The sequence below is a fragment of the Nocardioides jiangsuensis genome (assembly GCF_019679455.1).
Taxonomy (GTDB): domain Bacteria; phylum Actinomycetota; class Actinomycetes; order Propionibacteriales; family Nocardioidaceae; genus Nocardioides_C; species Nocardioides_C jiangsuensis.
Genome location: NZ_JAIEZQ010000001.1, coordinates 1,363,719 through 1,475,704 on the forward strand (window position 1 = coordinate 1,363,719; position 111,986 = coordinate 1,475,704).

At 72.3% G+C, this 111,986-nt stretch carries 112 protein-coding genes and 1 riboswitch (1 of these 113 only partly in view); of the genes, 83 read left to right on the forward strand and 29 right to left on the reverse strand.

The genetic code is table 11. The features are described from left to right. Positions 1-109 precede the first annotated feature (109 nt). The gene (locus tag K1X13_RS19340) at positions 110-244 is read left to right on the forward strand and encodes a hypothetical protein (protein WP_264082254.1); all 135 of its coding nucleotides are present in this window, start codon (positions 110-112) and stop codon (positions 242-244) included. Positions 245-269: 25 nt separating this feature from the next. On the opposite strand, the gene K1X13_RS06445 is transcribed toward K1X13_RS19340, so the two are convergent. Continuing rightward, complete coding sequence (locus tag K1X13_RS06445; protein WP_221024126.1) at positions 270-1,874, reverse strand: hypothetical protein; 1,605 nt, start codon at positions 1,872-1,874, stop codon at positions 270-272. Positions 1,875-2,073: 199 nt separating this feature from the next. On the opposite strand from K1X13_RS06445, the gene K1X13_RS06450 reads away from it, so the two are divergent. Genes K1X13_RS06450 through K1X13_RS06460 form a run of 3 tightly spaced genes read left to right on the forward strand, consistent with a single transcriptional unit; the run spans position 2,074 to position 4,894 of the window. Continuing rightward, a complete protein-coding gene (locus K1X13_RS06450; protein ID WP_221024127.1) occupies positions 2,074-2,811 on the forward strand; it encodes a (Fe-S)-binding protein in 738 nt (245 codons plus the stop codon). After that, complete coding sequence (locus K1X13_RS06455) at positions 2,808-4,295, forward strand: lactate utilization protein B (RefSeq protein WP_221024128.1); 1,488 nt, start codon at positions 2,808-2,810, stop codon at positions 4,293-4,295. Before K1X13_RS06450 ends, K1X13_RS06455 begins: the two co-directional genes overlap by 4 nt. Then, the gene (locus tag K1X13_RS06460) at positions 4,292-4,894 is read left to right on the forward strand and encodes a LutC/YkgG family protein (RefSeq protein WP_221024129.1); all 603 of its coding nucleotides are present in this window, start codon (positions 4,292-4,294) and stop codon (positions 4,892-4,894) included. Before K1X13_RS06455 ends, K1X13_RS06460 begins: the two co-directional genes overlap by 4 nt. 49 nt (positions 4,895-4,943) lie before the next feature. On the opposite strand, the gene K1X13_RS06465 is transcribed toward K1X13_RS06460, so the two are convergent. The 3 genes from K1X13_RS06465 to sqr are packed head-to-tail and all read right to left on the reverse strand — an operon-like array spanning position 4,944 to position 7,059. Then, positions 4,944-5,453, reverse strand: a complete 510-nt coding sequence (locus tag K1X13_RS06465; RefSeq protein WP_221024130.1) for a DsrE/DsrF/DrsH-like family protein — start codon at positions 5,451-5,453, stop codon at positions 4,944-4,946. A 32-nt stretch (positions 5,454-5,485) separates the two neighbouring features. Beyond that, positions 5,486-5,800, reverse strand: coding sequence for a TusE/DsrC/DsvC family sulfur relay protein (locus K1X13_RS06470; RefSeq protein ID WP_221024131.1), 315 nt, complete (start codon positions 5,798-5,800; stop codon positions 5,486-5,488). Positions 5,801-5,802: 2 nt separating this feature from the next. Then, a complete protein-coding gene (gene sqr / locus K1X13_RS06475) occupies positions 5,803-7,059 on the reverse strand; it encodes a type III sulfide quinone reductase, selenoprotein subtype (RefSeq protein ID WP_221024132.1) in 1,257 nt (418 codons plus the stop codon). A 226-nt stretch (positions 7,060-7,285) separates the two neighbouring features. On the opposite strand from sqr, the gene K1X13_RS06480 reads away from it, so the two are divergent. The 3 genes from K1X13_RS06480 to K1X13_RS06490 all read left to right on the forward strand — a co-directional run bounded on the left by K1X13_RS06480 (position 7,286) and on the right by K1X13_RS06490 (position 10,407). Further along, positions 7,286-8,773, forward strand: a complete 1,488-nt coding sequence (locus tag K1X13_RS06480; protein WP_221024133.1) for a DUF4389 domain-containing protein — start codon at positions 7,286-7,288, stop codon at positions 8,771-8,773. Positions 8,774-8,789: 16 nt separating this feature from the next. After that, positions 8,790-9,314 carry a flavodoxin family protein gene (locus tag K1X13_RS06485; RefSeq protein ID WP_221024134.1) on the forward strand — a complete coding sequence of 175 codons (525 nt, stop codon included), beginning with the start codon at positions 8,790-8,792 and terminating at the stop codon, positions 9,312-9,314. 145 nt (positions 9,315-9,459) lie between these two features. Further along, on the forward strand, positions 9,460-10,407 hold the full coding sequence (locus tag K1X13_RS06490) for an anti-sigma factor RsbA family regulatory protein (RefSeq protein WP_221024135.1): 948 nt from the start codon (positions 9,460-9,462) through the stop codon (positions 10,405-10,407). Here K1X13_RS06490 and K1X13_RS06495 read toward each other — a convergent pair. Further along, on the reverse strand, positions 10,398-10,832 hold the full coding sequence (locus K1X13_RS06495) for a GNAT family N-acetyltransferase (protein WP_221024136.1): 435 nt from the start codon (positions 10,830-10,832) through the stop codon (positions 10,398-10,400). The two genes, K1X13_RS06490 and K1X13_RS06495, sit on opposite strands and share 10 nt — an antisense overlap. Before the next feature lie 55 nt (positions 10,833-10,887). Between K1X13_RS06495 and K1X13_RS06500 the strand changes: the two genes are divergently transcribed. Next, a complete protein-coding gene (locus tag K1X13_RS06500) occupies positions 10,888-11,589 on the forward strand; it encodes a DUF5701 family protein (protein WP_221024137.1) in 702 nt (233 codons plus the stop codon). Here K1X13_RS06500 and K1X13_RS06505 read toward each other — a convergent pair. Together K1X13_RS06505 and K1X13_RS06510 are read right to left on the reverse strand one after the other, a co-directional pair. Further along, entirely contained in the window at positions 11,574-12,305 is a 732-nt protein-coding gene (locus K1X13_RS06505; RefSeq protein WP_221024138.1) for a PIG-L deacetylase family protein, read from the reverse strand. The two genes, K1X13_RS06500 and K1X13_RS06505, sit on opposite strands and share 16 nt — an antisense overlap. 9 nt (positions 12,306-12,314) lie before the next feature. Beyond that, complete coding sequence (locus K1X13_RS06510) at positions 12,315-13,223, reverse strand: alpha/beta hydrolase fold domain-containing protein (protein ID WP_221024139.1); 909 nt, start codon at positions 13,221-13,223, stop codon at positions 12,315-12,317. 100 nt (positions 13,224-13,323) lie between these two features. Beyond that, positions 13,324-13,430: riboswitch (TPP riboswitch) on the forward strand. 38 nt (positions 13,431-13,468) lie between these two features. Here K1X13_RS06510 and K1X13_RS06515 point away from each other — a divergent pair. The 7 genes from K1X13_RS06515 to K1X13_RS06545 all read left to right on the forward strand — a co-directional run bounded on the left by K1X13_RS06515 (position 13,469) and on the right by K1X13_RS06545 (position 22,534). Next, positions 13,469-14,131 (forward strand): ECF transporter S component, encoded by a 663-nt coding sequence (locus K1X13_RS06515; protein ID WP_221024140.1) that lies wholly within the window; start codon positions 13,469-13,471, stop codon positions 14,129-14,131. 20 nt (positions 14,132-14,151) lie between these two features. Beyond that, positions 14,152-15,675 (forward strand): ABC transporter ATP-binding protein, encoded by a 1,524-nt coding sequence (locus K1X13_RS06520; RefSeq protein WP_221024141.1) that lies wholly within the window; start codon positions 14,152-14,154, stop codon positions 15,673-15,675. Further along, positions 15,672-16,367 carry an energy-coupling factor transporter transmembrane component T family protein gene (locus K1X13_RS06525; RefSeq protein WP_221024142.1) on the forward strand — a complete coding sequence of 232 codons (696 nt, stop codon included), beginning with the start codon at positions 15,672-15,674 and terminating at the stop codon, positions 16,365-16,367. Before K1X13_RS06520 ends, K1X13_RS06525 begins: the two co-directional genes overlap by 4 nt. A 42-nt stretch (positions 16,368-16,409) precedes the next feature. Then, positions 16,410-17,462, forward strand: a complete 1,053-nt coding sequence (locus tag K1X13_RS06530) for a phosphatase PAP2 family protein (RefSeq protein ID WP_221024143.1) — start codon at positions 16,410-16,412, stop codon at positions 17,460-17,462. A 205-nt stretch (positions 17,463-17,667) separates the two neighbouring features. Then, complete coding sequence (locus tag K1X13_RS06535; protein WP_221024144.1) at positions 17,668-18,594, forward strand: LPXTG cell wall anchor domain-containing protein; 927 nt, start codon at positions 17,668-17,670, stop codon at positions 18,592-18,594. A gap of 508 nt (positions 18,595-19,102) precedes the next feature. Then, positions 19,103-20,548, forward strand: coding sequence for a C40 family peptidase (locus K1X13_RS06540; protein WP_225914532.1), 1,446 nt, complete (start codon positions 19,103-19,105; stop codon positions 20,546-20,548). Between the two features lie 60 nt (positions 20,549-20,608). Further along, the gene (locus K1X13_RS06545; protein ID WP_308249430.1) at positions 20,609-22,534 is read left to right on the forward strand and encodes an acyl-CoA dehydrogenase family protein; all 1,926 of its coding nucleotides are present in this window, start codon (positions 20,609-20,611) and stop codon (positions 22,532-22,534) included. 104 nt (positions 22,535-22,638) lie between these two features. Here the strand turns inward: K1X13_RS06545 and K1X13_RS06550 are convergent, their stop codons facing one another. After that, the gene (locus tag K1X13_RS06550; protein WP_221024146.1) at positions 22,639-23,130 is read right to left on the reverse strand and encodes an inorganic diphosphatase; all 492 of its coding nucleotides are present in this window, start codon (positions 23,128-23,130) and stop codon (positions 22,639-22,641) included. Positions 23,131-23,219: 89 nt separating this feature from the next. Here K1X13_RS06550 and dacB point away from each other — a divergent pair, with 89 nt between their 5' ends. The 13 genes from dacB (at position 23,220) to K1X13_RS06615 (ending at position 34,780) form a co-directional block, all read left to right on the forward strand. Further along, on the forward strand, positions 23,220-24,701 hold the full coding sequence (gene dacB / locus K1X13_RS06555) for a D-alanyl-D-alanine carboxypeptidase/D-alanyl-D-alanine endopeptidase (RefSeq protein WP_221024147.1): 1,482 nt from the start codon (positions 23,220-23,222) through the stop codon (positions 24,699-24,701). A 39-nt stretch (positions 24,702-24,740) separates the two neighbouring features. Continuing rightward, positions 24,741-25,811 carry an Rv3626c family coenzyme F420 biosynthesis-associated protein gene (locus K1X13_RS06560; RefSeq protein WP_225914533.1) on the forward strand — a complete coding sequence of 357 codons (1,071 nt, stop codon included), beginning with the start codon at positions 24,741-24,743 and terminating at the stop codon, positions 25,809-25,811. Positions 25,812-25,824: 13 nt separating this feature from the next. Then, positions 25,825-26,805: a tRNA lysidine(34) synthetase TilS gene (tilS, locus tag K1X13_RS06565; RefSeq protein ID WP_221024148.1), complete on the forward strand. Its 981-nt coding sequence runs from the start codon at positions 25,825-25,827 to the stop codon at positions 26,803-26,805. A 5-nt stretch (positions 26,806-26,810) separates the two neighbouring features. Then, on the forward strand, positions 26,811-27,362 hold the full coding sequence (gene hpt, locus K1X13_RS06570) for a hypoxanthine phosphoribosyltransferase (RefSeq protein WP_221024149.1): 552 nt from the start codon (positions 26,811-26,813) through the stop codon (positions 27,360-27,362). A 166-nt stretch (positions 27,363-27,528) separates the two neighbouring features. Continuing rightward, positions 27,529-29,529, forward strand: coding sequence for an ATP-dependent zinc metalloprotease FtsH (gene ftsH, locus K1X13_RS06575; RefSeq protein WP_221024150.1), 2,001 nt, complete (start codon positions 27,529-27,531; stop codon positions 29,527-29,529). Next, complete coding sequence (folE, locus tag K1X13_RS06580) at positions 29,526-30,140, forward strand: GTP cyclohydrolase I FolE (protein WP_221024151.1); 615 nt, start codon at positions 29,526-29,528, stop codon at positions 30,138-30,140. The genes ftsH and folE overlap by 4 nt, the downstream gene beginning before the upstream one ends. A 97-nt stretch (positions 30,141-30,237) precedes the next feature. Continuing rightward, entirely contained in the window at positions 30,238-31,104 is an 867-nt protein-coding gene (gene folP / locus K1X13_RS06585; RefSeq protein WP_225914534.1) for a dihydropteroate synthase, read from the forward strand. After that, entirely contained in the window at positions 31,101-31,526 is a 426-nt protein-coding gene (locus tag K1X13_RS06590) for a nuclear transport factor 2 family protein (RefSeq protein WP_221024152.1), read from the forward strand. The genes folP and K1X13_RS06590 overlap by 4 nt, the downstream gene beginning before the upstream one ends. Further along, complete coding sequence (gene folB / locus K1X13_RS06595; RefSeq protein WP_221024153.1) at positions 31,516-31,929, forward strand: dihydroneopterin aldolase; 414 nt, start codon at positions 31,516-31,518, stop codon at positions 31,927-31,929. The genes K1X13_RS06590 and folB overlap by 11 nt, the downstream gene beginning before the upstream one ends. Next, positions 31,926-32,492: a 2-amino-4-hydroxy-6-hydroxymethyldihydropteridine diphosphokinase gene (folK, locus tag K1X13_RS06600; RefSeq protein WP_221024154.1), complete on the forward strand. Its 567-nt coding sequence runs from the start codon at positions 31,926-31,928 to the stop codon at positions 32,490-32,492. The genes folB and folK overlap by 4 nt, the downstream gene beginning before the upstream one ends. Beyond that, the gene (locus K1X13_RS06605; RefSeq protein ID WP_221024155.1) at positions 32,489-33,010 is read left to right on the forward strand and encodes a DUF3180 domain-containing protein; all 522 of its coding nucleotides are present in this window, start codon (positions 32,489-32,491) and stop codon (positions 33,008-33,010) included. The genes folK and K1X13_RS06605 overlap by 4 nt, the downstream gene beginning before the upstream one ends. Positions 33,011-33,019: 9 nt before the next feature. Further along, positions 33,020-33,631, forward strand: a complete 612-nt coding sequence (locus K1X13_RS06610) for a hypothetical protein (RefSeq protein ID WP_221024156.1) — start codon at positions 33,020-33,022, stop codon at positions 33,629-33,631. A gap of 90 nt (positions 33,632-33,721) precedes the next feature. Next, positions 33,722-34,780: a GNAT family N-acetyltransferase gene (locus K1X13_RS06615; protein WP_308249431.1), complete on the forward strand. Its 1,059-nt coding sequence runs from the start codon at positions 33,722-33,724 to the stop codon at positions 34,778-34,780. Between the two features lie 15 nt (positions 34,781-34,795). Here K1X13_RS06615 and K1X13_RS06620 read toward each other — a convergent pair whose 3' ends face one another. Beyond that, a complete protein-coding gene (locus K1X13_RS06620) occupies positions 34,796-35,752 on the reverse strand; it encodes an ABC transporter ATP-binding protein (protein ID WP_221024158.1) in 957 nt (318 codons plus the stop codon). An 80-nt stretch (positions 35,753-35,832) separates the two neighbouring features. Here K1X13_RS06620 and K1X13_RS06625 point away from each other — a divergent pair, with 80 nt between their 5' ends. The 8 genes from K1X13_RS06625 to pseI all read left to right on the forward strand — a co-directional run bounded on the left by K1X13_RS06625 (position 35,833) and on the right by pseI (position 41,769). Then, positions 35,833-36,489, forward strand: a complete 657-nt coding sequence (locus tag K1X13_RS06625; RefSeq protein WP_221024159.1) for an ABC transporter permease — start codon at positions 35,833-35,835, stop codon at positions 36,487-36,489. Between the two features lie 2 nt (positions 36,490-36,491). Continuing rightward, the gene (locus tag K1X13_RS06630; RefSeq protein WP_221024160.1) at positions 36,492-37,217 is read left to right on the forward strand and encodes an ABC transporter permease; all 726 of its coding nucleotides are present in this window, start codon (positions 36,492-36,494) and stop codon (positions 37,215-37,217) included. 71 nt (positions 37,218-37,288) lie between these two features. Next, the gene (locus K1X13_RS06635; protein WP_221024161.1) at positions 37,289-38,269 is read left to right on the forward strand and encodes an ABC transporter substrate-binding protein; all 981 of its coding nucleotides are present in this window, start codon (positions 37,289-37,291) and stop codon (positions 38,267-38,269) included. Positions 38,270-38,556: 287 nt separating this feature from the next. Further along, positions 38,557-39,234: a hypothetical protein gene (locus K1X13_RS06640; RefSeq protein WP_221024162.1), complete on the forward strand. Its 678-nt coding sequence runs from the start codon at positions 38,557-38,559 to the stop codon at positions 39,232-39,234. A 170-nt stretch (positions 39,235-39,404) separates the two neighbouring features. Continuing rightward, the gene (locus K1X13_RS06645; protein WP_221024163.1) at positions 39,405-39,659 is read left to right on the forward strand and encodes a hypothetical protein; all 255 of its coding nucleotides are present in this window, start codon (positions 39,405-39,407) and stop codon (positions 39,657-39,659) included. A gap of 105 nt (positions 39,660-39,764) precedes the next feature. Beyond that, positions 39,765-40,169: a MaoC family dehydratase gene (locus K1X13_RS06650; protein ID WP_221024164.1), complete on the forward strand. Its 405-nt coding sequence runs from the start codon at positions 39,765-39,767 to the stop codon at positions 40,167-40,169. Beyond that, positions 40,169-40,717 (forward strand): UDP-4-amino-4,6-dideoxy-N-acetyl-beta-L-altrosamine N-acetyltransferase, encoded by a 549-nt coding sequence (gene pseH / locus K1X13_RS06655; RefSeq protein ID WP_221024165.1) that lies wholly within the window; start codon positions 40,169-40,171, stop codon positions 40,715-40,717. The genes K1X13_RS06650 and pseH overlap by 1 nt, the downstream gene beginning before the upstream one ends. Continuing rightward, positions 40,717-41,769 (forward strand): pseudaminic acid synthase, encoded by a 1,053-nt coding sequence (pseI, locus tag K1X13_RS06660; protein ID WP_221024166.1) that lies wholly within the window; start codon positions 40,717-40,719, stop codon positions 41,767-41,769. The genes pseH and pseI overlap by 1 nt, the downstream gene beginning before the upstream one ends. Before the next feature lie 12 nt (positions 41,770-41,781). Here pseI and K1X13_RS06665 read toward each other — a convergent pair whose 3' ends face one another. After that, complete coding sequence (locus K1X13_RS06665) at positions 41,782-42,753, reverse strand: spore coat protein (RefSeq protein WP_225914535.1); 972 nt, start codon at positions 42,751-42,753, stop codon at positions 41,782-41,784. Between the two features lie 148 nt (positions 42,754-42,901). Here K1X13_RS06665 and pseB point away from each other — a divergent pair, with 148 nt between their 5' ends. Genes pseB through K1X13_RS06680 form a run of 3 tightly spaced genes read left to right on the forward strand, consistent with a single transcriptional unit; the run spans position 42,902 to position 45,740 of the window. Continuing rightward, complete coding sequence (gene pseB / locus K1X13_RS06670) at positions 42,902-43,885, forward strand: UDP-N-acetylglucosamine 4,6-dehydratase (inverting) (protein ID WP_221024168.1); 984 nt, start codon at positions 42,902-42,904, stop codon at positions 43,883-43,885. Between the two features lie 2 nt (positions 43,886-43,887). Further along, complete coding sequence (locus tag K1X13_RS06675) at positions 43,888-45,012, forward strand: DegT/DnrJ/EryC1/StrS family aminotransferase (RefSeq protein ID WP_221024169.1); 1,125 nt, start codon at positions 43,888-43,890, stop codon at positions 45,010-45,012. Continuing rightward, positions 45,012-45,740 carry a cytidylyltransferase domain-containing protein gene (locus tag K1X13_RS06680; RefSeq protein WP_221024170.1) on the forward strand — a complete coding sequence of 243 codons (729 nt, stop codon included), beginning with the start codon at positions 45,012-45,014 and terminating at the stop codon, positions 45,738-45,740. The genes K1X13_RS06675 and K1X13_RS06680 overlap by 1 nt, the downstream gene beginning before the upstream one ends. A 42-nt stretch (positions 45,741-45,782) precedes the next feature. On the opposite strand, the gene K1X13_RS06685 is transcribed toward K1X13_RS06680, so the two are convergent. Then, entirely contained in the window at positions 45,783-47,000 is a 1,218-nt protein-coding gene (locus K1X13_RS06685; RefSeq protein WP_308249432.1) for an NADH-quinone oxidoreductase subunit D, read from the reverse strand. Between the two features lie 35 nt (positions 47,001-47,035). Here K1X13_RS06685 and K1X13_RS06690 point away from each other — a divergent pair, with 35 nt between their 5' ends. After that, entirely contained in the window at positions 47,036-47,524 is a 489-nt protein-coding gene (locus K1X13_RS06690) for a PH domain-containing protein (RefSeq protein WP_221024171.1), read from the forward strand. Next, positions 47,521-48,924: a PH domain-containing protein gene (locus K1X13_RS06695; RefSeq protein WP_221024172.1), complete on the forward strand. Its 1,404-nt coding sequence runs from the start codon at positions 47,521-47,523 to the stop codon at positions 48,922-48,924. Before K1X13_RS06690 ends, K1X13_RS06695 begins: the two co-directional genes overlap by 4 nt. Here the strand turns inward: K1X13_RS06695 and K1X13_RS06700 are convergent. Next, positions 48,896-50,956 (reverse strand): acyltransferase family protein, encoded by a 2,061-nt coding sequence (locus K1X13_RS06700; protein WP_221024173.1) that lies wholly within the window; start codon positions 50,954-50,956, stop codon positions 48,896-48,898. The genes K1X13_RS06695 and K1X13_RS06700 overlap by 29 nt on opposite strands. Before the next feature lie 94 nt (positions 50,957-51,050). Continuing rightward, positions 51,051-52,055: an SAM-dependent methyltransferase gene (locus tag K1X13_RS06705; protein ID WP_225914536.1), complete on the reverse strand. Its 1,005-nt coding sequence runs from the start codon at positions 52,053-52,055 to the stop codon at positions 51,051-51,053. A gap of 163 nt (positions 52,056-52,218) precedes the next feature. On the opposite strand from K1X13_RS06705, the gene K1X13_RS06710 reads away from it, so the two are divergent. The 9 genes from K1X13_RS06710 to K1X13_RS06750 all read left to right on the forward strand — a co-directional run bounded on the left by K1X13_RS06710 (position 52,219) and on the right by K1X13_RS06750 (position 63,276). Beyond that, positions 52,219-53,106 (forward strand): Rossmann-like and DUF2520 domain-containing protein, encoded by an 888-nt coding sequence (locus tag K1X13_RS06710; RefSeq protein ID WP_221024174.1) that lies wholly within the window; start codon positions 52,219-52,221, stop codon positions 53,104-53,106. Then, the gene (panC, locus tag K1X13_RS06715; protein WP_221024175.1) at positions 53,103-54,017 is read left to right on the forward strand and encodes a pantoate--beta-alanine ligase; all 915 of its coding nucleotides are present in this window, start codon (positions 53,103-53,105) and stop codon (positions 54,015-54,017) included. The genes K1X13_RS06710 and panC overlap by 4 nt, the downstream gene beginning before the upstream one ends. Next, positions 54,017-54,442 (forward strand): aspartate 1-decarboxylase, encoded by a 426-nt coding sequence (gene panD / locus K1X13_RS06720; RefSeq protein ID WP_221024176.1) that lies wholly within the window; start codon positions 54,017-54,019, stop codon positions 54,440-54,442. The genes panC and panD overlap by 1 nt, the downstream gene beginning before the upstream one ends. 13 nt (positions 54,443-54,455) lie before the next feature. Next, a complete protein-coding gene (locus tag K1X13_RS06725; RefSeq protein WP_221024177.1) occupies positions 54,456-56,144 on the forward strand; it encodes an L-aspartate oxidase in 1,689 nt (562 codons plus the stop codon). Continuing rightward, positions 56,141-57,124 carry a carboxylating nicotinate-nucleotide diphosphorylase gene (nadC, locus tag K1X13_RS06730; protein WP_221024178.1) on the forward strand — a complete coding sequence of 328 codons (984 nt, stop codon included), beginning with the start codon at positions 56,141-56,143 and terminating at the stop codon, positions 57,122-57,124. Before K1X13_RS06725 ends, nadC begins: the two co-directional genes overlap by 4 nt. Continuing rightward, positions 57,124-57,900, forward strand: a complete 777-nt coding sequence (locus K1X13_RS06735) for a type III pantothenate kinase (RefSeq protein ID WP_221024179.1) — start codon at positions 57,124-57,126, stop codon at positions 57,898-57,900. Before nadC ends, K1X13_RS06735 begins: the two co-directional genes overlap by 1 nt. A gap of 27 nt (positions 57,901-57,927) precedes the next feature. Beyond that, entirely contained in the window at positions 57,928-59,457 is a 1,530-nt protein-coding gene (gene lysS / locus K1X13_RS06740; protein ID WP_221024180.1) for a lysine--tRNA ligase, read from the forward strand. A gap of 756 nt (positions 59,458-60,213) precedes the next feature. Beyond that, positions 60,214-60,549: a histone-like nucleoid-structuring protein Lsr2 gene (locus tag K1X13_RS06745; protein ID WP_221024181.1), complete on the forward strand. Its 336-nt coding sequence runs from the start codon at positions 60,214-60,216 to the stop codon at positions 60,547-60,549. A 219-nt stretch (positions 60,550-60,768) separates the two neighbouring features. Continuing rightward, complete coding sequence (locus K1X13_RS06750) at positions 60,769-63,276, forward strand: ATP-dependent Clp protease ATP-binding subunit (RefSeq protein ID WP_221024182.1); 2,508 nt, start codon at positions 60,769-60,771, stop codon at positions 63,274-63,276. A 118-nt stretch (positions 63,277-63,394) separates the two neighbouring features. On the opposite strand, the gene K1X13_RS06755 is transcribed toward K1X13_RS06750, so the two are convergent. Beyond that, entirely contained in the window at positions 63,395-64,282 is an 888-nt protein-coding gene (locus K1X13_RS06755; protein WP_221024183.1) for an HhH-GPD family protein, read from the reverse strand. Positions 64,283-64,371: 89 nt separating this feature from the next. On the opposite strand from K1X13_RS06755, the gene K1X13_RS06760 reads away from it, so the two are divergent. Next, positions 64,372-65,091, forward strand: coding sequence for a hypothetical protein (locus K1X13_RS06760; protein ID WP_221024184.1), 720 nt, complete (start codon positions 64,372-64,374; stop codon positions 65,089-65,091). A gap of 42 nt (positions 65,092-65,133) precedes the next feature. Here K1X13_RS06760 and disA read toward each other — a convergent pair whose 3' ends face one another. After that, on the reverse strand, positions 65,134-66,219 hold the full coding sequence (disA, locus tag K1X13_RS06765) for a DNA integrity scanning diadenylate cyclase DisA (RefSeq protein ID WP_221024185.1): 1,086 nt from the start codon (positions 66,217-66,219) through the stop codon (positions 65,134-65,136). Between the two features lie 88 nt (positions 66,220-66,307). Beyond that, on the reverse strand, positions 66,308-67,777 hold the full coding sequence (gene radA / locus K1X13_RS06770; RefSeq protein ID WP_221024186.1) for a DNA repair protein RadA: 1,470 nt from the start codon (positions 67,775-67,777) through the stop codon (positions 66,308-66,310). Positions 67,778-67,927: 150 nt separating this feature from the next. On the opposite strand from radA, the gene K1X13_RS06775 reads away from it, so the two are divergent. Continuing rightward, positions 67,928-68,974, forward strand: a complete 1,047-nt coding sequence (locus K1X13_RS06775) for a LacI family DNA-binding transcriptional regulator (protein WP_221024187.1) — start codon at positions 67,928-67,930, stop codon at positions 68,972-68,974. 13 nt (positions 68,975-68,987) lie between these two features. Here K1X13_RS06775 and K1X13_RS06780 read toward each other — a convergent pair whose 3' ends face one another. Together K1X13_RS06780 and K1X13_RS06785 are read right to left on the reverse strand one after the other, a co-directional pair. Next, positions 68,988-69,683 (reverse strand): class I SAM-dependent methyltransferase, encoded by a 696-nt coding sequence (locus K1X13_RS06780; protein WP_225914537.1) that lies wholly within the window; start codon positions 69,681-69,683, stop codon positions 68,988-68,990. Continuing rightward, the gene (locus K1X13_RS06785) at positions 69,670-70,305 is read right to left on the reverse strand and encodes a VOC family protein (protein ID WP_221024188.1); all 636 of its coding nucleotides are present in this window, start codon (positions 70,303-70,305) and stop codon (positions 69,670-69,672) included. Before K1X13_RS06785 ends, K1X13_RS06780 begins: the two co-directional genes overlap by 14 nt. A gap of 154 nt (positions 70,306-70,459) precedes the next feature. Between K1X13_RS06785 and K1X13_RS06790 the strand changes: the two genes are divergently transcribed. Continuing rightward, a complete protein-coding gene (locus K1X13_RS06790) occupies positions 70,460-72,544 on the forward strand; it encodes an elongation factor G-like protein EF-G2 (protein WP_221024189.1) in 2,085 nt (694 codons plus the stop codon). 49 nt (positions 72,545-72,593) lie between these two features. Here K1X13_RS06790 and K1X13_RS06795 read toward each other — a convergent pair whose 3' ends face one another. After that, positions 72,594-73,337 carry a DUF3109 family protein gene (locus K1X13_RS06795; RefSeq protein WP_221024190.1) on the reverse strand — a complete coding sequence of 248 codons (744 nt, stop codon included), beginning with the start codon at positions 73,335-73,337 and terminating at the stop codon, positions 72,594-72,596. 38 nt (positions 73,338-73,375) lie between these two features. Between K1X13_RS06795 and K1X13_RS06800 the strand changes: the two genes are divergently transcribed. Genes K1X13_RS06800 through proC form a run of 6 tightly spaced genes read left to right on the forward strand, consistent with a single transcriptional unit; the run spans position 73,376 to position 78,420 of the window. Beyond that, positions 73,376-74,311 carry a Ppx/GppA family phosphatase gene (locus K1X13_RS06800; RefSeq protein WP_221024191.1) on the forward strand — a complete coding sequence of 312 codons (936 nt, stop codon included), beginning with the start codon at positions 73,376-73,378 and terminating at the stop codon, positions 74,309-74,311. 13 nt (positions 74,312-74,324) lie between these two features. Next, complete coding sequence (locus K1X13_RS06805) at positions 74,325-75,158, forward strand: sugar phosphate isomerase/epimerase family protein (protein WP_308249433.1); 834 nt, start codon at positions 74,325-74,327, stop codon at positions 75,156-75,158. Beyond that, on the forward strand, positions 75,155-75,868 hold the full coding sequence (locus K1X13_RS06810; protein ID WP_221024192.1) for an ABC transporter ATP-binding protein: 714 nt from the start codon (positions 75,155-75,157) through the stop codon (positions 75,866-75,868). The genes K1X13_RS06805 and K1X13_RS06810 overlap by 4 nt, the downstream gene beginning before the upstream one ends. Continuing rightward, complete coding sequence (locus K1X13_RS06815) at positions 75,865-76,617, forward strand: ABC transporter permease (protein WP_221024193.1); 753 nt, start codon at positions 75,865-75,867, stop codon at positions 76,615-76,617. Before K1X13_RS06810 ends, K1X13_RS06815 begins: the two co-directional genes overlap by 4 nt. Positions 76,618-76,673: 56 nt before the next feature. Further along, a complete protein-coding gene (locus K1X13_RS06820) occupies positions 76,674-77,603 on the forward strand; it encodes a proline dehydrogenase family protein (protein ID WP_221024194.1) in 930 nt (309 codons plus the stop codon). A gap of 13 nt (positions 77,604-77,616) precedes the next feature. After that, positions 77,617-78,420: a pyrroline-5-carboxylate reductase gene (gene proC / locus K1X13_RS06825; RefSeq protein WP_221024195.1), complete on the forward strand. Its 804-nt coding sequence runs from the start codon at positions 77,617-77,619 to the stop codon at positions 78,418-78,420. Positions 78,421-78,445: 25 nt separating this feature from the next. Here the strand turns inward: proC and trpS are convergent, their stop codons facing one another. Together trpS and K1X13_RS06835 are read right to left on the reverse strand one after the other, a co-directional pair. Next, positions 78,446-79,489, reverse strand: a complete 1,044-nt coding sequence (gene trpS, locus K1X13_RS06830) for a tryptophan--tRNA ligase (protein WP_221024196.1) — start codon at positions 79,487-79,489, stop codon at positions 78,446-78,448. Between the two features lie 206 nt (positions 79,490-79,695). Continuing rightward, a complete protein-coding gene (locus K1X13_RS06835; protein WP_221024197.1) occupies positions 79,696-81,186 on the reverse strand; it encodes a CoA-acylating methylmalonate-semialdehyde dehydrogenase in 1,491 nt (496 codons plus the stop codon). A gap of 119 nt (positions 81,187-81,305) precedes the next feature. Here K1X13_RS06835 and K1X13_RS06840 point away from each other — a divergent pair, with 119 nt between their 5' ends. Both K1X13_RS06840 and K1X13_RS06845 read left to right on the forward strand, forming a co-directional pair. Beyond that, positions 81,306-82,493 (forward strand): acetoin utilization protein AcuC, encoded by a 1,188-nt coding sequence (locus K1X13_RS06840; protein ID WP_221024198.1) that lies wholly within the window; start codon positions 81,306-81,308, stop codon positions 82,491-82,493. A 172-nt stretch (positions 82,494-82,665) separates the two neighbouring features. Next, entirely contained in the window at positions 82,666-82,872 is a 207-nt protein-coding gene (locus K1X13_RS06845) for a helix-turn-helix domain-containing protein (protein WP_221024199.1), read from the forward strand. A 98-nt stretch (positions 82,873-82,970) separates the two neighbouring features. Here K1X13_RS06845 and K1X13_RS06850 read toward each other — a convergent pair whose 3' ends face one another. Then, complete coding sequence (locus K1X13_RS06850; protein ID WP_221024200.1) at positions 82,971-83,501, reverse strand: CAP domain-containing protein; 531 nt, start codon at positions 83,499-83,501, stop codon at positions 82,971-82,973. Positions 83,502-83,951: 450 nt separating this feature from the next. On the opposite strand from K1X13_RS06850, the gene K1X13_RS06855 reads away from it, so the two are divergent. The 3 genes from K1X13_RS06855 to K1X13_RS06865 are packed head-to-tail and all read left to right on the forward strand — an operon-like array spanning position 83,952 to position 86,340. Next, entirely contained in the window at positions 83,952-84,053 is a 102-nt protein-coding gene (locus K1X13_RS06855; protein ID WP_013161846.1) for a 30S ribosomal protein bS22, read from the forward strand. A gap of 24 nt (positions 84,054-84,077) precedes the next feature. Then, positions 84,078-85,100, forward strand: coding sequence for an NAD-dependent epimerase/dehydratase family protein (locus K1X13_RS06860; protein ID WP_221024201.1), 1,023 nt, complete (start codon positions 84,078-84,080; stop codon positions 85,098-85,100). Further along, positions 85,093-86,340 (forward strand): lysophospholipid acyltransferase family protein, encoded by a 1,248-nt coding sequence (locus tag K1X13_RS06865; protein WP_221024202.1) that lies wholly within the window; start codon positions 85,093-85,095, stop codon positions 86,338-86,340. The genes K1X13_RS06860 and K1X13_RS06865 overlap by 8 nt, the downstream gene beginning before the upstream one ends. Before the next feature lie 49 nt (positions 86,341-86,389). On the opposite strand, the gene K1X13_RS06870 is transcribed toward K1X13_RS06865, so the two are convergent. From K1X13_RS06870 to K1X13_RS06880, 3 genes are all read right to left on the reverse strand, one after another. Continuing rightward, complete coding sequence (locus K1X13_RS06870; protein WP_221024203.1) at positions 86,390-87,616, reverse strand: DUF5667 domain-containing protein; 1,227 nt, start codon at positions 87,614-87,616, stop codon at positions 86,390-86,392. A gap of 142 nt (positions 87,617-87,758) precedes the next feature. After that, a complete protein-coding gene (locus K1X13_RS06875; protein ID WP_221024204.1) occupies positions 87,759-88,508 on the reverse strand; it encodes a sigma-70 family RNA polymerase sigma factor in 750 nt (249 codons plus the stop codon). Positions 88,509-88,644: 136 nt separating this feature from the next. Beyond that, the gene (locus K1X13_RS06880; RefSeq protein WP_221024205.1) at positions 88,645-89,550 is read right to left on the reverse strand and encodes an HAD family hydrolase; all 906 of its coding nucleotides are present in this window, start codon (positions 89,548-89,550) and stop codon (positions 88,645-88,647) included. A gap of 54 nt (positions 89,551-89,604) precedes the next feature. Between K1X13_RS06880 and K1X13_RS06885 the strand changes: the two genes are divergently transcribed. The 7 genes from K1X13_RS06885 to hemB all read left to right on the forward strand — a co-directional run bounded on the left by K1X13_RS06885 (position 89,605) and on the right by hemB (position 97,473). Continuing rightward, on the forward strand, positions 89,605-91,212 hold the full coding sequence (locus K1X13_RS06885) for an AMP-binding protein (RefSeq protein WP_308249434.1): 1,608 nt from the start codon (positions 89,605-89,607) through the stop codon (positions 91,210-91,212). Continuing rightward, on the forward strand, positions 91,209-91,478 hold the full coding sequence (locus K1X13_RS06890; RefSeq protein ID WP_221024207.1) for a glutaredoxin family protein: 270 nt from the start codon (positions 91,209-91,211) through the stop codon (positions 91,476-91,478). The genes K1X13_RS06885 and K1X13_RS06890 overlap by 4 nt, the downstream gene beginning before the upstream one ends. Before the next feature lie 167 nt (positions 91,479-91,645). Then, positions 91,646-92,410 (forward strand): redox-sensing transcriptional repressor Rex, encoded by a 765-nt coding sequence (locus K1X13_RS06895; protein WP_221024208.1) that lies wholly within the window; start codon positions 91,646-91,648, stop codon positions 92,408-92,410. Next, a complete protein-coding gene (locus K1X13_RS06900; RefSeq protein WP_221024209.1) occupies positions 92,407-93,699 on the forward strand; it encodes a glutamyl-tRNA reductase in 1,293 nt (430 codons plus the stop codon). Before K1X13_RS06895 ends, K1X13_RS06900 begins: the two co-directional genes overlap by 4 nt. Continuing rightward, complete coding sequence (hemC, locus tag K1X13_RS06905) at positions 93,699-94,673, forward strand: hydroxymethylbilane synthase (protein ID WP_221024210.1); 975 nt, start codon at positions 93,699-93,701, stop codon at positions 94,671-94,673. The genes K1X13_RS06900 and hemC overlap by 1 nt, the downstream gene beginning before the upstream one ends. Further along, entirely contained in the window at positions 94,670-96,496 is a 1,827-nt protein-coding gene (locus K1X13_RS06910; protein WP_372450673.1) for a bifunctional uroporphyrinogen-III C-methyltransferase/uroporphyrinogen-III synthase, read from the forward strand. Before hemC ends, K1X13_RS06910 begins: the two co-directional genes overlap by 4 nt. After that, a complete protein-coding gene (gene hemB, locus K1X13_RS06915; RefSeq protein WP_221024211.1) occupies positions 96,496-97,473 on the forward strand; it encodes a porphobilinogen synthase in 978 nt (325 codons plus the stop codon). Before K1X13_RS06910 ends, hemB begins: the two co-directional genes overlap by 1 nt. A 30-nt stretch (positions 97,474-97,503) precedes the next feature. On the opposite strand, the gene K1X13_RS19620 is transcribed toward hemB, so the two are convergent. Beyond that, positions 97,504-98,751, reverse strand: coding sequence for a lytic transglycosylase domain-containing protein (locus K1X13_RS19620; protein ID WP_221024212.1), 1,248 nt, complete (start codon positions 98,749-98,751; stop codon positions 97,504-97,506). 357 nt (positions 98,752-99,108) lie between these two features. Between K1X13_RS19620 and hemL the strand changes: the two genes are divergently transcribed. From hemL to ccsB, 6 genes are all read left to right on the forward strand, one after another. Further along, entirely contained in the window at positions 99,109-100,374 is a 1,266-nt protein-coding gene (hemL, locus tag K1X13_RS06925; protein WP_372450684.1) for a glutamate-1-semialdehyde 2,1-aminomutase, read from the forward strand. Then, a complete protein-coding gene (locus K1X13_RS06930; protein WP_221024214.1) occupies positions 100,374-101,057 on the forward strand; it encodes a histidine phosphatase family protein in 684 nt (227 codons plus the stop codon). Before hemL ends, K1X13_RS06930 begins: the two co-directional genes overlap by 1 nt. A gap of 2 nt (positions 101,058-101,059) precedes the next feature. Beyond that, positions 101,060-101,644 carry a TlpA disulfide reductase family protein gene (locus K1X13_RS06935; protein ID WP_221024215.1) on the forward strand — a complete coding sequence of 195 codons (585 nt, stop codon included), beginning with the start codon at positions 101,060-101,062 and terminating at the stop codon, positions 101,642-101,644. 62 nt (positions 101,645-101,706) lie between these two features. Beyond that, the gene (locus K1X13_RS06940) at positions 101,707-102,414 is read left to right on the forward strand and encodes a cytochrome c biogenesis CcdA family protein (RefSeq protein ID WP_221024630.1); all 708 of its coding nucleotides are present in this window, start codon (positions 101,707-101,709) and stop codon (positions 102,412-102,414) included. A gap of 1 nt (position 102,415) precedes the next feature. Continuing rightward, a complete protein-coding gene (gene resB, locus K1X13_RS06945) occupies positions 102,416-104,044 on the forward strand; it encodes a cytochrome c biogenesis protein ResB (protein WP_221024216.1) in 1,629 nt (542 codons plus the stop codon). Positions 104,045-104,046: 2 nt separating this feature from the next. Beyond that, positions 104,047-105,132: a c-type cytochrome biogenesis protein CcsB gene (gene ccsB, locus K1X13_RS06950; protein WP_221024217.1), complete on the forward strand. Its 1,086-nt coding sequence runs from the start codon at positions 104,047-104,049 to the stop codon at positions 105,130-105,132. A 56-nt stretch (positions 105,133-105,188) separates the two neighbouring features. Here the strand turns inward: ccsB and K1X13_RS06955 are convergent, their stop codons facing one another. Then, positions 105,189-105,524, reverse strand: a complete 336-nt coding sequence (locus tag K1X13_RS06955) for a hypothetical protein (RefSeq protein ID WP_221024218.1) — start codon at positions 105,522-105,524, stop codon at positions 105,189-105,191. Positions 105,525-105,605: 81 nt separating this feature from the next. On the opposite strand from K1X13_RS06955, the gene K1X13_RS06960 reads away from it, so the two are divergent. The 5 genes from K1X13_RS06960 (at position 105,606) to K1X13_RS06980 (ending at position 109,314) form a co-directional block, all read left to right on the forward strand. Next, positions 105,606-105,881 (forward strand): DUF4229 domain-containing protein, encoded by a 276-nt coding sequence (locus K1X13_RS06960; RefSeq protein WP_221024219.1) that lies wholly within the window; start codon positions 105,606-105,608, stop codon positions 105,879-105,881. A 57-nt stretch (positions 105,882-105,938) separates the two neighbouring features. Next, a complete protein-coding gene (gene cds1, locus K1X13_RS06965; protein WP_221024220.1) occupies positions 105,939-107,063 on the forward strand; it encodes an L-cysteine desulfhydrase Cds1 in 1,125 nt (374 codons plus the stop codon). A gap of 193 nt (positions 107,064-107,256) precedes the next feature. Then, a complete protein-coding gene (locus tag K1X13_RS06970) occupies positions 107,257-107,580 on the forward strand; it encodes a YciI family protein (RefSeq protein ID WP_221024221.1) in 324 nt (107 codons plus the stop codon). Further along, positions 107,577-108,809, forward strand: coding sequence for an RNA polymerase sigma factor (locus tag K1X13_RS06975; protein ID WP_221024222.1), 1,233 nt, complete (start codon positions 107,577-107,579; stop codon positions 108,807-108,809). The genes K1X13_RS06970 and K1X13_RS06975 overlap by 4 nt, the downstream gene beginning before the upstream one ends. Before the next feature lie 211 nt (positions 108,810-109,020). After that, on the forward strand, positions 109,021-109,314 hold the full coding sequence (locus tag K1X13_RS06980; RefSeq protein ID WP_221024223.1) for a hypothetical protein: 294 nt from the start codon (positions 109,021-109,023) through the stop codon (positions 109,312-109,314). A 167-nt stretch (positions 109,315-109,481) separates the two neighbouring features. Here K1X13_RS06980 and K1X13_RS06985 read toward each other — a convergent pair whose 3' ends face one another. Further along, positions 109,482-109,934: a VOC family protein gene (locus K1X13_RS06985; protein ID WP_221024224.1), complete on the reverse strand. Its 453-nt coding sequence runs from the start codon at positions 109,932-109,934 to the stop codon at positions 109,482-109,484. A 232-nt stretch (positions 109,935-110,166) separates the two neighbouring features. Between K1X13_RS06985 and K1X13_RS06990 the strand changes: the two genes are divergently transcribed. Beyond that, entirely contained in the window at positions 110,167-110,559 is a 393-nt protein-coding gene (locus K1X13_RS06990; protein ID WP_221024225.1) for a hypothetical protein, read from the forward strand. Between the two features lie 214 nt (positions 110,560-110,773). Here the strand turns inward: K1X13_RS06990 and K1X13_RS06995 are convergent, their stop codons facing one another. Then, positions 110,774-111,986, reverse strand: the 3' portion of a protein-coding gene (locus K1X13_RS06995) for a hypothetical protein (RefSeq protein WP_221024226.1). Its footprint extends 902 nt past the window's final position; 1,213 of the gene's 2,115 nt are visible here — the last part of the coding sequence; its start codon lies beyond the right edge, outside the window — the gene reads right to left on this strand; the stop codon is at positions 110,774-110,776.

Genomic DNA, 111,986 nt, shown 5'->3' on the forward strand with positions numbered 1-111,986 from the left:
GAGCCGGTGGCCCAGCGCACGCGGTCCCGGAAACCCGGCGACGGCGGGCCGCGGGAGGCGTACCGTCAGCAGTGCGGAGCCACCCAGGCTTCCGGACCAGGGAGCAGCCATGGCTGACAAGTCGCCCAGGCAACACATGTCCAAGAAGGCCGGTAAGTCCCTCAAGGAGAAACGCGCCGAGAAGCACGCGAAGGCGGAGGCGCAGAGCAAGATCGAGATCATCCCGCACGGCAAGAAGCACTGACCACGCCCGGGCACGCCGAGGACGGTCAGGCGGTGCCGCGGTGGATGGGCTCGTGGCAGGCGGGCCCCTCCCGCAGCCACCAGCCCGCCGCGCGGCGTACCCACTCCGGCATGTCCGCGTCGTCGCGCACCTGGTGCAGGACCGGGTCCGCGGTCATCCCCGCGCAGTAGAGGGCGGCGCGGACGACGGCCTCGTTGGCCGGGCTCGCCGCGCGCAGGAGCGGCACCACCGCCGGACGACGGCTCTCGCCGGGTGCCGGCGGGAGGTGCGCCACGCAGACGTACGCCGCGGTGCGCAGCGCGTCGGCGTCGCCCTCCGCGACCCGGCACAGGAGGTCGCGCTCCGCCTCGGTGCCGATGAAGGTCAGCAGCACCAGGGTCTTCTCGACCAGCTGCGGGTCGACGGGCTCGCCGTCCAGCGCACGCGCGACGAGCCGCGCGCAGCCGGCCGCGATCCGCGGGCCGTACGGCGAGAGCGCGAGGCTGAGCGAGGCATGGAACCTGCGCTCGGCGATCCGGTGGAACAGCGCCTCCTCGACCAGCCGCTCGAGCAGCGGGTCGTCCGGCTCGCCGGAGGGACGAGCCACCCCGGAGCAGACCTTGACGACCAACGAGCGAGGCCAGGTCTTGGTGGCGACATCGCTTGCCGCCGCCATGAGCGGGTCGACGCGGGCCGCGGTGTGGGTCGCCTGGCGGATCCGGTCCTGGATGTCGTCGGGGAGCACCGCCACGAGGTCCGCGACCCGGTTGAACAGGCCACCGTCGGCGAGCCCGTCCTCGCGGACCATGCGGACCACGATGGCCTCGAGCCGGTGCATCTGCGCCTCGTCGAACTGCTTGCGGCGCACCTTCGCGGCGGCCACCCAGGCGGCGCCGTACCGGATCTGGCCCGGCGGCTGCTCGAGCAGCAGAAGGGTCAGGTCGCCGGCCTGCGGGGTGTCCATGCTCTGCAGCAGGGCGATCGGGTCCGCGACGAGCAGGGAGTCCGGGGTGGTGACGTACTGGCCGATCGAGTGGGTCAGGGCCGGGCGGGCCCGCGCATGACGTGCCAGCAGCAGGGCGGCCTCGCTGCGGGTCGCGTAGGCGGGCCCGACCGAGAGCCCGAGCTCGCGCAGCAGCCGGGTGGCCACGGTGCGCCACAGCGACGTGGGCAGGATGACGTGGTCGGTGTGGGTGGCGACGTAGCTGCCGAAGTCCAGCCAGTCGGCCCCGGTGGGCTCGCCGTCGACGACCTCCTCGAGCACCTGCTCGAAGCGGTCGGCGGACACCCGGTGGGTCTCGACGGCGGCGATCGCCGAGGCGTCCGGGCGGGCGAGCTTGCGGGCGCTGATGCAGAAGGCGACCAGCCCCGACCGGGTCAGGCCGAGGGCGGTCTCGTAGGCGGCGACCACGTCGAGGGGAGCGGCGAGCCGTCCGGTCTCCCACCGGCTCAGCCGGCTCGGGTCGGCGGACACGCCCGCCTCGACGAGGGCCGCGGAGAAGGCGCGGGCTCCGGTGTCCGGGGCGCCGTACAAGCGCCAGCTGCGCAGCAGCCACCCGACGCGGACGTCGACGGTGAAGTCCAGGCCCTCAGCAGGGGTCGGGTCGACCAGGAGGCCGGGTGGCCGGCCGCGTCGGCGGCGATCGTCCATGGCCGTTGCTCCTGTGTGGCGAGGTTGGGCGCGGTGCTCCCCCGTGAACACCGCGTCCATCATGCCCGCCTCGTGAGGGAGCATGAGCCTCGCCCCCGGCAGTGCGAAGGTAATGCAATCGACCCCAGCGAGTTCCCAAATTGACGAGCGGCGTGAGCGGAGCAACAAATGGGCGTGTGCGCTATGGCACAGTGGCCCCATGAAGGTCGCCCTGATGGTCACCTGCGTCAACGACGCCATGTTCCCGGAGACGGGGAAGGCGGTGGTGCGGCTGCTGCGGCGGCTGGGCGTCGACGTCGACTTCCCCGAGGCGCAGACCTGCTGCGCGCAGCCCATGGTCAACACGGGCTACCTCGACGAGGCGGTCCCCGCGGTCCGCACCTTCGTCGACACCTTCGAGCCGTACGACGCCGTGGTGACCCCGTCCGGGTCCTGTGCCGGGTCGGTCCGGCACCAGCACGCGATCGTCGCGCGCCGCACCGGGGACGCCGCCCTCGCCGCGCGGGTCGCCCGGACCTCGCCGCGCACCTACGAGCTCACCGAGTTCCTCGTCGACGTGCTCGGCGTGGAGGACGTCGGTGCCTACTTCCCGCACCGGGTCACCTACCACCCCACCTGTCACTCGCTGCGGCTGCTCGGGGTGGGGGACCGGCCGCAGCGGCTGCTCCGCGCCGTCCGCGGCCTCCGGCTGGTCGACCTGCCGGCGGCGGAGGAGTGCTGCGGCTTCGGCGGCACGTTCGCGATGAAGAACGCGGAGACCTCGGTGGCCATGGGCGCCGACAAGGCCCGCCACGTCCGGGAGAGCGGCGCGGAGGTGCTCGTCGCCGGCGACAACTCCTGCCTGATGCACATCGGCGGCGTGCTCTCCCGGCAACGGGCCGGGGTCCGCGTCATGCACCTCGCCGAGATCCTGGCCCGCACCGAGGAGGACGCATGACCGCCACGTTCGTCGGGATGCCGGCGTTCCCCGAGGCCGCCCGCGCCGCGCTGGCCGACACGCAGCTGCGGCAGAACCTGACCCACGCGACCGGCACCATCCGCGCGAAGCGGGCCTCCGTGGTGGGCGAGGTCGCGGAGTGGGAGGAGCTGCGCCTGGCCGGCGCCGCGATCAAGGACAACACCCTGCACCGCCTCGACGAGCACCTGCTCACGCTGGAGGCGGCGCTGGTCGAGCGTGGCGCGGTCGTGCACTGGGCCCGCGACGCCGACGAGGCCTGCCGGATCGTCGCGGAGGTGGCCAAGAGCCACTCCATCGACGAGGTGGTGAAGGTCAAGTCGATGGCCACCCAGGAGATCGGTCTCAACGAGGTCCTCGCCGAGCACGGCATCGCGGCCTGGGAGACCGACCTGGCCGAGCTGATCGTGCAGCTCGGCGACGACCTGCCCAGCCACATCCTGGTTCCCGCGATCCACCGCAACCGGGCGGAGATCCGCGAGATCTTCCGCGACCGGATGGGCGAGGTCGGCCGCCCCGCCCCCGACGACCTCTCCGACGAGCCGGCCGAGCTCGCCGGGGCTGCCCGGCTGCACCTGCGGCAGAAGTTCCTCAACGCGAAGATGGCCGTCTCCGGCGCGAACTTCGCGGTCGCCGAGACCGGCACCCTCGTCGTCGTGGAGAGCGAGGGGAACGGCCGGATGTGCCTGACCCTCCCCGAGGTGCTGGTCTCCGTGGTCGGCATCGAGAAGCTGGTGCCGACCTGGGCCGACCTCGACGTGTTCCTCCAGCTGCTGCCGCGCTCGAGCACGGGGGAACGGATGAACCCCTACACCTCCACCTGGGCGGGGGTGACACCCGGCGACGGGCCGCAGGAGGTGCACGTGGTGCTCCTCGACAACGGCCGCACCCGGGCACTGGCCGACGAGGTCGGCCGGCAGGCGCTGCGCTGCATCCGCTGCTCGGCCTGCCTCAACGTCTGCCCGGTCTACGAGCGCACCGGCGGCCACGCCTACGGCTCGGTCTACCCGGGACCGATCGGGGCGATCCTCAACCCGCTGCTCAAGGGCACCGGCGTCGACGAGCAGACCGACTCGCTGCCCTATGCCTCCACGCTGTGCGGCGCCTGCTTCGAGGCCTGCCCCGTGCGGATCGACATCCCCGAGGTGCTCGTGCACCTGCGGTCGAAGGTGGTCGACGCGCACCGCGACCAGCGTCCCAAGTCCGAGGCGCTGGCGATGCGGGCGGCCGGCTGGGCCTTCGGCGACGCGCGCCGGCTCGACCTGGCCGAGAAGGTCTCCGGGGTCGCCGGGCGGGTCGCGGGACGGCTCTCCCGGCGCAGCCTGCCCGGCGGCCGCAGCGCGGTCAGCCGGCTGCCGTGGCCGGGGTCGCGGTGGAGCGACGCGCGCGACCTGCCCGCGCCACCCCCGGAGTCGTTCCGGGCGTGGTGGCGGCGGACCCGCGGCGGGAACGAGGAGGAGCGGTGAGCGCGCGCGAGGAGATCCTGGGCGCCGTACGACGGGCGCTCGGCGACGCGGACCGGGCCGAGCAGCCGGTGCCGCGCGGCTACCGGGACGCCACCGCGCCCGAGGGGGTCGTCGACCTGTTCGCGGACCGGGTCGAGCACTACCGCGCGACGGTGACCCGCTGCTCCGCCGACGAGGTCGAGCAGGCGGTCCGTGCCGCGCTCGGGGGCGCCGGGAAGGTCGTCGTGCCCGAGGGCCTGCCGTTCCACGTCGAGGGCGCCACCGTCGACGCCGGGCTCACCGCCAAGGAGCTCGACGCGATGGACGCCGTGGTCACCACGGCCACGGCCGGGGTGGCGATCACCGGCACGATCGTGCTCGACCACGGGCCCGGACAGGGCCGGCGGATGCTGAGCCTGGTGCCCGACATGCACGTCTGTGTGGTCCGCGAGGACCAGGTCGTCGCCGGCGTCCCGGACGCGGTCGCACGGCTCGACCCGGTGCGTCCGCAGACGTGGATCAGCGGGCCGAGCGCCACCAGTGACATCGAGCTGAACCGGGTCGAGGGCGTGCACGGCCCGCGGACCCTGAACGTGGTCGTGGTGGCCCCGTCAGGGTAGGGCCACCACGAGTCTGCCGGCCTGAGCCGCAGACCGCGGCCGCGGGCGTCTAGATGAAGAGCAGCTGTGCGTTCTCGGTCTTCTCGATGAAGTCGGCGGCGCTGATGATGCCCTCGACCTCGTCGTACAGGTCCTCCTCGTCGAGGTGCATCATGTCCGCGGACATGCGGCACGCCCACAGGTGACCGCCGGAGTCGACGATCTGCTGGAGGAACTCCGGGACCTCGGGCACGTCGAGCTCGGCGATGGACCTCTTCATCCGCGAGGTGGCCATGTGGGTCATCCCGGGCAGCCCGCCGAGGCCCTGGGGCATGTGGGTCGCGGTGTTGCCGAGCGGGGTGAACTTCAGGTCGCCCATCGTCTTCTTGTTGATCATGTCGAAGCCCCAGAAGGTGAAGAACAGGTGCACCTCGACACCCTCACCGAGGGCGGCGTTCGCCAGGATCAGGCCCGGGTAGGCCATGTCGAGGTTGCCCTTGGAGCAGATGATCGCGAGCTTGCGGTCGGTCGCCGCGTCGTCGAACGACGGGACGAGCGGGGCGTTCTGGGTGGTGGTCATGGCCGGGTCTCCTCGGGTGGGTTCGCTGCGCGTCAGACGCAGCCGTGGGGCTTGGGCAGGCCGGCGACGTAGGCCATCTTCTTGGCCGGCTTCTGGGGGAACAGCACGAACAGCTGCTTGGTGGGGATGCCGCCGAGCACGCTCACCCGGCGCAGCGTCGCGGTCTCGCCCTGGTCGGCGAAGTCGGTGCGCAGGAAGCGGATCGCCTTCCAGTGCTCGTCGGACATCTCGATGCCGATCTGGGCCGCCAGCGCCTTGCCCAGGGGCTCGCTCCACTCCGTGTACTCGGTCATGAAGCCTTCGTCGTCGACGTGGATCACGTGGCCGTCGATGGTGGTGGTGGGCATGGCTACCTCTCCTGGGTCGCGGTGGTGGGTTCGGTTTCTTTGCCGGCCATCGACATGAGGGCCGGGAGCGGGATCGGCCGGCCCGGGAGCAGCACGTTCCAGTAGACCCAGCGGAACGCGAGCTTCCCGAGGTGGTTGGCGCGGGTCTCCTTGAGCAGGTCCATCGGGCCGATCCTCGGCAGCGGGTACTTGCCGGGCAGCGGCTCGGTGTCGTAGTTGAAGTCGATGAGCAGGCCCTTGCCGTCGCCCGACTCCACGAAGCAGTTCGCGTGCCCGTCGAAGGCGCCGGTCATCGGCAGGCCCGCGACGTGCTCGAGGAAGTTCTCGACGAAGATCTCGACCGAGAAGTGCGCCACCGAGCCGGCCTTCGACGCCGGGATGTCGCTGGCGTCGCCGAGCGCGAAGATGTTGTCGTGCTTGCGCGAGAGCATCGTGTGCTTGTCCACCGGGACGTAGTTGAGCTCGTCGCCGAGACCCGAGCGGGCCACGAAGTCGGCGCCCATGTTGAGGGGCACGGTCACCAGCAGGTCGAAGGGGACCTCGCGCTCGTCGTACGACACCAGCGTCTTCCGCTCCTCGTCGATCCGCTCGACCATGAAGTCGGGCTCGACCGCGATCTTCCGCTCGTCGAGCATCGACCCGAGGTGGGCCGAGGCGACCGGCTGGGTGAAGGCACCGGGGAGCGGCGTCACGTAGGTGAGCTCGACCCGGTCGCGGACACCCTTCTGGCGCAGCCACGCCTCGGCGAGGAACGCGAACTCCAGCGGCGCGACCGGGCACTTGATCGGCATCTCGGTCACGTGCACGACGAGCCGGCCGTGGTCGAAGCGCTTCAGGGCCTCCGCGAGCGCCTTGGCCCCGTCGAGGGTGTAGAAGTCGAAGATCCTGCGTCGCCACTCGGTGCCGAGCATGCCCGGGGTCTGGTCGGGGCGGGGCGTGGTGCCGCTGGCGATCACCAGGTAGTCGTAGGGCAGGGTCCGGCCGTCGGTGAGGGTGACGGTGTTCGCCTCCGGCCGGACGCGGTCCACGTCGCCGAGCACGAGGTCGACGCCGTCGGCGATGAAGGCGTGCCGGGACCGGACCACCTGCTGCTCGGTGTAGCCGCCGAAGGGCAGGAAGAGGTAGCCGGGCTGGTAGGGGTGCACGTCGTCGCGGTCGACGACGGTGACCCGCCACGCATCGCGCTCGAGACGCTTGCGCAGCTTGTTGGCGACCATCGTGCCGGCGGTGCCACCGCCCAGGATCAGCAGGTCTCTCACGGCTCCTCCTTCGGAGTTCTCGTCCGTTCACCTCCACGCTAGGCAGGCCGGGGGGTGGCGGGCAGGGCACAAGGTCCTTACCCCAGGGGGTATACGTCCCGGCGGGTCGTCGTTGTCGGAGGTATGTCCCGGTCGGGATGTAGGGCCCGGGCCGCGGTGACCATCGGCACCTGCGACCCGCCGCACGCGCCACCGACGCTGGAGGTGAGGCCTGGAGGCGATCAACGTGCGTGCATCCGTCTATCCCGTCCATGTCGATGCCACCCTCGACGCCGGTCTGAACCGATGGCTCTGGCTGGTCAAGTGGGTGCTGGTGATCCCGCACTACGTGGTGCTGGTGTTCCTGTGGCTCGCGTTCGCGGTGCTCAGCATCGCCGCGTTCCTCTCGATCCTGGTCACCGGCCGGTACCCGCGGGCCATCTTCGACTTCGACGTCGGGGTGATGCGCTGGTCGTGGCGGGTGGCCTACTACGCGTACGGCGCCCTCGGCACCGACCGGTACCCGCCGTTCACGCTCGCCGAGGTGCCCGACTACCCCGCCCACCTGACGGTGGACTACCCCGAGCGGCTCTCCCGTGGGCTGGTCCTGGTCAAGTGGTGGCTGCTCGCCCTGCCGCACTACCTCGTGGTCGCGTTCTTCCTCGGCAGCGGCTTCTACGTCGCGACCGAGATGGGGTCGGACAACGGGCAGGTGCTGTGGGGCGGCGGGCTGATCGGCCTCCTCGTGCTGATCGCCGCCGTGGTCCTGCTCTTCACCGGCGTCTACCCGCGGCCGGTCTACGACCTCGTCCTGGGCATGAACCGCTGGGTGCTCCGGGTCGCGGCGTACGCGGCCCTGATGACCGACGAGTACCCGCCCTTCCGTCTCGACATGGGCGAGCACGACCCCGGCCCGGGACAGGTGGCCGTGGCGCCGCCCGCGCCACCGCCGCCCGGTGCGGCGGCCGTGCCGGGAGCGGCTCCCGCCCCCGCCGTGGGAGCGGCCGGCGCCGAGACGACGCCGCCTGCCACGCCGGGCTGGACCACCGGCCGGGTCGTGGCGGTGGTGCTGGCGAGCCTGCTGTTCCTCGTGGCGGGAGGCCTGCTCGCCGGGGGGACGACGCTCGCGGTGGCCGACCAGACCATGCGCAACGACCGCGGCTTCATGATGACCCCCACCGAGGGGGTGGGCAGCGCCGCCTTCGCGGTCACCTCCGAGCCCATCCAGCTCGAGACCGGGACCGCCTCCGACGCCGTGCCCCGCGGTCTGTTCGGCGAGGTCTCGGTCGAGGTCACGCCGACCGGCGACCAGCCGGTCTTCGTCGGGGTCGCCGAGGCGGCGGACGCCGCGCGCTACCTCGACGGCGTGGGCCACTCCACGCTGCTCCGGTTCGCGGGGGCCGACGGCGACCAGACCCCCGTCTACCGGCAGTATGACGGCGGCGCGCCGTCCGTGCTCCCCGGGGACAGCGACATCTGGACCGCGTCGGCGTCGGGCACCGGCGACCAGCAGCTGACCTGGGACGCCGCTTCCGGGGACTGGGTCGTGGTGCTGATGAACGCCGACGGCAGCCGTGACGTTGCCGCCGACGTGGCGGTGGGCGCGACCGTTCCCGCACTGGGCTGGCTGGTGGCCGGGCTCCTTGCGGTCGGCGGCGTCCTGCTGCTCATCTCCGTCGCCACGCTGGCCCTCGCGATCCGGGGCGCGAGCAGGCGCACCCCCGGACAGACCTGAGGAGAAGGAGACCGCCATGAAGGCACTCGTCGTCTACGAGTCCATGTTCGGCAACACCGAGGAGGTGGCCCGCGCCGTGGCCGACGGCCTGCGGGAGCGGCTCGAGGTGGAGGTCGTCGAGGTCGGCGACGCGCCCGCGAGCCTCCCGGCGCCGCTCGACCTGGTCGTCGTCGGTGGACCGACCCACGCGTTCTCGATGACCCGGCAGAACACCCGCGAGGACGCCGTACGCCAGGGCGCCACGCACCCGGCCGGGACCGGGATCCGGGACTGGATCGACCACCTCGAGGCCGGGCGGCACACGGAGTACGTCGCCACCTTCGACACCCGCGTGACCAAGGTGCGGCACCTGCCCGGCTCCGCCGCGAAGTCGGCGACCAAGGCGCTGCGCCGGCACGGCTTCAAGTCCGGTGCGGGCACCGCGAGCTTCTACGTCGCCGACGTCGACGGGCCGCTGGTCGACGGTGAGCTCGAGCGGGCGCGGGCCTGGGGTGGACAGCTCGCCGCGGAGGCCCAGGCCCGGGCCGGCGCCTCCGCCTGAGACCGCCGGCCGGCTCGCGAGGTGCTCAGCGTCGGCGCGCCGGTCGGTGTGTGACGCGCCACTGTGGGCGTGTCCACCGGCTTGTCCGCGGCCACGTCGGGTACGACACTGTTCCGAGACCGCCAGCGGAAAGGGAGGGGCCTCGTTGTCCGCGCGGGTTCACCAGCACGCTGCTCTGCAGCACAACGCGATCTTCTACGACGCACCGGCCGACCTCACCACGGCGGCGGAACGTTTCGTGCGCGAGGGGCTCGAGGCCGGCGAGGTCGTGCTCGTCAACTCCGGCAGCAACCCTGTCACCGAGGCCCTCTCCGCCGTGTACGGCGACGAGAAGCGGGTCGTCTTCGCCGAGTCCCCGGTCTACGGGCGGCCGGTGTCGGTGATCGACGCCTACAAGCGGATCATGGACCGCGGCCTCGCGGCGGGCGTGCCCGGCTACCGCGCGATGGGCTTCATCGACTTCGACAACGCCGACCTGCCCTGGCAGGAGTGGCTGCTCTACGAGGCGGCGGTGAACCGGGTCTTCGCCGACTACCCGTTCCGCACCCTGTGCCCCTACGACACCACCCAGGTCGAGCCGGGGATCCTCGAGGCGATCCAGAGCGCCCACACCGGTCTGGTCACCCCGCACGGCGTCCGCCCCAACCCGACGTACCTCGACCCGGCCGACCTGGTCCGCCACGAGGGCTGGCGCACCCCGAGGGCCGCGGTACAGGACGACCCGCCGCACCTGGTCCTCGACCGCACCGAGAACCTGACCGAGCTGCGCCTGGAGCTCTTCCCGGCCACCCTGATGTCCACGGTGCCGCGCCAGAAGGTCGACGACTTCGTCACTGCCGTCTGCGAGGTGACCGCCAACGCCTGGCGCCACGGCGCGCCGCCGGTGCGGCTGCGGCTGTGGACCGAGGTGGACACCCTGCTGTGCACGGTCACCGACCAGGGTCCGGGTATCGACGACGCGTTCGTCGGCTACGCCCGGCCGAGCAGCACCGAGGCCTCGCTGGGCCTGTGGGCCGCCCGCCAGCTCTGCGACGTGCTCGACTTCGACCGCACCCGGGACGGCTTCGAGGTCCGACTGGTCGCCTACGCCTGAGCGCGGCGCATCGGCACGTGCGGGATGCCGTCGTCGAGGAACTCCTCGCCGGACGCCTCGAACCCGAACCGGCCGTACCAGCCGACCAGGTAGGACTGGGCGTCGAGCACGACCGGCCGGTCCCCGGCCGACGCCAGCGCCGCCCGCATCAGGTCCTCGGCGAGGCCGCGTCCGCGGTGGGTCGCCGCCACCAGCACCCGGCCCACCCGCACCGAGCCGTGGTCATCGAGGACCCGCAGGTAGGCCACCGGCCGCCCGTCGTCCTCCACCCACAGGTGCCGTGTCCCGGGCTCGAGGTCGCGCCCGTCGAGCTCCTGGTAGGGACACTCCTGCTCCACCACGAACACCGCCTCGCGCAGCTGCCAGAGCAGGTAGGCGGTGCGGGTGTCGAGCTCGTCGAAGGGTGCGGTGCGTACGTCGGCCACCGGAACATTCTGGTACGGCGGTTCGTTGGTCGTCGGACGGAGGGTGGGCCAGGCGATGAGCGAGACCGGTACGACGTCGGGGCGCCGGCGGCACACGGCGGGCTGGGCGGTCGCACGAGGGGAGGACGTCGACCTCGCGCCGACCCCGGAGGCCGAGCTCGACCGCCAGTTGGGGAACCTGTGCGACAAGGGCTACCCGGAGCTGGCCGGGATGAGCCCCGGCGGCCTGCGTGACCACCTCGCGCCGCTGGGCGAGCTGCTGCCGAAGGCGTTCGCCTCGACGCCCCGGTCCCTCCCGTTCCTGCTCGTGGTGACGAGCCGGCTGGTCCCCACCGTGGCCGCGGTGGAGCGGTTCGCCGTCCGCGGACGGCCCGGCTTCACCGACATGGCCGACGAGCTCGGCGGCTATGCCCCCATCCCCGAGGTCGAGCCGCCCGAGGCGGACGCCTACCTGCTGGTCGACGTGGACACCGGCGCCGGGACGCTCGGCGTCCGGCCGACCGACGCGCTGCCCGTCCTGCTCGGTGCGGGGCGCAGCCCGCTCACCATCGACGAGGGGGTGGCGCTGGTGACCCACTTCCCGAAGGTGCTCACCACGCGCAACGCCTTCCAGAGCCTGGGGTCACGCGCGGCGAACAAGCGGGTCCCGAGCTTCTGGGTGAGCAAGGGTGCGCCGCGGCTGGGCTGGTGCTGGGCCGGCAACCCGCACACCTGGCTGGGTGCGGCCTCGGCCGCGGCCCGCTACGGCAGCCGGTAGACCGCGAACTTCTCGCCGAGCCGGCCGTCGGCGAGCCCGTACTCGACGGCGGTCGCGGTGAGCTTGTCGTGCATCGCCCGGCGGATCCGCTCCGGGTCGGGGTGCTGGCTCTCGTGGCACAGGAGCGCGGCCATCTTCGCCTCGAAGTGCTCGGTCACGTCGACCACGTGGTTGTCGGTCGGGTGCTCCATCAGCCACACCTCCGACGCAGACCAGGCCTCGAGTCCCTCGTCCTCGAGCAGGTCGCGGAACGCGAACGGGTTGCCCGACGCCGGGAACAGCGCCTGGGTCGCGGCCTCCCCGCCGGCGAGGTGGTCGGGGTGGGAGGGGGCCAGGCGCTCCCAGCTCCGCTCCGGGCTCGAGATGAGCACCCGCTGCGGGCGGACCTGGCGCAGCACCCGGACCAGGTCGCGCACCAGCGCCCGGGTCACCTCCAGCTCCCCGTCGACGTACCCGAGGAACCGGACGTCCTGCACGCCGACCGCCTTCGCGGCGGCGCGCTGCTCCCGGTGCCGGATGTCGGGGATGTCGGCGCGGTCCACGGCGGGGTCGAAGCCGCCGGCCTGCCCGTCGGTGATCACGCAGTAGGTCACGTCGATCCCCGCGCCGGTCCAGGCGGCGACGGTCGCGGCGGCGCCGAAGTCGACGTCGTCGGGGTGCGCGGTGACCACGAGGGCGCGCTCGACCTCGCGGTCGGGGAGGGGGGCCGGGGTCACCCGCCCACCCTAGCCACGCCCGGAACCGGGCTCGGCGAGGAACTCCAGGGTGGTCGCCAGGGCCGGCCCGGCCTCGGGCACCGGCAGGATCGGGAAGACGTGCAGCAGGTCGGGCTCCTCGACGTAGGCGAGGTCCCAGCCGGTGCCCTCCGCCCGGCGCACCAGCTCGCGGCACTGCGGGTGGAACGTGTCGAGGGTGCCGCAGAACATCAGCGTGGGCGGCAGGCCGGCCGGGTCGCCGTACAGCGGGCTGACCTCGGGCCGGGTCTCGTCGTCGCCGCCTGCCCACCACGACCCTGCGAGCCGGAGCCTGGTGAGCCGCAGCCACGGGTCGCGGGCGTTGGCCTCGGCCGTGCCGGGCGCCGCGTTGGTGAGGTCGAGCCAGGGGCTGAGGAGGACGAGGTGCGTCGGCTGTGGCCCCGGCCGGGCGGCGAGCTGCTGCGCGAGGGCGAGAGCGAAGCCGCCGCCCGCGGAGTCGCCGGCGAGCACCACGCCGCGCGGCGACTCGATGGCCAGCTGCTCGAAGAGCGACAGCACCGCCGGGTGCGAGTCGCGCCAGGTCCACTGCGGCGCCAGCGGGTAGACCGGGAGCACCACCCGCGCGTCGAGCCGCCGGGCCAGCCGGACCACGTAGCGCCAGTGCCCCGGGTCGGCGTGGGCGACGTAGCCCCCGCCGTGCAGGTAGAGCACGGCGCGCCCCGGGTCGGTGCCCCGCACCCGCAGCTCGTGGACGGGGAAGCCGAGGTCCGTGCGGGTGGTCACCTCGCAGCCGCGCACGGTCCGGGCCGGCGGGTCGGTGGCGGCGCGGGCCTGCGCGGCCAGCACCCCGCGGCGCAGCGCGTCCGCGTCGTCGACCTCGCCGCGCCGACGCAGCACCGGCACCACCCGGGCCAGGAACTGGTGCTGCGGACTCGGCACGGGCCTCCTCCGTGGGTCGGTCGCGGGTGGTCACGCGGGTCGGGTCCGGCCGCCCGACGGACACCCTGCGGGCGCGCCTCGGGCAGGTGTAGTCTCGCACCCAGAACGACAGGGGAGCGCCGACCGGCGCTGAGAGTGCGGAAACGGCCGCAGACCCTCGAACCTGCCCCGGCTCATACCGGCGAAGGAAGTCGAGTCTCGATCGCATTCGTGCGATTCCCTCCCTGAACCTTTGGGAGTGCAGCATGTCCTCTTCAGTCGAGTCACAGCCGAACCGGGCCTCGGGCGGCCGTCGTACGACGGTCCTGGCGTCCCGCCCGCTGCTCGGTTACCGCACCGTCGACCTCGTCAGCGCCGCCATGCTCGGTGTCGCGTTCGGGGTCGTGTTCTGGGCGTGGAGCCTGGTGTACAACGCGCCCGCGGCGGCGCTGTACGCGGTCTTCCCGCCGCTGACCGCCCTGCTCGCCGGCCCGTGGCTGCTCGCGGGGGTCGTGGCGGGCCTCCTGGTCCGCCGTCCCGGCGCCGCGCTGCTCGCGGAGGTCGTGGCGGCGGCCGTGTCTGCCCTGATCGGCTCGCAGTGGGGGTGGACGGTGCTGCTGTCGGGCGCGCTGCAGGGGGTCGGCGTCGAGATCGCGCTGGCGCTCTTCGCGTGGAGGCGGTTCGGTCCGTTCGTCGCCGTCCTGGCCGGCTCGCTGGCCGCCGCGTGCGAGGTCGTCTTCTACGAGTGGTGGCAGTACGTCGTCGACTTCTCGTGGGCCTGGAAGCTCGCCTACCTGGGCGCCTTCGTCGTCTCCGGCGCCGTCGTCGCGGGTCTCGGCGGGCTGCTGCTGGTGCGCGCGCTCGCCAAGACGGGCGCCGCCAACGCGATGCCCCCCGGCCAGGAGGAGCTCGAGCGATCCGCGGTCTGACCAGCCCCGCTCCCGCCTCCGTGCCGAGGACCGGGGGTGGCCGGGTCGACGTACGCGGGCTCACCTGGCGACCTTCGGGCCGGCGCGTCCCGGTGCTCGCCGGGCTCGACCTCCGGATCGAGCCCGGCGAGAAGGTGCTGCTCGCGGGAGCGAGCGGGTCGGGCAAGTCGACCCTGCTGCGGGCCATCGCCGGCCTGCTGCAGACCACGGACGTCGGAGAGCTCTCCGGTGAGGTGAGCGTCGACGGACGGCACCCCCAGGAGCGCGCGGGAACCGTGGGGCTGCTGCTGCAGGACCCCTCGGCGGCCGTCGTCGCGGACCGGGTCGGACGCGACGTCGCGTTCGGGCTCGAGAACACCCGGACGCCGCCGGACCTCATGCCGGGCCTCGTCGCCGGGGCGCTGCGGGCCGCCGGGTTCCCCTACGACGAACGGCGCAGCACCAGGACCCTGTCCGGTGGGGAGACGCAGCGTCTTGCGCTGGCCGGGGCGCTGGCGCTGCGGCCGCAGGTGCTGCTCCTCGACGAGCCGACCTCGATGCTCGACGCGGACAACGCCGCCCGCGTACGTCGCTCCGTCCTCGCCGCCTGTGAGCAGCAGGGGACGACGCTCGTCGTCGTCGAGCACCAGATCGGTCCCTGGGTCGAGCACCTGGACCGGTGCGTCGTCCTCGACCGGTCCGGTGCCGTCATCGCCGACGGGCGCCCCGGCGAGGTCCTGGCGCGGCTGGGGGAGTCCCTCGCCGCCGAGGGGATCTGGGTCCCGGACCTGCCCGCGCCGCGGCCGCTCTCCGTGGACCCGGTGCTGGTCACGCCGACGCTCCACGTCCCCGTCGGCGAGGTGCTCCTCGCCGCGGAGCGGGTGGGCGTCACCTACGGGTCGCCGTTCGGCGGGTCCGCGGGCGAGCCGCGGAACGTCGCGCTCGACGACGTCAGCTGCGTCCTGCACGAGGGCGAGAGCGTGGTCCTCGGCGGTGGGTCCGGTGCCGGGAAGTCCACCCTGCTCGCTGCCCTCGCCGGCCTCCAGGCCCCCGACCGCGGCGCGGTCCACATCCACCCCCGGCTCGCCGGGCGGAAGGGCCGCGTCCTGCACCGGCTCACCTCGCCCGAGCTGGCGGCGCGGGTCGCCTGGGTGCCCCAGCTCCCCGAGCACGGCCTGGTCACCCACACCGTGCTCGACGAGCTGCTCGTCAGCGCCCGGGCCCTCGGGCAGCCCGCGGCCGCGGCCGAGCGGCGGGCGCGCGCACTGCTCGAGCACCTCGGGCTGGCCGCGCTCGCCGGCTCCTCGGTGCACCACCTGTCCGGGGGTGAGCAGCGGCGGCTGGTGGTCGCCGCCGCGCTGGTGCACGGTCCGGCCGGGCTGCTCCTCGACGAGCCGACGGTCGGCCAGGACCGGAACACCTGGGCGGCGGTCACCGGACTGTGCCTGGCGGCGCGGAACGCGGGAGCCGCGGTCGGCGTCGCCACGCACGACGCGGTGGCCACGCACGCCCTGGTCTCCCCCGGCGGGCGCACGCTCACCCTCGAACGGGGACGGCTGACATGAGCCGCCCGTCCTACGGCCCGCTGTCCCTCCTCGCCGCGTCGCTGCTCCCGGCGCTGGGAGCCCCCGCCATCCACTCGACGCGGCACGGCCTCGTCTGCGTCGGGGTGCTGCTCCTCGTGTCCCTCGTGGTGGTGCGGGACTGGTCCTCGACGGTGCGGCGACTCGGGCTGGTCGCGCTGGCGGCGCTCTCGCTCGGCCTGTCCACCTGGCTGTACGGCGGCCGGGACCTCGACGTCGCGGCCGGCGCGACCCTGCGCGTGCTCTACCTGGTGATCCCGGCGGCCGTGCTCACGCCGTTCATCGACCCCACCCGGCTGGGTGACCACCTGGCCCAGCGGCTGCACCTGCCGGCACGTCCGGTCGTCGCGTCGACGGCCGCCCTCCAGCGCCTGGAGGCCCTCGGCTGGCAGTGGCAGCAGATCGCGCGGGCCCGCCGCGCACGCGGTGTCGGCGCCGACGGCGGCATCCTGCACCGGGCCCGTGTCACGGCGTCGATGGCGCTGTCGCTGATGGTGTCGACGATGCGGATGTCCGGGTCGATGTCGCTGGCGATGGATGCCCGCGGGTTCGGCGCCGCACACCGCCGTACCTTCGCCGAACCGGCGCCCTGGCAGCGCCGGGACACGGCGATCCTGCTGGGGGGCGTGGCGGTCGCGGCGCTGCCCTGGCTGTACCTCGTGGTGACGGCCTGACGCGCCATCGGACCGGAGCGGGTGGTTCGTTAGAATTCCCCGGTGAAACGGCGGGCTTACGGACTCCTGGTGGGAGTCGCGATCATGACGGGTGTGCTCGCCGTCGTGGCAAGCCAGTCGCTGGGCCTGCCGATCCGCGACCCGGAGGGCTTCCTCGGACCCTCGTGGCTGCGCCTGCCGCTCCTGGTGGGCGGGGCGTTCCTCGCCGACGTGATACCGAGGGCCGCCTGGCGGTCGCGCCGTGACCCACGCGCCTTCCGGAACGAGGCCCGGGCGGTGATCGACGAGCACTGGACCCGGGAACGCATCGCGCTGGTCATCATCGGGCTGGCCAGCTTCTACGTGACGTACGTCGGCTACCGGAACCTCAAGAACTTCCTGCCCTTCATCCGCGAGGGCACGCAGGACCCGCTCCTCAAGGCGATCGACGAGGCCATCTTCTTCGGCGGCGACCCGGCGATCTTCCTGCACACCGTGCTCGGCGAGGGCGTCAGCGCGCACGTGCTGTCCTTCGTCTACCTGCTCTTCCTGCCGCTCGTGCCGATCTCGGTGATCGCGTGGCTCGTGTGGTCGCGCAACATCAGCTTCGGCTACTGGTACGTCACCGCGCAGTGCCTGTGCTGGGCGCTCGGCACGGCCAGCTACTACGCCATCCCGTCGCTGGGTCCGGCCTTCTACTACGTGTGGCTCTACACCGACCTCGACGTCACCGGTGTGACCCAGCTGCAGGACTCCCTCTCCGCCGGCCGGCTGGACGTCGTGCTCGACCCGTTCAACTCCGACGGCGTGCAGAGCGTGGCGGGCTTCGCGTCGCTGCACGTGGCGATCGTGCTCTGCGCGGCGCTCGTCGCGCAGTACACCGTGCGGCACGCCTGGATTCGGTGGGGGCTGTGGGTGTTCTTCGTGCTCACCGTCATCGCCACCATCTACTTCGGCTGGCACTACATCTCCGACGACATCGCCGGCGCCGCGATCGCCATCATCTCGGTGTGGCTCGGCGGTCTGGCGACGGGTCAGAAGTTCGAGCGCCACGGCCGCTCCTCGCACCCGACCACGTCCAGCGCCGACGTACCGGTGGAGCGGGAGACCCTGTAGCCGGCACCTCCCCCTGGAACATCTGCGGCCGCGGGGTCGGTGAAAGCAAAATCATCTGCGAAATATCGCCTCTTCGCGTCAAATCCGACATTGGGGCGATACCTTGCTTGTGGGGTAATTCAAGGGAGCTTGGGGAAGTTCCCGACCGGCTGGGGGGCCGGTTCGACTATCTGGCTCTGAGGGGCCGGGGGGAGATCTAGACGTCATGTCTACATACATCGGCGTGCGCTCGCACGCGTTCAAGGCATCCGCGGCCGTTCTTGCCGCCTTCCTGACGCTCGGCTTCGCCGGCGTCGCCAACGCGGCAGGCAACTCCGCGAACGCCGGAGCCGGCGGGGCGGGTGACGCCAGCGCGAGCGCCGGTGCCCAGGACGGTGCCATCTGCCACAAGGCCGGCAAGAAGTTCGAGCTCATCCCGCCGGACCAGGCGCCGGGACACCTGAGCCACAAGGACGACGTCGCACCCAACGCGGACGGGATCTGCCCTGCAGGGGACCCGACCGACCCGACGGACCCGACGGACCCGACGGACCCGACGGACCCGACGGACCCGACGGACCCGACGGACCCGACGGACCCGACCGATCCGACCGACCCGACCGACCCGACCGACCCGACCGACCCGACCGACCCGACCGACCCGACCGACCCGACCGACCCGACCGATCCGACCGATCCGACCGATCCGACCGATCCGACCGATCCGACCGATCCGACCGATCCGACCGATCCGACCGATCCGACCGATCCGACCGATCCGACCGATCCGACGGACCCGACCGACCCGACCGACCCGACCGACCCGACCGACCCGGTGGACCCGGTGGACCCGGTGGACCCGGTGACTGAGCTTCCGGACGAGGGTGGTCCGGTCCTCACGCCTTCGATCCCTGTCGTGGTTGACGGCCCGGAGCCCAGCGCCCCTGTGGCGGAGGAGCGCGAGACCCGCAAGCCTCGGGACGCTCGGATCCTCGGTGTGGCCAACACGGTCAGCCGGCCCGCCGCCGTGGTGCTGCCCCAGACCGGCGCACCTGCCGACCTCGGCCTCCTGGCCGGCAGCGGACTGACGCTCGTCGTCGCCGGTGGCCTGCTGCTCGCCACCCGTCGTCGCGGCCAGATGCCCCAGGCCTGACCGCGCAGAGACCAGCTGTCCCGGTCGACCCGGGAAGCTGAGCCCGGCTTGGCACCGCCCCTTCCTCCCAAGGGGGCGGTGCCAAACCCCCGAGGCCCCGTCCCCTCCTCCCGAAGGGACGGGGCCTTGGCATGTCCGCAGTCGGTCGACCCACGCACGACGGGAGCCGGTCGATCGCGCAGCAAAGAGTCGCCGGTAACGGTATAAATCGGGCATTCACGACATCCGCTAAAGTTACAACCATGTAGTTCGTCAAGATGACACGCCGTGGGGCAGAAGTTTTTTATGTGAAAACTGTTCCTTTTGTGGCAGGTGCGCACTAACGTTCCCTCGACGGTGCTGCTCGGGTGGCTCGTCTCTCAGGTCGGCAGCTGGCTTATGGGAGGGCCAGCAGCCGGTGACCGGAAGGCCGGTCGTGCTGGGAACGGCCCGCGAACCGCCGGGGAAGCGGCTCGCGGGACACACCGAAAGGGACGAACACGTGCGACTCCACCGAGCAGGTGCGCAGATGAGCAGCGAGACCGGCCGAGGCCGGCGGGTGCGGCTCCGCGTCGCCGTGACCGCGGGCGTGGCCCTAGCGGTGTCCGTGTCCGTCGTGCAGCCGGCCGCCGCCGACAGGGGCGACCGGGCGTTCCCCAGCCAGGAGCAGGTCGAGGCCGCGCAGCAGCGCGTCGCCGACAAGACCCGGGACGTCGGCGCGATCCAGGCGTCGCTCCTGCTCGCCAACCAGCGCCTCGAGCAGGCCGCGGTGGCCGCGGAGGTGGCGTCGGAGCAGTACAACGGCGCGATGTGGCGGCTCGAGGAGGCCAATCTCCAGGTCGCGAAGGCCAAGGACGAGGCGGTCGCCGCCCGGCGGACGGTCGCAGAGCAGCGCGGCGCCATCGGTGCCCTGGTCGCGGCGTCGTACCAGCAGGGCACGGAGATCACCGCGCTCGGCGCGATGATGGACGCCTCCGGCCCGGAGGGCGTGCTCGACCAGTTCGCCGCCTTCCAGGGAGCCTCCGACTCCCTGCAGGCCGACTACGACCGGTTCTCCGCCGCCGACGCCCTCGCCCAGGTCTTCGAGAGTCGCGCCAAGGACGCGCGCGCCGAGCAGGTCCGCCTCGCCGCCGAGGCCGAGGTGGCCCGGGACCGGGCCACGCAGGCGGCGGACGACGCGCAGGCGGCGGCCGCGCAGATCGCCACCGAGAAGGACCTCCTCATCCGGGAGCTCGCGGCGGCCCAGAACATCTCCGTCGAGCTCGCTCAGCAGCGCCAGACCGCGCTCGAGGAGCTCGCCGCCCAGCGCGCCGCCGAGCGGGCCCGCGCCGAGGCCGAGGCCGCCGCCCGCGAGCAGGCTCGCGAGGAGGCCGCCAAGGCGCGCGAAGATGCACGGCTGCGCGCCGAGGCCGCCGCGCAGGCCCGTCAGGACGCCCGCCAGGAGGCGCGCCAGGACGCTCGTCAGGAGCAGCGCGAGCAGGCGGAGCGGGACGAGCCCGCGAAGGTCGACAAGCCCAGCAGGCCGAAGAAGCCGAGCCGGCCCGCTCCGGCCCCCGCCCCCGCCCCGGCCCCGGCACCTGCTCCGGCCCCCGCGCCGGCCCCCAGCGGCAGCGGCGGAGCGGGCGAGGCCATCGCGTTCGCCAAGGCGCAGGTCGGTGAGCCCTACGTGTGGGGCGCCGCCGGTCCGAGCTCCTGGGACTGCTCGGGGCTGATGCTGGGCGCCTGGGGCGCCGCGGGCGTCTCCCTCCCGCACTACTCCGCCGCGCAGTACTACGCCGGCACCCCGATCTCGTCGGGCGACCTCCGCCCCGGGGACCTCGTGTTCTGGGGCTCGTCGAGCGACCCGAGCTCGATCCACCACGTGGCGATGTACATCGGCGACGGCATGATCGTGCACGCCCCGCGGACCGGCCGCCCGGTGTCGATCGACAGCCTCTACTACTGGATCCCGCCGAACTTCTTCGCCCGGGTGTAGGTCGCGTCACTTCCCGTCCGCGCGGCGGCCTGGGATTCTTGGCCCATGCCCTCTCAGTACGTGTCTCCCACGGTTGACGTCCCCGCCCTCGCGACCCTGCTCGACGGCAGGTACGCCGAGGTCCGTCAGCTCGTCCGCAAGAACCTCGCCCAGCACGGCGACATCCTGCGCGACGCCGAGGAGATGAGCCGGGCGGACTTCCGGCAGCGGGTCCTCGACGTCGTGGTGATGATGGCGCGGACCGGCCAGACCGGCATGGGGTTCCCCGAGGAGTACGGCGGAGGCGGTGACATCGGCGCCTCGATCGCGGCGTTCGAGACCCTCGCCTACGGCGACCTGTCGGTGCTGGTGAAGGTCGGGGTGCAGTTCGGCCTGTTCGGCGGGGCGATCCTCCAGCTGGGCACGAAGCCGCACCACGACGCCTACCTGGCCGACCTCGTGAGCGGGAAGCTGCTCGGCTGCTTCGCGATGACCGAGACCGGCCACGGCTCCAACGTCCAGGCGCTCGGCACCACCGCGGTGTACGACGCGGCGACGGCGGAGTTCGTGATCAGCACCCCCGACGACCTCGCCCGCAAGGACTACATCGGCAACGCCGCGATGCACGCCTCGACCGCCGTGGTCTTCGCCCAGCTCGTCGTCAACGGGCAGTCGCAGGGCGTGCACGCCTTCGTCGTACCGATCCGCGACGAGACCGGGGAGCCCGTGCCCGGGGTCCGGATCGAGGACTGCGGGCAGAAGATCGGGCTCAACGGCGTCGACAACGGCAGGCTCTGGTTCGACGGGGTCCGGGTGCCCCGGGAGGCGCTGCTCAACCGCTACGCCGAGGTCACCGCGGACGGCGCCTACACGTCGGAGATCGAGAACCCCGACCGCCGGTTCTTCACGATGCTCGGCACGCTCGTCCAGGGGCGGGTGTGCGTGGGTGGGGCGGCGATCAACGCCAGCAAGGTGGCGCTGGCGGTGGCGGTCAAGTACGGCCTCCGGCGGCGCCAGTTCGGCACGCCCGGCTCGGGAGACGAGGAGCTCCTGCTCGACTACGGCATGCACCGGCGTCGGCTGTTCCCGCTGCTCGCGCGCACCTACGCCCTGCACTTCGCCCAGGAGCGGTTGGCCGCCGACCTGCACGAGGTGTTCTCCCACGAGGACGCCTCGGAGCGCGACCGCCGGGCGCTGGAGTCCCGGGCTGCCGGCACCAAGGCGCTCGGCACCTGGCACGCGTCCCGGACGATCCAGGAGTGCCGCGAGGCCTGCGGTGGCGCGGGCTACCTGTCGGTGAACCGGTTCGACGCGCTCCGCGCGGACACCGACGTCTTCACCACCTTCGAGGGCGACAACACGATCCTGCTGCAGCTCGTCGCGAAGGGCCTGCTCACCGACTACCGCGACGCCTTCGGCGACCTCGACCAGTTCGGGATGGTGCGGTTCGTCGCCTCGGTCGCGGTGGAGACGGTGATGGAGCGCACGAGCGTGCACAAGATCCTCGACCGGCTTCGCGACGTGGTGCCCGCCAACGACCCGGACACCGACCCGGACGCGGGGCTGCTCGACACCTCCGCGCACCTGAACCTGCTGCGGTGGCGCGAGGAGCACATGCTCGCCGGGGTCGCGCGGCGGCTGAAGAAGGGGATGGACGCCGGCGGCGACCCGGCCGCGGTGTTCAGCGCCTGCCAGGACCACGTGATCGGCGCGGCGCACGCGCACGTGGAGCGGCTGGTGCTCGAGGCCTTCGTGGACAAGGTGGGCGCGATGGAGACCGGGCCGAACCGCGAGGCGATGCACCTGCTCTGCGACCTCTACGCGCTCTCGGCCATCGAGCGGGACCGGGCCTGGTTCATGGAGCACGGCCGGCTCTCCAACGCCAAGTCCAAGGCCGTCACCGCGATGGTCAACGAGCTGTGCCGGCGGGTCCGCCCGATCTGCGGCGACCTCGTCGACGCCTTCGACGTCCCGCCGGAGATGCTCCGCGCCGAGATCATCCACTAGCGAGCGGCCGGTGCCGGAACAGGAAAACGCCCCCGCAGCGATCGAGGTGCTTTCCCTCGATGCGGGGGCGTTTCAGGTCCTGACGGTGCTGGAGGCGCTCCAGGTCAGTGGCTGGCCTCGTCCTTGGCGCGCTGGAAGGAGGCGCGGACCTCGTCCTCGGCCTCGGTGCGGCCGACCCAGTTCGCGCCCTCGACGGACTTGCCGGGCTCGAGGTCCTTGTAGACCTCGAAGAAGTGCTGGATCTCGAGCCGGTCGAACTTCGAGACGTGGTTGATGTCGCGCAGGTGCTCGAGGCGCGGGTCGTGCGAGGGGACGCACAGGACCTTGTCGTCGCCGCCGGCCTCGTCGGTCATCCGGAACATGCCGATCGCGCGGCACTTGATCAGGCAGCCGGGGAAGGTCGGCTCCTGGAGCAGCACCAGCGCGTCGAGCGGGTCGCCGTCCAGACCGAGGGTGTCCTCGATGAAACCGTAGTCCGCCGGGTACTGCGTGGAGGTGAACAGTGTCCGGTCGAGCCGGATTCGACCGGACTCGTGGTCGACCTCATACTTGTTGCGCTGGCCCTTCGGAATCTCAACCAGTACGTCGAACTCCACGTCCACTTCCTCCACTCGGCGTTCTCAAGATCAGTGCGGCCTAGTGTCGCGCACAACGGAGGAAAATGCGCAGTCGGGAGGCGTTCGGCATGGCCAGAGGTGACGTACGCCACTCCGGCCGTCGGGTCGACCGCTCCGCCCGGACCGGTTCCGGAAGGCTGCTGCGCCGGGCCACCGTCGCGCTGGTCGTCCTCGTCCTGGTCCTCGCCGGCGTCTCCTACACCTTCGACCTCGGCAACCGCTGGCTCGGCTGGGACTACCCCTCGCCGGTCACCGAGCCGGCCGCGGTGGCGCCGCCACCGGGTCTGAGGCTGCCCGCGGCGACCGTCGCGGAGCCGGTGGCCGTGCCCGGCGACGCGAGCACCGCCGCGGACCCCGCGAAGGTGCGCCGCGCGCTGGCCGGGCTGCTGCGGGACAAGAAGCTCGGCCCCCGCGTCGCGGTGGCGGTGGACCAGCTCTCCGACGGGTCCCCGGTGTTCCGGTCGGGGCCGACGGTGGTCACGCCGGCGTCGACGATGAAGCTGCTCACCTCCGCCGCGGCGCTCGCCGCCCTCGGCCAGGGACACACGTTCAGCACGACGGTGGTGGCCGGCGCCACGCCACGTCAGGTCGTGCTCGTCGGGGGAGGGGACCCGCTGCTCGCGCGCACCCCGAGCGGCGACGACACCTACCCGGCCCGGGCCGACCTGCTCACCCTGGCGAAGAAGACCGCCCGCTCCCTTGACGGGCTCGGCCGCACCCGCGTCTCCCTCGGCTACGACGCGTCGCTGTTCACCGGCCCCGCGGTCAGCCCGCAGTGGCCCGCGTCGTACCTGCCCGACGACGTGGTCTCGCCGATCTCGGCGCTCTGGGTCGACGAGGGCCGGGAGCGGCCGGGGATGGTGGACCGGTCGGCCGACCCCGCCCTCGGCGCGGCCCAGGTGTTCGCGCAGGCACTCGCCAAGCAGGGGATCGCGGTCGTGGGCCGGCCCCGCCCGACCGCGGCGGACGCCGAGCCCGACGTGCTCGCGGAGGTGGAGAGCGCGCCGCTCGAGCAGGTCGTGCAGTGGGTGCTCGAGATGAGCGACAACGAGGGCGCCGAGGTGCTGTTCCGGCACGTCGCGCTCGCCACGGACCGGCCCGGGTCGTTCGTCGGGGGGAGCGCCGCCGTACGCGACGTCCTCGCCGACCTCGGGATCGACACCGCCGGTCAGCGGATCCTGGACGGCAGCGGGCTCTCACGCGACGACCGGGTCGCGGCGGAGACGCTCCTCGCGGTGGTCGGCGCGGCCGCGGACGAGGACCACCCCGAGCTGCGCCCGGTCGCGGTCGACCTCCCCGTTGCGGGCTTCACCGGCTCGCTGACCTACCGGTTCGCCACCGGCGACGACGCCGGCCTGGGCCGGGTCCGGGCGAAGACCGGCACGCTGACCGGCGTGCACGGGCTGGCCGGGACCACGACCGACCTCGACGGCACCGTGCTGTCCTTCGCGGTGGTCGCCGACCGGGTCAAGGTGGAGAACACGCTGGACGCCCGGGCCACGATCGACGAGATCGCCGCCGCCCTCGCGGGCTGCTCCTGCGGAGCCTGACCGCCCTCGGGTGTTGAGCGCACGGCGTAGGGTCGAGCCATGGCTGGCAACCGCTCCACGATGATCGACTGGGACCTCGCGGTCACCGCTGCGTCCAAGATGTCCGGACCCGGCCCGATGATCAGCCGGGGCGAGGCGGAGGCCGTCGTCGCCGAGCTGCGTGCCGGCGCACACCGCTCGACGTCGTTGGTACGCGACTACACCGGCCTCGTCGCGGAGGAGCGCAGCGCGCCCGTCCTGATCGTCGACCGGCCCGGCTGGATCCAGGCGAACGTCGACGGCTTCGCCACGATCATCTCGCCGCTGGTGGAGAAGCTGCAGGAGCGCAAGGGCGCCCCCTCGCCGCTGGCCGAGGCGGTCGGCTCCCGCGTGACCGGTCTCGAGCTCGGCGCGCTGCTCGGCTTCATGTCCTCGAAGGTGCTCGGCCAGTTCGACCCGTTCCACGCCCCCGTCGGGTCCGAGACGGCCGGGCGGATGCTGCTGGTCGCCCCGAACGTCGTCCACGTCGAGAACGAGCTCGACGTGGACCCGACCGACTTCCGGCTCTGGGTGTGCCTCCACGAGGAGACCCACCGGGTCCAGTTCACCGCCGTGCCGTGGATGCGCGACCACATCCACGGCGAGATCGCGAACCTCGTCGACTCCGTCGAGGTCGACCCGGCCAAGCTCGCGGGCATGCTCGGCGAGGGCGTCAAGCGTCTCGGTGACCTGGTCCGCGGCAACGACGACGTCAGCCTGCTCGACCTGGTCCAGACCCCGGAGCAGAAGGAGGTCGTGGACCGGATCACCGGTGTCATGTCCCTGCTCGAGGGGCACGCCGACGTGGTGATGGACGGGGTGGGGCCCGGCGTGATCCCCTCGGTCGCCCAGATCCGGGCCCGGTTCAACGAGCGCCGCAAGGGCGCCGGCACCCTCGACAAGGTGCTCCGCCGGTTGCTCGGCCTCGACGCGAAGATGGCGCAGTACCGCAACGGTGCCGCGTTCGTGCGCGGCGTGATGGACCAGGTCGGCATGGAGGGCTTCAACAAGGTGTGGGTCGAGCCCGCCAACCTCCCGTCCAAGGCCGAGATCGGCGACCCGGCCGCCTGGGTCCGCCGCGTCCACGGCTGACCTCCCGCCGCACATGGGCCCGTCCCCGGCGGTCGCCGCCGTCCGGCTGGCCGTGCGCCGCAGCCTCGCCGACCTCGACCCCGGCGCCCGCCTGCTCGTCGCCTGCTCCGGCGGCGCCGACTCCCTGGCCCTGCTCGCGGCGACCGTGTTCGAGAGCCGCCGCCCCGGACACCGGGTGACCGCGCTGACCGTGGACCACGGCCTCCAGGACGGCTCCGCCGAGCGCGCCCGGGACCTGGTGGAGCGGATGCGGTCGCTCGGAGCGGCGGAGGCCCGCGCGGTCCGGGTCGAGGTGGGTACGGCGGGCGGGCCGGAGGCCGCGGCACGGGCCGCCCGCTACGCCGCGCTCGGGCGGGTCGCGGAGGACGTCGGCGCGGACGCCGTACTCCTGGGGCACACCCGTGACGACCAGGCGGAGACCGTGCTGCTCGGGCTCGCCCGCGGGTCCGGGGCCCGGTCGCTCGCCGGGATGGCCCCGGTGTCCGGCCCCTACCGCCGCCCGCTGCTCGGCCTGTCCCGCGCGGACACCGTCGCGGCCTGTCGCGCCGAGGGCCTGGCGCCCTGGGAGGACCCGCACAACGACGACCCCGCCTTCGCCCGGGTCCGGGTGCGGCGCGAGGTGCTGCCGGTGCTGGAGCGGGAGCTCGGCCCCGGGGTGGCCGAGGCGCTGGCCCGCACCGCGCGGCTGCTCCGCGACGACGCCGACGCCCTCGACGCGCTCGCCGAGGAGGCGCGGGCCGCCGCCGCGGACGGCGACGGGCTGCGGGTCGACGTACTCCTCGCCGCGCCCGCGGCGGTGCGCCGGCGGGTGCTGCGCCGGGCCGCGCTGGCCGCAGGGTGCCCAGCCACCGAGCTCTTCGCCGTGCACGTCGAGGCGGTCGACGCGCTGCTCACCGACTGGCGCGGGCAGGCGGGCGTGGACCTGCCCGGCCCCCGGCACGCACGTCGCGCCGGGGGCAGACTGCTGTTCTGCCCAGGGCCTGTGGCAGGCTGACGTCCATGGACGAGAAGCACGTAGAAGGCGACCTGGTCAACGTCCTCTACACCGAGGAGCAGATCCAGAACCGCCTCGCGGAGCTGGCCGCCGCGATCGAGCGGGACTACGAGGGCAAGGAGATCCTGCTCGTCGGCGTCCTCAAGGGCGCGGTCATGGTGATGGCCGACCTCGCGCGGCACTTCGGCCGGCACGTCGAGATGGACTGGATGGCCATCTCCTCCTACGGCTCCGGCACCAAGTCCTCCGGCGTGGTGCGGATCCTCAAGGACCTCGACACCGACATCAACGGCCGGCACGTGGTGGTCGTCGAGGACATCATCGACACCGGGCTCACCCTGTCCTGGCTGGTCTCCAACCTCGCCTCCCGCGGCCCCGCCTCGGTCGAGATCTGCACCCTGCTCCGCAAGCCGGAGGCGCAGCAGATGAGCGTGGACGTGAAGTACGTCGGGTACGACATCCCCAACGAGTTCGTCGTCGGCTACGGCCTCGACTTCAACGAGAAGTACCGCAACCTGCGCTCCATCGGCACCCTCGCGCCGCACGTGTACTCCTGATTTTCGGCCGGTTGGGATTCACCTCGCCGATTTCGCGGAACAATGGTCCGAGACGGAGCCGGTGAGCACGCAACGAGCCTGCCGGGTCCGTTGGCTTCGACGTGTACCGTCGGAAGTCTCGAAGTAGTAGTGACTTGGCAGGAGGGCGGGGCGTAGACCCCGGCACATGGACGTGAAGCGCATTTTCCGAGGTCCCTGGTTGTGGATCGTCGTCGCGGTGGTCGGCGTGCTCGTCGCCCTGCAGTACCTCGCCCCCAACGGTGGCGACGAAGAGGTCGACACGTCCACCATGGTCGGCCACATCGAGGACGGCTCGGTCGAGAGCATCCTGTTCGTCGACGGGGACCAGGAGATCCAGGCCACCCTGGACGACGGCACCAAGCTCACCTCCTCCTGGGTCGCCGGGCAGCAGGTCAGCCTGGTCAACAAGGTCCAGGACCAGGTCGACGCCGGCACCATCGAGAAGTTCAACGTCGAGGTCCCGCGGCCGAGCCTGCTCGGCTCGATCCTGGCCACGCTCCTCCCGTTCGTCCTGATCATCCTGCTGTTCCTGTTCCTGATGAACCAGGTCCAGGGCGGCGGCGGCCGCGTCATGCAGTTCGCCAAGTCCAAGGCGAAGCTGATCAGCAAGGACATGCCGAAGACCACGTTCTCCGACGTGGCCGGGTGCCAGGAGGCCATCGAGGAGCTCGGCGAGATCAAGGAGTTCCTCCAGGAGCCGGCCAAGTTCCAGGCCGTCGGCGCGAAGATCCCCAAGGGCGTCCTGCTCTACGGCCCGCCCGGCACCGGTAAGACCCTGCTCGCCCGCGCCGTCGCCGGCGAGGCCGGGGTCCCGTTCTACTCGATCTCCGGCTCCGACTTCGTCGAGATGTTCGTCGGTGTCGGCGCCTCCCGCGTCCGCGACCTGTTCGAGCAGGCCAAGGAGAACGCCCCCGCGATCGTCTTCATCGACGAGATCGACGCCGTGGGCCGGCACCGCGGCGCCGGCATGGGCGGCGGCCACGACGAGCGCGAGCAGACGCTGAACCAGCTGCTCGTGGAGATGGACGGCTTCGACGTCCGCGGCGGGGTCATCCTGATCGCCGCGACCAACCGTCCCGACATCCTCGACCCCGCGCTGCTGCGTCCGGGCCGGTTCGACCGCCAGATCGGCGTCGAGGCGCCCGACCTCGCGGGGCGGCACATGATCCTCAAGGTCCACTCCCGCGGCAAGCCGATGGCCGAGGACGTCGACCTCCTGTCGGTCGCCCGTCGTACGCCGGGCTTCACCGGCGCCGACCTGGCCAACGTGCTCAACGAGGCCGCGCTGCTCACCGCGCGTCAGAACAGCAAGCTCATCGACGACGAGGCCCTCGACGAGGCGATCGACCGGGTCATCGCCGGCCCGCAGAAGCGGACCCGGCTGATGAGCGAGAAGGAGAAGCTGATCACGGCGTACCACGAGGGCGGCCACGCCCTGGTCGCCGCCGCGCTCCCCGGCACCGACCCGGTGCACAAGGTCACGATCCTCCCGCGCGGCCGCGCCCTCGGCTACACGATGGTGCTGCCCGACGAGGACAAGTACTCCCAGACCCGCTCGGAGATGCTCGACAAGCTCGCCTACATGCTCGGCGGCCGCGCGGCCGAGGAGATGGTCTTCCACGACCCGACCACCGGCGCCGGCAACGACATCGACAAGGCCACGTCGCTGGCCCGGGCGATGGTCACCCAGTACGGCATGACCGAGCGCCTCGGCGCGATCAAGCTGGGGGAGACCCAGGGCGAGCCGTTCCTCGGCCGCGACATGGGGCACACCCGCAACTACTCCGAGGACGTCGCCGCCGTGGTCGACGAGGAGACCAAGCGGCTCCTCGCCACCGCCCACCAGGAGGCCTTCGACATCCTCGAGGAGAACCGCGACGTCCTCGACTCGCTGGTGCTCGCGCTGATGGAGCAGGAGACCCTCGACAAGGCCGAGGTCGCCGCGATCTTCGAGCCGCTGCGCCGCCGTCCGGTACGTCCCGCGTGGACCGGGTCCCCGACCCGGGAGCCGTCGCGGATCCCGCCGGTCGAGGTGCCCAAGTCCGCCGCCAACGGCTCCGGCCCGGAGGAGACCCAGGGCGCCGTGATCCTCACCCCGCCCGGCAGCGGTGGTGACGTGCACGGCGACCCCACCGTGAACTCATGACGGTCGACCGGATCAGCCAGGAGCCGCGCGAGGACATCCCGCCCTTCGACCTCCCGCGGGCCGAGGCTGCGGTGCGCGAGCTGCTGATCGCGGTCGGCGAGGACCCCGAGCGCGAGGGGCTGCGGGAGACCCCGGCGCGGGTGGCCCGGGCCTACCAGGAGCTGCTCGTCGGGATGCGGACGAACCCGGAGGAGGTGCTCACCACCACCTTCGACATGGGCCACGACGAGATGATCCTGGTCAAGGACATCGAGCTGTGGTCGATGTGCGAGCACCACCTCGTCCCGTTCACCGGGGTCGCGCACATCGGGTACATCCCGGCGGACAACGGCCGGATCACCGGCCTGTCCAAGCTGGCCAGGCTGGTCGACGTCTACGCCCGCCGGCCCCAGGTCCAGGAGCGGCTGACCACCCAGATCGCCGACTCCATGATGAAGATCCTCGAGGCGCGTGGCGCCATCGTGGTGATCGAGGCCGAGCACCTCTGCATGACCATGCGGGGCGTCCGCAAGCCCGGCTCGAAGACGGTCACCTCCGCGGTCCGCGGCGTGATGCACAACGCCGCCACCCGGTCCGAGGCGATGAGCCTCATCATGCACGGCACCCGCTGACCCCACCTCGCTCCGACTGCGCCGCCCGGACCCCGCCCGAGCGGGCGCATCCGGGCGGCGCACGGCGCGCACACGGCGCGGATATAGGGTCGGGGACATGTTCGCCGGACCGCCCCGCCACGTCGCCGGCCTGCCCCGGCTCGGCCGCAGCCTGGTGATGGGCGTGGTCAACGTGACCCCCGACTCGTTCTCCGACGGGGGCCGCTGGGTCGACCCCGACGCGGCCCTGGCCCACGCGCGGCGGCTCGTCGCGGACGGCGCCGACATCATCGACGTGGGGGGCGAGTCCACCCGTCCCGGCGCGACCCGACCGCGTGTCCAGGAGGAGATCGACCGGGTCCTGCCGCTGGTCTCGAGGCTCGCGGCCGACGGCACCCGGGTGTCGGTCGACACGATGCGTGCCGAGGTGGCCGAGGCCGCGCTGCGCCAGGGTGCGGCCGTGATCAACGACGTCTCGGGCGGCCGCGCGGACGACGCGATGTTCGGGGTGGTGGCCGCGGCGGGGGCGCCGTACATCCTCATGCACTGGCGCGCGCACTCGGTCACCATGCAGCAGCGCACCGAGTACGTCGACGTGGTGGACGACGTGATGCGCGAGCTCGTCGAGCAGCGGGACCGGGCCGTCGCGGCCGGGATCGCGCCGGAGCGGATCGCCCTGGACCCGGGCATCGGGTTCTCCAAGACCGCCGAGCAGAACTGGGACGTGCTGGCCGCGACCGAGCGGTTCCACGGCCTGGGGCACCCCCTGCTCGTCGCCACGAGCCGCAAGCGCTTCCTCGGTGCCCTGCTCGCCGCCGACGACGGCACGCTGCGCCCGCCCCTCGAGCGGGACGACGGCACCACCGCGACCTCGGCGCTGGCCGCCGCAGCCGGAGCGTGGTGCATCCGGGTGCACTCGGTGCGGGCGACCGCGGACGCCGTCCGGGTGGCGCAGCGGTGGGCCCAGGGCCAGGAGGCGCGATGAGCAGCCAGGCTGACAGGGCCGCGGTCGTCGCGGTCAACGAGGAGTTCTACCGCGCCTTCGAGGCCGCCGACCTGGACGCGATGCGGGACCTGTGGGTCGACGACGGCGAGACGCTGTGCGTGCACCCGGGGGCGCTGCCGGTGCGCGGCACGTCCGCGATCAACCGCTCGTGGGCGCTGATCATGGCGAACACCCCCTACATCCAGTTCTTCCTCACCGACGTCGAGACCAGCGTGCTCGGGGACGTCGCGTCGGTGACCTGCACCGAGAACGTGCTGACCGCCGACGACTCGGTCGAGGAGGGGGCGTTCACCGGCGCGAAGGCGGTGGCCACCAATGTGTTCGTTCGCACAGCCGACGGCTGGCGGTTGTGGATCCATCACGCGTCCCCGGTAGTGTCGGGAGAGCACCATGAGGACTGACGACCCGGCTGCACGGGCTTCGCAGGCCGATGCGCCGCAGGGCGTGGACCGGCTCGCGGTGCGCGGGATCGAGGCCTACGGACACCACGGTGTCCTCGACTTCGAGCGCCGCGACGGGCAGGTCTTCCTGGTGGACCTGGTGCTCGGGCTGGACACCCGTCCGGCCGCGCGCACCGACGACTTGCAGGACACCGTCGACTACGGAAGCCTCGTGGCGGCGGTGAAGAACGCCGTGGAGACCGACCCTGTTGACCTGATCGAGACGCTGGCGCAGCGTATTGCTGACCTGTGTCTCACCGACAGCCGTGTGCAATGGACGGAAGTGACCGTGCACAAGCCGGACGCCCCTATCGAGGCGACGTTCTCGGACGTCACCCTGACGATTCTTCGGAGCCGATCGTGACTGAGACCCCGAACCCCCACATCGTGGACACCGACACGCTGACCGGCGAGATGCACCCCATCCGCCGCTCGGTGCTGGCTGTCGGCTCCAACCTGGGCGACCGGCTGGCCAACCTCCAGGGCGCCGTCAACTCCCTCGCCGACACCCCCGAGGTCTGGGTCACCGCGGTCTCCCCGGTCTACGAGACCCGGCCGGTGGACGCCCCCGACGACTCGCGCGACTTCCTCAACGCCGTCGTGCTCATCGACACCACGCTGTCCGCGCGCACCCTGCTGGACCGCGCGCTCGCCATCGAGGACGCCTTCGGCCGTGAGCGCAGCGAGCCCGGCGCCCCGCGCACCCTCGACGTCGACCTGATCGTGGTCGGCGACCGCCGCGCGAACGACGAGGACCTGGTGCTGCCGCACCCGAAGGCGCACGAGCGCGCGTTCGTCCTCGCCCCGTGGCACGACATCGAGCCCGATGCCGACATCCCCGACCACGGACCCGTCGCCAAGCTGCTCGAGCAGACCGGGCGCGAGGGTGTCACCGTGCGCGAGGACCTCTCGCTCGACCTGCAGTGAGCCGCGACCCGGACCCGCGCGACCGGGAGGACGACGAGCGGTACGACGACGAGCGCCCCTCCGGCCACGTCGGCACGACGCGGGTCGGGACCCTCGTCGGGTTCGGCCTGACCGGCCTGGTGCTCGGCTGGCTGCTGCGTCCGGTGGCGGTCCGGGTCAACGGGGCGGCCCCGACCGTGGGCTGGCTGCCGGTCCTGGCGCTGGCGTTCGTGGCCGTGATCATCGGCGCGGTTGCCTGGTCGACGTACCGGGCTCTGCACCGGCGCCACGAGCGGATCGAGCCGCACCGGGCGGTGAACCGGCTGGTGCTCGCCAAGGCGTGCGCGCTGACCGGGGCGATCGTCGCCGGGGGCTACTTCGGGTACGCGCTGAGCTGGTGGGGGGTGACCGCCGCGGCGCTCGGCCCGCAGCGGATGGTCCAGGCGGGACTGGCCGGTGTCGCGGGTGTGCTGATCGTCGCAGGATCGCTGCTCCTGGAGCGAGCGTGTCGCGTCCACCGCGACGACTCCGAGACCTAGGCTGCTCCTATGGCCATCTCTTCCCCGAATCGCCGCCGTCAGCGCAGCGTCCGCGTCACCGTCGCCGTCACCCTGCTCTCCGTGGCCACCGCGGCCGTGGTGCTCGCGCTGCCGACGCAGTCCCCGGCCTGGCTCAGCGTCTCCTCCGTCTTCGCGCTGGTGTGCGGCTTCGCCGCCTCGCGCATCATCTACAACGAGCTGCTGCAGAGCCGTCGTGAGGCGGCGACCGACCGCGCCTCGCAGGCGCAGGCCTACCGGAGCATGTTCTCCGAGCGCGCCGCCGAGCACGCCGAGTTCACCACCGCGATGACCGACCGGCTGGCCATCCGCGACCGTTCCATCAAGGAGCTCGAGGGCACCATCGTGCTCGCCGAGAAGCGCGCCATGGAGGCGGAGACCCGCGTGAAGCGGGAGGCCCGCCGTGCCAACGACGCGATGGAGCTCGTCGCCTCGCTCCAGGAGCAGCTCGAGATCCGCAAGGCCGAGGAGGCCGACGAGCTCGCGAGCTGGGAGGGCTGGGACGGCGTCATGGACGCCAGCACCGTCGTCGACCTGCTCGCCTGGGAGGACAAGGCGAACGCCGGGGCCGGCGCAGCCGCGGACGACCGCAAGCACGCCTGACCCGCTGACCACCCCCGCTGACCGGACGGATCCGTCCGGGCCCGCGGACCCGAGGGCGACGAACGTCCCGCGATGCGGGACAATCGACGGGTGACCTCTTCGAGCACCGACCGATTCGACGACCCCTCCTACCTCTCCGACCTCCCCGGCGGATGGAGCGTGGGAACCCCCGACGAGGCCGATGCGGCCGAGCTCGCGGCGCTGCTCCGCCGGCACGAGAAGCACGGGCGCGGCTGGGCGGGATCCGGCGAGGACGACGTCCTCGTGGAGGTCTCCGCGACCGGCTCGATGGTGCGCGAGAACATCGTGCTCCGCGACGGCGACGGCGTCATCCGCGGCTGGGCCAGCGCCCACGACCGCGCCGCCGGCCGCATGCTGCTCATCGTGATCGTCGACCACCGGCTCGACGACAGCCTGGCCGACCGGGTGGCCGAGGTGCTCTTCGAGTGGGCCGACGAGGCCGCGACCCGGGTGGGCTCCGAGCGGGGCCTGGACGTGCAGCAGATCGACAGCGGCGCCTTCGCCGACGACGACCGGCAGCACCGCTGGCTCTCCCGCGCCGGCTACACCCAGGTACGCCGCTGGTGGCAGATGAGCCGCCCCGTGACACCGGAGGAGGCCGACCTCGACCCCGAGCCCGACGCGGGCGTGGTGATCCGGCCGGTGAAGCGCGAGGGCGGCGGGATGCCGGACGAGGACGACCTGCGCACCGTCCACGACATCCTCGAGACGTCGTTCGCCGACCACTTCAACTCCCACGAGGAGACCTTCGACGAGTTCGTCTTCCGGCTCCGCGAGGACCCCGGCCACCGGTGGGACCACTGGTGGATCGCCGAGCTCGTCGACGAGGGCAAGGAGCCCGAGCCCGCCGGCACGCTCGTGGGCGCGGTCCGCGAGGGTGAGGACGGGCAGCCCGACGGCAGCTACGTGGAGTACCTCGGCGTGCTCCAGTCCGCGCGCGGCCGGGGCGTCGCGAAGGCGCTGCTCGGCACGATCATCGCCGACGCCGCCTCACGCGGCCGGGACCGCGTGGGCCTCGAGGTCGACGCGGACTCCCCGACGGGCGCGGACGCGCTCTACGAGTCGATGGGCTGGAAGACGAGCTACGTCACCCAGTCGTGGCACCGCGACGTACCCGTCGCCGACTGAGCGGCGCAGGGCCGGTCAGGCCTGCTGGACCGAGCGGCGCAGGGCCCGGTGCACCCCGTTCGGGGTGAGCACGCCGACCGTCCGCCCGTCCTCGGTCACGCCGACCACGCCCTCGTCGTACCGCATCATCGTGGCCAGCGCGTCCTCCAGCGACGCGGAGACGTCCACCGACGTGCGCACCTGGTGACCGTCGGGCGCCTCCAGGTCGCCGCGGTCGATCGGGGTGACCGAGAGGCGGCGCAGCCCCCGGGCGCTGCCGACGAACTCCGCCACGAAGTCGTCGGCGGGCTTGCCCAGGATCTGCGCGGGCACGTCGTACTGGGCGAGCCGGCCGCCCGCGGCGAAGACCGCGACCCGGTCGCCCATCCGGACCGCCTCGTCGATGTCGTGGGTCACCAGCAGCACCGTCTTCTGCAGGTCCCGCTGCAGCCGCAGGAACTCCTCCTGCAGCCGACCCCGGACCACCGGGTCGACCGCGCCGAACGGCTCGTCCATGAGCAGCACCGGCGGGTCGGCGGCGAGGGCGCGGGCCACCCCGACGCGCTGGCGTTGGCCGCCCGAGAGCTGGTGGGGGTAGCGGCCGCCGTGCTGGGCCGGGTCGAGGCCGACGAGGTCCATCAGTTCGTCGGCCCGGGCCATCGCCTTCCTCCGGTCCCAGCCGAGCAGCGACGGGACCGTGGCGACGTTGGTGCGGACGGTCTGGTGGGGGAAGAGGCCGACCTGCTGGATGACGTAGCCCATCCGCCGGCGCAGCGCGACCGGGTCGACGTGGGTGATGTCCTCGCCGTCGAGGGTGATCGTGCCGCTGGTCGGCTCGATCAGCCGGTTCACCATCTTCAGCGTCGTGGACTTGCCGCAGCCGGACGGGCCGACCAGGCAGACCAGCGAGCCGCGCGGCACGTCGAGGTCGAGCTCGTGCACCGCGACGGTGCCGTCGGGGTAGGTCTTGCCCACGCCTGCGAGCCTGATCATCGGCTGTTCGCTAGGTTCCATGTGTGGCCCTTCCCTCCCCGAGCACTGCCGTGGTGCCGGCTGCCGCCGAGCCTAACTGCATGGTCCGCAACGAGTGGGTCTGCGGGGAGTTCCTCACCAGCCGCGCCGAGCAGCTGACCGAGGCGCTGGTGCAGCACGTGTGGCTGACCGTGGTGTCGGTGCTGCTCGGGCTCGCGGTGGCGTTCCCGCTCGCGCTGCTGGCGCGTCGGCACGCCCGGGTGGAGTGGGCCGTGGTCGGCACGACCACGGCGCTCTACACGGTCCCGTCGCTCGCCCTGTTCGCCCTGCTGCTGCCGTTCACCGGCCTGACCGCGACCACGGTGGTCACCGGGCTGGTGCTGTACTCGCTGACCATCCTGGTCCGCAACATCCTCGAGGGGCTCAAGGCCGTGCCCGCCGACGTCGTCGAGGCCGCGCGCGGGATGGGGTACGGCGGCACCCGGCTGCTGCTCTCGGTCGAGCTGCCGCTCGCGGTCCCCTCGATCATGGCGGGGCTCCGGGTGGCCACGGTGTCGACCGTCGCGCTGACCACCGTGGGCGCGATCATCGACTACGGCGGCCTGGGCAACCTGCTCTTCGAGGCGGTGAACACCCAGTTCAAGCCGCAGGTGCTCACCGCCAGCGTGCTGTGCGTGGCGCTCGCCCTGGCCTTCGACCTGCTGCTGGTGGGCACGCAGCGGGTGCTGACCCCGTGGGCCAGGACGAGGGGGGCCTAGCCGTGCTCGACGTGTTCCAGGGCGTCGTCGCCTGGTTCCAGGACCCCGCCCACTGGCAGGGCGAGGAAGGAGTCTGGAACCGGCTCAGCGAGCACCTGCTCCTCACCGCGACCGCGACCGTGCTCGCGGTCCTGCTCGGGCTGCCGCTCGCGCTGTGGCTGGGCCACGTCGGCCGGGGCGGCCTCCTCGCGGTCAACATCTCCAACGTCGGGCGGGCGGTGCCCACCTTCGCGGTGCTGCTGCTGCTCTCCATCGGCCCGGTCGGCGCCGGCGACCTCGGCCCCTACGGCCGGGCCGGCCTCGCGACGCTGCTGTCGCTGGTGCTCTTCGCGCTGCCGCCGATCATCACCAACGCCTACGTGGGCATGCGGGAGGTCGACCGGGACACCGTCGAGGCGGCGCGGGGCATGGGCATGCGGGGCGGGCAGCTGCTGCGGCGGGTCGAGCTGCCGCTCGCGCTGCCGCTGATCCTGGCCGGCGTCCGGCTCGCCGTGGTCCAGGTGTGGGCGACCGCGACGATCGCCGCCCTGGTGGCCGGGCCGGGCCTTGGCCGGATCATCACGCTGGGCTTCCGCCGCCAGGACCTTCCCGAGGTGGTCTCCGGGGCGCTCGTGGTCGCGGTCTTCGCGCTGCTCCTCGAGGGCCTGATGGTGCTCGCCCAGCGGCTGCTGGACCCGGTGGCCCGCGCCCGCCGTACTCCTGCTTCTCGAGCCGGGTCGGTACGCTGATCCGAGCGGGTGTCGGACGGCGCCCACCGGACACGCGCGGTGATGACCGCGGGACACAGAAGGCGGAGCGCATGAGCATCCTCAGGCGACCCAGCAGCACCTCGGTACGACGGGCGCTCGCCGCCGTGGCAGCGACGCCCCTGCTCCTCCTCGCCGCCTGCGGCAACGGCGGCGAGGACGCGCTCGACTCCGGCAGCGGCTCGGGCGCGGGCGGCTCCGGCGACGAGGTCGTCATCGCCTACCAGGACTACACCGAGATGCAGATCATGGCGGAGATGTACGCCGCGCTGCTCGAGGACGCCGGGTACGCGCCGACGCTGAAGGGCCTCGGCGACCGCACCCTCTACGCCGGCGAGCTCGGCAGCGGCGGGGTCGACGTGGCGCCGGAGTACGTCTCCTCGATGACCGAGTACCTCAACAAGGACATCAACGGCCCCGACGCGAAGCCGGTGGCGTCCCCCGACGTGGACGAGACCCTGGCGACCCTGGAGGAGCTCGGCTCGCAGGCCGGCGTGACTCCGCTCCAGCCGGCGGAGGCCGAGGACGCCAACGCGTTCGCGGTCACGACCGAGTTCTCGGAGACCAACGGCGTGACCACGCTGAGCGACCTGGGGAACTACGACAAGCCCGTCGCGCTCGCGGCGGCCCCGGACTGCCCGGACCGCGACGACTGCAAGCTGGGTCTCGAGTCGGTGTACGGCGTCGAGATCAGCACGTTCGAGCCGCTCGGGTTCGGCAGCACCCAGACGAAGGACGCGGTCACCAGCGGCGAGGTCGAGGTCGGCCAGGTGGGCACGAGCGACGGCTCGCTGCAGAACCTCGGGCTCGTGGTGCTCGAGGACGACAAGGACTGGCAGAACGCCGAGAACCTCGTCCCGGTCGTGAACACCGAGTTCCTCGACGCCCACCCCGACGTGGCCGACGCGCTGAACAAGCTGTCGGACACGCTCACCACCGAGGACCTGATGACGCTCAACGCCAAGGTCGACTCCGAGCGCATGCTCCCCGAGGACGTCGCCTCGGACTACCTGACCCAGAAGGGCCTCGTCTGACCCCACGCATCCTGACCCGAATCAGCCCGCCGACCCGTCCCGCCCTGCCCCTGAAGCCGGCAGGATGCGGCGGGTCGGCACCGAGCGGCGGGTCCGAGTCCCGTTCCGGCCGGCGTCACGTACCCTCGTCGGCAGTCGCGTCCGTGAGCTGACCGGAGCGGCGGAAGCAGAGCGGACAGCAGGAGCGAAGGGAGACGCATGGGTACGTCAGCCAGGCGCTGCTTCGTCCACGTCGGCCGGCCAGGGAGTCTGCGGTGAGCGGGGACGGGCCCCCGGCGGCGCGAGGGGTGACCGCCGCTGCGCCGGTCGAGCCCGCGGCCCAGGACTCCGCGGTCCTGCGCGACCTGATGCTCGCCTACGCGCGGAACCGGCCGGTGCGCAAGGTCGCGGTTGTGGGCAATGCCCCGCTCCCGCCCGACGAGGCTCGCGCCGATGAGATCGACACCGCCGACCTGGTGATCCGGGTCAACAGCTTCGTGATGGACCGGCCGGGGGAGCCGCGCTGTCAGGGCGGCCGGGTCGACGTGGTGGTGTGGAACCGGATCACCCGCGCCACGGAGTTCCTCTTCGACCGCTACCGTGAGCGTCTCTACCTCATGGTCGAGCCGATGCGCATGCACGGCATCGCCGAGATGTGGCCCGCCTCCTGGCCCCAGGACCTCGGCCTCGTCGCCGTGCCCAACGGGTCGGCCGCCATCCCCCTGAGCGAGGAGCTCGACATCCCGTGGCGCGAGGAGCGGCTGGCCCCCACGACGGGCATGACCGCGGCGTACCTCGCGATCGTGCTCTTCCCCGAGTGTGACATCGTGCTGACGGGGTTCTCGTTCCTCGATGACCCGACCCAGACGCGTTGGCACCATCAGTGGGGAGACTCCTGCCCGGTCGGCCCCGAGCACCGGATCGACAACGAGTCACGACTGATGCGCTCGTGGATCGAGTCGGGGCGGGCACGGTTCCTGCGATGACGCCCTCAGCACGCTCTCGAGGAGACAAGATGACATACCTGCAGAATGCGCGTGCGCGTGGCCGGTCGCTCCTTGGGCGGAGACGACCCGCTCCGCCCGCGGACGTCCCCGACGCGACCACGCAGCGACTCGACCGTCAAAATCGTCGGATCGGCGCGCTGGAGCGGGACATGAACCGGATGGGTCCGCAGATGGCCGCCCTCGAGGCGCGACTGGAGTCGCTGCGCGAGCGGCTCGTTCGTCCCGAGGCCGCTCCCGGCGACTACGACGAGGCCCTGTCCCTCGTCGAGGAGGTACGCCGCGAGCACGAGCGGATCCGGGCCCGGATCAGCGCGGCGTCGCGGTTCGAGGAGCGGCTGCGCCAGCTCGAGGAGGAGATGGGACGGCGCTCGGCGAACGAGCCGACGGACGGGGACGGCGCGTGACCTCCTGGTCGACCCCGGCTCTGCCCAGGCTCGGGTGGGGCGACTAGCCGCCTCTGAGGCGGCGCCGTAGCGTGTGGCTCCGACAACGACCCGGAGAGGACTCCGATGAGCATCAGCGTTGGTGACACAGCGCGGATCAGCAAGACCATCACCGAGGCCGACATCCTCATGTACGCCGCGGTGAGCCTGGACACCAATCCGGTGCACCTGGACGCGGTCGCCGCGGAGAAGTCCCTCTTCGGCGAGCGCATCGCGCACGGGATGCTGACCGCGGGGCTCATCTCCGCGTGTCTGGGGACTCGTCTCCCCGGGCCAGGGACGATCTACCTCGGACAGACCCTGGAGTTCTCCGCCCCGGTCAGGATCGGTGACACGATCACCGCGCAGGTGGAGGTGGTGGAGGTCGGCGAGAAGGGCCGCGTCCGCCTGGCCACGCGCTGCACCAACGTCACGGGCGAGACGGTCCTGTCCGGCGAGGCGACGGTGCTGCCACCGCGGGGTGAGACGTGATGATCGAGCTCATCGACTGCGAGGAGTCCCATCGTTGGCTGCTGTACGAGTGGCGCAGCTCCGACGAGGTGCGGCCGTACATGTACGACCGCGCCGAGATCTCCCGGGAGACCCACGACGCCTGGTACACCCAGCTCTTGCGGCGGGAAGGGCGCAGGGGTTGGATCATCGCCATGGACGGCAAGCCGGTGGGTGCGGCGTTCGTCTCCCAGCACGACCACGAGAACCGGCGGGCCACCTGGGCGTTCTACCTGGCCGACCCGTCGACCCGGGGTCGGGGCGTGGGCAGCGCGGTGGAGTACCTCGTCCTCGAGCACGCCTTCGGCGAGCTGGGCTTGCACAAGCTGTGCTGCGAGGTGCTGTCGTTCAACACCGCTGTCGTGGCCATGCACAAGAAGTTCGGCTTCGTGGAGGAGGGGCTCCTGCGCGATCACTGGTACCGCGACGGGGAATGGGTCGACACACACGTCCTGGCGATGTTCGAGGACGCCTGGGCCGAACGTCGAAAGCGCTTCGGCGAGCAGCTGCGTTCCAGGGGGCTGATCTGATGCAGGAGACCATCCGTTTCGCCTCGACCCCGGTCGGGGAGGGGCACCCGCCGTTCATCGTCGCGGAGATGTCGGGCAACCACAACGGTGACCTCGACCGGGCTCTGGACATCGTCAGGGCCTCGGCCGAGGCCGGGGCGCACGCCCTGAAGCTGCAGACCTACACGGCGGACACGATCACCGTGGATGTGGACTCCCCGGCGTTCCGGGTGTCCTCGGGGCACGAGCTGTGGGGAGGCCGTTCGCTCTATGAGCTCTACGAGGAGGCGCATACTCCCTGGGAGTGGCACGAGCCGATCTTCGGGCTCGCCCGCGAGCTCGGCATGGTGGCGTTCTCCGCGCCGTTCGACCCCACCGCCGTCGCGTTCCTCGAGAAGCTCGAGGTGCCCGCCTACAAGGTCGCCTCCAGTGAGATCGTCGACCTCCCCCTGATCCGGGCGATGGCCGAGACCGGAAAGCCGATCATCATCTCCACGGGGATGGCCAACCTCTCCGAGATCGACCGGGCGGTGTCCACCGCACGCGAGACGGGCAACGAGGACATCGTCGTCCTGAGCTGCACGGCGTCCTACCCGGCGACCCCGGAGGGCTCGAACCTTCGGGCCATTCCCCAGCTCCGGGCACTCCTCGACACGCAGATCGGTCTCTCCGACCACACCCTCGGGATCGGCGCGGCGGTGGCGGCAGTGGCGCTGGGCGCGACCCTGATCGAGAAGCACGTGACGTTGGACCGGCACGACGGCGGCGTCGACTCGGAGTTCTCGCTCGACCCCGGCGAGCTGCACCTGCTCGTCCGGGAGACGAACACGGCCTGGCGGGCGCTCGGCACGGCGTACGTCGGACCGACCGAGGGCGAGGCCGAGGGGCTGAGGTTCCGCCGCTCGCTCTACGTCGTGCAGGACGTCAGAGCCGGCGACGTCGTCACGCCGGAGAACGTCCGGTCCATCCGTCCGGCCGGTGGGCTCGAGCCCGCGATGATCGACGTCGTCCTGGGTCGGACCTTCCGCTCGGACGCGCCCAAGGGCACGCCGCTGACCTGGAACCTCGTCTGAGCCCTTGCCCGGTCAGCGGGCAACGAGGGCGAGGAGCCGGTCGGCGACCCGGGCCCTGCCGCGTCCGTCGACCCTGGCCCACGCGGCGGAGGCGAGAGCTGCGCGCTGGGACGGGTCGCGGAGGAGGCCGCGCAGAGTGTCGTGGGCTGCGACCGCCCCCTCGCCGCGCAGCTCGGCCAGCGAGCCGAGGCCCGCAGCGAGCCTGCCGGACACCAACCGCTGGTAGCTGACGGTCTGGTTGTCGGCGACCCGCACGAGAGCGGTGGCCGCGCCGAGCGCCAGAAGCTCCCAGGTCGAGGAGCCGGCGGCGCTGACCACGAGGTCCGCTCCGACGACGAGCTCAGGCAGCCGGTCGGTCGGCGTGATCGCGTCGATGCTCTGCCCGGAGGCCAGCGGGATGGCGCTGACCTCGTCGAGCAGGTCGGAGCGGGTCACCACGGTCGCCACGAACGGCAGGCCGGTCCGCGCGAGCGCGCACGCGACGACCGGTGCCGCGCCGTACGCGTCGGTCCCGCCGAAGACCGCCATCACGGAGGGGACCGACGCCGTGGTCGCCGCCGGCGGCGCCGAGGGCCGCCGCAGCACGACGTCGTCGCGCAGGAGGGCGTAGCTCAGCCCCGCCAGCCGCTCGCTGCCGACCGGCAGCTCGACCGGGTCTTCCTCGGCGCCGATGTTCTGGTCGAGCAGGAGGTCGGCCTCGGCGCCGCGCAGCTGGTTGTCGACGAGGGCGAGCGTGGGCATCCCCGTCGCCCGCACGCCCCGGTAGACCGCACCGGGCAGCACATAGGAGTCGAACACGACGGCCGCGACGCCCTCGGCCCCGAAGAGCTCGACGTGGGCCTCGGCGGAGTCGACGGACGGGAGCAGCGCGAAGCCCCGGGTGCGGATCTGCTCGCGTGCCCACGGGACGGAGTGGGCGTCACAGACGAACACGACCTCGCAGCCCCTCGACGAGAGCTCCTCGGCCAGCGCCAGGCTGCGCATGACATGGCCGACACCGACGGTCGGCCCCACGTCACAGCGGACGGCAATCCTGGGTGCCAAGGGGCTCCTCGCCTGTCGGATCGGATCAGGGCGACCGTTACGATACTCGCGCCCGACGACACGTCACTCTCCAGCTAGGCGGACATGCATGAGCGTTCTGCAGGAATCCGACATTCTCGTCACGGGCGGAACCGGATCCTTCGGCAAGGCGTTCGTCCGCTACGCCCTCGAGAACCTGAACCCGCGCCGGCTGATCATCTTCAGCCGCGACGAGCTGAAGCAGTACGAGGTCAGGCAGCTCTTCAACGACGACAGGCGCCTGCGCTGGTTCATCGGGGACGTCCGTGACGAGCAGCGCCTGCTGCGCGCCATGCACAACGTGGACTACGTCGTGCACGCCGCCGCCCTCAAGCAGGTCGACACCGCGGAGTACAACCCGTTCGAGTTCGTCAAGACCAACGTGATGGGCTCCCAGAACGTCATCGAGGCCGCCATCGACACGGGCGTGAAGAAGGTCGTGGCGCTGTCGACGGACAAGGCATCGAGCCCGATCAACCTCTACGGCGCGACCAAGCTGACCGCCGACAAGCTCTTCGTCTCGGGGAACCACTACGCCGCGGCCTACGAGAGCCGGTTCTCGGTGGTGCGCTACGGCAACGTGATGGGCAGCCGCGGCTCGGTCATCCCGTTCTTCCGGAGCCTCGCCGAGGCGGGTCAGTCCCTGCCGATCACGGACCTGCGCTGCACGCGCTTCTTCATCACGCTCCCGCAGGCGGTGAAGTTCGTCGTCGACTCCTTCGACATGATGCAGGGTGGCGAGCTGTACGTGCCGCGCATCCCGTCGATGAAGATCACCGACCTTGCCCAGGCGATCGCACCGGGTGCGGCGATGCACGACGTCGGCCTGCGCCCCGGCGAGAAGCTGCACGAGGAGATGATCTCCCCCGAGGAGGGCCGTCGGGCCCTGCGCGTCGGGGAGCGTTACGTCCTCCAGCCCGACCTCGGCACGTGGGGGTACGAGCCACCGGCCGACGGGAAGCTGATGGAGCCGGGCTTCGCCTACCGCTCGGACAGCAATGACGAATGGTTCACGCGCGACGACATCACCCGGATCCTCGAGCAGGACATCTGACCGTGCTGCCCTACGGGCGTCAGTCCGTCTCCGAGGAAGACGTCGCCGCCGTCACGGCGGTGCTGTCCGGCGACTGGTTGACCACCGGACCCCATGTCGCCGAGTTCGAGTCCGCGATCTCGGCGATGGTCGGCGGGCACCGGGCGGTGAGCTGCACCAGCGGCACGGCCGCGCTCCACATCGCCTACGCGGCGCTCGGCCTCGGGCCGGGTGACGAGGTGGTCACGACGCCCATGACCTTCGTGGCGACCGCGAGCACGGCGTCGCTCCTCGGCGCCACGATCGTCTTCGCCGACGTCGAGGAGGACACGGCGCTCATCGACCCGGGAGCGGTGTCGGCTCTCGTGGGCGACCGGACCCGGGTCGTCGCCGCCGTGGACTATGCAGGGCACCCGTGCGACTACGACCGGCTGAACGAGCTCGCCGCCGGCGTCGGTGCGGTCACCCTCGCCGACGCTGCCCACTCCGTGGGGGGTACGTCGCACGGCAGGCCGGTCGGGGACCTCGCCGACATCACCACGATGTCGTTCTTCCCGACCAAGAACCTCACCACCGGTGAGGGCGGAGCGGTCGTGGCAAAGGACCCCGCGCTGGCACAGCGCGCAGCGGAGTTCCACAACATCGGCCTGATCCGTGACCCCGACCGCTTCGAGATCACCGACCAGGGTCCCTGGCACCAGGAAGTCCACGAGCTCGGGCTCAACTACCGGCTGACCGACATCGGGTCGGCCCTGGGGCTCAGCCAGCTGCGCCGGCTCCAGCAGTTCAAGCAGCGGCGCGCGGAGATCAAGGACCGTTACGACCAGGCGCTCGACGGAGTTGCCGGGGTGCGCGTGCCCGTGCGGCGCGACGACGTCGACCCCGCCTGGCACCTCTACCCGCTGCGGGTCCTCGACGGTCGCCGACGCGAGGTCTTCGAGAAGATGCGCGCGGCAGGGATCGGGGTACAGGTCAACTACCTCCCGGTCTACTGGCACCCTGTCTACGCGCGGATGGGCTACCGGCGCGGCATGTGTCCCCACGCCGAGGCGTTCTACGCCGAGGAGCTCTCGCTGCCGATGTTCCCCGACCTCACCGACACGCAGGTCGACCACGTCGTCGAGCAGCTGGTCGAGGCGCTGCACTGATGCGGGTCGGGATCATCACCCAGGCGCGGACGACGAGCACGCGGCTCCCGCGCAAGGTGTTGATGACCGCGGGGGGCCGCACGATGCTCGACCATCACCTCGACCGCCTCACCCGCAGCGGCCTGCCGGTCTACGTTGCCACGACCACCAACGCCACCGACGACGACATCGTCTCGCTGGCGGCAGGACGGGGGCTGCCGGTTCACCGGGGCAGCGAGCACGACGTGCTCTCCCGGTTCAGTGGCTGCGCTGCTGAGCACCACCTCGACATCGTCGTACGGGTCACGTCCGACTGCCCACTGATCGACGGCGCCCTGATCGCCTCCGCGGTGGAGGACTTCGTGGCCGCCGACGACCCGTGGCTGTACCTGTCGAACTCGCTCGAGAGGACGTTCCCCCGCGGCTTCGACTTCGAGGTGTTCAGCGCCGAGGCGCTCTTCGATGCTCAGGAGCACGCCTCGGAGGAGGTCGAGCGTGAGCACGTGACGCCCTATCTCTACGCCAACCGGACCGGGCGGATGCACCTGCGGAACACGGCCTGGCCCGAGGACAAGTCGGCCTACCGAGTCACCCTGGACACCGCAGACGACTTCGAGCTGCTCCGCCGGCTCATCGAGGAGCACCAGGCGCACACCCTGTCCTGTGCCCAGATCATCGAGGTGCTCGACGCCCACCCCCGTCTCGCCGCCATCAACGAGCACGTCGAGCAGAAGAAGCTCGGCCGGTAACCACGCTGCGGCCCAGCAGTATCCGGCCGCCAGGCCGGGGTGCTACTTGTCGATGTCGCCGACGACGAAGAACATCGAGCCGAGGATCGCCACCATGTCCGCGACGACGCAGCCGGTGAGGACCTCCGGAAGCACCGCGATGTTGTTGAACGACGCGCTGCGCAGCTTCATGCGCCACGGGGTCTTCTCGCCCCGGGAGACGAGGTAGTAGCCGTTGATGCCGAGCGGGTTCTCGGTCCAGGCGTACGTCGACCCCTCCGGGGCCTTGAGGATCTTCGGCAGCCGCACGTTGATCGGCCCCCGGTCGAGCGAGCGGAGCCGGTCGAGGCAGGCCTCCACGATGTCGAGCGAGACCTGCACCTGGTCCAGCAGCAGCCCGAACCGCGCGTAGCAGTCACCCTCCGCGCGCAGCGACAGCCGCATCACGCCATCGGCGACGAGCTCGTCGTAGGCGAGGTACGGCTCGTCGCGCCGGAGGTCGAAGTCCACCCCGGAGGCCCGCGAGATCGGTCCCGAGACGCCGTACGCGTCGATCAGCTCGCGGGAGAGGATCCCGACGTTCTGGGTGCGGGCCTGGAAGATCTCGTTGCCGAAGATCAGGTCCTCGATCTGCGGCAGCCGGGAGCGGACCGCCGTGACCGCCTGCCCGCACCGGTCGAGCCAGCCGGCCGGCAGATCCTCCTTGAGCCCGCCGACCCGGTTGAACATGTAGTGCATCCGGCCGCCGGAGAGCTCCTCCATCACCGCCTGGATCGTCTCGCGCTCCCGGAAGGCGTAGAACATCGGCGTGATCGCGCCGAGCTCGATCGGGTAGGAGCCCATGAACATCAGGTGGTTCAGCACCCGGTTCAGCTCGGCGAGCAGGGTCCGCAGCCACACCGCCCGCGCGGGCACCTCCATGCCCAGCATCCGCTCGACGGCGAGCACCACGCCGAGCTCGTTGGAGAACGCCGAGAGCCAGTCGTGCCGGTTGGCGAGCACGATGATCTGCCGGTAGTCGCGCACCTCGAACAGCTTCTCGACGCCGCGGTGCATGTACCCGACGACGGGTTCGCACGCCACGATGCGCTCGCCGTCGAGGGTGAGCCGGAGCCGCAGGACGCCGTGCGTCGCGGGGTGCTGGGGGCCGATGTTGAGGACCATGTCCTGGGTGGCCATCCCGGGGCCGCCACCACGCTCGTGGTCGCCGAACCCGGCCGCACCCGCACCCACGCCGACCACGATCTGCTCGGGGCGTTTCATCGGTCTGCGCTCAGTCACGGGGCCCATCGTCCCACGGCGTCTAGGCTCGACGCGTGAACGATCTCTTCGCCCCGCCGGGCAACGAGTGGCGCCCCGTCTCCCCGCAGCTCGGCCGGATGCGGCGTACCGTCCTGGCCGTCCTCGTGGCGGTCGCCGTGGTGGTGTCGCTGACGGCCGGGCTCGTCCTCGGCCTGCTCGGCTGGTTCGGCAGCCTCGCCGCGCTCTGGCTGGTGCTCGGCGCGGCCGGCTGGGTGGTGATCGGCCGCAATGCCCGGTCGTGGGGGTACGCCGAGCGGGACGAGGACCTGTTCATCAAGCACGGCGCGCTGTTCCGCGAGCTGGTCGCGGTGCCGTACGGGCGGATGCAGTTCGTGGACATCACCTCCGGCCCGGTCGAGCAGCTCTACGGGGTCGCGACCGTGCACCTGCACACCGCGAGCGCCAGCTCGAACGCCCGGATCCCCGGCCTCCCGGCCGCGGAGGCGGCCCGGCTCCGCGACCGGCTGACCCAGCTCGGTGAGGCGCAGGCGGCCGGCCTGTGACCGACCGCCCCTTCCGGAGGCTCTCGCCGCTGACCCCGGTGGTGCGCGGCTTCATCGTGGTGGTCGCGGCCGGGACGACGGTGCTGCGCGACGTGACCCGCGGTGACCTCGGGCCGGCCGCGGTCCTGCTCGGGATGCTGCTCGTCGGCGGCGGCGTGTTCGGGATCGCGTCGTGGTACCGCACCAAGTTCTGGATCGAGGCCGACGAGCTCCGGGTGGACACCGGGGTGATCAGCCGGCAGTCCCGGAGGATCCGGATCGACCGGCTCCAGGGCATCGATATCGTGCAGCCGTTCGTGGCGCGGCTGTTCGGGCTCGCCGAGCTGCGCATGGACGTCGCGGGGGGTCACGCCCGGGAGGGGTCGCTGGCCTTCCTCCCGCTCGGCGAGGCCCGCGAGCTCAAGGACCTCCTGCTCACCCACCGCGACGAGGTCCGGGCGCGTACGGCGCCGCCGGAGGCACGGCTCGCGGTGGAAGGGCCGGCGCCCACGGCGGAGGGGGCGACCCCGACCCCGCAGAGCGCCCCGGTGGCCGCCGTACCCGCTCCGCCGGGGCCCGAGCGGGTCCTCGCCCGGGTCGACCTCGGCACCCTGATGCTCAGCACCCTGCTGTCCGTCGAGACGATCGTGCTCGTGGTCCTCGGGACCGGCCTCCTGGCGGTGTTCGTGGCGAGCGGGGAGTGGCTCGGCGCCTCAGCGGTGGCACCGCTGCTCGCCGGCCTCGGGGTCGTCCTGTTCAAGCGGGTCTCGGGCAACTACGGGTTCACCGTGTCGGAGACCCCGGCCGGCCTCCAGGTGCGCCGGGGCCTGTTCGACCTCACCGCGCAGACCATCACCGTCGCCCGGATCCAGGGGCTCGTGGTCACCGAGCCGCTGCTGTGGCGGTGGCTGGGCTGGTCCCGCCTGGACGTCTCGATCGCGGGCTACGGCGACTCCTCCGAGGACGAGGGGCCGGCGCCGTCGACGGTGCTGCCGGTGGGGCAGCGCGCGGCCGTGGCCTTCCTGGCGCGCCACGTGCTGGCCGGGGACGAGGTCGCGCAGGCCACGCTGCACCCGGCACCGCGGGGGGCGCGGTGGGCGGCCCCGGTGGGCTGGCGGTACATGGCGGCCGGCGCGACGGACCGGCTGGTCGTCTCGCGCGAGGGGTGGCTGACCCGACGTACGCACGCCGCCCCGCACGCCCGCGTGCAGTCCGTCCGGGTGACCCAGGGGCCGTGGCAGCGCCGGCTCGGCCTGGCCGACCTGCACCTCGACAGCCCGCCCGGGCCCACCCGGGTGCGCGCCCGCAACCGGGTCGCGGCCGAGACCCGGGAGTGGTTCGATGTGGAGGTGCGGGTGAGCCGGGAGGCCCGGCGCCGCCTGGGCAGGCCGGCTAGCCCTTCAGTGCCCCCGTCGCCCTGAGCGCGGACCAGACCTCGCGGCGGAAGTGCGTGGCGATCGTGGTCGTGAAGTGGTTCCGGTTCTTCCAGACCACGATGCCGTCGACCACCGGCAGGCAGCGGGGAGCGCCCACGCAGATGATCGGGTTCACGTCGAGGGTGAACACGTCCGCCGAGCGTTCCGAGGCGATCCGGTAGTAGGCGTCGCTCACCGGCGTCTCGGCAGGCACGGGCACCTCGCACTGGTCGAGCCGGGTCGCGGTGGCCAGACAGTCCAGCGGGTCCATCCCGGGGGTGCCCAGCATGCTGGTGACCACCAGGGCCCGCCGGCCCTGGGAGGTGATCGTGTCGAGGGTCTCGGTGGTGGCCGCGAAGTTCAGCTCCGAGAGCGTCTCGTCCGACCCGCCGTCGCGCACCAGGTTCCCCGCCCACTCCGCCTCGTCGTCACGTGGGAGCGTGGCCAGGACGACCAGGTCCGGGTCGAGCACGGGCAGGGCCTCGTCGTACCACTCCGCGCGCAGCGACCGGCACTTCCGCTGGTTCTCCAGCGGCTGGGTCACGTTGACCAGCCCGGCCTGCCAGGAGCAGGCGGGCATCACGTTGAGGGACAGGGTCAGGTCGTGCTCCTGCGCGAGCTTGATGAACATCGGTCCGAGCATCCGCGCCTGGCTGTCACCGACGAGGGTGATGTGGGGGCCGTCGCCGCGCACCACGACGCAGTCCTGCGGCCGCTCGACGGAGCAGGGCGGCATCGGGCCGGTGTCGTCGAGCACCGCACGCCAGTCGATGGCGGGGACCGGCGCCCGGCGCTCACGGTCGGTCGGTCCGACCGTCGTGGAGGCCGGGGTGGCGGTTGCCGTCCCGCCCGGGGTCGACCCCGGTGCCCAGCTGACCGCGGCCGCCTGCACCAGGCGTGGCTTCCGGTCGCTCTCGAGGACCACGGGGACCACGGCGGTCGCCACGAGGGCGCTGGCGGCCACGCCGGCCACGACCGTGCTCCAGGTGTACCGGCGCAGGTGGCTCACCGTGCGGATCGGCATCTCGAACAGCTCGTAGGAGAGGACCGCCAGGCCGGTGCTCAGCACCGCTGAGATCACCGCCAGGACCGCCGGTCGGACCGCGAGCACCTCCTGGAGGACCAGGATCACCGGCCAGTGCCAGAGGTAGGTCCCGTAGGAGACCTTGCCCAGGTAGACCGGCGTGCGGCCGGAGAGCCGGCGGCTCAGCCAGCCGTCGTCGGACAGCATCAGGCCGGCGACCAGGACGGCCGAGGCGAGCGTCGCGCCGACCCCGCGCCACGACGGGCTCAGCTCGACCGCGCCGCTGCCCAGCAGGAGCAGCCCGGCGAGGCCGGCGAGTGCGCCCGTGCCGGCGAGCGCGGACCCCGGCCGCCTGGCCAGGCCGCGCAGGGTCACCGCGAGGAGCGCGCCCGCGAGCAGCTGGTACAGCCGGGCGTCGGTGCCGTAGTAGGCCCGGTTCGGGTCCACCCCCGCCCAGGCGAGCTGGCTCGCCAGCGACAGGGCGAGCAGGCCGGCCAGCGCGGCGGCGGTGGCACCGGCCCAGCGGCGGGAGGCCCGGACGAGCAGGAGCAGCAGGACCGGGAAGACGACATAGAACTGCTCCTCGATCGCCAGCGACCAGAAGTGCAGGAAGGGGCTCTCGTCGACCCCGGTGGCGAAGTAGTCGTTCTGCTGGGAGAGGAAGTTCCAGTTCGCCACGTAGAGCAGCGCGCTCTGCGCGTCGGTGACCAGCGGGACGCGGCGCACCAGCGACGTGGTGAGCAGGAACATCAAGCTGGTGGCGACCACGACCACCACCGCGGCGGGCAGCAGCCGGCGGACCCGTCGGGCGTAGAAGCGTCCCAGCGACAGCCGCCCGGTGCTGTCGAGCTCACTCAGGATCACGTTCGAGACGAGGAAGCCGGAGAGCACGAAGAACAGGTCCACCCCGATGAAGCCACCGCCGACCGACGCGAGGCCGCAGTGGAAGAGCAGCACGAGGTAGACGGCGACGGAGCGCAGCCCGTCGAGGGCAGGGCGATAGGACCAGGGCACGAGCAGAGAGAATGGAGCAGGACCTGGCCCGATGTGTCCTTTTTGCGAAGTCTGCCGGGATCGGCAACAGTGCGCCGCCGAGCCTCCGGGAGGGTCAGGCGTCGAAGGGCTGCGGCACCCCGGCCGCGGACACCATCCACCAGAATCCGCCGAGCCCGGTCTCCTCGGTCAGCTCCGCGGCCTCGCCGGCGCGCGAGAGCGACGCGACGTAGCCGGCCGGGTCGGTGCCGGCCAGCGCGAGGTCGGGGCGCCGCCCGGAGACCCCGAGGGCGCGCAGCGCGTCGGCCTGCCGGAGCAGCCGGGCGTCCGTCCGCCCGGCCACCGAGTCCACCGCGACGTGGGCGGTGACGTCGCGCGACCCGTCCGGGAGCACGTCCACCTCCGTCCCGCGCAGGTAGGAGCGGAGCGAACCGTACGGCGGCCGGTCCGGCGCGGTGTGGCCGTAGTCCACCGCCACCGCGAGCCCGTGCCGCACCCGTCGTACGACGTCGGCCCAGGCGGCGTCCCGGGTGGTGCCGACCTCCGCGCGGGCACCCGGCTCCCGCGAGCCCAGGGGCCACCACTGCTCGCACCAGGCCGCGAGCGACGCCGGCACGGAACGGTCCGCCAGGGAGGCGCCGAGGCTCTCCGCGCCGGTGGCCGGGTCGACGTGCACCACGCGCGGGACGCCCCTCGGGTCGACCTCGACCACGTGGCAGGGGATGTTGTCGAGCCACTCGTTGGCCACCATCAGCCCGTCCACGGACTCGGGCAGCGCCGGCGTCCAGTCCACCGCCGCGGGCAGCTCCTCGGGGCGTCGGGCGACCTCGACCCCGAGCAGGGTCAGCGACGGGTCGATCCGGTGCATCTCGGCGAGCAGCTCGCCGCGGCCGGCGCCCACGTCGACGACCGTGTCCAGGCCGGCCCGGCGGACCAGCTCGACCAGCGAGGCGGCGAACAGCGGGGAGGCGTGCACGGAGGTGCGGAAGTGCGCCGACGGCGACTCGCGGCGGAAGAAGCCCGCCGGACCGTAGAGCGCCGCGTCCCAGGCGTTCTTCCACGCCGGGTCCGAGGTCGGCGGCGGCATGGCGGGCATCCCGAGGGACGTCAGGCTGGTCATGCGGTCAGGTTAACCGGGGCAGCCCTGCGGGTATGTGCTGTGACGGAGCCCACGCGAGAGCCGGGTTCCGGCCCCCCTGGCGCGAGCGTACGCTCGTCCTGCACGAGCCCAGCAGAACGTCCGGTACCCCGAAGGCAGGGGACTGGAACGAAAGGTGAGTTCGATGACCCGTATCGGGGTTGTTGGTGCCGGTCGTGTCGGCGCCGTCCTCGCGGCCGCACTGCGCGCCGCAGGCCACGAGATCGTGGCCGCCGCCGGTGAGTCATCGGCCTCGCGTACCCGCATCGAGACGCTGCTCCCCGGCGTCCCCGTGCTCAAGCCGACCGCCGTCGCCCGCGCGTGCGACCTGCTGCTGCTCACGGTCCCCGACGACATGCTCGACAACGTCGTGAACATGCTCAGCGCCAGCGGCGCGATCCGGCGCGGCCAGTACGTCGCGCACACCTCGGGTCGGCACGGCCTCGCCGTGCTCGGACCGGCCGCCGACCGGGGCGCCCACGTGCTGGCCCTGCACCCGGCCATGACGTTCACCGGCACCGACGTCGACCTGGCCCGCCTGGACGGGTGCGTCTTCGGGGTCACCGCCCCCACCGACACCCGGGAGCTCGTCGAGACCCTGGTCGCCGACCTCGGCGGCGTGCCGATGTGGGTACCCGAGGAGCGGCGCACCCTCTACCACGCCGGCCTCGCCCACGGTGCCAACCACCTCGTCACCCTCGTCGCCCAGGCGATGGACCTGCTCCGCGCCTCGGGCGCCGAGGACCCCGCGGCGACGCTGCGCCCGCTGCTCACCGCGGCCCTCGACAACGTCCTCTCCTACGGCGACGCGGCGCTGACCGGGCCCATCGTGCGCGGCGACGTCAACACCGTCCGGGCCCACCTCGTCGACATCGCCACCAGCTCGCCGTCGACGCTCGAGTCGTACGTCGCCATGGCGCGGGCCACCGCGAACCGGGCGGTCCTCGACGGTCGGCTGCTGCCGATCCGCGCCGCGAAGCTCGTCGGCATCCTCAACGACGCGCTCACCGAGCACCGACGGGCCCACGCGTGACCGCCTTCCCCCAGGCCGGTCCCCGCCGGCCGGTCGTCGCGGAGACCCGCGCCGAGCTCGGCGAGGCCCTCGCCGCCGTCCGCGCCCGCGGCGGGAAGGTGGCGTTCGTGCCCACCATGGGCGCGCTGCACGAGGGTCACGCGACGCTGGTCCGCGAGGCCGCCTCCCGGACCGGCGGCACCGACGCGGTCGTGGTGTCGATCTTCGTCAACCCGATGCAGTTCGGTCCCCACGAGGACCTCGACCGATACCCGCGGACCTTCGACACCGACCTCGAGGTGTGCGCCGCCGAGGGGGTCGACGTGGTCTTCGCGCCGTCCGTCGACGAGGTCTACCCGGGCGGCGAGCCGCAGGTGACCGTCGAGCCCGGACCGCTCGCGGAGGTGCTCGAGGGCCGGACCCGGCCCACGCACTTCCGGGGCGTGCTCACCGTGGTCGCCAAGCTCTTCGGCCTGGTCCGCCCCGACCTGGCGTTCTTCGGCCAGAAGGACTACCAGCAGCTGGTGCTGATCCGCCGGATGGTGGCCGACCTGTGCATGGGCATCGACGTCGTCGGGGTCGAGACGGTGCGCGAGCACGACGGGCTCGCCCTGTCCTCGCGCAACCGCTACCTCGACGAGGAGCAGCGCGTCCTCGCGCTCGGCCTCGTGCGGGCCCTCCGCGCCGGCGCCGAGGCAGGGGCCGGCGGCCCCGCGCACGCGCTGGCGGCGGCGCGCGCCGTACTCCAGGACTCGCCCGGGGTCGCCCTGGACTACCTCGAGCTGACCGCGCCCGACCTGGGCCCGGCGCCGGACGAGGGGGAGGCCCGGCTGCTCATCGCGGCCCGGGTCGGCAGCACACGCCTCATCGACAACACGCCCCTGTGCCTGGGGCGCGCTGGGCACCACCACGAACGAGCAGGGAGCAGCTGATGTTGCGCACCATGATGAAGAGCAAGATCCACCGCGCGACGGTGACGCAGGCAGACCTGCACTACGTCGGGTCGGTGACCGTCGACGAGGACCTCCTCGACGCCGCCGACCTGCTGCCCGGCGAGCTCGTGCACATCGTCGACATCACCAACGGCGCCCGCCTGGAGACCTACACGATCGCCGGCGAGCGCGGCTCGGGCGTGATCGGCATCAACGGGGCCGCCGCGCGCCTGGTGCAGCCCGGCGACCTGGTCATCCTCATCGCCTACGGGCAGATGGAGACCGCCGAGGCGCGCGACTTCGTGCCCAGCGTGGTCTTCGTCGACGCCGACAACCGGGTGGTCCGCACCGGCACCGACCCGGCCGAGGCGCTGCCCGGCACCGGCCTGCTCCGCGGAGACCTCACCTACTCCGGCGCCCGGTGAGCGACCGGCGCGCATGAGGACCGGGGCCGTCCTCCCAGAACGCCTCGAGGCCCCGCCTCCTGGCTGGACGACGGACGCCGACGTGGTCGTGATCGGCTCCGGCATCGCGGGCCTCAACGGAGCGCTCCGGATCCGCTCGGCCGTGCCCGGCAGCCGGGTCCTCGTGGTCACCAAGGACCTCCTCTCCGCCGGGTCGACCACCTGGGCCCAGGGCGGGATCGCCGCAGCACTCGGGCCGGAGGACACCCCCGAGCAGCACCTGCACGACACCCTGGTCGCCGGTGCCGGCCTCTGCGACGTGGAGGCGGTCCGCACCCTCGTCACCGAGGGTCCGGAGGCGGTCCGGGCGCTCATCGACCTGGGCACCGAGTTCGACCAGACCCCCGCCGGCGAGCTGTCGCTCACCCGGGAGGGCGGGCACCTCCGGCGGCGCGTGCTCCACGCGGGGGGCGACGCCACTGGCGCCGAGATCCAGCGCGCCCTGGTGGCGGCGGTGGCCGCAGAACCCGGCATCACGGTCATCGAGCACGCCCTGGCGCTCGACCTCGAGCTGGCCTCCGACGGCGCGGTGGCCGGGGTGACCCTGCATGTGATGGGCGAGGGCCAGGAGGAGGGGGTCGGGGCGGTCCGCTGCCGCGCGGTGGTGCTGGCCAGCGGTGGCATGGGCCAGGTCTACGCGGCGACCACGAACCCGCCGGTCTCCACCGGTGACGGGATGGCCCTCGCGCTGCGGGCGGGGGCGGTCCTGCGGGACCTCGAGTTCGTGCAGTTCCACCCGACCGTGATGTGGCTGGGGGAGGAGTCCTCGGGGCAGCAGCCGCTGATCTCGGAGGCGGTGCGCGGCGAGGGCGCCTTCCTTGTGGACCACGCCGGCGCGCGGATCATGGAGGGCGTCCACCCGCTGGCCGACCTCGCGCCCCGCGACGTCGTGGCCAAGGCGCTCATGCGCCGGATGCGGGAGACCCACCGGCCGCACGTGTGGCTCGACGCGCGGCACTTCGGCGCCGAGAAGTGGGCCAGCCGCTTCCCGACCGTCCTCGCCTCCTGCCGCGACCACGGGATCGACCCGGTCACCGACCTGATCCCCGTGGCACCGGCCTGCCACTACGCGTCGGGCGGGGTCGCGACCGACCTCGACGGCCGGTCCTCGGTCCCGGGGCTCTACGCCTGCGGGGAGGTGGCCTGCTCCGGGGTCCACGGCGCGAACCGGCTGGCGTCGAACTCCCTGCTCGAGGGGCTGGTGTTCTCCCGGCGGATCGCCGCCGCCGTGGCGCGCGACCTCCCGCCCGCCCAGGAGCCGGCCGCCGACCGCCGTACCCGGGGGCTGGTGCCCGCGGTCGTCGCTTCCGCGGTGCAGGACGTCATGACGCGGTACGCCGGGGTGCTCCGCTCCGACGAGGGGCTGCGCGAGGCCGCGCGGGACCTCGGGGGGCTCGCGGTGACGCCGGAGGGCTCGACCCCCGGGACCGCGTCCTGGCGGGCCACGAACCTGCTCACGGTGGCGAGCGCGCTCGTCGAGGCCGCGCGGACCCGGGAGGAGACGCGGGGTTCGCACTGGCGCGAGGACTTCCCCGAGACCGACGACGCGGCCTGGTCCGGGCACCTCGACGTCCGCATGGAGCCCGGCGGCCGGCTGTGCCTGGACTACCTGCCCGGGACGGAGCCCCCGCCCCGGGCCCCCATGGCAGGATCGCGACCGTGACCATCGCCCGCACGCCGTTCCCCGACCTGCCCACGGCGCTGGTCACCGAGCTCGCCGACGCCGGGCTCGACCCGCGCAGGGTGTACGACGACGTGGTGGCCGCGGTCGACGAGGACCTGCCGGGCGACGACGTCACCACGGAGGCCACCGTCCCCGCCGACAGCGTGGCCTGGGCCGACCTCGTGGCGCGCGCCGACGGGACCGTGTGCGGCACCGCGGTCGCCGAGCTCGTGCTCCGCTTCGTCGCCGGGGACGACCTCGGGGTCGAGCGGCGGGTCCGCGACGGCGAGCGGGTCGCCCGCGGCGACGTCGTGCTGAGCGTGCACGGCCCGGTCGGCCTGCTGCTCACCGCCGAGCGCACCGCGCTGAACTACCTGGGCCACCTGTCCGGGGTCGCCACGGCCACCGCGACCTGGGTCCGCGCCCTCGCCGACACCGCCGCGCAGGTGCGCGACACCCGCAAGACCGTCCCGCACCTGCGGGCCCTCGAGAAGTACGCCGTGCGCTGCGGCGGCGGGGTGAACCACCGCGGCTCGCTGTCGGACCAGGCACTGGTCAAGGACAACCACGTGCTCGCCGCCGGCGGGGCGGTGGAGGCGTTCGAGGCGGTACGGCGCCGCTACCCGACCGTCCCGGTGCAGATCGAGGTGACCTCGCTGGAGCAGCTCACCGACCTGCTCGCGGCCGGCGCCGACTCGGTGCTGCTCGACAACATGGACTGCGACGAGATGCGCGAGGCCGTGGCGGTCAACGCCGGGCGCGCGAAGCTCGAGGCGTCCGGCGGGCTCACCATCGAGCGCGCCCGCGAGGTCGCCCTGACCGGGGTCGACTACCTCGCGGTGGGCGCGCTGACCCACTCCGCGCGGGTGCTCGACATCGCGATGGACCTGCGCGTCGGCACGGGGCGCCCGGACGCGGGGCGCCCGGACGCGGGTCCCTCGGGCGCCGGCGGCGCGGCCGCCGTACCCGGGGAGGCCTGATGCTGCTCTGCGCCGACATCGGCAACAGCCACACCACCTTCGGCCTGCTCGAGGGCGGCGACGTCCTCGACCACTGGCGGGTGGCCACCGACGAGCGCCGGACCGCCGACGAGTGGGCGGTGCTGATCAAGAGCCTGCTCGCCGACTCCGCGGTGCCCGGGGCGCTGCGCGGCGTCGCGGTCTGCTCCACGGTCCCGTCGGTCCTGCACGAGTGGCGCGAGATGCTGCGCGGCTACTTCGGCGACGTCCCGCACGTCGTGGTCGAGCCCGGTGTGCGCACCGGGGTGCCGGTGCTGATGGACAACCCGCGCGAGGTCGGCTCGGACCGGATCATCAACGCGCTCGCCGCCGCCCACCTGTACGACGGCCCGTCGATCGTCGTCGACTTCGGCACCGCCACCACCTTCGACGTGGTGAGCGCGAAGGGGGAGTACGTCGGCGGCGCGATCGCGCCCGGCATCGAGATCTCGCTCGAGGCCCTCGGCCGCCGCGGTGCGCAGCTGCGGTCGGTCGAGCTGCTCCGGCCGCGCAGCGTGATCGCGAAGAACACCGTCGAGGCCCTCCAGTCCGGGGTGCTCTACGGCTTCGCCAGCCAGGTCGACGGGATCGTGACCCGGATGGTCGCCGAGCTGCGCCGCGACCTCGCCGACGTCACCGTGATCGCCACCGGCGGGCTCGCCCCGCTCGTGGTCGAGGAGTGCGCCACCTTTACCGAGCACCAGCCCTGGCTCACCCTGCTCGGCCTCGAGCTCGTGTTCACCCGCAACCAGACCTGACCCGCCCACCGCTTAGGCTTGGGCACCATGACCGACCAGACGCCAGCCGTGTCCGCTGCCTCCGAGGAGGAGTCCCTCCCCGAGCAGATGCGGGTGCGGCGGGAGAAGCGCGAGCGTCTGATCGAGGCGGGCCGCAGCGCGTACCCGCTGACCGTCGAGCGCAGCCACACCCTCACCGAGATCCGCGAGAAGTTCGACCCCCTGATGGAGCGGGGCGAGCTCGCGCCGGACACCCGCACCGGTGACCAGGTGGCCATCGCGGGCCGCGTGATCTTCCTCCGCAACACCGGCAAGCTCTGCTTCGTCCGCCTCCGTGAGGGCAACGGCACCGAGCTCCAGGTCATGCTCTCCCTCGCCGACGTCGGCCAGGAGCAGCTCGACGAGTTCAAGCACCTCGTCGACATCGGCGACCTGGTCGCGGTGCAGGGCGAGGTGATCACCAGCCGCCGCGGCGAGCTGTCCGTGCAGGTCGCCGCCTGGCAGATGGTCGCCAAGACGCTGCGCCCGCTCCCGAACGAGTACAAGCCCCTCTCCGACGAGGCCCGGGTCCGGCTCCGCTACGTCGACATGATCGTCAACCCCGAGTCCCGGTCGATCGTGCGCACCAAGGCCACCGTCCTGCGCACCCTCCGCTCCGTGCTCGACGGTCAGGACTTCGTCGAGGTCGAGACCCCGGTCCTGCAGCTGACCAACGGCGGTGCGGCGGCGCGTCCGTTCCGTACCCACCTGAACGCCTTCGACCAGCCGATGCTGCTCCGGATCGCGCTCGAGCTCGACCTGAAGAAGGCCATGATCGGCGGCGTCGACCGGGTCTACGAGATCGGCCGGACCTTCCGCAACGAGGGCCTCGACTCCACCCACGCGGCCGAGTTCTCGATGCTCGAGGCCTACCAGGCGTACGGCGACTACAACACGATGGCCGAGCTCACCCGCACGCTCGTGCTCGAGTCGGCGCGCGCGGTCGGCCGCACGGTCATCCCCGCCCGGGACGGGTCCTACATCGACCTCGAGGAGCCGTGGCGTCAGGCGACCCTGTTCGAGCTGGTCTCCGAGCGGCTCGGCGAGGAGGTCGACGTCACCACCTCGCACGAGACCCTGACCAAGTACGCCGACCGCCACGGTGTGGAGCTCCAAGCGCACTGGAACGCCGGGGAGGTCGCGCTGGAGCTCTACGAGAAGCTCGTCGAGCACACGCTGATCAAGCCCACGTTCGTGCGTGACTACCCCGAGTCGGTCCGTCCCCTCGCCAAGCCGCACCGCGAGCACGCGGGCCTCGTCGAGGCGTGGGACCTGATCATCAACGGCATCGAGCTGGCCCCGGCCTACTCCGAGCTCAACGACCCGGTCATCCAGCGCGAGCGCCTCGTGGAGCAGTCGCTGCTCGCCGCCCAGGGCGACCCGGAGGCCATGGAGCTCGACGAGGTCTTCCTCCGGGCCATGGAGTACGGCATGCCTCCCGCCGGCGGGATGGGCATGGGCATCGACCGTCTGGTCATGCTGCTGACCGGCGTCGGGATCCGCGAGTCGATCCTCTTCCCGCTGCTGCGCCCGGAGTGACCGGCCCGGCCGGGGTCGGACGCCGTCCGTTCGGTCCCGTTCGGGTGGTTCGTGGGGGTCGGCGGACCTGACAGGTCCAGACACCTCGCGGGACGAGTCCGGCGGTTTCTCGGCATGCGCCGGCAAGCGGCGTCCCCGCGCGTCTTCCGGGGCGTCCGCGGACGTCCCGGGACGGTCGGAGGGGGAGCCGGTGGGACGGTTCCCCCGGGGGCGCGGGAAACAGCCGGGGGGACCCGCGGGAAACGGCCCGCGCTCGACGGTGCGGACCACGGCGGGGACTCTTCCGCCGCGCTCGTCGTACGAATGCGGACCGTCGAGAAAATAGCGCCGCGATCCGCGTCCGGGTGTCGAAAGCCGCTAAACGCGGGGGTCGACAGCCGCATTCGGCGACAGCCGAAATGTGTACCAGGCAAACAAGGTCGGGCGCTTTCCCGGGCGAGATGTCGTGCAGGAAATCACGACGGTCCGGCGGATCGCCCACACCTGCCCGGGCTCGGCAGCGTGCCCGGCTCCGCACGCCGCAGGGTGATATCCGGTTCGCGGGTCCTCGACGGCGGAGGCGGCACGACGCGGCATTCGGCGAATGCGCTCGCCCGTCGGGTGGACGGCAATCGCGCCGACCCGTCCGACCGGTGGAATGCTGCGGTAATGACCGTCGGCTAATCGTGGAAAGGGTATGTTCATTCCAGCGGATATGTTTTCCGGTACTTCCGTGGAATCGACACCTCGATGATGCAGGAAAGGCCAGGCACAGGAATGGCACAGCGAGTGAACGTAATCCTCGTCGACGACCTCGACGGCAGCGACGCGACCGAGACCGTCACCTTCGGGATCGACGGGGTCGACTACGAGATCGACCTGAACGACGCCCACGCGGCCACGCTGCGCGAGGCCTTCTCCGCCTACGTCGAGGCCGGCCGCCGTGTCGGGGGCCGTCGCCGCAGCAAGGGGCAGCGCGCCTCCGGAGGGGCCGCGGCAGGGGGCACCAGCGCCGCGGACATCCGTGCCTGGGCGCGGGAGAACGGGTACGACGTGCCGGAGCGCGGCCGCGTCTCCGCCGAGGTGCGCGAGGCGTACGCCGCCGCGCACTGAACGCCCGGCTCAAGCCCGCTTCGGCGGGCGTTCGCTCTCAGCGAAGCGTGGAAGCGTCGGAGCGGGGAACACGTAGGCTGGCCGCGGGGTTGACCCATCCGTAGCCAGTTCACACCGGCACAACGGGGCACAGACATCCCTGTCCGTGCGGACTAGAGTGCACGGAATACGGCCCCGCCGAAGCGTCGGCGGTGAGCATGCAAGGAGCGATGGATAGATATGTTCGAGCGGTTCACAGACCGAGCCCGACGGGTGGTCGTCCTGGCGCAGGAAGAAGCCAGGATGCTCAGCCACAACTACATCGGCACCGAGCACATCCTCTTGGGCCTGATCCACGAGGGTGAGGGCGTCGCCGCCAAGGCGCTCGAGAGCCTCGGTATCTCGCTCGAGGCCGTGCGCGCACAGGTCGAGGAGATCATCGGTCAGGGCCAGCAGGCCCCGAGCGGTCACATCCCCTTCACCCCGCGCGCCAAGAAGGTGCTCGAGCTGTCCCTGCGCGAGGCGCTGCAGCTCGGCCACAACTACATCGGCACCGAGCACATCCTGCTCGGCCTGATCCGTGAGGGCGAGGGCGTCGCCGCCCAGGTGCTGGTGAAGCTCGGCGCCGACCTCAACCGGGTGCGCCAGCAGGTCATCCAGCTGCTCTCCGGCTTCCAGGGCAAGGAGACCGCCACCGCCGGCACCGCGCCGGAGGGTGCTCCGTCCTCGTCGCTGGTCCTCGACCAGTTCGGCCGCAACTACACGCAGGCCGCGCGCGAGGGCAAGCTCGACCCGGTCATCGGGCGCGAGAAGGAGATCGAGCGCGTGATGCAGGTGCTCTCGCGCCGGACCAAGAACAACCCGGTCCTCATCGGTGAGCCCGGCGTCGGCAAGACCGCGTGCGTCGAGGGCCTCGCCCAGGCGATCGTGCGCGGCGACGTGCCCGAGACGCTGAAGGACAAGCAGATCTACAGCCTCGACCTCGGCTCGCTGGTCGCCGGCTCCCGCTACCGCGGTGACTTCGAGGAGCGCCTCAAGAAGGTGCTCAAGGAGATCAAGACCCGCGGCGACATCATCCTGTTCATCGACGAGCTGCACACGCTCGTGGGGGCCGGTGCGGCCGAGGGCGCGATCGACGCCGCCTCGATCCTCAAGCCGATGCTCGCCCGCGGCGAGCTGCAGACGATCGGTGCGACGACCCTCGACGAGTACCGCAAGCACCTCGAGAAGGACGCCGCGCTCGAGCGCCGGTTCCAGCCGATCCAGGTGCAGGAGCCCTCGATCGCGCACACGATCGAGATCCTCAAGGGTCTGCGCGACCGCTACGAGGCGCACCACCGGGTGACGATCACCGACGAGGCGCTCGTGGCCGCGGCCACCCTGGCCGACCGCTACGTGTCCGACCGGTTCCTGCCCGACAAGGCGATCGACCTGATCGACGAGGCCGGTTCGCGGCTCCGCATCCGCCGGATGACCGCGCCGCCGGACCTGCGCGAGTTCGACGACAAGATCGCCGACGTACGCCGCCGCAAGGAAGGCGCCATCGACAGCCAGGACTTCGAGGCTGCCGCGTCGCTGCGCGATGAGGAGAAGAAGCTCATCATCGCCAAGAGCGAGCGCGAGAAGCAGTGGAAGGCCGGCGACATGGACGTCGTCGCGGAGGTCGACGAGGAGCTGATCGCCGAGGTGCTCGCCGTGGCGACCGGTATCCCGATCGTGAAGCTCTCCGAGGAGGAGTCCACGCGGCTGCTCAAGATGGAGGACGAGCTGCACAAGCGGGTCATCGGCCAGGAGGAGGCCGTCAAGGCTCTCTCCCGGGCGATCCGTCGTACCCGCGCCGGCCTGAAGGACCCGAAGCGTCCCGGTGGCTCGTTCATCTTCGCCGGTCCGTCCGGCGTCGGTAAGACGTGGCTGTCCAAGACGCTCGCGGAGTTCCTCTTCGGCGACGAGGACGCGCTGATCCAGCTCGACATGTCCGAGTTCAGCGAGAAGCACACCGTCTCGCGGCTGTTCGGCTCGCCTCCCGGCTACGTCGGCTACGAGGAGGGCGGCCAGCTCACCGAGAAGGTGCGCCGCAAGCCGTTCTCGGTCGTGCTGTTCGACGAGGTCGAGAAGGCCCACCCGGACATCTTCAACTCGCTGCTGCAGATCCTCGAGGAAGGTCGCCTGACCGACTCGCAGGGCCGGGTCGTGGACTTCAAGAACACCGTCATCATCATGACCACCAACCTCGGCACCCGCGACATCGCCAAGGGCGTCAACCTCGGCTTCCAGCAGACCGGTGACACGCAGGGCTCGTACGACCGGATGAAGGCCAAGGTGTCGGAGGAGCTCAAGCAGCACTTCCGCCCCGAGTTCCTGAACCGTGTCGACGAGATCATCGTGTTCCCGCCGCTGTCGCAGGAGCAGATCGTGTCGATGGTGGACAACATGATCGGTGCGGTCGAGACCCGGCTCAAGGACCGGGACATGTCGATCGAGCTGACCACCGCGGCGAAGGAGCTGCTGGCCAAGCGCGGGTTCGACCCGGTGCTCGGTGCCCGGCCGCTGCGCCGCACGGTCCAGCGGGAGATCGAGGACGTGCTCGCCGAGAAGATGCTGTACGGCGAGGTCGGCCCCGGTCAGATCGTCCTGGTCGACGTCGAGGGCGAGGGCCCGGAGGCAGGCTTCTCCTTCCAGGGGACGCCGAAGTCCGAGCTGCCCGACCTGCCGCCGATCGAGACCGCGGGCACCGGCGAGCCGGAGTAGGAGTAACCCCGGACTCGCCGCGTCCCGGCGGTACGACGACGCCGAGCCGTCGCATCCCGACCCTTCACAGGGGACGGGTGCGGCGGCTCGGCGCATTTCCCGGTCAGCGGCGGCGGGGTCAGGGGAGGGCGTACGTGTCGGCGGAGAGCCGCGCGACCAGGCCGTCGTGGACCAGGCTGTCCAGGCAGCGCGAGCGTTGTACGGCGTCGCTCCACACGGCCTCCAGCCGGGAGCGGTGCACCGGCTCGTGGGCGTCGCGCAGCACGCCGAGCAGCCGCCCGCGGCACTGCCGGTCGGTGCCCGCCCAGGCCTGGCCGCGCCGGGGCGGCCCGTCGTACGCCGGCATCCCGGCCCGCTGCCACGCGCACAGGTCGGACACCGGGCAGGAACCGCACCGCGGCGTGGCCGCCGTGCAGACCAGGGCGCCGAGCTCCATCACCGCGACCGCCCAGGTGGCCGCGGTCGGCTCGTCGTCGGGCAGCAGCCCGGTGGCGAGGTCCCGCTCGGCGCGGGTGACCGAGGCGCCGGGGAACTCCACGCCGGTGAGGCTGCGCGCGAGGACCCGCCGCACGTTGGTGTCGAGCACGACGTGGCGCTGCCCGAACGCGAAGGAGGCGACCGCGGCCGCGGTGTAGTCGCCGACGCCGGGCAGCGCCCGTAGCTCCTCGAGCGAGGAGGGCACCTCGCCGCCGTGCTCGGTGACGATCGCGGTGGCGGCGCCGTGCAGACGCAGGGCCCGGCGGGGGTAGCCGAGCCGCCCCCACGCGCGTACGGCGTCCCCGGTGGAGGCCGCGGCCAGGCCGGCCGGTGTCGGCCAGGTGTCCATCCACGCGGCGAAGACGGGCAGCACCCGGGCCACCGGGGTCTGCTGGAGCATGAACTCGCTGACCATGACGGCCCACGGGGACGCGTCCGGCTCGCGCCAGGGCAGCACGCGGGCGTGGTCGTCGTACCAGGTCAGCACCCGCTGGTGGAGGCCCGCCGGGCCCTCGGGAAGGTCGGTCATGGTGCCGCGATCGTAGCCAGGACGACCGTCACGCCGCGTGGCCGGTGTGCCTTCCGGGAAGCCCGTCGCCGACTCGTTACGGTGTGCGCATGAGCACGGTGACCAGGCCCAGAGGACCGCTCCCGCGGAGGGTCTACTGGGTGCGACGGCTGCTGGTGCTCGGCATCGCGCTGGCCCTGGTCTTCGGGATCGGTCGGCTGCTCGGCGGCGGCCCGGCGCAGGACGACGACCCCTCGGCGCAGCCCGCCGCGGCGACGGCGAGCTCGGCCACGCCGTCCATGCAGCCCTCCGCGTCCGCGGCGCCGGTCACCCGGGCCGGGAGGAACGACCGGCCGGTCAAGGTGCGCACGCCGCTCGCGGTGCCCACGGGCCCGTGCCTCGACGACGACGTCCGCGTCGTGCCCTCGGTGGACGGCACCGCCTACGCCGGGAACGACGTGACCGTGACCCTGAACCTGTCCACGAGCGACTCGCCCGCCTGCACCTGGGAGGTGTCCCCCGAGTCGGTGGTGGTGAAGCTGACCTCGGGCAGCGACCGGATCTGGTCGACCCAGGACTGCCCGGGCGCGGTGCCTCGCCAGCAGGTGACGCTGCGCCGGGAGAGCACGACCACGGTCGGGGTGGTCTGGTCGGGTCAGCGCTCGGACCCCAGCTGCTCGCGCACCACGTCGTGGGCCGAGCCCGGGTTCTACCACGCCTCCGCTGCGGCGCTCGGCTCCGAGCCGGAGGACCGCCAGTTCCAGCTGGCCGCGCCGCAGCCGGCCACGATCACACCGTCGCCCACCCCGGAGCCGACGACGAGGTCCTGACCGCACCGGGCGGCGGGACGTGGGCGAGCCCTGAGGCCGCGGTCAGACGTAGCGCTCGAGGATGCTGGACTCGGCGAGCCGGGACAGCCCCTCGCGCACGCTGCGGGCGCGGAGCTCGCCGACGCCCTCGACGGCCTGGAGGTCGTCGATCCCGGCGGACAGCAGCTTCTGCAGGCTGCCGAAGTGCTCGACGAGCCGCTCGACGACCGCGCCGGGCAGGCGCGGCACCTTCGCGAGCAGCCGGTAGCCCCGGGGCGTGACCGCGCTGTCGAGGTGCTCGGTGGGGCCGAGCCCGAGCGCACGCGCCACGGCGGCCACGTCGACCAGGTCGGTGGCGTTGAGGCCCTCGAGGGCCGAGAGCACGTCCTCGGGCTTGCGGGCCCGGCGGCCCTGCGGCAGGTAGTCGCGGACCACGAGCTCGCGCTCCATGTCGACCCCGGTGACCAGCTCGTCGAGCTGGAGCGAGAGCAGCCGGCCGTCGCTGCCGAGCTCGAGCACGTAGTCCTCGATCTCGCGGGCGATCCGGGTGACCATCTCGAGCCGCTGGGCGACCACGGCCACGTCGCGCGCGGTGACCAGGTCCTCGATCTCGAGGGCGGAGAGGGTGCTGGAGACCTCGTCCAGGCGGAGCTTGTAGCGCTCCAGGGTGGCGAGGGCCTGGTTCGCGCGGGACAGGATCTGGCCGGAGTCCTCGAGCACGTAGCGGGTGGCGCCGACGTACACCGCGATGATCTGCATCGACTGCGACACCGAGATCACCGGGAAGCCGGTCTGCCGCGCGACCCGGTCGGCGGTGCGGTGCCGGGTGCCGGTCTCCTCGGAGTAGATCGTCGGGTCCGGCATCAGGTGGACCGCGGCGGTGATGATCCGCGAGGCGTCCTTGTCGAGGATGATCGCGCCGTCCATCTTCGCCAGCTCGCGCAGGCCGGTGGCGGTGAACGGCACTTCGAGGGTGAACCCGCCAGTGGAGATGGAGTCGACGGTCTTGTCGTTGCCGAGCACGATCAGCGCGCCGGTGCGCCCGCGCAGGACGCGTTCGAGGCCGTCCCGCAGCGACGTCCCCGGCGCGATGTTGGCCAACGTCGTCCGCAAGCGGAGGTTCTCGTCCGAGCGGTCGTTCGCGGCCACGGTGCTCCCCTGGTAAGTGCCTCTGACGTCGGTCAGTGTAGGCGATCGGGGGCCGTGCGGCCGCCGAGTTCCCCAGGCGTTACCAGGGCTACACCGAGCGGCCGCCGGGCTCCTGGACCAGCCCCAGCCGGGGGCGCTGCGGGGAGGACTCGTTGGGCCGGATCAGCGGGGTCGCGTCGGTCTTGCTGAGGTCGAGCACCCGCAGCGCCGAGTCGATGTCCGGTACGGCGACCACCTGCATGCCCTGCACCTCGCGGACCGAGCCTCCCGCCCGCCCGGAGTCGTTGGGCACGATGGCCGAGCGGAACCCGAGCCGTGCCGCCTCGGCGAGCCGCTGCGGGAGGTCCCGGACCCGGCGCAGCTCACCGGCCAGGCCGAGCTCGCCGATCGCCACCACGTCGGTGGGGATCTCCTTGTCCTTCCAGGCGGAGGCGATCGCGATCGCGGCGGCGAGGTCGCCGGCCGGCTCGGCGATCTTGGCCCCGCCGACCGTGGACAGGAACACGTCGTGGTTGTGCAGCCGGATCCGGGCGCGCTGCGAGAGCACGGCCACGGTCATCGCCACGCGGGCGCCGTCCACGCCCGACGTGGTCCGCCGGGGGCGCTCGGCCGCCGACGGGGTGACCAGCGCCTGCACCTCGGCGAGGATCGGGCGCCGACCCTCCAGGGTCACCGCCACGCAGGTCCCGGGCACCGGCTCGTGGTGCCGCGCGACGAACAGGCCGGCGGGGTCGGTCACCGCGACGATGCCGTCGGCGGAGAGGTCGAAGCAGCCGACCTCGTCGACGGGGCCGAACCGGTTCTTCACCGCGCGCACCATGCGCAGCCGCGAGCTGCGCTCGCCCTCGAAGTGCAGCACGACGTCGACGAGGTGCTCGAGCACCCGTGGCCCGGCGATCGAGCCGTCCTTGGTGACGTGCCCGACGAGGACGGTGGCGATGTTGCGGGTCTTGGCGACCCGGATCAGCGCAGCGGCCACCTCCTTGACCTGGGTGACGCCGCCGGGCACCCCGTCGACGTCGGAGGCGCCGATGGTCTGGACGGAGTCGACGACGAGCAGCGCCGGCTTGACCTGGTCGATGTGGCTGAGGACCGCGCCGAGGTCCGTCTCCGCGGCCAGGAACAGCTCGTCGTGCACGCCGCCGGTGCGGTCCGCGCGCATCCGCACCTGTGAGGCGGACTCCTCGCCGGTGACGTAGAGGGTGCGGGCGCCGCCGCGGGCTGTCTTCGCGGCCACCTCCAGCAGCAGCGTGGACTTCCCGACGCCGGGCTCGCCGGCGAGCAGCACCGCGGCACCCGGCACGAGTCCGCCGCCGAGGACCCGGTCGAGCTCGGGGACGCCGCTGGTGGTCGCGCGGGAGTCCTCGGTGGCCACCTGGCCGATCGGCACCGCCGGCGAGGTCACCGGCCCGGCCGACGTACGCCCCTGGGCAGCGCCGGCCTCGGCGACGCTGCCCCAGGCCTGGCACTCGCCGCAGCGGCCGACCCACTTGCCGGTCTCCCAGCCGCACTCGCTGCAGCGGTAGGTGGTGCGGGGACGCGCGCTCGACTTGGCCATGGCGGTGACGCTATGCCACCGCGCCGACAAACCCGCGCAGATGGCTTCCGGGGCGTCCCGTGAGTCCGGTTGACTCCCGCGAGAGCGGCGGAGATGATGCGAACAGGAATTGGATCGATCCAGATGCACGAGACGGGGAAAGCGGAACCGATGGCGCGACACAGCGGCCCGGCTCCCACGCTGGCCACGGTGGCCGACGTGGCAGGCGTGTCCCGGCAGACGGTCTCCAACGCGCTGAACAGCCCCCACCTGCTGCGTCCCGAGACGCTGGAGCGGGTGCAGCAGGCCATCGACAGCCTCGGCTACTCACCCAACCGCGCGGCCCGCAACCTGCGCACCCGCTCCTCGCACCTGATCGGCCTCCGCGTCGACCCGGCGCTCGAGGGCACCGCCAACGTCACCATGGACCGGTTCCTGCACTCGCTGGTGGAGAGCTCCAAGGACGCCGGGTACCACGTGCTGCTGTTCTCCTCCGAGGGGTACGTCGACGAGGCGACCGTCCACGGCGTGGACCCGGTCGCCGGCTACGAGGACCTGCTCCGCTCCACCGCCGTCGACGCGTTCGTGGTCACCGACACCTACCGGGGCAACCCGCAGGCGGGCTGGCTGGAGTCGCGCGACGCGCCGTTCGTGGCGTTCGGCCGACCGTGGGACGTGCCGGCCGCCACCCACCCCTGGGTGGACGTGGACGGCGCCGCCGGGGTGGCGCTCGCGATCGACCACGTCGTGGAGCGCGGCCACACCCGGATCGCCTGGGTCGGCTGGCAGAAGAACTCGTTCATCGGCGAGGACCGCCGGTCGGGCTGGGTGGAGTCGATGCACGGGCACGGGCTGTCCACGAGCCGGCTCAGCGCCCGCGGCGAGGACACCGTCGCGTTCGGCCGCCGCGCCGCGCTCGCGCTGCTCGAGACCGAGCGGCCGACCGCGTTCGTGTGCGTGAGCGACACCGTGGCCATGGGCGTGCTGCACGCGCTGCAGGAGTCCGACCTCCGGCCGGGCCGCGACATCGCCGTGGTCGGCTTCGACGACTCGGTGGCCGCGCAGGTCGTCCCGCCCGGGCTGACCTCGGTGCGCCAGCCGCTCGAGCAGGTGGCGCGGGAGATCGTGAACCTGCTCGGCCAGCGCCTCTCGCACAAGCCGATCGAGCAGCCCGGCCGGCTGCTCTCGCCCACGCTGACCGTGCGCTCCTCCAGCTGACTCCGGGAGACGGTCAGTACCGGCGCCACCACAGGTTGACCGCGTAGTCCACGGTCAGCCCCTCGTGGCCGGCGAGCGCCCGGTCGGCGACCTGAGGCGGCAGCTCGATGCGTACGACGGACTCCAGGTCGTCCCTGCGGTCGAAGCGCCACTCGACGTCGAGCGGGACCCGAGACCACCCCTGCACCGACCAGAACCGCTCCACGGCGTCCGGGTCGTAGGTGGGGTGGGCCTGCCGGAACCAGCAGCCGAACGTGCTGCGCCCGGCGTCGTTGTCGACCACGAACCCGACGCCCCCGCGCCGTACGACCCGGTCGAGCTCGCGGAGCCCCGGCTCGCAGCCGGGTCCGAAGAAGTAGGCCCAGCGCGCGTGGACCACGTCGACGCTCGCGTCGGCCACCGGCAGCCGCTGCGCGGCCCCCTGCTCGACCCGGACGGTGGCCAGCCGCGCGGTGCGGCGGCGGGCGAGCGCGACGAGGTCGGGGTTCGGCTCGACGCCCACGACGCCGTGGGCGTCCTCGGCCCAGCGGGGGAGGTGGAACCCGGTGCCGCAGCCGACGTCGAGCAGGTCACGGCCCGCCCAGTCCCCGATCTCCCGCATGGCGGCCTCGATGCGCCGCTCGGGGTCGACGCAGCGGTTCTCCAGCTCGTAGACCGCGGGGTGGTTCCAGATGTTGGGGCTGGGGATCGCCCCGTCAGATGCGGACAACGCCGTCCGCGGTGGCGAACTGCGCGGCCACGATGCCCGGCGTGCCGTGCGGGGCGACCCAGTCGACCTCGACGTCCTCGAGCGGGTCGGCGGTGTCGCCGAGCCACTGGCGCACGCGCGCGGGGTCGCCGGCGATCTCGAGCCGGTCGAGGTGCAGCCTGCCGCTGGCGCCGGCGCTGGGGTGCTGGTCGGCCGGGGACTCCCACTGCACGAAGAACGGCAGCTGCGGGTCGGACTGCAGGCCGGTCACGCCGATCTGGCGCCACCGGAGCTCGACCCCGTCGGGACGGTGCCGGTTGCCCTGCGCGGACTCGCGGCCCAGCCGGGACTCGACCGGGGCGATGTCGTCGACGGCGACGACCCAGCCCATCCAGCCGCCGCCGAGCTCGGACCGCGCCCGCACGGCCTGGCCGAACGGCGCCTTGTCCGAGGCCGGGTGGTCGAGGACCTCGACGACCTCGAGGTAGGTCCCGGCGCTGAGCGGGAGCACGACGTTGCGCGTACCGAAGCGCGGGTGGATACCGCCGTCGCGGAACTCCTCGCCGAGGAGCTCACCGATGCGGCGAGCGGTGCTGACGAGTCCGTCCGGTCCGGCGGCGAACGAGAGGTGGTCCAGGCGCATGTCAAGCATTCTCACCAATGATCTGGGGCACCCTGACGGCGGGGTCCGATTACGGACGGTGCGGCCCGTCCGCGGCCACGGTCCTTCGGCCCCTTGTGCGTGACCTCACATCGGGTGAAGGGTGAGGTCAGGCAGCATCCACGAGGAGGTAGACGTGGCAGGCAGGAGCAGCGGGAACCAGCCGAACGGAGACGCGCCCACCGCCGGCGCCAGACCAGACGCGATCCGGAACGTGGTCCTGGTGGGCCCGGCCGGGTCGGGCAAGACCACCCTCGTCGAGGCGCTGCTCGTCTCGGCCGGCGTGCTCAACAGACCCGGGTCGGTCGCCGAGGGGACCACGGTCAGCGACCACGACGACGCGGAGATCCGGCAGCAGCGGTCGGTGGGCCTCGCGCTCGCCCCCCTGGTCCACGACGGCGTGAAGGTCAACCTCCTCGACACCCCCGGCTACGCCGACTACGTGGGCGAGGTCCGGGCCGGGCTGCGGGCCGCCGACTGCGCGATGTTCGTGGTCGCCGCCAACGAGGGCGTGGACGAGGCCACCCGCCAGCTGTGGCGGGAGTGCGCCCAGGTGGCCATGCCGCGAGTGGTCGTGGTGACCAAGCTCGACCACGCCCGCGCGGACTACGCGGCGGTCGTCGCGGGCGCGCAGCAGTCGTTCGGGGACAAGGTCCTGCCGGTCTACCTGCACGAGGGCGACGACGTGGTGGGCCTGCTCACCGGCGACGACCCGGCCCACGAGGAGGAGCGGGGCGCCCTGATCGAGGGCGTGATCGAGGAGTCCGAGGACGAGACGCTGATGGAGCGGTACGTCGGCGGGGAGGCCGTCGACCGGGACCTCCTGGTGCAGGACCTCGAGCGGGCGGTCGCGCGCGGCTCCTTCTTCCCGGTGCTGCCGGTGTGCTCCACGACCGGGGTCGGCACGCGCGAGCTGCTCGACATGGTGGTGGCCGGGTTCCCCTCGCCGCTGGAGCACCCGTTGCCGGAGGTGTTCACCCCCGAGGGCAGGCCGGGCCCGGCGCTCGCCTGCGACCCCGACGGGCCGCTGGTCGCCGAGGTGGTCAAGACGACCTCCGACCCGTACGTCGGCAGGCTCAGCCTGGTCCGCGTCTTCTCGGGGACGGTCCGTCCCGACTCGACGGTGCACGTCTCGGGCCACTTCACCTCGTTCTTCGGGGCCGACACCACGCACGAGGACCACGACGAGGACGAGCGGGTCGGCGCGCTCTCCGCCCCGCTCGGCAAGCAGCAGCGGCCGGCGGCGCTGGCGGTGGCGGGCGACCTGTGCGCGATCGGGCGGCTGAGCCGCGCCGAGACCGGGGACACCCTCTCGGACAAGGACACCCCGCTGGTGCTGCGCCCGTGGTCGATGCCGGAGCCGCTGCTCCCGGTGGCGGTCGAGGCGCACGCGAAGGCCGACGAGGACAAGCTCTCCCAGGGCCTTCAGCGGCTCGCCGCCGAGGACCCGACGCTGCGGGTCGAGCACAACGCCGAGACCCACCAGATCGTGCTGTGGTGCATGGGGGAGGCACACGCCGACGTCCTCCTCGACCGGCTCGGGTCACGCTTCGGCGCGACCGTGGACCAGGTGCCGCTGCGGGTGCCGCTGCGCGAGACCTTCGCCGGGCTCGCCAAGGGCCACGGCCGGCACGTGAAGCAGTCCGGCGGGCACGGGCAGTACGCGGTGTGCGACATCGAGGTGGAGCCGCTCCCCGAGGGCAGCGGCCTGGAGTTCGTGGACAAGGTGGTCGGCGGCGCCGTACCCCGGCAGTTCATCCCCAGCGTGGAGAAGGGGGTGCGCGCGCAGATGGAGCGCGGGGTGTCCCGCGGCTACCCGGTGGTGGACATCAAGGTGACGCTGACCGACGGCAAGTCGCACAGCGTCGACTCCTCGGACATGTCCTTCCAGACCGCGGGCGCGCTGGCGCTGCGGGAGGCCGCCGCGGCGACGAAGGTGGCCCTGCTGGAGCCGGTCGACGAGGTCGCCGTGCTCGTGCCGGACGACCTGGTCGGCTCCGTGATGAGCGACCTGTCCGGACGGCGCGGGAGGGTCCTCGGCAGCGAGCCCGCCGGGGACGAGCGCACCCTGGTGCGCGCCGAGGTGCCGCAGGTGGAGATCGTCCGGTACGCCGTGGACCTCCGCTCGTTCTCGCACGGCGCTGCCACCTTCACCCGCCGGTTCGCGCGCTACGAGCCGATGCCCGACAACGTCGCCCAGCGGGTCCTCGCCGAGACCTGACCGTCGCGGGCCGGACCCGCGTCACGCCGTGTCTCGTCGCGCGGCAGGGTCAGTGCGGGTCGGCGGGGTGGAGCGCGAGGGCGGAGCGTGAGCGCAGGTGCGCCTCGCAGTGCCGGACCAGCTCGTCGTACGCCGGCTGCCCCATCAGCTCGACGAGCTCGGGGCCGTTGGAGACGTAGACCGGCTCCGGGGCCACGTGCGCCTCGGTGTTGCCGCTGCAGTACCAGTCGAGGTCGTGCCCGCCGGGGCCCCAGCCGCGCCGGTCGTACTCGCCGATGGAGACCTCGGAGTAGGAGGTGCCGTCGGGCAGCTCCACGTCGCGGAAAGTGCGCCGGATCGGCAGCTGCCAGCACACGTCGGGCTTGGTCTCGAGCGGGTGCTTGCCGATCCGCAGCGCGAGCCCGTGCAGGGCACAGCCCTCGCCGCCCTCGAAGCCGGGGCGGTTGAGGAAGATGCAGGCACCCTCGTGGACCGCGGTCTTCCGGTCACCCTCGTCGTCGGTCTCGATCCAGGCGTTCTTGCGGCCGGCGTCGTGGAACTGCCAGTGCTCCCGGTCGAGCATCTTCACGAACGTCCGGACGCGCTTCTCGTCGTCCTCGTCGGAGAAGTGCGCGCCGAGCGTGCAGCAGCCGTCGTCGGGCCGCTCGGCGTAGATGCCGGGGCAGCCCTGGCCGAAGATGCACATCCAGCTCGACGTGAGCCACGTCAGGTCGCAGCGGAACATCTGGTCGTCGTCGGCGGGGTCGCGGAACTCCACCCAGGCGCGGGGAAAGACAAGATCTACCTCTGGCACGGGGCAACAGTACGTGCTGGGCGGGTAACTTCGTCCCCATGAGGCTCGGAGTGCTGGACATCGGTTCGAACACCGGACACCTGCTCGTCGTCGACGCGCACGGGGGCGCCGCGCCGATGGCGGCGTACTCCTACAAGGAGCCGCTCCGGCTCGCCGAGCACCTCGACGCGGACGGGGCGGTCACCCGGGCCGGCATCGACGCCCTCACCGACTTCGTCTCCCACGCCCTGAAGGTCGCCGAGGACAAGGGCTGCGAGGAGATCCTGGGCTTCGCGACCTCCGCGGTCCGGGACTCGGAGAACACCGACGCCGTGCTCGGGCACGTCAAGAAGCGGACCGGGGTGGACATCGGCGTGCTGCCCGGCGAGGACGAGGCCAGGCTGACCTTCCTCGCCGTACGGCGTTGGTTCGGCTGGTCCTCGGGACGGCTCGCGGTCTTCGACATCGGCGGCGGCTCCCTGGAGATCGCGGCGGGGTCCGACGAGGCGCCCGTCGTGGCGCAGTCCCTGCCGCTCGGCGCCGGCCGGCTGACCCGCGAGTGGCTGGCCGAGGACCCGCCGAGCGACGAGACGGTGCGCGAGCTGCGCCGCAAGATCCGCGCCGACATCGCCCGGGACGCGGGGTCGCTGCTGCGCGGCGGACGGCCGGACCACGCGGTCGCCACCTCCAAGACGTTCCGCTCGCTGGCCCGCGTGTGCGGCGCGGCGCCGTCGGGGGAGGGGCTGCTGGTACGGCGGATCCTGCCGGCCGACGTGCTCGCCAAGACGATCCCGCGGCTGGTCTCCATGCCTCGCGACAAGAAGGCCGAGCTCCCGGGCGTCTCGAACGGCCGCGCGCACCAGCTGCTCGCGGGCGCGCTGGTCGCCGACGCGGTGATGGACATCTTCGACCTCGACGAGCTCGAGATCTGCCCGTGGGCGCTGCGCGAGGGCGTCATCCTCGAGCGTCTCGACCAGATCAGCATCCTGGGCTAATACGCTGGGGACCGTGACCGACGCCAGCGCACCACGGGGGCCCCGCCCGGGAGGCCTGGTCGCGCTCTCCACCGCGTCGGTCTACCCCGAGAGCACCGCCACCGGCTTCGCGCTCGCGGCCCGGCTCGGCTACGACGCGGTCGAGGTGATGGTCGGCATCGACCCGGTCAGCCAGGAGGTCGACGCGGTCCGGCACCTGTCGGCCTACCACGAGATCCCGATCTGCGCCGTGCACGCGCCCTGCCTGCTGATCACCCAGCGGGTGTGGGGGACCGAGCCGTGGGCCAAGCTGGAGCGGAGCGCCGAGATGGCGCACGAGGTCGGCGCGGACGTGGTCGTGGTGCACCCGCCGTTCCGCTGGCAGCGCGACTACGCCCGCAACTTCGTGGAGGGCATCGCCGATCTCGAACGGCGTACCGGCATCGCGTTCGCGGTGGAGAACATGTACCCCTGGCGCGCGTCCCGCCGCGAGATGCAGGTGTACGTCCCGGGCTGGAACCCCGCCCACCACGACTACGCCAACGCCACGATCGACCTGTCGCACTCCGCGACGTCGCAGTCCGACGCGGTGGAGATGGCCAGGGCGCTCGGCGACCGGCTGCGCCACATCCACATGACCGACGGCACCGGCTCCGCGAAGGACGAGCACCTGGTGCCGGGCCGCGGCAGCCAGCGGTGCGCGGAGCTGCTCGAGCACCTCGCGCAGAGGGACTTCCGCGGCCACATCGTCCTGGAGATCAACACCCGACGCTCCGGGTCCCGTGAGGCCCGCGAGCTCGACCTGATGGAGGCGCTCGCCTTCGTGCGGCTGAACTTCGCGGCCGCCGAGGACACGGTGCTCCCGTGACGGGGCTGGCCGTGGAGATCCGCGACCTCCACGTCGTACGGGGCGGCCGGCGGGCGGTCGACGGCGTCACCTTCACCGTGCCCACGGGCCAGGTGACCGGCCTTCTCGGGCCGTCCGGCTGCGGCAAGACCAGCCTGATGCGCTGCATCGTCGGCGTGCAGGTCGTCGAGGGGGGCACCGTGAGCGTCGGCGGGATCCCCGCCGGCGCCGCCGAGCTGCGCGACCGGATCGGCTACGTCACCCAGGCACCCAGCGTGTACGACGACCTCACCGTCGAGGAGAACGTCCGGTTCTTCGCGCGGGTGCTCGGCGTGCCAGCCTCCGAGGTGGGTCGCTGCATCGAGGCGGTCGACCTCGCGGACCACCGCACCCAGGTGGCGAGCCGGCTCTCCGGTGGGCAGCTGTCGCGGGTCTCGCTGGCCGTCGCACTGCTCGGCAGCCCGGACCTGCTGGTCCTCGACGAGCCCACGGTCGGGCTCGACCCCGTGCTGCGCCGCGACCTGTGGGGGCTGTTCCACCGGCTCGCCGACGCGGGGACGACGGTGTTCGTCTCCAGCCACGTGATGGACGAGGCCGAGCGCTGCGACCGGCTGCTGCTGATGCGGCAGGGCCGGCTGCTCGCCGACGCCGCCCCCGCGGACCTCCTCGAGAGCACCGGCGCCCGCAGCGTCGAGCACGCCTTCCTCACGATCGTGGACACCGTCTCGTGAGCGCGCGGATCCTGTTCGCCGTCGCGGGCCGGGTGCTCACCCAGCTGCGGCACGACCACCGCACCGCGGCGATGCTGCTCGTGCTGCCCTGCCTGGTGCTGACGCTGCTGTGGTGGATGTTCGACGACCGCGGCTTCGGCTTCGACAACCTAGGGCCGCCGCTGCTCGCGCTGATCCCGTTCATCGTGATGTTCCTGGTCACCTCGGTCACCACCCTGCGGGAGCGCTCCTCGGGCACGCTGGAGCGGCTGCTCGCGATGCCGACCGGGAAGCTCGACCTGCTCGGCGGCTACGCGATCGCCTTCGGGCTCGTCGCCGCGGTGCAGTCGGCGCTCGCGGTGTTCCTCTCGGTCTGGGTCCTCGGGCTCGACATCGCCGGCCCGGTGTGGATGCTCACGGTGGTCGCGGTGGCCGACGCCGTCCTGGGCACCGCGCTCGGCCTGTTCGTCTCCGCGTTCGCGCGCACCGAGTTCCAGGCGGTGCAGTTCATGCCCGCGGTGGTGATCCCCCAGATCCTGCTGTGCGGGCTGTTCATCGAGCGCGCGCTGATGCCGCCGGTGCTCGAGGCCGTGTCGAACGTGCTGCCGCTGTCCTACGCCGTGGACGCGATGACCACCGTGGCCACCACCTCGTCCCCCGGCCTCGGCGGCGTCGACGGCAGCGTGTGGGGCGACCTCGCGGTGGTCGCCGGGTTCGCGGTGGTCTCGCTGGCTCTGGGGGCCGCCACGCTGCGTCGGCGTACGGCGTAGCCTGTGGATGCCGTGGGTGCGACGAGGCGCCCGAGGCGGACACGAGGAGGAGATGGGTGTTACGTCAGCCGCTGCTGTTGCTCGCGCGCAGCACGAAGGTGAAGGACCTGGTCAGCACGATGCCGGTCTCGAGCGGGATCGTGAACCGCTTCGTGCCCGGCGAGACCACCGACGCCGCGGTCACGGCGACGCACGACCTGATCGAGTCGGGTCTGCACGTGACCCTCGACTTCCTCGGTGAGGACACCCTCGACCGCGAGCAGGCCGACCAGACGGTCGCGGCCTACCTCGACCTGCTCTCGTCGCTGTCCGAGCGTGGCCTGGCCCGCAACGCGGAGGTCTCGGTGAAGCTCTCCGCGATCGGGCAGGCGCTGCCCGACGAGGGCGAGAAGGTCGCCCTCGAGAACGCGCGGACGATCTGCCACGCCGCCCGCAACGCCGGCACCACGGTCACCCTCGACATGGAGGACCACACCACCACCGACTCGACGCTCGGGATCCTGCGCGAGCTGCGCAAGGACTTCCCCGAGACCGGCGCGGTGCTCCAGGCCTACCTGCGCCGCACCGAGGCCGACTGCCGCGACCTCGCCTACGAGGGCTCGCGGGTCCGGCTGTGCAAGGGCGCCTACAAGGAGCCGGAGTCGGTCGCCTTCCAGGACCGCGCCGAGGTGGACAAGTCCTACGTGCGCTGCCTCAAGGTGCTGATGGCCGGCCAGGGCTACCCGATGGTCGCCTCGCACGACCCGCGGATGATCGACATCGCCGGCGCGCTGGCCACCCGCTACAACCGCACCCAGGGCTCCTACGAGTACCAGATGCTCTTCGGGATCCGTCCCGACGAGCAGCAGCGGCTCGCGGAGTCCGGCGAGAAGGTGCGGGTCTACCTGCCGTACGGCGGCGAGTGGTACGGCTACCTCATGCGCCGCATGGCCGAGCGCCCCTCCAACCTGCGATTCTTCCTGCGGTCGCTGGTCTCCAAGAGCTGACAGGAGGCGTGGCATGACCCAGGTAGCCATCCTCGGCGCCGGAGTGATGGGGGAGACCCTGCTCTCCGGGCTGATCCGCGCCGGCCGCCGTACCGCCGACCTGATGGTCGGCGAGAAGCGGCCCGAGCGTGCCCGCGAGCTCGAGGAGCGGTACGGCGTCGAGGTGCTCGGCAACGTCGAGGCCGCCCGGAAGGCCGACACCCTCGCGCTCGTGGTGAAGCCGCAGGACATGGAGGACCTCCTCAAGGAGATCGCCCCGGTCGTCCGGCCCGGGCAGCTCGTCGTGTCCCTGGCCGCGGGCATCACCACCGCCTTCATCGAGGCCCACCTCCCCGAGGGCGCCGCGGTGGTCCGGGTCATGCCGAACACCCCGGCCCTGGTCGACGAGGGCATGGCGGCGATCTCGCGCGGCTCGCACTGCGACGAGGAGCACCTCGTCGAGGCCGAGTCGCTGATGGCCTCCACCGGCAAGGTGATCCGGGTGCCCGAGCGACAGCAGGACGCGGTCACCGCGATCTCGGGCTCCGGGCCGGGGTACATCTTCTTCGTCGTCGAGTCGATGATCGAGGCCGGCGTACACCTGGGGCTGCCGCGCGCGACGGCCACCGAGCTCGTCGTGCAGACGGTGGTCGGCTCCGCGAAGCTGCTCCGCGAGACCGGGGAGCACCCGACCGTGCTCCGCGAGCGGGTCACCTCGCCCGCCGGCACGACCGCGGCCGCGATCCGCGAGCTGGAGGACCACAAGGTCCGGGCCGCCTTCCTCACCGCGATCGAGGCGGCCCGCGACCGCTCCCGCGCACTGGCCGAGGGCCTCTGAGCGGGCGACCCGTCGCTTCGGCGGTTCAGGTGAGGCCGATCGCCTCCCGGGCCGCCGCGAGCACCGGGGCGGTCTCCGCACGGCACCGCTCCGCGCCCTCCGCGTAGACCCGCGCCACCACGTCGGGCGAGGCCGCGAGCTCGGCGTACCGCTCCTGCAGCGGCAGCAGCACGCCGAGCACCGCCTCGGTCGCACGCTGTTTGAGGTCGCCGTACGACGTGCAGCCCGCCGCGGCCGCGTCGACGCCCACGCCCTCGCAGGCCGCGACGACCTCGAGCAGGTTCGACACCCCCGGCTTCGCCTCGCGGTCGTGGCGTACGGCGCCCGGGCCGGTGTCGGAGTCGGTGACCGCGCGGGCGATCTTGCGACGGACGGTCCGCTCGTCGTCGAGCAGGTGGACCAGCCCGGCGCCGGACTCCTGGGACTTGCCCATCTTCGACGTCGGGTCCTGGAGGTCCATGACCCGCGCGCCGGCCGGCGGCGTGGTGACCTCGGGGACGGTGAACACCTCGCCGTAGGTGCGGTTGAAGCGCAGCGCGAGGTCGCGGGTGAGCTCGACGTGCTGGCGCTGGTCGTCGCCGACCGGGACCCGGGACGCTCGGTAGAGCAGGATGTCCGCGGCCATCAGCACCGGGTAGGTGTACAGCGACACGCGGGTCCGCGGGCGGCCCCGGCCCTTCTCCTTGAACTGGATCATCCGGTTCAGCTCGCCGGTGTAGCCGGTGCACTCGAGCAGGTAGGCCAGCTCGGCGTGCGCCGGGACGCGGCTCTGCACGAACAGCGTGGCCCGCTCCGGGTCGAGCCCGGCGGCGAGCAGGAGCGTCGCCGTCTCGCCGGTGAGCGCGCGCAGGGTCGCCGGGTCGTGCGGCACGGTCAGGGCGTGCAGGTCGGCGATCCCGAAGAAGCAGGTGGCGTCCTCCTGCTCGGCCGCCATCGGCCGCAGGGCGCCGAGGTAGTTGCCGAGGGTCAGGTGGCCGGTCGGCTTGAGCAGGCTCAGCCGCCGGTCGCCGTACGGCGTGGTGCCCGGACCGGGCAGGGGCGTGCTCCGGAGGGTCGGGGTGGTGGTCATGCGTGGGTCCTCTCGGGGGATGAGCCCGAAGGAGCCGCAGCGGAAACGACGACGGCCGCCCTCGGGCGGCCGTTGTCGACGTGCTCTCGCGAAGCGTCGAAGGGTGGTCCGCCTAGTCGGCGGGCCACCACGAGGTCACGAGCTGCGAGCGCATGTGCAGCAGGGTACCGCCCCGGGCCGTGCGGCGCCGGGTGACAGCAGGCGGGTCAGCGGGTCCGGGGGAAACCCAGGTCGACCTGCGACGTGGCCGGGTCCGGCCAGCGGGAGGTGACCACCTTGCCGCGCGTGTAGAAGCTGACCCCCTCGGGGCCGTACATGTGGGTGTCCCCGAACAGGGAGGCCTTCCAGCCGCCGAACGAGTAGTAGGCCACCGGCACCGGGATCGGCACGTTGATGCCGACCATGCCGACCTCCACGTCGAACTGGAACCGCCGGGCCGCACCGCCGTCGCGGGTGAAGATCGCGGTGCCGTTGGCGTAGGGGTTGCCGTTGACGACCGCGAGCGCCTCGTCGTACGTCTCGGCGCGGACCACGCACAGCACGGGCCCGAAGATCTCGTCGGTGTAGACGCTCATGTCGGGAGTGACGCGATCGAGCAGCGTCGTGCCGAGGAAGAACCCCGTCCGGGGAACGTCGGCCTCGCGACCGTCGACCACGACGGTGGCGCCGGACTCCGCGCCGGCGGCGACGTACCCGGCGACCCGGTCGCGGTGCTCGGCGGTGATCAGCGGACCCATGTCGGTGTCGGGGGAAGCGCCGTCGCCCACCCGGAGCTTGGGCAGCCGGGCGGCGATCGCGTCGACGAGCCGGTCGCCGACGTCCCCGACCGCCACGGTCACCGAGATCGCCATGCAGCGCTCGCCGGCGGCGCCGTACGCCGCGGAGACGGCCGCGTCCGCGGCCAGGTCGACGTCAGCGTCGGGGAGTACCACCATGTGGTTCTTCGCGCCGCCGAGCGCCTGGACCCGCTTGCCGTGGGCGGTGCCGGTCTCGTAGATGGAGCGGGCGATCGGCGTGGAGCCCACGAAGCTGACCGCGGCCACGTCGGGGTGGGCCAGCAGGCCGTCGACCGCGACCTTGTCACCCTGGAGCACGGTGAAGACCCCGTCGGGCAGCCCGGCGTGCTGCCACAGGTCGGCGAGGAACAGGGAGGCGGACGGGTCCTTCTCGCTCGGCTTGAGCACGAAGGCGTTGCCGCACGCGATCGCGTTGGCGCACATCCACAGCGGCACCATCACGGGGAAGTTGAACGGGGTGATCCCGGCGACCACGCCGAGCGGCTGGCGGATCGAGTACACGTCGACCCCGACGCTCGCCTGCTCGGAGAAGCCGCCCTTGAGGAGCTGCGGGACACCGGTCGCGAACTCCACGTTCTCCAGTCCCCGGGCCACCTCGCCCGCCGCGTCCGCGAGCACCTTGCCGTGCTCGGCGGTGACCACCGCGGCGAGCTCGTCGGCGTGCCGGTGGAGCAGCTCGCGGAAGGCGAACAGGACCGAGGAGCGCTCGGACAGGGAGGCGTGCCGCCACTCCGCGGCGGCCCGCTTCGCGTCGGCGACCGCGGCGTCCACGTCCGCCTGGTCGGCGAGCAGGACCTCGGCGGTGCACTCGCCGGTGGCCGGGTTGTGCACGGGCGCGGTGCGGGTCGACGAGCCGGGCGTCGAGACGCCACCGATCCAGTGGTTGATGCGTGCTGTCACATGTCGATACTACGCAGGGAGTCGGGCCTGGCAACCGGATCCGTTGTCATCGAGACGACACTGCGTCGTGATCGATGGCTGCCGGCCCGCGGCCCGGAGGCAGGTAGTAGCGTGACGACATGGCAGGCCGCGCGTGCGTCGTGTTCGACAAGACGCTCACCGACTACGACTTCGGCCCCAGCCACCCCATGTCCCCGCTCCGGGTCGACCTCACCATGCGCCTGGCCGAGAGCCTCGGCGTCGTCGGCGGCCCCCGCTCCACGCTGGACGTGGTGAACGCCCCGATGGCGACGGACGAGCAGGTGGCCACGGTCCACACCGCCGAGCTGATCGAGGCCGTGAAGGCGATGAGCCTCGACCCCTACCAGGTCGACGAGGTGCACGGGCTGGGCACCGACGACAACCCGGCCTTCGAGGGCATGCATACCGCCGCCTCGCACATCGTCGGCGCCTCGGTGGAGGCCGCGCGACGGGTCTGGAGCGGCGAGCACCTGCACGCCGCCAACATCACCGGCGGGCTGCACCACGCCATGCCGGACAGGGCGAGCGGCTTCTGCATCTACAACGACGTCGCCGTCGCGATCCGCTGGCTGCTCGACAACGGGGCCGAGCGGGTGGTCTACGTGGACGTCGACGTGCACCACGGCGACGGGGTCGAGAAGGTCTTCTACGACGACCCGCGTGTGCTCACGGTGAGCCTGCACGAGACCGGGCAGATGCTCTTCCCCGGCACCGGCTTCCCCGCCGACACCGGCGGCCCCGATGCGCAGGGCAGCGCCGTCAACGTGGCGTTGCCACCCGGGACGGCCGACGCAGGATGGCTCCGCGCCTTCCACGCCGTCGTGCCGCCGCTGGTGCGGGAGTTCAAGCCCGACGTGCTGGTCACCCAGCACGGCTGCGACTCCCACATCGACGACCCCCTGGCGCACCTGAGCCTGACGGTCGACGGTCAGCGGGCGGCGTACCTGGCGCTGCACGACCTCGCGCACGAGGTCTGCGACGGCCGGTGGGTGGTCACCGGCGGCGGGGGCTACTCCGTGGTCGACGTGGTGCCGCGAGCCTGGACGCACCTGCTGGCGATCGTGGGCGGCTCACCGCTGGACCCGCACACGGAGACGCCCGACGACTGGCGCGAGCACGTGCGGACGCTGCTCGGGCGTACGGCGCCGTTCCGGCTGACCGACGGGCGTACGCCGGCGTACCGCGACTGGGCCGAGGGCTACGACCCCTCCACCTGGCTGGACCGGGCGATCCACGCGACTCGCGAGGCGGCCTTCCCGCCGAACGGCCTGGACTATCTGCCCTGAGTGGGGATCCGGCGGCGTGTTCCACTCGACACGCCGGCGATATGTAAAGGTTGTCCGAAAAGTCACCCCTTCCCCACGGGTCACTCTAGGCTCTATTCTCACGTGAGCACATACGTAAGGTCTCCGGCGGGGAAGCCGGAGGGCGTCGTGTGCTGTGAAAGAGCGGTGCATCATGGCCTCAAACAACCCCGGGGACATCTCCGAGGTGAAGTTCCTCACCGTGGCGGAGGTCGCCACGGTGATGCGCGTGTCCAAGATGACGGTCTACCGTCTGGTCCACTCCGGAGAGCTCCCCGCCGTGCGCGTCGGTCGCTCCTTCCGGGTCCCCGAGGACACCGTGAACGAGTACCTGCGCAAGAGCTTCTACCAGACGGGCTGACCGCTCGGACCCAGAAGACGTGAACGACGAAAAGGTGGCGGCCCCCGCGGGGGCCGCCACCTTTCTCGTGTGTCCGGGTCTGCTGCTCGGCGCCGGGGTCAGAAGCGCATGAAGTTCGCGGCGACCACCCAGCGGCCCGAGGAGTCCGGCGTCGCACCGACCCCGATCCGCCGGGACTTGCTGCTCAGCAGCACCGCGCGGTGGCCGTCGGAGCGCATCCACATCCGGACCAGGGTGCGCGGCGTGATCGCTCCGCGGCCCAGCGTCTCGCCGGCATAGACCGCGGCGCAGCGGTTCAGCACGTCCAGCATCGACTGGTGGTAGAACTCGTCGGTCCTCGCGAGGTACCTGCTCCAGTCCTCGGCGACGTCGTCGGTGCAGCTGGCGAGGCGGAGCCGGCCCAGGCCGTGGCTGGCGCGCCGCTTGTTGACCAGGCGCTGCACCTTGGTCTCGTAGGTGGACGGCGTCATCGAGAGCGCCGAGGTCTCGGTCTGTGCCGCCCCGGCCGGTGCGGCCGTGGACAGCCCCGTCCCGGTGGTGACGAGGGTGACGGCGAGGCCGGCGACGAGCAAGCGGGCGGCGGCGAGCGGGCCGCGCGGGCGCTGAACGCCCAGGGTTCGTGTGTCCATCTCTAAGGCCCCTCCCAAGGCCTCATGGGCGTGGCCCGCGGCCGCCCGCGATGTGCGGGATGCGGCGTGGGCCACGAAAAGCGCGTTATGTGCTGCTGACGGAAGAGTTACCCAGTGTGAGGTGCGACATAAACCTTGAAACGAGTGCGGCGACGGTGCGACTTGTCGCTGCTTTCACAGTATGGGTGAAAGGTGGGTCTTCTGCGAACTGTTGTGAAGAAAGATGTCAAGAGGACACTCTGAGTAGGTCTCGACTACTTGGTCCATCTTCACCATGGCTTGCCCGGGAAGTCCACTTCCGGGGGACTTTGCAGCGATTCGGGACACGCGGCAGTGCGGAGCCGGGGTGACCGGTTTCATCCTGCTCGGGACTGGCGGATAGGCTGGGGGCTTCTGGATCGCCGTCGCGCCTGTGCGGCGGCGATCGACTCGAGGCTCGAAAGGTCCACCGTGGGTTCTGTCATCAAGAAGCGCCGCAAGCGTATGGCGAAGAAGAAGCACCGCAAGCTGCTCAAGAAGACGCGCATCCAGCGTCGCCGCCAGGGCAAGTAGGCCTGAGGCCAGGGGGTCAGCAAGGTGGGGCGCGTCGTGCTCGTGACCGGGGTCTCGCGAGGCCTCGGTAGCCGCTTCGCGCGCCTCGTCTCCGCCGACCCCGGCGTCGACCGCGTGATCGGGGTCGACGTCGTGCCCCCACGGGGGGACATGGGGGACGTCCGGTTCATCCGGGCCGACATCCGCAACCCGGTGATCACGAAGGTGATCGCGGGGGAGGAGGTCGACACCGTCGTCCACCTGAGCGTGCTCGCCTCGCCGGGCAGCGCCGGGGGGCGCTCCTCGATGAAGGAGCTCAACGTCATCGGGACGATGCAGCTCCTCGCGGCCTGCCAGAAGGCGCCGGGCCTCCGCCACCTCGTCGTGAAGTCGTCGGCGGAGGTCTACGGCTCCTCGAGCCGCGATCCCGCCATGTTCCGCGAGGACATGGGACCGAAGCGGATGCCCCGGTCGGGCTTCGCCAAGGACGCGATCGAGGTCGAGGGGTACGTCCGCGGGTTCGCCCGCCGGCGCCCCGAGGTGTCCGTGACGATGCTGCGGCCCGCGACGCTGATCGGGCCGACGGCCGGCTCGCCGATGGTGCAGTACTTCCGGCTGCCGGTGCTCCCTACCGTGCTCGGCTTCGACGCGCGGCTGCAGTTCCTGCACGAGAGCGACCTGCTCGACGCGCTGCGCCACGCCACGACCAGCGGCGTGCACGGCACCTTCAACGTGGCCGGCGAGGGCGTGCTGATGCTCTCGCAGGCCGTCCGCCGGCTCGGGAAGCCCTCGGTCTCGTTGCCCGGCTTCGCCTTCAACAGCGTCGGCCAGATGCTGCGCCGCTCGCGCGTGGCCGACTTCCCGCCGGACCAGCAGAGCTACCTGACCTTCGGCCGCGGTGTCGACACGCGGCGAATGCGCGACGTGCTCGGCTTCGTCCCCGCCTACACGACCGAGGCCGCCTTCGAGGACCTGTGCCGCGAGCTCGGCCCCGGCCTCGTCTCGCCCGAGCGGGTCGCGACGGTCGAGGGTGCGGTCGCCCACGCTCTGGGGAGTGCCCGTGGCTGACGCCGAGATCATCCCGCTGGGCACCCGTGGGCGCCCGGGACGCGGCACCGGAAGCAACAAGCCGTCGGCCGCGGCACGGAGCCTCGCCGGCGGCGCCGCCAAGAGGCCGGGCGATGCCCGGCCCACCCCGAAGAAGCGGACCGCGCCGCCGCGACCTGTCGACGAGCCCGCCGAGACCCCTGGTGAGGCGGCCGTCGGACCGGCGGACGAGCGCGTCGAGCAGCCGGTCAAGGAGGCGCCGGAGCCGACGTACGACGGCCTCCAGGAGGCCTCGGCAGTCGAGCCGGACCCCGGCACCGCAGGCGCGACGTCGGGCACGAGCACCCGTGACCGCGCGCCCGGTGCCGGCATCCCCGTCTCCGACTGGCTCAACGCCTTCACCCATGCGTCGAAGGAGGTGTTCGGGGAGGCCTGGGAGCCGCGCCTCGCCCAGTTCCTCGCCTTCCTGCGCCGCCGCGTCACGGGCGACTACGCCGTGGACGAGTACGGCTTCGACCGCGAGGTCACCCAGCGTTTCTTCCTGGCCGCGGTCCGGCCGATCGCCCAGAAGTGGTTCCGGGTCGAGGTGCGCGGCGCCGAGAACATCCCGGTCGAGGGCGGCGCCCTGGTCGTCTCGAACCACTCGGGCACCCTCCCGGTCGACGGGCTGATGACCGCGGTGAGCATCCACGACCACACCGGGCGACACCTGCGCCCGCTCGGCGCCGACCTCGTGTTCCGACTCCCGCTGGTCGGGGAGATCGCCCGCAAGGGCGGGGCGACGCTGGCCTGCAACGACGACGCGGAGCGCATGCTCAGCGGCGGCGAGCTGGTCGGCGTCTGGCCCGAGGGGTTCAAGGGCATCGGCAAGCCGTACTCCGAGCGCTACAAGCTGCAGCGCTTCGGGCGGGGCGGGTTCGTCTCGGCCGCCCTGCGCACCGGCGTCCCGATCGTGCCCTGCTCGGTGGTCGGTGCCGAGGAGATCTACCCGCTCGTGGGCAACATCCCGTCGCTGGCGCGGCTGCTCGGCGTTCCCTACATCCCGATCACGCCGTTCTTCCCGCTGCTCGGCCCGCTGGGCCTGGTCCCGCTGCCCTCGAAGTGGCTGATCGAGTTCGGGGAGCCGATCCGCACCGACTCCTACGACGAAGGCGCGGCCGACGACCCGATGCTGGTGTTCAACGTGACCGATCAGGTCCGGGAGACCATCCAGCAGACGCTGTACTCCCTGCTGATGCAGCGCAGGTCGGTCTTCTTCTAGGAGTACGCGCGACCGGTCTGCTGTGCTCGCCGCCGGGGCGAGCCGCCCGTCACGGCAGAAGCGTCGGGTCGGTGTCGGGGAGGATCGTCTCCACCGCGTCCTCGAGCTCCTCCTCGACCTCGCCCACGGTGTCACCGAGGTCCCCGGTCGTCCCCCCGGAGCCGTCCGCCGTGCCGCCGCCGGTCACGCCGGGCTCGTTCGCGGTGGTGGTGTCCTGGGGGAGCACGTCCCCGGGGTCGGGCAGCAGGCCGGTGAGCCCGTCGCTATCCGGGGAGGGCAGCACGTCGGGCGCGGGGGCAGTCCCGCCGGTGGAGGACCCGGGTGCGTCGCCCGTCCCTGCACCCTGCTGCGAGCCCGAGCCGTCGGCGCTGCCACCGCGGCTGCCGGTCACAGCCCCTTTGGGGACCACCACCGGGTGGTCGTTGTCGAGCGCGGCCGACGACGCGCGCTGGAGAGCGCGGTCGACCTCGGCGCGGGCGAGCAGGATGCCGGGCAGCTGGAGGTCGGGAAGGTCGTCTCCACAGGTGGCGCAGAGCTCGCTCGCCTCGGCGTCGATGTCGCGCAGGGCCAGGGCCGCCGCGGTGACCTCTTCCTCGGCCTCCGGCGGAACGGAGCCGGCGAGGGCGCCGAGCTTCTCGATGCCGTCGGCGGCGAACGTGCGCACGGCGACGATGTCGTCGGGGTCGCGCGTCTCGCGGAAGGACTCGAAGAGCAGAGTCGAGCCCTCGTCGGCAGCGCCGCGGAACTCGGCGAGGGTGCCGGGAACGCGCGGCTCGCTCTGGAACGAGTCGGAGGCCAGCAGTCCCTCGACCTCGGTGAGGCGGTCGTTGGCCTGGTCCAGCAGGTCCCGGCCCTTGCCGCCCGGGCTCAGGCTGAGCCCGGCGTCGGCGAGCTCGATGCCGCGCTTGACCGGGTAGAGGGTGTCGCCGGGGAGGGCGCTCTGCGCGGCCGTGGCCATCGTCGCCGTACCGCCGACCAGCACTGCGACCGAAGCGGCCACGGCGATCCGGCGCTCGCGGGTGCCGCGGGTACGGGTGGGCAGGGTCAGCGCCGCGTTGGCGGGGGTGAGCAGCGACTCGGCCTCGGCCATGAGCCGGTCGCGCAGGTCGCGGGTGAACTCCTCGCGGGGCGCCACCGGGGCCTGGGTTCGCAGGACGGAGACCACGCCGAGCAGGTCGACGACCTCGCGGCTGCGGCCGGTGGGGCCGCTCGCGTCGCCGTCGACTGCGGTGGCGAACTCCTCCGCGCTTCGTCGCGCGGGGAAGAGGGGGGTCATCGCGGGTGTCCTGTCCGTCGGTCGTGGTCCGTCAGGACTCTCAACGACCTAGCGCGCACGGAGGTTACGGCGTGGGGTGGAGCGCACGGCGGCCGGCCCCCGGAGCGGGCGGGCCCGGAGGTCGGTGACGTCGTCGCACGCGTCATCGGATGCCCTCCGGAAGCAGCTTGGCCAGGTTGCGGACGCCGCGGAGCTGGAGCTGCTTGACCGCGCCGTCGCTGCGCCCGAGGACCTTCGCGGTCTCCGCGATGGAGAGGCCCTGGAGGAAGCGCATGATCAGGCACTCCTGCTGCTCGGCGGGCAGCTCGCCGAGCGCCGCGAGCAGCGACTCGTTGGTGAGCGAGGCGAGGACGGCGTTCTCCGGGCCCTCGGTCACCGAGTCGTGCGCGCTCATGTCCTCGGTGGCGAGCTCGAGCCGGGTCCGGCCGGCCTTGAAGTGGTCCGCGATCAGGTTCCGGGCGATGGTCATCAGCCAGGCGCCGAAGTCCTTGCCCTGCCACTTGAACGAGCTCATGCTGCGCAGGGCGCGGAAGAAGGTCTCCGACGTCAGGTCCTCGGCCAGGGTCACCGAGCCGACCCGGTAGTACAGGAAGCGGTAGACCGAGGTCTGGTAGTGGTCGTAGAGCAGCCCGAACGCCTCGGAGTCGCCGCCGCGGGCGAGCTCGACGAGCGCGATGATCCGGGTGGCCTCGGCCTCGTCGGCCTCCGAGGAGCAGGCCTGCCCGGAGTCGTCGGAGCCTCGCGGCCCGGCGCCCGGCGTCTGGTAGTCGACCGCCTCGGAGAGCAGCCAGCCGGTGGCGGGGGCCCCGGCGGTCGCCGGCTCGAGGGCGTGCAGCAGCGCGAGGCGCAGGGCGGTGAAGCCGTGCGCGAACTCAGCGTTGCGCGTGAACATGGAGTGTCTCCCTCCCCGGCTCCCACGGCCGGGTCCCTCATCCCCAGGCTAGGGGGGTTGGACGGAGTTGTGAACCGGTGAGTAACTTCCAGTTGCACCAACTCTGTGTGTTCCCCCTCACACAGTTTGCCACTGTTCAGTGCACTTTACGCCTGATGGCCAGCGCCGCCGCGACGCTGCCGCTGGCCGCCCCCGCGGCACCCGCCGCGAGCAGGCCGGCGCGGGCGGCCTTGCGCCCGGTGCGGTAGTCGCGGATCCGCCAGCCGTTGGCCCGGGCGTGGTCCCGCAGCCGGGAGTCGGGGTTGATGACGCAGGGGTCGCCCACCAGGCTCAGCATCGGCAGGTCGTTGAAGGAGTCGGAGTAGGCCGAGCAGCGTTCGAGGTCGAGTCCCTCGCGCTCGGCGATCGCGCGGACCGCCTCGCCCTTCGCGGGACCGTGCAGCAGGTCCCCGACCAGCCGGCCCGTGTAGACGCCGTCGACGTGCTCGGAGACCGTGCCCAGCGCCCCGGTCAGCCCGAGCCGGCGGGCGATGATCGTGGCGATCTCGATCGGCGCCGCGGTGACCAGCCACACCCGCTGGCCCTGGTCGAGGTGCATCTGCGCGAGCGCCCGCGTGCCCGGCCAGATCCGGTGCGCCATCGCCTCGTCGAAGATCTCCTCGCCGAGCGACTCCAGCTCGGCGACGGTGTGGCCCTTGATGAAGTTGAGCGCCGACGACCGCGCCTCGGCGACGTGCTCGGGGTCCTCGACTCCGACGATCCGGAAGTAGGCCTGCTTCCACGCGGCGCCCAGGATCTCCCGGGTGGTGAAGAAGTGCCGCCGGTGCAGGCCCTTGGCCAGGTGGAAGATCGACGCGCCCTGCATGACCGTGTTGTCCACGTCGAAGAAGGCAGCGCTGGTCGGGTCCGGCGGTGTCGCCAGCGCCGACTCCACCTCCGCCGAGGACGCGGCGGCCTCGCCGGCGAGGACGGACCGGGTGCGCAGGTCGGCGGCTCGGGGATGGCGTGGCCCCGGCCGTCTGCTGGGGTGGGCGGCATTCACACGAGCAGCCTAGTGTCGAGCCGCCCTCGAAGTGCGTATGGGAGACTCGCGCATGTGAGTGACGCCGGGAATCTCGCCGACCTTGTGGTGCGCGCCGCGCGCGAGAGCCCCGACCGGGTCGCCCTCGTGGAGGCCGGGACCGGGCGCCGTACCACCTGGGCGGAGCTCGACGCCGAGGTCGACCGGGTGGCCGGAGGGCTCGCCGCGATGGGCCTGGTCGCCGGGTATCGCGTCGTCATCGTGGTGGGCAACCGGCTCGAGTTCGTCACCACCTACCTCGGGGCGCTGCGTGCGCGGCTGGTCGCCGTGCCGGTGAACCCCCGCGCCGCCACCGGCGAGCTGGTCCGGATGGTCGCGGACTGCGGCGCCCGGGTCGTGGTCGGCGACGCCACCACCATCACCTCCGTGCGGGCCGCCGTCGCCGGGCTCCAGGACGCGCTGGAGGGGGCGGAGGAGGAGCTGCGCAGCCGCACCCCGGTGCCGCGCATCGTGGTCTGCGGCGCCCTGCCGGTCCCGGGGGAGACCGCCTACGCCGACCTCGTCGCCCGTGGGGAGCCGCCCGCCGCCGTGGCCGCGGCCACCGACCCCGAGTCGCTCGCGGTGCTGCTCTACACCAGCGGGACCTCCGGCCGGCCCCGCGCCGCGATGCTCAGCCACCGGGCCCTGCTCGCCAACGTGGAGCAGGCCTCGGCCGTCGAGCCGCCGATGGTGCGGCCCGACGACTCCGTCCTCGGCGTGCTCCCGCTGTTCCACGTCTACGGGCTCAACGCCGTGCTCGGGCAGGTCCTGCGGCAGCGTGCGCGCCTGGTCCTGGTCGCCTCCTTCGACGTCGAGGGCTCCCTCGACGTGGTCGAGGACGAGGCGGTGACCGTCGTACCGGTGGCGCCGCCCGTGCTGGCGTACTGGATGGGCGTGGACGACCTGCGCCGGCGGCTCGACGGGGTCCGGGTGGCGCTGTCGGGGTCGGCGCCGCTGTCGCCCGAGCTGGTCGACGCGTTCGTGCGGCGGACCGGGGTGCCGGTCCACCAGGGCTACGGGCTGACCGAGGCCTCCCCGGTGGTCACCTCCACCCTGTGCAGCGGCACGGTCAAGCCGGGATCGGTCGGGTCGGCGCTGCCGGGGATCGAGATCCGTCTCGTCGACGACCACGGCCACGCCCCCGACGGGGAGGACCCCGGGGAGATCCTGGTCCGCGGCGCGAACCTGTTCAGCGGGTACTGGCCAGACGGGGCCGACGGCCCGGACGCGGACGGCTGGTGGCCCACCGGCGACGTCGGCTTCCTCGACGGGGACGGCGACCTGTTCCTCGTGGACCGGCTCAAGGAGCTGGTCATCGTGTCCGGCTTCAACGTCTACCCGAGCGAGGTGGAGGACGTGGTCGCCGAGGTCGAGGGGGTGGCCGAGGTCGCGGTGATCGGGGTCGACGACCCGCACACCGGCGAGGCGGTCGTCGCCTACGTGAAGCCCGTCCGCGGGACGATGCTGTCCCCGGACCAGCTCGCCGACCGGGTGCGCGAGCACTGTGCCGCACGACTGGCCCGGTTCAAGCAGCCCGGCGCGGTGAAGGTCGTCGACGACCTCCCGCACACGGTGACCGGGAAGGTGGCCAAGGGACGGCTGCGCGCCACCGAACGCCGCCGGGCGCTGGGGCTGCTCGAATGAGCGGGCCGACCGAGCTGGGCGAGACCCCGCCGCGCGTGGTGCTGTACTCCAAGCCCGGCTGCCACCTGTGCGACGACGCCCGGGCCGTCGTCGAGGCAGTCTGCGAGGAGCTCGGCGAGACGTACGACGAGATCGACATCACCACCTCGGAGGAGCTGATGCGCAGCTACGGCGAGGAGATCCCGGTGACCTTCGTCGACGGCCGGCAGCACGACTTCTGGCGGGTCGACCCGGCGCGGCTGCGGGCGGCCCTGACCGGGCGGTGAGGCGGCTTCGGGTACCCCGAATCGGGTGAGACAAGTCACGTGTGCTAGCGGGAGCTACCGCTCAGTTTGTTCCCACGTTCACAAACTCCTACAGTGACGTTGCTGCCGGTTGACCGCAGGGTCCCGAGAGACGGGTGTCCCGTGCCCTGGCAGCGTTCAGGAGAATCGTGACCTCAGGACGCAGCAGCCGCGGAGGGGCCCCCACCACCGAGGGTGTCTCCCGGACGGCCTCTGCCAAGGCGCCGGAGCGGGGTATCCCCGAGGCGACGGTGGCCCGGCTCCCCGTCTACCTGCGGGCCCTGATCACGCTGTCCGACCGCGAGATCGCGACCTGCTCCAGCGAGGAGCTCGCGGCCGCCGCCGGCGTGAACAGCGCCAAGCTCCGCAAGGACCTGTCCTACCTCGGCTCCTACGGGACCCGCGGCGTCGGGTACGACGTGGAGTACCTGCGCTACCAGATCGCCCGCGAGATCGGCGTGACCCAGGACTGGCCGGTCGTCATCGTCGGCATCGGAAACCTCGGCCACGCCCTCGCCAACTACTCCGGGTTCAGCTCGCGCGGCTTCCGCATCGTCGCCCTGCTCGACAGCGACCCCGCCCGGCACGGCGAGCCGCTCGGCGACCGCTTCATCCGCGACTTCGCCGACCTCGAGACGATCGTCCGCGAGCACGACGTGGCGATCGGGGTCATCGCCACCCCCGCCCATGCCGCGCAGGACGTCTGCGACCGCCTCGTGGCCTGCGGTGTGACCAGCATCCTCAACTTCGCACCGAGCGTCCTCTCGGTGCCCGAGGGAGTCGACGTGCGCAAGGTGGACCTCTCCATCGAGCTGCAGATCCTCGCCTACCACGAGCAGCGCAAGTCCGCGGCGTACGACGCCGACGCGCTGACGGAGCCGGAGATCGCCGCAGCGGTCGTGGAGTCCGCATGAGCGTCCTCGTCGTGGGTGTCTCCCACAAGACCGCGCCGGTCTCGGTGCTCGAACGTCTCGCGCTCGACGCCGACGGCGTCGCCAAGCTCGTGCGCGAGGTCATCGACTCCGACCACGTGCTCGAGGCGACCGCGCTCGCGACCTGCAACCGGATCGAGGTCTACGCCGACGTCGACCGGTTCCACGGCAGCGTCGAGACCGTCTCCCGGCTGCTCTGCGAGCGCGCCGGCGAGAAGCCCGAGGACGTCGTCCCGCACCTGTACGTCCACTACGACGACGGCGCCGTCTCCCACCTCTTCGGGGTCGCGGCCGGCCTCGAGTCGATGGTCGTCGGCGAGGGCCAGATCCTCGGCCAGACCCGCGACGCGCTGCGCGTGGGGCAGGAGCACGGCACCATCGGCCCCTCGCTCAACCTGCTGTTCCAGCAGGCCCTGCGGGTCGGCAAGCGCGCCCACGCCGAGACCGACATCGACCGCGCCGCGCCGTCGCTGGTCAGCGTCGCCCTCGAGCGCGCCACCGAGCACGTCGGGCCGCTGGCCGGCAAGCACGTGGTCGTGATCGGCGCCGGTGCCATGGCGAGCCTCGCCGTGTCCACGGTCAGCCGGTTCGGCGCCGGGGACGTCGTGGTCGCCAACCGCACCGACTCCAACGCCTCGCGGCTCGCCGAGCAGTACGGCGGCCGGGTGGTGCCGCTCGCCGACATCGACGAGGCGATCGCCGCCGCCGACGTCCTCATCTCCTGCACCGGCGCCGCCGGCGTGGTGCTCCCGCTGGCACAGATCGCCGCCGCCCGGGTGCACGCCACCGACCCGCTCGCGGTGATCGACCTGGCACTCCCGCACGACGTGGACCCGGCCGTGGCGGAGCTGCCCGGCATCTCGCTGATCGGCCTGGCCCGGCTCGCTGCGGAGGTCCACGACAGCGACACCGCGAACGACGTCACCTCCGTGCGCGACATCGTGTCCGAGGAGATCCAGGCGTTCCTCTCCGCCCGCCGGTCCGCGAGCGTCACCCCGACCGTCGTCGCGCTGCGCACCATGGCGACCGGGGTCGTCGACGCCGAGCTGGACCGGCTCGTGAGCCGGCTGCCCGAGCTGGACCCCGACGTCCGCGCCGAGGTCGAGCTCGCGATCCGCCGCGTCGCCGACAAGCTGCTGCACCAGCCGACGGTCCGCGTGAAGGAGCTCGCCCACGAGACCGGTGCGGTCTCGTACGCCGCAGCGCTCGCCGAGCTGTTCGCGCTCGACCCCGAGGCCGTGGACGCCGTGACCCGGGCGGAGGGAGTGTGATGACCGAGACGACCGCCACCCCCACCACGCCGTCGCAGACCGCGGAGGTCCCGCTGCGCGTGGGCACCCGCGCCTCGCTGCTCGCCCGCACCCAGAGCGAGCAGGTCGCGGCGCTGCTGCGTGAGGCGCTCGGCCGCGAGGTCGTGCTGGTCGAGGTGACCACCGAGGGCGACATCTCCGCCGCCCCGCTCGCGTCGATGGGCGGCGCCGGGGTGTTCGTCAGCGCCCTGCGTGACGCGCTGCTCCGCGGCGACGTCGACCTCGCGGTGCACTCGCTGAAGGACCTGCCGACCTACCCGCAGGAGGGCGTCACGCTCGCCGCCGTACCGCCGCGGGAGGACCCCCGCGACGTGGTGGTGGCACGGGACGGGCTCACCCTCGGCGAGCTGCCGGCCGGCTCGACCGTCGGCACCGGCTCGCCGCGCCGGGCCGCGCAGCTCGCGGCGCTCGGCCTCGGGCTCGACGTGGTCGACATCCGCGGCAACGTGGACACCAGGATCCGCAAGGTGACCTCCGGGGAGCTCGACGCCGTCGTGCTCGCCCGGGCCGGGCTCGCCAGGATCGGCCGGGTCGACGAGGCCACCGAGGTCCTCGACCCGTTGCAGATGCTTCCCGCACCCGGGCAGGGTGCACTGGCAGTGGAATGTCGCAGTGACGAGGAGTTCCTGGCCGACCAGGTGCGCCTCGCGCTCGACGACGACCGCACCCGCGCAGCCGTCACGGCTGAGCGGACCGTGCTCAACGTGCTCGAGGCCGGCTGCTCCGCGCCGGTCGGGGCGCTCGCCGAGATCGCCGAGGGCGACCACGGCGACGAGCTGTGGGTCCGCGCGGTCGCCCTGTCGTACGACGGCGCCGTCGCCGTACGACGCTCTGCCACCGGCACACCCGACGACGCTGTCGGAGTGGGCCAGCGCCTCGCAGCAGAGATGCTCGAAGAAGGCGCAGACACACTCATCAGTGAGCGCGTGTCATGACCGCACGGCCGAACCAGACCAGCAAGAAGGCGACTGTGAGCAAGACCGCTACCAAGACCGCAGCCACCCAGAGCGTCGAGACGAGCACCACCTCGCCGGCGCCGAAGAAGACAGCTGCCGCGTCGGCGGCGGGTGCGGCGACCGCTCCCACCGTGGAGAAGGCCGCGCCCAAGCCGTCGGCGCCCGTCGGCTACGTGTCGTTCGTCGGCAGCGGGCCCGGGGACCCCGAGCTGCTGACCGTGCGTGCCGTCGAGCTGCTGCGCGAGGCCGAGGTCGTCGTGACCGAGGTGCCCTCGCACATCGAGCTCGTCCGCACCCTGCTCGGCGTCCCGGCGCCGCGGGTGGTCGTCGACGAGGACGGCAACCCGGTGGGCGAGGAGCCGGCCGGCGGACCCGAGTTCGTCGACGGCGGCTTCGGCCAGGACGGCCAGCCGCTGACCCACGCCGCCCGCGCGAAGGTCGTGGTCAAGCAGGCCAAGTCCGGCCGCCGCGTGGTCCGGCTGATGGCCGGCGACCCGTTCGTCTACGCCTCCGGCCCCGAGGAGGCCCAGGCCTGCGTGAAGGCGGGCATCGCCTTCGAGATCGTGCCCGGCGTCTCGTCGGTCACCGCGGTCCCGGCGTACGCCGGCATCCCGCTGACCACCAAGAACAACCGCGAGATGGCGGTGGTGACCTGCTCCGACGCGAAGGTCGACTGGTCGCAGTACGCCGACAACCGCACCCTGGTGCTGCTGTCCGCGGTCAACTCCATCGCCGACATCGCCAAGGCGCTCGTCGACGCCGGCCGCTCCGCGGACACCCCGGTGTCGATGACCCGCGTCGGCACCACCACCGAGCAGTCCACCGTGGTCTCCACGCTGGACCGGATCGCCGCCGACGCGCGCGCCGCGAAGATGAGCCCGCCCGCGATCACCGTGGTCGGCGACGTGGTGGACCTGCGCGGCGCACTGTCCTGGTTCGAGACCAAGCCGCTCTTCGGCTGGCGCGTGCTGGTGCCGCGCACCAAGGAGCAGGCCGGCTCGCTCTCCTCGCGGCTGCGCGGCTACGGCTCGGTGCCCGAGGAGGTGCCGACCATCTCCGTCGAGCCGCCCCGGAACCCGCAGCAGATGGACAAGGCGATCCGCGGCCTGGTCGAGGGTCGCTACGAGTGGATCGCGTTCACCTCGGTCAACGCGGTGAAGGCGGTGCGCGAGAAGTTCGACGAGTACGGCCTCGACGCCCGTGCGTTCTCCGGCCTCAAGATCGCCGCGGTCGGCGAGAAGACCGCCGCCGCGATCGCGGCCTGGGGCCTGCGCGCCGACCTGGTGCCCGGCGGCGAGCAGTCCGCCCGCGGCCTCCTCGAGGACTGGCCGCCGTACGACGAGGTGCTCGACCCGATCAACCGGGTCTTCCTGCCCCGCGCCGACATCGCCACCGAGACCCTCGTCGCGGGTCTCCTCGAGCTGGGCTGGGAGGTCGACGACGTCACCGCCTACCGGACGGTGCGCGCGACGCCCCCGCCGGCCCCGACCCGCGAGGCGATCAAGTCCGGCAAGTTCGACGCGGTCGTGTTCACCTCGTCCTCGACCGTGCGGAACCTGGTCGGCATCGCCGGCAAGCCGCACGCCTCGACGATCATCGCGGTGATCGGCCCCGCGACGGCGAAGACCGCCGAGGAGCACGGCCTGCGGGTCGACGTCCTCGCGCCGTCGCCGTCGGTGGAGGACCTCGTCGACGCGCTCGCGGACTTCGGCGCCTCCCGTCGCGCGGCCCTGCTCGAGGCCGGGCAGCCGGTGACCAAGCCGTCCGACCGTCGTCCCTCGGCGCGCCGCAAGGCCACCTGATGCCCTTCCCCGAGGTGCGTCCGCGCCGTCTGCGCCGGACGCCGGCCCTGCGGCGCCTGGTCGCGGAGACGAGCCTCGAGCCGCGCCGGCTGGTGCTGCCGGTGTTCGCCCGCGAGGGCGTGAGCGAGCCCATCCCGATCGGCAGCATGCCGGGCGTGGTCCAGCACAGCCGTGACTCGCTGCGCCGGGCCGCGAACGAGGCCGCCGAGCTCGGGCTGGGCGGGATCATGCTGTTCGGCGTCCCCGAGACCAAGGACGCCACGGGCAGCTGCGGGCTCGACCCCGATGGCGTGCTCAACGTCGCCATCCGCGACGTCGTCGGCGAGGTCGGCGACGCGCTGCCGGTGATGAGCGACCTGTGCCTCGACGAGTTCACCGACCACGGCCACTGTGGCGTGCTCACGCCCGAGGGTGCGGTCGACAACGACGCGACGCTGGCCGTCTACGCCGAGATGGCGGTGGCCCAGGCCGCCGCGGGCGTCGACGTGGTCGGCCCCAGCGGGATGATGGACGGCCAGGTCGCGGTGATCCGGCAGGCGCTCGACGCCGCGGGCCACCAGGACGTGGCGATCCTCGCCTACTCCGCGAAGTACGCCTCGGCCTACTACGGCCCCTTCCGCGAGGCGGTGGACAGCTCGCTCAAGGGCGACCGCCGCACGTACCAGCAGGACCCCGCCAACGCCGACGAGGGCGTGCGCGAGGCGCTGCTCGACGTGGACGAGGGCGCGGACATGGTCATGGTGAAGCCGGCGCTCGGCTACCTCGACGTGCTGCGCGCGGTCCGCGAGGCCGTGGACGTGCCGGTCGCCGCCTACAACGTGTCCGGCGAGTACGCCATGGTCGAGGCGGCCGCGGCGAACGGCTGGATCGACCGCGAGGCCACGATCCTGGAGTCGCTGACCTCGATCCGCCGGGCGGGCGCGGACATCGTGCTCACCTACTGGGCGAGCGAGGCCGCGCGCCTGCTCCGCGGCTGACGGACCACCCCGGCGCCGTGACGCAGGGGGTCAGCCCAGCTTGTCGGCGATGCAGGCGTCGAGGTTCAGCGCGAGCACGCCCTCGGCGATGCACTGGGCCTCCGCCTCGGCGTAGCTCAGCGTGCCGCCGGTGGCCTCGTCGGTCGGCTTCGTGACCTTGTCGGTCGTGTCCTCCACCGTGCCGGTGGTGTCCTTGACGGTGTCCTCCACCGCGTCCTTCGTGGACTCCACCGGGTCCTTGGTCGGCTCTTCGGGGACCGGGTCGGGCGCCACCTCGTCGGTGCCGCCGTCCGGGGTGCTGCCGCCCCCGTCACCGCCGTTGTCGCCGACGGTGCCGCCCCCGGACCCGCCGGAGGAACCGGACGTGCTGCCGCCGCCGGCCGTGCCCTTGCCGCCCGTCTTGCCGCCGCGCGTGCCGGCCGGAGCGCCGACGGCGCTCGGGGTGCTCGGCGAGAAGACCGTGGGGGCGGCGATGCCGTTCGGGACGGAGCTGAAGTCGCCGTCGAGGTAGGCGTTCATGATCGAGATGACCAGGTCGACGTACTCGGAGCTGTGGTTGTAGCGGTACACCGCCGCCTTCTGTCCGCCGTACGTCGCGAGGTCCTCGTCGCCGGAGCACAGGTAGACCGCGGTCGCGAGCGCCGCGTCGTCGATGTCCTGGGGGTCGCGCGTGCCGTCGCCGTCGCCGTCGACGCCCACCACGGCCCAGGTGCCGGGGATGAACTGCATCGGGCCGACCGCACGGTCGTAGACCTGGTCGTCGTCGAACCGGCCGGCGTCGCTGTCGCGGATCTCGGCGGTGCCGTTGCTGCCGTCGAGCGGGATGCCGTAGATGCCGGGGGTGCTCTTGCCCTCGTCGGTCAGCGTGTTGCCGCCGTACCGGCCGTGGTCGGACTCGACCCGGCCGATCGCGGCGACGAGCTGCCAGGACAGGTTGCAGCCGGGGTCGGCGGCGTTGATGACCTGCTCCGCGCGCTGGTAGGCGGCCAGGGCGGCGGAGGGGATGCCGTTGGTGGAGGAGCTCGCGATGATGCTCGCCCCGCCGCCCTCGGGGACGCCGGGGGCGATCGACCCGGGCTGGCTGACGCTGGCGGGGGCCTCGAGCGCCTCGGTGGGCACGGTGGTGCCGTCGGGGAGCCGGCTGGGTCCGTCGGTGGCGGCGGTCGCGCTGCTGGTGACGGCCAGGCTCGTGGTCCAGGCGCCCGACAGCAGTGCCAACGGCACGAGGGCCGTCGCCTTCTGCCAGCTGCTCAGCCGCTTGTGTGCCTTGTGAGACATGCGGTCTCTCTCCCCATTTCCCTGATCGTGCCCGGGTCCCCAATACCCGAGATCTCCCTCACGTACACCAACGAGCGGGCGGGCCGCAGGTTACGCACCGGTAGCCGACGTGTCGCCGGGGTCCCGGCGTGTCGGGTGGAGCCGCGCGGGGGGCGCGGTGTAACGGGCTTTGAGCAGTCTCACAGGACCGGGGCGGCCCCTCGATTCGTCTGCGCGCTCCGGCTCGGGGAGAATGGCCGGGTGAACTCCGCCAGTCCCCAGCACCCGTCCGCCCCGCAGCCGGCCCGGTCGACGGCACAGTCGACCGCTGGGTCCGCAGCGCTCTTCGAGCGGGCGCACGCGGTCACCCCGGGAGGCGTGAACTCGCCGGTCCGGGCGTTCAACGCCGTGGGCGGCACGCCCCGCTTCATCGAGAGCGCCCGCGGCGCCTACCTCACCGACGTCGACGGCAACGAGTACGTCGACCTCGTGTGCAGCTGGGGGCCGATGCTGCTCGGGCACGCACACCGCGACGTGCTCGCGGCCGTCGCCGAGGCCGCGGCCCGCGGGACGTCGTACGGCACCCCGACCCGGCCCGAGGTGGAGCTGGCCGAGGAGATCGTCGCCCGCACCCCGGTGGACAAGGTCCGCTTCGTGTCGTCGGGCACCGAGGCCACCATGTCCGCGATCCGGCTGGCCCGCGGCTTCACCGGTCGGGAGCTGGTCGTGAAGTTCGCCGGCTGCTACCACGGCCACGTCGACTCGCTGCTCGCCTCCGCCGGCTCGGGGCTGGCAACGTTCGCGGTGCCCGGCACCCCCGGCGTCCCCGCGGCCTCCACCGCGGCCACCCTGGTCCTGCCCTACAACGACGTCGAGGCGGTCCGTGCGGCGTTCGCCGAGCACGGCGACGACATCGCCTGCGTGATCACCGAGGCCGCCCCCGGCAACATGGGCGTCGTCCCGCCGGCGCCGGGGTTCAACGCGTTCCTCGCCGAGACCTGCGCCGCGCACGGCGCGCTGTTCGTCAGCGACGAGGTGATGACCGGCTTCCGGGTCACCCGCTCCGGCCAGTGGGGCCTCGACGGCGCCGTCGAGGGCTGGCGTCCCGACCTGGTCACCCTCGGCAAGGTGATGGGCGGCGGCTTCCCGGCCGCGGCCTTCGGCGGCCGGGCCGACGTGATGGCGATGCTCTCGCCCGAGGGGCCGGTCTACCAGGCAGGCACGCTGTCGGGGAACCCGGTCGCGACCACGGCGGGCCTCGCCACGCTGCGCCTGGCCACCGACGACGTCTACGCCCACATCGACAAGGCGTCCCTGCTGCTCCAGGAGGCGGCCTCCGCCTCCCTGCGCGAGGCGGGCGTCCCGCACCTCGTGCAGAGCACCGGGAACATGTTCAGCGTCTTCTTCGTCGAGGAGGACGTGACGTCGGTGCCGAACTTCGAGGTCGCCGGCACGCAGCGCGTGGACCGGTTCAGGGCGTTCTTCCACGCGATGCTCGAGCAGGGCGTCTACCTCCCGCCGAGCGCCTTCGAGTCGTGGTTCCTCTCCGCGGCGCACGACGACCGCGCGCTCGACAAGATCATCTCCGCACTGCCCGCCGCCGCCCGCGCGGCCGCCGCCGTACCGACCCCCCAGGGAGCCTGATGAAGACCGTCGTCCACCTGCTGCGCCACGGTGAGGTCTACAACCCCTCCGGCGTCCTCTACGGCCGCCGGTCCGGCTACCACCTCTCCGACCTCGGAAAGCAGATGGCCCAGCGCGTGGCCGACACGGTCGGCGACCGCGACATCACCCACGTGGTCTCCTCGCCGCTGGAGCGGGCCCAGGAGACCGCGGCACCGCTCGCGGTCGCCCGGGGCGTCGACCTCGCCACCGACTCGCGCGTCATCGAGTCCACCAACGTCTTCGAGGGCGAGACCTTCGGCGTGGGAGACGGCGTGCTCCGCCAGCCGCGCGCCTGGCGCCACCTGTGGAACCCGTTCAGGCCCTCGTGGGGTGAGCCCTACAAGGAGATCGCCGCGCGGATGATGGCCGCGGTGTTCGACGCCCGCGACGCCGCCGAGGGGCACGAGGCCGTCGTGGTCTCCCACCAGCTGCCGATCTGGATCACCCGGCTGCACGTGGAGAACCGGTCCTTCCTGCACGACCCGCGCCGGCGGCAGTGCACGCTGTGCAGCCTGACCTCGCTCACCTTCGAGGACCACAAGCTCACCACGGTGCGCTACTCCGAGCCCGCCGCCGACCTGCTCCCGCTCAAGGACCGCAAGGCGCCGTTCTCGGCAGGCGGCGCTCCCGCGGACGAGAAGCCCCCGGCCGCGGGAGCCTGAGCGTGACCTCTCGCTCCCGTCGTACCGCAGCCGCCCTCGCCGCACTGGTCGCCAGTGCGGTGCTCGGCGCCTGCTCGAACGAGGTGGGCAGCTCCGGCGACGCGGGCTTCGTGTCCGGCGAGGGGATCATCACGCGGCTGCCGGTCGACGAGCGCGCGACGCCGGGGGAGGTGTCCGGCGAGACGATCGACGGGAAGCCGATCTCGCTCGACGACTTCGCCGGTCGGACCGTCGTGGTCAACGTCTGGGGCTCGTGGTGCGCGCCCTGCCGCTCCGAGGCGCCGGACCTGGTCGCGGCGTCGAAGGAGCTCGCCGACGACGACGTGGCCTTCCTGGGCATCAACTCCCGCGACCTCGACCAGGTCGCGGCGCGGGCGTTCGTGCGCCGCTTCGAGGTGCCCTACCCGAGCATCTACGACCAGCGCGGCCGCACCCTGCTGGCCTTCCGCGACACGCTCCCGCCGAACTCCATCCCGAGCACCGTGGTCATCGACGACCAGGGCCGGGTGGCGGCCAGCGTCCTCGGTGAGGTCACCAGGAGCACGCTCGTCGGCCTGGTCGAGGACGTCCAGGCGGAACGGGGCTGATCGCGGTGCCTCTTCCCCTGGAACTCGGTGACTGGTTCGCCAGCACCGCGCTCTCCGGCTCGATGCTGCTCGCCGTGCCCGTGGCGCTCGCGGCCGGGCTGGTCTCGTTCTTCTCGCCGTGCGTGGTGCCGCTGCTGCCGGGCTACCTGTCCTACGCCACCGGGCTGTCCGGGGCCGACCTGGAGTCCGCGCGCCGCGGCCGGATGGTGCTCGGCACCTCGCTGTTCGTGCTCGGGTTCTCCGCGGTCTTCGTGGCCCTCGGCACCGCCTCGGGCGCGCTGGGGGACTGGCTGATCGTCTACTCCCGCGAGATCAGCGTCGTGCTCGGCGTGCTCACGATCCTGGTCGGTATCGCCTTCCTCGGCTTCATCCCGTGGATGCAGCGCGACGTGCGCGTGCACAAGGTGCCGTCGGTGGGTCTCGGCGCCGCGCCGCTGCTCGGCGTGCTGTTCGGCCTGGGCTGGACGCCGTGCATCGGCCCCACGCTGTCCGCGGTGCAGGTGCTCGCCTTCCAGGAGGCCACGGCGGGCCGAGGCGCGCTGCTCAGCCTCGCCTACTGCCTCGGGCTCGGCGTCCCGTTCATCCTGGCCGCGCTGGCGTTCCGCCGGATGCTGGGCGCGGTGCACTGGGTGCGCCGGCGCCAGGTCTGGGTCACCCGGCTCGGCGGGCTCATGATGGTCGCGGTCGGCGTCCTGCTCGTCACGGGCGTCTGGGACCTGTGGGTCGCCTACCTCCGCGGCTGGATCGGCTCCTACGCGGTGGCCGTGTGACATGACCGCCCCCGCCGCACCTCCCTCCTCGCCCCCTGCGCTGACCCCGGTGGAGCTCGGCCGCTGGGCGTGGCGCCAGCTGACCTCGATGCGTACGGCGCTGATCCTCCTGTTCCTGCTCGCCCTCGCCGCGGTCCCCGGGTCGATCGTGCCGCAGCGCGACATCGACGCGATCGCGGTCGGCCGGTGGCAGGACTCCCACCCCGAGCTGACGCCGGTCTACGAGAAGCTCGGGCTGTTCTCGGTCTACGACTCGGTGTGGTTCAGCTCGATCTACATCCTGCTGATGATCTCGCTCGTCGGCTGCATCCTGCCGCGCACGCGGGTGTACTGGCGCGGCATGCGGGCCCGGCCCCCGAAGGCGCCGCGGAACCTCGGGCGGCTGCCCGAGTCCCGGTCGTTCGCGGTCGACGTACCGCCGGCGTCGGCGCTGTCCGCCGCGCGGGAGGCGCTGCGCAGCCGGCGCTACCGGGTCGACGTGCACGAGGGCGACGCCGGGCGCGGGGGGTCGGTGGCCGCGGAGCGGGGCTACCTGCGCGAGGCCGGGAACCTGCTCTTCCACGTCTCCCTGCTCGTCGTCCTGGTCGGCTTCGCGATCGGCAGCCTGTGGGGCTACAAGGGCGGCGTCATCGTCGTGAACGGCCAGGGGTTCTCCAACTCGCTGAGCCAGTACGACGACTTCGCGCCCGGCGCGCTGTTCGGCCCCGACGACCTCTCGCCGTTCGAGTTCACCGTGGACGACTTCCGGGTGAAGTTCCTCGAGTCGGGGGAGCAGGCGGGGATGCCCACCGAGTTCTCCGCCGACCTGACCTACACCGAGCGGCCGGGCGCACCCGAGAAGAAGTACGACCTCGCGGTCAACCACCCGCTCAGCCTCGACGGCGGCTCCGTCTTCCTGGTGGGGCACGGCTACGCGCCCCGCGTGACGGTCCGGGACGGCGAGGGCAACGTCGCCTACCAGGGGCCGTCGATCTTCCTGCCCCAGGACTCGTCGTTCGCGTCGTTCGGCGTGATCAAGGTGCCCGACGCGCTCCCCGAGCAGCTCGGCTTCGAGGGCCTGTTCCTGCCGACGTACGGCTTCTCGATGGAGCGCGGGCCGTACTCGCGGTTCCCGGACGCGCTCGACCCGGTCCTGTCGCTGCTGCCCTACCGCGGCGACCTGGGCCTCGACACCGGGGAGCCGCAGTCGGTCTACGAGCTCGACAAGGACAAGCTCGACGTGTTCGAGAAGGACACCGGCGCCGACTTCCGGCTCGACATCGCCCTCGGCCAGACCAAGCAGCTCCCGAACGGCGCCGGGTCGATCACCTTCGACGGCGTGGACCGGTGGGTGAAGCTGCAGGTCAGCGACAGTCCCGGCAAGCGGATCGCCCTCGGCGGCGTCCTGCTCGCCATCACCGGCCTGCTCGGCTCGCTGTTCATCCGCCCGCGCCGCGCCTGGGTGCGGGTGCGTGAGGAGGACGGGCGTACCGTGGTGGAGCTGGCCGGACTGGACCGCAGCGCCGGCGGCGACCTGGGGGACGAGGTCGACGAGCTCGAGAGGCGCCTGCGGGAGCGTCTCGCGGCAGGAGCTCTCCCCGACCCCGACGCCAGTCCCGTCACCACCGGCACCAACCCCCGGAAGGAGTAGCCGTGAGCACGGCTGACTTTGCGGCCTTCAGCAACAACGCCATCGCGTTCGCGTCGGTGGTCTACGTCTTCGCGTTCGTGGCCCACCTGGCCGAGTGGGCGTTCGCGCGCTCCGTACCGGTGACGGCTCCGGCGGGTTCCTCGGCGGTCGCCGCCGCGGAGCCGGTCGCGGTGGGGACGTCGGGCGCGCCGGTCACCTCCGGGGTCGACACCCCGGGCGGTGCCGCGGGTGCGTCGTACGACAGGCGCGCCGACGAGGGCCGCGCGGAGGACGGGCGCGCCGGACGCGGGCCGGACGCCGGGGAGCTGTCCGGGCGCGCGCTGAGCGTCGAGAAGCTCGGCCGGATCGGCGTCGCGCTGACCGTGCTCGCCGCGCTGCTCCACCTCGCGGGACTCGTCACCCGCGGCCTCGGGTCGGACCCGGTCCGGGTGCCCTGGGGCAACATGTACGAGTTCTCGGTGGCCGGCGCCTTCGGCGTGACCCTGATCTACCTCGTGCTGCTGCGGAAGTACGCGCTGCGCTGGATGGGCGTCCTCGTGACCGCGTTCGAGGTCGTCGTGCTCATGCTCGCGGTGCTGCTGCTCTACGTGCCGGCCGGGCCGCTCGTGCCCGCGCTGCACTCCTACTGGCTGGTGATCCACGTGGTCGCCGCCGTGATCGGCGCCGGCGCCTTCGCCGTGGGCGCGATGGCCTCCGCGCTGTTCCTGGTGAAGGCGCGGGCGGAGGCCCGCGGCACCCTCCGGACCACCGGGTACGTCGCGCGACTGCCGGAGTCCTCGGTGCTCGACCGGATCGCGTACCGCGTGCACGCGTTCGGCTTCCCCATCTGGACGTTCGCCGCGCTCGTGGCGGGACCGATCTGGGCGGAGTACGCCTGGGGACGCTACTGGGGCTGGGACCCCAAGGAGGTCTGGGCGTTCATCACCTGGGTCGTCTACGCGGCGTACCTGCACGCGCGGGCGACCGCCGGGTGGCGGGGCAAGGGCGCGGCGGTGATCGCGCTGATCGGGTTCGCGACGGTGCTGTTCAACTTCGTCGGGATCAACCTGTTCGGCTCAGGCCTGCACTCGTACTCCGGCCTGGACTGATCCGGACCCGCAGCGGAGGACCGTGTGCGACGGTCCCCGTCCGAGCGGGGACCTGACTACTCGGGGCGGTGCTGCTGGTCCGCCTCGGAGTCGTCGGGGCGGGGCGCCTTGGGCTCCTCGGGGGCCTTGTCGGCCGGCTTCGGCGGGACCGGGCCGGGCTGACCGGGCGGCGTGGCCTCGGGGCCGGGCTGCTTCCCGCGGGACGCGCGGCGACGGCGCCGCTCGAGCTCGCGGAGGAAGTCCTCGTCGTCGTCGGGAGCGACCGCGCGCCGGGGCGGCTGGACGGTCCTCCGACCGGCGCTCCGCTTCCGGCTCCTGCGGCGCTCGAGCATCCAGAACCCGGCGTACACGACCGCCGCGAAGAGCACGATGACCAGCAGAATCTTTCCCACGGTCCAAGAGTAGGCGCACAGGCAAAGGCCTGCGCGGGGACGGCCAGATCGTCTGCGGAGCGTGACGTCTACCCTGGTGATGTGAAGGAATTCGTGGTCTACACCCTGGCCAGGCTCGGGCTGTTCGTCGCGTCGTACGCGCTGGTCGTCGGGGTCTACCTGCTCGTCACGGGTGGCGAGGCGGTGCCGCTGATCTGGCCGTTCCTGGTCGCGGTCGTGATCTCCGCGGTCGCGTCGTTCTACCTGCTCCGCGGGATGCGGGAGCGGTTCGCGCTCGTGGTCGAGGCCCGGGCGAACCGGGCGTCGCAGAAGTTCGAGGAGATGCGCGCCAAGGAGGACGGCTCCGACCGCACCTGAGTCGGTGCCGCGGGTCGCAGGGACCGGGGGAGTAGCCTCCCGGCGGGAGGGAGAGCCATGGAGTCGCACAAGGACGGATGCTGCACGGTGGCCATCCGCGCGGACCGTGGCGACCGCGCCTGGGTCAACGAGGCAGTCCGGAAGGTCGAGGCGGACAGCAACCGCTCGGCCGACACCCACCTGCACGTGTTCCCGCTGCCGGCGGAGTGGGACGTCGACCTGTACCTCAAGGACGAGTCGGTCCACCCGACCGGTTCGCTGAAGCACCGGCTCGCACGCTCGCTCTTCCTCTACTCGCTGTGCAACGGCTGGATCCACGAGGGCACCACCGTCATCGAGGCGTCCTCCGGGTCGACCGCGGTGTCCGAGGCGTACTTCGCCCGCCTGCTCGGCCTGCCCTTCGTGGCGGTGATGCCGCGGAGCACGTCGCAGGAGAAGATCGACCTCATCGAGTTCCAGGGCGGGCGGTGCCACCTCGTCGACGACCCGTCGGCGATCTACGAGGAGTCGCGCCGGCTCGCCGCCGAGACCGGTGGGCACTACATGGACCAGTTCACCTACGCCGAGCGCGCGACGGACTGGCGGGGCAACAACAACATCGCCGAGTCGATCTACGACCAGCTCTCGCAGGAGCGTCACCCGATCCCGGACTGGGTGGTCGTGGGCGCGGGCACCGGCGGTACGTCGGCCACGATCGGGCGCTACGTCCGGTACCGCCGCCTCGACACCCGCCTGTGCGTGGTCGACCCCGAGAACTCCGCGTTCTTCCCCGGCTGGGCCGAGGACGACCCGGCGTACACCACCGGCTGCGGGTCGCGGATCGAGGGGATCGGGCGGCCCCGTGTGGAGCCGTCGTTCATCCCGTCGGTCGTGGACGCGATGATCCGGGTCCCCGACGCGGCGTCGATCGCCGCGGCCCGGTGGTCCAGCGCGGTCACCGGCCGGCTCGTGGGCGCGTCGACGGGTACGGCGATGTGGGGATCGCTGAAGCTCGTGGCGCAGATGCGGTCCGCCGGGCGTGCCGGGAGCGTGGTGACGCTGCTGTGCGACGGTGGGGAGCGCTACGCGCACACGTACTACTCCGACGCGTGGCTCGGGGAGCAGGGCATCGACGTGGCGCCGTACCTCGCGACGCTGGAGAAGTTCGCCGAGACCGGCGAGTGGGTCGAGCCCCGGGACTGACTGGGTGTTGTCCCTGTTGCCGTTCCGGCGGACGACACGCAGCAGGTGTTCCGGCCCATCCGACGCGACCGGCGTACCAGGAAGTGCTTGAAAGAAGTCCGGGAGGCGGTGTCGGATCGGGGCAGAGGTGTTCGTCGTAGGGGTGAGCGGCCGCCCAGGAGGGGCGCCCCAAAACCACAGGAGATGATCCGAGATGCAGTACCTGGTTTCCGTGATCGACGACGGCACCGGCCTGGCCACCCCGACCGAGGAGGCCGACATCGACGCGTTCAACGACCGGCTCCGGGCCGAGGGTCACTGGGTCTTCGCGGGCGGCCTCGGGTCGCCCGACCCGGCCACCGTCATCGACAACCGGGGTGACGAGGCGGTGTTCACCGACGGCCCCTTCGTGGAGTCGAAGGAGTACCTCGCCGGCTTCTGGATCATCGAGGCCGCCGATCTCGACGTGGCGCTCGAGCTCGCCGCCGAGGGGTCGAAGAGCTGCAACCGGAAGGTCGAGGTGCGGCCGTTCCTGTGAACAGGCTCGAGGTCCGGGAGGCGATCACGCAGGCCCACCACGAGGAGTGGGCGCGGGTGGTCGCCGCCCTGACCAGGCGTTTCGGTGACCTCGACATTGCTGAAGAGGCCGCGGCCGAGGCGTTCGCGACCGCCGTCGAGCGGTGGCCGGCCGACGGCGTACCGCCCAACCCTGGCGCGTGGCTGACCACCACCGCCAACCGCAAGGCCATCGACCGGATCCGGCGCGAGAACAAGCGTGGCGACAAGCAGAAGGAGGCTCAGACGTTGTACGACGACGAGCCGCCCGAGCCTCTGGGCGCCATCGACGACGAGCGGCTCCGGCTGATCTTCACCTGCTGTCACCCGGCGCTCGCGACGGAGACCCGCGTAGCGCTGACGCTGCGCATGGTCGGCGGTCTGACCGTGCCCGAGATCGCCCGTGCCTTCCTGGTGCAGGAGACCACCATGGGGCAGCGGATCACCCGCGCGAAGGCCAAGATCAAGGCGGCTCGCATCCCGTATCGGGTGCCGTCCACGGAGGACCTCCCGGCACGCGTCTCCGGCGTACTCGCCGTCCTCTTCCTCGTCTTCAACGAGGGCTACCTGGCGACCGGACCCGACACCGATCCCGTACGTCACGACCTGACCGCCGAGGCGATCCGGCTCACGCGCCTGGTCCGTGCCCTCATGCCGGAGGACGGTGAGGTGGCCGGGCTGCTGGCACTCATGCTCCTCACCGAGGCCCGCCGCACCGCCCGGGTTTCGCCGAGCGGCGAGCTGGTCAGCCTCGACGAGCAGGACCGCGGGGCCTGGGACGCGGCGCTGATCGCCGAGGGGCATCGGCTGGTGCGCGAGCGCCTGGCCGCCGGGGAAGCTCCGGGGCGCTACCAGATCCTCGCAGCGATCAACGCCGTGCACACCTCCGCCCGCGAGGCACGCGACACCGACTGGTCGCAGGTCGTCGCCCTCTACGACCAGCTCGTCCGCCTCGACCCCTCGCCGATCATCGTGCTCAACCGGGCCGTCGCGGTCGCCGAGCTCGACGGTCCGGAGGTGGCACTGGCGGTCGTCGACCGGCTCGAGGACAGGCTCGCCGGCTATCACGCCTACCATGCGACCCGCGCCGACCTGCTGCGCCGGCTGGGCCGCAGCCAGAAGTCACGCGCGGCGTACGACCAAGCCATCGAGCTCGCGGGCAACACCGCCGAAACCGCCTACCTGACACGCCGCCGCGACCAGCTGGCCTGATGCCTGTGCGGAACCCCGTGCAAGGCGGCGCCCGGCGACGATGAAGTACGCCGCGCCGGGCAGACGGCGGCGTGGTAGGCCAAGTCTCACAAGCAGTCCGCGGCAGGTCAGGACGTCGGTTCGGGCACGTCGTTTTTTGGGGCGAGGCGGAGACGAAGCCCGCTTGACCGGCATACCCTGCAGCCGAAGCCCACCAGCCAAGGACCCCGCCATGACCGAGGCGAACCGCCGCACGCCCGAAGCCATCCTCGCAGCGCACCAACAGACCATTGCAGAGAACCGGCGCCTGGTCGCCCAGGTTCTGCGCTACCTCGCGGTCGTTCTCGTGGCGGTCGCCGGCACCGTCTTCGGGCTCATGATGCTCGCCTACTTGGTATCGGGCGACAGCCGGTACGACCGCGACTGGCCGGGCCGGTACTGGTTCGCGGTACTGCCGCTGCTCGTCGCCGCTGTCGGATTGAAGGCCACCGGGGACAGGGTCAAGAACCCTTCGTCCAATTCCTGACCAAGGCGCGACCGTCCACAGGCACACGCCCGCGCGGATCGCGGCTGCTCCGGACGTTCGACGATGTCGCCCACACGGACAGACTCAGCCATTACCTAGTCGATGCGTCGCACTACCATGCACACTCCCGTGGCTGTCGCGTCCGAGGTGTGCGGTCACACCAAGCCTCACGCCACGCAGAACTCGTTTCCTTCCGGATCGTGCATCACCACGGAGTACCGCTGCAGGGTGTCGGTGTCGATCCTGACCGGATGGTCGACGGTGGCGCCGAGGTCGACCAGTTCGGCAACCTTGGCGTCGACGGTCGCGACGATCTCCTCCATCGGCGCGGAACGGTCGGCCACGAAGATGTCGAAGTGGAACCGGGTCTTGCCGGTCTTCTTCTCCGGCACCGGCTGGAACCAGATCCTCGGCCCTTCGCCTGCCGGATCGACGAGCCTGTCGATGTAGTCGTCCGGGTCCCCGCCGAGATCCTCCTCGGGCACGACGGACTGGTAGTAGGCCAGCCAGGAGTCGAAGCCGTCGGGCGGCGGCTGGGGCACATAGCCCAACAGCGGGGCCCAGAACCGCGCCATCCGCGCCGGGTCGTTCGAGTCGATCGTGAGCTGCCAGGTCACCATGCTGAGAACCTAGACCGGCGCACCGACAGCGTCCGCCTCCCCGGGTCACACCGGGCGATGAGGAGCCCCAGCGCGTTGTCAACGTTCTATCCGCGACATGAGCAACGTTGGGCGGGGTGTTCTGCGGCCACTAGGGCTACGTCGGCGGTTGAGTACGTCCACTCATTGGCATTGTCCGCTCAGCGGCTGCTCCGGGATGCTGACGGAGGGCACCACGTGCCACTCTGTCCGCGTGGAAGGGAATGCACTGAACAGGGAGCCCGGCAGGCAATGGGCATGGCTGATCCCGTGGTTCTCGGGCGGCTTCGCGTCCCTGGTCAGCAACGTCACGGGTGCAGATCGTGTCAGTTTCTTCGTTGTAGGAATGACCGCCGGGACGATCTGGCAACTGTTGTTCCGGCGCGATCTCGCGTCTCGTCTGACCTTCATGGCTGTGGTCGTCACGGTCGGCGTGGTTGCCACCCTGGCATCGCGTCGGGAGTTCGTCTGGGAGGACATGAACACGGCGGGTCTCGGCGCCATCGGGATCTTGCTCGGACTTATCTACACCGAGCACTACCTGCGCTGGCGGGATCGCACGGCGGAACGCCGTCCCACTGAAACCATCGCAGAACCGCGGCGCTGAATCGCCCTAACCGACGCCACCACCCCGGACTGACTCGGTCCCCTGTGCGAACGCCCTGTGATCGGCTACTTGTTGACTGGACGCACGATCGGGCCGTTGCGAGGCTTGGTCGAGGTGTCCGGCGGGACGCTCTTTCTAGCGGCTGCCCACCGGTCGAGCTGGCCAGCTGGCACCGAATGGGGACACGTCCAGTGAGCACGAAGGGCGGATTGAATCAGGCTGCGCCTTCGGTGATGATCAGTGAGAAGTGGGTCTCGAGCGGGGTGACCGTGGCGAGGCCGGCTTCGGTGTCGTCTCTCGCGCCGTCGGTGTGGTCGTTCTGGCCGGTGGCCGACTTGGTCCAGGGGTCGGTGACCTTGCGGGTGCCGGTGTGGTCGACGAGGTAGATGCTGCCGTGGGGTGCGCGCCAGAGGTAGATGCCCGGGAAGGGCTGTTCGACGGCCCAGTTGCCGTGGGTGCGGACCCGGTGATGGAACCGGCCAAGCGGGCCGAGGTTGTCCATCCGGGTCTGCCCGGTGCGCAGTGCGCTCTCGGTGAGCCCGTCTCCGGCGCCCGCTGGCGGGTCGTCATCGCGGGCCGAGGCGTCGCCTGCAGCGGGAACACCGTGCCGGTAGGGCCGGGTGTGGTCGAGGTCCATCCGGCGGCTGGTGTTCGACGCGTACGGGAACACGTCGGCCGGGGTGCGCAGGTGCACCGCCTCGCGGAGCCGGTCCGGGACCTCGTAGGCGTCCACGGCCGCCTGGCCGGCGAGGTCGATCACCGGCTTGATGGTGAACCGGCTGGTCGGGCCGAGGAAGTCCCGGACGTACCGCGCCGAGACCGGTCCCTCGCCCTCCCAGCGGGCGACCCCGTGGCCGGTGGCCAGGGTGTGGTCGGTCAGGTGCACGTACAGGGTCACCGTGGGCAGCAGCCGGGCCCAGTCCACCCCCACCACGTGCCCACGCCCGGCAGCGGGTGCGGGCAGGTCGGCTGGCCGGAACCATGCCGGCTGCGTGAACGGCGACGGGTCCCCTGTCGGTGGCTGTGCGTCGCTGGCCGGTGGTGACGTCGAGCCTGCCAGCGTCGGCCTTGCTCCGCAGGTGGGGCAGGGCAGAGCTGTCCCCTGGCCGGGGTCGGGTGGGTCGTCGGCGTCGTTCTCGCCCGGGTGCAGGTCGCGTTCGCCGAGCCTCGGCGGCCCGGCATCCGGCCCAGACGTCGAGTCCGACCCTGAATCCGAGGTGGTGCTGGATGCCGGACCAGACGCCGGGCCGTCGAACGGCAGCGGCATGTCCTCGTCCTCGTCCGAACCACCGAACGTCGAGCCGCTTGCTCCGGCGTCTGCGCCGGGAGCCGGACCACCGGCAACAGGGACCGGGGCTGAACCGGGTGCGTCGTCGTCCGACGCATCGCAGCCCGGCTCGGTGCCAGCCTCAGACCTGGCTGCGCCC

Bases quoted from the DNA above. Each gene is read 5' to 3' on its own strand.
- K1X13_RS19340 (WP_264082254.1), top strand. From the start codon at position 110: ATGGCTGACAAGTCGCCCAGGCAACACATGTCCAAGAAGGCCGGTAAG.
- K1X13_RS06445 (WP_221024126.1), bottom strand. From the start codon at position 1,874: ATGGACGATCGCCGCCGACGCGGCCGGCCACCCGGCCTCCTGGTCGAC.
- K1X13_RS06450 (WP_221024127.1), top strand. From the start codon at position 2,074: ATGAAGGTCGCCCTGATGGTCACCTGCGTCAACGACGCCATGTTCCCG.
- K1X13_RS06455 (WP_221024128.1), top strand. From the start codon at position 2,808: ATGACCGCCACGTTCGTCGGGATGCCGGCGTTCCCCGAGGCCGCCCGC.
- K1X13_RS06465 (WP_221024130.1), bottom strand. From the start codon at position 5,453: ATGACCACCACCCAGAACGCCCCGCTCGTCCCGTCGTTCGACGACGCG.
- K1X13_RS06470 (WP_221024131.1), bottom strand. From the start codon at position 5,800: ATGCCCACCACCACCATCGACGGCCACGTGATCCACGTCGACGACGAA.
- K1X13_RS06485 (WP_221024134.1), top strand. From the start codon at position 8,790: ATGAAGGCACTCGTCGTCTACGAGTCCATGTTCGGCAACACCGAGGAG.
- K1X13_RS06500 (WP_221024137.1), top strand. From the start codon at position 10,888: ATGAGCGAGACCGGTACGACGTCGGGGCGCCGGCGGCACACGGCGGGC.
- K1X13_RS06515 (WP_221024140.1), top strand. From the start codon at position 13,469: ATGTCCTCTTCAGTCGAGTCACAGCCGAACCGGGCCTCGGGCGGCCGT.
- K1X13_RS06525 (WP_221024142.1), top strand. From the start codon at position 15,672: ATGAGCCGCCCGTCCTACGGCCCGCTGTCCCTCCTCGCCGCGTCGCTG.
- K1X13_RS06535 (WP_221024144.1), top strand. From the start codon at position 17,668: ATGTCTACATACATCGGCGTGCGCTCGCACGCGTTCAAGGCATCCGCG.
- K1X13_RS06540 (WP_225914532.1), top strand. From the start codon at position 19,103: ATGAGCAGCGAGACCGGCCGAGGCCGGCGGGTGCGGCTCCGCGTCGCC.
- dacB (WP_221024147.1), top strand. From the start codon at position 23,220: ATGGCCAGAGGTGACGTACGCCACTCCGGCCGTCGGGTCGACCGCTCC.
- K1X13_RS06560 (WP_225914533.1), top strand. From the start codon at position 24,741: ATGGCTGGCAACCGCTCCACGATGATCGACTGGGACCTCGCGGTCACC.
- tilS (WP_221024148.1), top strand. From the start codon at position 25,825: ATGGGCCCGTCCCCGGCGGTCGCCGCCGTCCGGCTGGCCGTGCGCCGC.
- hpt (WP_221024149.1), top strand. From the start codon at position 26,811: ATGGACGAGAAGCACGTAGAAGGCGACCTGGTCAACGTCCTCTACACC.
- ftsH (WP_221024150.1), top strand. From the start codon at position 27,529: ATGGACGTGAAGCGCATTTTCCGAGGTCCCTGGTTGTGGATCGTCGTC.
- folE (WP_221024151.1), top strand. From the start codon at position 29,526: ATGACGGTCGACCGGATCAGCCAGGAGCCGCGCGAGGACATCCCGCCC.
- folP (WP_225914534.1), top strand. From the start codon at position 30,238: ATGTTCGCCGGACCGCCCCGCCACGTCGCCGGCCTGCCCCGGCTCGGC.
- K1X13_RS06590 (WP_221024152.1), top strand. From the start codon at position 31,101: ATGAGCAGCCAGGCTGACAGGGCCGCGGTCGTCGCGGTCAACGAGGAG.
- folB (WP_221024153.1), top strand. From the start codon at position 31,516: ATGAGGACTGACGACCCGGCTGCACGGGCTTCGCAGGCCGATGCGCCG.
- K1X13_RS06610 (WP_221024156.1), top strand. From the start codon at position 33,020: ATGGCCATCTCTTCCCCGAATCGCCGCCGTCAGCGCAGCGTCCGCGTC.
- K1X13_RS06620 (WP_221024158.1), bottom strand. From the start codon at position 35,752: ATGATCAGGCTCGCAGGCGTGGGCAAGACCTACCCCGACGGCACCGTC.
- K1X13_RS06625 (WP_221024159.1), top strand. From the start codon at position 35,833: ATGGTCCGCAACGAGTGGGTCTGCGGGGAGTTCCTCACCAGCCGCGCC.
- K1X13_RS06635 (WP_221024161.1), top strand. From the start codon at position 37,289: ATGAGCATCCTCAGGCGACCCAGCAGCACCTCGGTACGACGGGCGCTC.
- K1X13_RS06645 (WP_221024163.1), top strand. From the start codon at position 39,405: ATGAACCGGATGGGTCCGCAGATGGCCGCCCTCGAGGCGCGACTGGAG.
- K1X13_RS06650 (WP_221024164.1), top strand. From the start codon at position 39,765: ATGAGCATCAGCGTTGGTGACACAGCGCGGATCAGCAAGACCATCACC.
- pseH (WP_221024165.1), top strand. From the start codon at position 40,169: ATGATCGAGCTCATCGACTGCGAGGAGTCCCATCGTTGGCTGCTGTAC.
- pseI (WP_221024166.1), top strand. From the start codon at position 40,717: ATGCAGGAGACCATCCGTTTCGCCTCGACCCCGGTCGGGGAGGGGCAC.
- K1X13_RS06665 (WP_225914535.1), bottom strand. From the start codon at position 42,753: ATGCGCAGCCTGGCGCTGGCCGAGGAGCTCTCGTCGAGGGGCTGCGAG.
- pseB (WP_221024168.1), top strand. From the start codon at position 42,902: ATGAGCGTTCTGCAGGAATCCGACATTCTCGTCACGGGCGGAACCGGA.
- K1X13_RS06680 (WP_221024170.1), top strand. From the start codon at position 45,012: ATGCGGGTCGGGATCATCACCCAGGCGCGGACGACGAGCACGCGGCTC.
- K1X13_RS06705 (WP_225914536.1), bottom strand. From the start codon at position 52,055: ATGACCAGCCTGACGTCCCTCGGGATGCCCGCCATGCCGCCGCCGACC.
- K1X13_RS06710 (WP_221024174.1), top strand. From the start codon at position 52,219: ATGACCCGTATCGGGGTTGTTGGTGCCGGTCGTGTCGGCGCCGTCCTC.
- panD (WP_221024176.1), top strand. From the start codon at position 54,017: ATGTTGCGCACCATGATGAAGAGCAAGATCCACCGCGCGACGGTGACG.
- K1X13_RS06725 (WP_221024177.1), top strand. From the start codon at position 54,456: ATGAGGACCGGGGCCGTCCTCCCAGAACGCCTCGAGGCCCCGCCTCCT.
- K1X13_RS06735 (WP_221024179.1), top strand. From the start codon at position 57,124: ATGCTGCTCTGCGCCGACATCGGCAACAGCCACACCACCTTCGGCCTG.
- lysS (WP_221024180.1), top strand. From the start codon at position 57,928: ATGACCGACCAGACGCCAGCCGTGTCCGCTGCCTCCGAGGAGGAGTCC.
- K1X13_RS06745 (WP_221024181.1), top strand. From the start codon at position 60,214: ATGGCACAGCGAGTGAACGTAATCCTCGTCGACGACCTCGACGGCAGC.
- K1X13_RS06750 (WP_221024182.1), top strand. From the start codon at position 60,769: ATGTTCGAGCGGTTCACAGACCGAGCCCGACGGGTGGTCGTCCTGGCG.
- K1X13_RS06755 (WP_221024183.1), bottom strand. From the start codon at position 64,282: ATGACCGACCTTCCCGAGGGCCCGGCGGGCCTCCACCAGCGGGTGCTG.
- K1X13_RS06760 (WP_221024184.1), top strand. From the start codon at position 64,372: ATGAGCACGGTGACCAGGCCCAGAGGACCGCTCCCGCGGAGGGTCTAC.
- radA (WP_221024186.1), bottom strand. From the start codon at position 67,777: ATGGCCAAGTCGAGCGCGCGTCCCCGCACCACCTACCGCTGCAGCGAG.
- K1X13_RS06775 (WP_221024187.1), top strand. From the start codon at position 67,928: ATGGCGCGACACAGCGGCCCGGCTCCCACGCTGGCCACGGTGGCCGAC.
- K1X13_RS06785 (WP_221024188.1), bottom strand. From the start codon at position 70,305: ATGCGCCTGGACCACCTCTCGTTCGCCGCCGGACCGGACGGACTCGTC.
- K1X13_RS06800 (WP_221024191.1), top strand. From the start codon at position 73,376: ATGAGGCTCGGAGTGCTGGACATCGGTTCGAACACCGGACACCTGCTC.
- proC (WP_221024195.1), top strand. From the start codon at position 77,617: ATGACCCAGGTAGCCATCCTCGGCGCCGGAGTGATGGGGGAGACCCTG.
- trpS (WP_221024196.1), bottom strand. From the start codon at position 79,489: ATGACCACCACCCCGACCCTCCGGAGCACGCCCCTGCCCGGTCCGGGC.
- K1X13_RS06840 (WP_221024198.1), top strand. From the start codon at position 81,306: ATGGCAGGCCGCGCGTGCGTCGTGTTCGACAAGACGCTCACCGACTAC.
- K1X13_RS06845 (WP_221024199.1), top strand. From the start codon at position 82,666: ATGGCCTCAAACAACCCCGGGGACATCTCCGAGGTGAAGTTCCTCACC.
- K1X13_RS06850 (WP_221024200.1), bottom strand. From the start codon at position 83,501: ATGGACACACGAACCCTGGGCGTTCAGCGCCCGCGCGGCCCGCTCGCC.
- K1X13_RS06870 (WP_221024203.1), bottom strand. From the start codon at position 87,616: ATGACCCCCCTCTTCCCCGCGCGACGAAGCGCGGAGGAGTTCGCCACC.
- K1X13_RS06875 (WP_221024204.1), bottom strand. From the start codon at position 88,508: ATGTTCACGCGCAACGCTGAGTTCGCGCACGGCTTCACCGCCCTGCGC.
- K1X13_RS06890 (WP_221024207.1), top strand. From the start codon at position 91,209: ATGAGCGGGCCGACCGAGCTGGGCGAGACCCCGCCGCGCGTGGTGCTG.
- K1X13_RS06900 (WP_221024209.1), top strand. From the start codon at position 92,407: ATGAGCGTCCTCGTCGTGGGTGTCTCCCACAAGACCGCGCCGGTCTCG.
- hemC (WP_221024210.1), top strand. From the start codon at position 93,699: ATGACCGAGACGACCGCCACCCCCACCACGCCGTCGCAGACCGCGGAG.
- K1X13_RS06910 (WP_372450673.1), top strand. From the start codon at position 94,670: ATGACCGCACGGCCGAACCAGACCAGCAAGAAGGCGACTGTGAGCAAG.
- hemB (WP_221024211.1), top strand. From the start codon at position 96,496: ATGCCCTTCCCCGAGGTGCGTCCGCGCCGTCTGCGCCGGACGCCGGCC.
- K1X13_RS19620 (WP_221024212.1), bottom strand. From the start codon at position 98,751: ATGTCTCACAAGGCACACAAGCGGCTGAGCAGCTGGCAGAAGGCGACG.
- K1X13_RS06930 (WP_221024214.1), top strand. From the start codon at position 100,374: ATGAAGACCGTCGTCCACCTGCTGCGCCACGGTGAGGTCTACAACCCC.
- K1X13_RS06940 (WP_221024630.1), top strand. From the start codon at position 101,707: ATGCTGCTCGCCGTGCCCGTGGCGCTCGCGGCCGGGCTGGTCTCGTTC.
- resB (WP_221024216.1), top strand. From the start codon at position 102,416: ATGACCGCCCCCGCCGCACCTCCCTCCTCGCCCCCTGCGCTGACCCCG.
- cds1 (WP_221024220.1), top strand. From the start codon at position 105,939: ATGGAGTCGCACAAGGACGGATGCTGCACGGTGGCCATCCGCGCGGAC.
- K1X13_RS06970 (WP_221024221.1), top strand. From the start codon at position 107,257: ATGCAGTACCTGGTTTCCGTGATCGACGACGGCACCGGCCTGGCCACC.
- K1X13_RS06980 (WP_221024223.1), top strand. From the start codon at position 109,021: ATGACCGAGGCGAACCGCCGCACGCCCGAAGCCATCCTCGCAGCGCAC.
- K1X13_RS06985 (WP_221024224.1), bottom strand. From the start codon at position 109,934: ATGGTGACCTGGCAGCTCACGATCGACTCGAACGACCCGGCGCGGATG.